Origin of the sequence: Enterobacter sp. 237C8 (genome assembly GCF_034106865.1) — a bacterium.
Lineage (GTDB): Bacteria > Pseudomonadota > Gammaproteobacteria > Enterobacterales > Enterobacteriaceae > Enterobacter > Enterobacter asburiae_B.
Genome location: NZ_JAWNDF010000001.1, coordinates 1,368,609 through 1,482,676, shown reverse-complemented (window position 1 = coordinate 1,482,676; position 114,068 = coordinate 1,368,609). Strand labels below are relative to the sequence as shown.

Annotated in this window: 108 protein-coding genes and 3 pseudogenes (1 of these 111 only partly in view); 52 read left to right on the top strand and 59 right to left on the bottom strand. The window is 56.9% G+C overall.

The window, feature by feature from the left end:
- The 5 genes in view from ddpC to USF70_RS07215 are tightly spaced (at most 23 nt apart) and all read right to left on the bottom strand, a layout consistent with a single transcriptional unit that may run on beyond the window.
- Positions 1-482, bottom strand: partial view of a D,D-dipeptide ABC transporter permease gene (gene ddpC / locus USF70_RS07235; protein ID WP_320735479.1) — the 5' portion only. The gene continues 412 nt to the left of window position 1, outside the view; only the first 482 of its 894 coding nucleotides appear in the window; the start codon lies at positions 480-482; its stop codon lies beyond the left edge, outside the window.
- A complete protein-coding gene (locus USF70_RS07230; RefSeq protein ID WP_069302864.1) occupies positions 479-1,501 on the bottom strand; it encodes an ABC transporter permease in 1,023 nt (340 codons plus the stop codon). The genes ddpC and USF70_RS07230 overlap by 4 nt, the downstream gene beginning before the upstream one ends.
- Before the next feature lie 23 nt (positions 1,502-1,524).
- Positions 1,525-3,057, bottom strand: a complete 1,533-nt coding sequence (locus USF70_RS07225; protein ID WP_320735478.1) for an ABC transporter substrate-binding protein — start codon at positions 3,055-3,057, stop codon at positions 1,525-1,527.
- A 15-nt stretch (positions 3,058-3,072) separates the two neighbouring features.
- Positions 3,073-3,648 carry a D-alanyl-D-alanine dipeptidase gene (ddpX, locus tag USF70_RS07220; protein ID WP_023311885.1) on the bottom strand — a complete coding sequence of 192 codons (576 nt, stop codon included), beginning with the start codon at positions 3,646-3,648 and terminating at the stop codon, positions 3,073-3,075.
- 12 nt (positions 3,649-3,660) lie between these two features.
- Positions 3,661-4,515: a MurR/RpiR family transcriptional regulator gene (locus tag USF70_RS07215; RefSeq protein ID WP_033145617.1), complete on the bottom strand. Its 855-nt coding sequence runs from the start codon at positions 4,513-4,515 to the stop codon at positions 3,661-3,663.
- 266 nt (positions 4,516-4,781) lie between these two features.
- On the opposite strand from USF70_RS07215, the gene USF70_RS07210 reads away from it, so the two are divergent.
- The 15 genes from USF70_RS07210 (at position 4,782) to dsbG (ending at position 21,488) form a co-directional block, all read left to right on the top strand.
- Positions 4,782-6,263 (top strand): alpha/beta hydrolase, encoded by a 1,482-nt coding sequence (locus USF70_RS07210; protein ID WP_320735477.1) that lies wholly within the window; start codon positions 4,782-4,784, stop codon positions 6,261-6,263.
- Positions 6,264-6,358: 95 nt separating this feature from the next.
- Positions 6,359-7,570, top strand: coding sequence for a diguanylate phosphodiesterase (locus USF70_RS07205; protein WP_320735476.1), 1,212 nt, complete (start codon positions 6,359-6,361; stop codon positions 7,568-7,570).
- Between the two features lie 88 nt (positions 7,571-7,658).
- Positions 7,659-8,549 (top strand): aminoimidazole riboside kinase, encoded by an 891-nt coding sequence (locus USF70_RS07200; RefSeq protein WP_213729691.1) that lies wholly within the window; start codon positions 7,659-7,661, stop codon positions 8,547-8,549.
- 173 nt (positions 8,550-8,722) lie between these two features.
- Positions 8,723-10,240 (top strand): carbohydrate porin, encoded by a 1,518-nt coding sequence (locus USF70_RS07195; RefSeq protein WP_087822624.1) that lies wholly within the window; start codon positions 8,723-8,725, stop codon positions 10,238-10,240.
- A gap of 66 nt (positions 10,241-10,306) precedes the next feature.
- Complete coding sequence (locus USF70_RS07190; protein WP_320735475.1) at positions 10,307-11,677, top strand: sucrose-specific PTS transporter subunit IIBC; 1,371 nt, start codon at positions 10,307-10,309, stop codon at positions 11,675-11,677.
- Complete coding sequence (locus tag USF70_RS07185; RefSeq protein WP_033145612.1) at positions 11,677-13,083, top strand: sucrose-6-phosphate hydrolase; 1,407 nt, start codon at positions 11,677-11,679, stop codon at positions 13,081-13,083. The genes USF70_RS07190 and USF70_RS07185 overlap by 1 nt, the downstream gene beginning before the upstream one ends.
- A 28-nt stretch (positions 13,084-13,111) precedes the next feature.
- Positions 13,112-14,128 (top strand): LacI family DNA-binding transcriptional regulator, encoded by a 1,017-nt coding sequence (locus USF70_RS07180; protein ID WP_029741322.1) that lies wholly within the window; start codon positions 13,112-13,114, stop codon positions 14,126-14,128.
- 89 nt (positions 14,129-14,217) lie between these two features.
- Positions 14,218-15,768, top strand: coding sequence for a methyl-accepting chemotaxis protein (locus USF70_RS07175; RefSeq protein ID WP_064672574.1), 1,551 nt, complete (start codon positions 14,218-14,220; stop codon positions 15,766-15,768).
- Positions 15,769-15,884: 116 nt separating this feature from the next.
- Entirely contained in the window at positions 15,885-16,403 is a 519-nt protein-coding gene (locus USF70_RS07170) for an AAA family ATPase (protein WP_069302856.1), read from the top strand.
- A gap of 149 nt (positions 16,404-16,552) precedes the next feature.
- The gene (locus USF70_RS07165; protein WP_126795444.1) at positions 16,553-16,972 is read left to right on the top strand and encodes a hypothetical protein; all 420 of its coding nucleotides are present in this window, start codon (positions 16,553-16,555) and stop codon (positions 16,970-16,972) included.
- Between the two features lie 5 nt (positions 16,973-16,977).
- Entirely contained in the window at positions 16,978-17,538 is a 561-nt protein-coding gene (locus USF70_RS07160) for an RNA polymerase sigma factor (protein ID WP_029741319.1), read from the top strand.
- An 87-nt stretch (positions 17,539-17,625) separates the two neighbouring features.
- Positions 17,626-17,997, top strand: a complete 372-nt coding sequence (locus USF70_RS07155) for a hypothetical protein (RefSeq protein WP_320735474.1) — start codon at positions 17,626-17,628, stop codon at positions 17,995-17,997.
- Between the two features lie 47 nt (positions 17,998-18,044).
- Entirely contained in the window at positions 18,045-20,069 is a 2,025-nt protein-coding gene (locus tag USF70_RS07150; RefSeq protein WP_320735473.1) for a protein-disulfide reductase DsbD family protein, read from the top strand.
- A gap of 7 nt (positions 20,070-20,076) precedes the next feature.
- Positions 20,077-20,688 carry a DsbA family protein gene (locus tag USF70_RS07145; RefSeq protein ID WP_182383588.1) on the top strand — a complete coding sequence of 204 codons (612 nt, stop codon included), beginning with the start codon at positions 20,077-20,079 and terminating at the stop codon, positions 20,686-20,688.
- 41 nt (positions 20,689-20,729) lie between these two features.
- A complete protein-coding gene (gene dsbG, locus USF70_RS07140; protein WP_047060912.1) occupies positions 20,730-21,488 on the top strand; it encodes a thiol:disulfide interchange protein DsbG in 759 nt (252 codons plus the stop codon).
- A 39-nt stretch (positions 21,489-21,527) separates the two neighbouring features.
- Here the strand turns inward: dsbG and USF70_RS07135 are convergent, their stop codons facing one another.
- From USF70_RS07135 to USF70_RS07095, 9 genes are all read right to left on the bottom strand, one after another.
- Entirely contained in the window at positions 21,528-22,820 is a 1,293-nt protein-coding gene (locus tag USF70_RS07135) for a glycoside hydrolase family 10 protein (RefSeq protein WP_320735472.1), read from the bottom strand.
- Positions 22,821-22,827: 7 nt separating this feature from the next.
- Entirely contained in the window at positions 22,828-23,115 is a 288-nt protein-coding gene (locus tag USF70_RS07130) for a VF530 family DNA-binding protein (protein ID WP_033145603.1), read from the bottom strand.
- A gap of 93 nt (positions 23,116-23,208) precedes the next feature.
- Positions 23,209-25,380 (bottom strand): glycosyl hydrolase 2 galactose-binding domain-containing protein, encoded by a 2,172-nt coding sequence (locus tag USF70_RS07125; protein ID WP_414464598.1) that lies wholly within the window; start codon positions 25,378-25,380, stop codon positions 23,209-23,211.
- Positions 25,377-28,046: a response regulator gene (locus USF70_RS07120; protein ID WP_320735471.1), complete on the bottom strand. Its 2,670-nt coding sequence runs from the start codon at positions 28,044-28,046 to the stop codon at positions 25,377-25,379. Before USF70_RS07120 ends, USF70_RS07125 begins: the two co-directional genes overlap by 4 nt.
- 11 nt (positions 28,047-28,057) lie before the next feature.
- Complete coding sequence (locus tag USF70_RS07115) at positions 28,058-28,483, bottom strand: globin (protein WP_320735470.1); 426 nt, start codon at positions 28,481-28,483, stop codon at positions 28,058-28,060.
- Positions 28,480-29,874 carry a DUF3131 domain-containing protein gene (locus USF70_RS07110; protein ID WP_320735469.1) on the bottom strand — a complete coding sequence of 465 codons (1,395 nt, stop codon included), beginning with the start codon at positions 29,872-29,874 and terminating at the stop codon, positions 28,480-28,482. Before USF70_RS07110 ends, USF70_RS07115 begins: the two co-directional genes overlap by 4 nt.
- Positions 29,859-31,406, bottom strand: a complete 1,548-nt coding sequence (locus USF70_RS07105) for a DUF3131 domain-containing protein (protein ID WP_087822611.1) — start codon at positions 31,404-31,406, stop codon at positions 29,859-29,861. Before USF70_RS07105 ends, USF70_RS07110 begins: the two co-directional genes overlap by 16 nt.
- Complete coding sequence (locus tag USF70_RS07100) at positions 31,403-32,734, bottom strand: DUF3131 domain-containing protein (protein WP_320735468.1); 1,332 nt, start codon at positions 32,732-32,734, stop codon at positions 31,403-31,405. The genes USF70_RS07105 and USF70_RS07100 overlap by 4 nt, the downstream gene beginning before the upstream one ends.
- Positions 32,731-34,548: a glycosyltransferase gene (locus tag USF70_RS07095; RefSeq protein WP_320735467.1), complete on the bottom strand. Its 1,818-nt coding sequence runs from the start codon at positions 34,546-34,548 to the stop codon at positions 32,731-32,733. The genes USF70_RS07100 and USF70_RS07095 overlap by 4 nt, the downstream gene beginning before the upstream one ends.
- Positions 34,549-34,829: 281 nt before the next feature.
- On the opposite strand from USF70_RS07095, the gene opgC reads away from it, so the two are divergent.
- The 5 genes from opgC to USF70_RS07070 are packed head-to-tail and all read left to right on the top strand — an operon-like array spanning position 34,830 to position 38,936.
- Positions 34,830-36,047 (top strand): OpgC domain-containing protein, encoded by a 1,218-nt coding sequence (opgC, locus tag USF70_RS07090; protein ID WP_320735466.1) that lies wholly within the window; start codon positions 34,830-34,832, stop codon positions 36,045-36,047.
- Between the two features lie 11 nt (positions 36,048-36,058).
- Entirely contained in the window at positions 36,059-36,958 is a 900-nt protein-coding gene (locus USF70_RS07085) for a hypothetical protein (protein WP_080277787.1), read from the top strand.
- A gap of 9 nt (positions 36,959-36,967) precedes the next feature.
- Positions 36,968-38,182 (top strand): PP2C family protein-serine/threonine phosphatase, encoded by a 1,215-nt coding sequence (locus USF70_RS07080; protein WP_033145593.1) that lies wholly within the window; start codon positions 36,968-36,970, stop codon positions 38,180-38,182.
- Positions 38,172-38,510 (top strand): STAS domain-containing protein, encoded by a 339-nt coding sequence (locus USF70_RS07075; RefSeq protein WP_069302849.1) that lies wholly within the window; start codon positions 38,172-38,174, stop codon positions 38,508-38,510. The genes USF70_RS07080 and USF70_RS07075 overlap by 11 nt, the downstream gene beginning before the upstream one ends.
- Positions 38,511-38,936, top strand: a complete 426-nt coding sequence (locus tag USF70_RS07070; protein WP_320735465.1) for an ATP-binding protein — start codon at positions 38,511-38,513, stop codon at positions 38,934-38,936.
- A 28-nt stretch (positions 38,937-38,964) separates the two neighbouring features.
- Here the strand turns inward: USF70_RS07070 and USF70_RS07065 are convergent, their stop codons facing one another.
- The gene (locus tag USF70_RS07065) at positions 38,965-40,452 is read right to left on the bottom strand and encodes a UbiD family decarboxylase (protein WP_320735464.1); all 1,488 of its coding nucleotides are present in this window, start codon (positions 40,450-40,452) and stop codon (positions 38,965-38,967) included.
- A 110-nt stretch (positions 40,453-40,562) separates the two neighbouring features.
- Here USF70_RS07065 and USF70_RS07060 point away from each other — a divergent pair, with 110 nt between their 5' ends.
- Complete coding sequence (locus USF70_RS07060) at positions 40,563-41,447, top strand: LysR substrate-binding domain-containing protein (protein ID WP_033145589.1); 885 nt, start codon at positions 40,563-40,565, stop codon at positions 41,445-41,447.
- Here USF70_RS07060 and USF70_RS07055 read toward each other — a convergent pair.
- The 4 genes from USF70_RS07055 to USF70_RS07040 form a co-directional block, all read right to left on the bottom strand.
- A complete protein-coding gene (locus tag USF70_RS07055; protein ID WP_320735463.1) occupies positions 41,438-42,349 on the bottom strand; it encodes a LysR family transcriptional regulator in 912 nt (303 codons plus the stop codon). The genes USF70_RS07060 and USF70_RS07055 overlap by 10 nt on opposite strands.
- 1 nt (position 42,350) lies before the next feature.
- Positions 42,351-43,337: an MBL fold metallo-hydrolase gene (locus USF70_RS07050; protein WP_058840932.1), complete on the bottom strand. Its 987-nt coding sequence runs from the start codon at positions 43,335-43,337 to the stop codon at positions 42,351-42,353.
- Positions 43,338-43,478: 141 nt separating this feature from the next.
- Complete coding sequence (locus USF70_RS07045; protein ID WP_414464676.1) at positions 43,479-44,228, bottom strand: 5'-nucleotidase, lipoprotein e(P4) family; 750 nt, start codon at positions 44,226-44,228, stop codon at positions 43,479-43,481.
- Positions 44,229-44,314: 86 nt separating this feature from the next.
- Positions 44,315-44,842: a GNAT family N-acetyltransferase gene (locus tag USF70_RS07040; protein ID WP_320735461.1), complete on the bottom strand. Its 528-nt coding sequence runs from the start codon at positions 44,840-44,842 to the stop codon at positions 44,315-44,317.
- A 131-nt stretch (positions 44,843-44,973) separates the two neighbouring features.
- Between USF70_RS07040 and treZ the strand changes: the two genes are divergently transcribed.
- The 3 genes from treZ to glgX are packed head-to-tail and all read left to right on the top strand — an operon-like array spanning position 44,974 to position 51,317.
- Positions 44,974-46,761 (top strand): malto-oligosyltrehalose trehalohydrolase, encoded by a 1,788-nt coding sequence (treZ, locus tag USF70_RS07035; protein WP_320735460.1) that lies wholly within the window; start codon positions 44,974-44,976, stop codon positions 46,759-46,761.
- Positions 46,758-49,226 (top strand): malto-oligosyltrehalose synthase, encoded by a 2,469-nt coding sequence (gene treY / locus USF70_RS07030; protein ID WP_320735459.1) that lies wholly within the window; start codon positions 46,758-46,760, stop codon positions 49,224-49,226. Before treZ ends, treY begins: the two co-directional genes overlap by 4 nt.
- A 15-nt stretch (positions 49,227-49,241) precedes the next feature.
- On the top strand, positions 49,242-51,317 hold the full coding sequence (gene glgX, locus USF70_RS07025) for a glycogen debranching protein GlgX (protein ID WP_087822603.1): 2,076 nt from the start codon (positions 49,242-49,244) through the stop codon (positions 51,315-51,317).
- A 2-nt stretch (positions 51,318-51,319) separates the two neighbouring features.
- On the opposite strand, the gene USF70_RS07020 is transcribed toward glgX, so the two are convergent.
- A complete protein-coding gene (locus tag USF70_RS07020) occupies positions 51,320-51,865 on the bottom strand; it encodes a winged helix DNA-binding protein (RefSeq protein WP_039262429.1) in 546 nt (181 codons plus the stop codon).
- A 199-nt stretch (positions 51,866-52,064) separates the two neighbouring features.
- Here USF70_RS07020 and USF70_RS07015 point away from each other — a divergent pair.
- The 6 genes and pseudogenes from USF70_RS07015 (at position 52,065) to USF70_RS06990 (ending at position 56,316) form a co-directional block, all read left to right on the top strand.
- Positions 52,065-52,744: pseudogene (locus USF70_RS07015) on the top strand (DUF969 domain-containing protein).
- Entirely contained in the window at positions 52,741-53,727 is a 987-nt protein-coding gene (locus tag USF70_RS07010; protein WP_047741882.1) for a DUF979 domain-containing protein, read from the top strand. Before USF70_RS07015 ends, USF70_RS07010 begins: the two are co-directional and overlap by 4 nt.
- Positions 53,728-53,736: 9 nt before the next feature.
- Complete coding sequence (locus tag USF70_RS07005; protein ID WP_320735458.1) at positions 53,737-54,732, top strand: DUF2891 domain-containing protein; 996 nt, start codon at positions 53,737-53,739, stop codon at positions 54,730-54,732.
- Between the two features lie 272 nt (positions 54,733-55,004).
- On the top strand, positions 55,005-55,397 hold the full coding sequence (locus USF70_RS07000) for a polymorphic toxin type 44 domain-containing protein (protein WP_032668456.1): 393 nt from the start codon (positions 55,005-55,007) through the stop codon (positions 55,395-55,397).
- Entirely contained in the window at positions 55,375-55,809 is a 435-nt protein-coding gene (locus USF70_RS06995) for a hypothetical protein (protein ID WP_047060899.1), read from the top strand. The genes USF70_RS07000 and USF70_RS06995 overlap by 23 nt, the downstream gene beginning before the upstream one ends.
- Positions 55,810-55,830: 21 nt before the next feature.
- On the top strand, positions 55,831-56,316 hold the full coding sequence (locus tag USF70_RS06990; protein ID WP_023311839.1) for an Hcp family type VI secretion system effector: 486 nt from the start codon (positions 55,831-55,833) through the stop codon (positions 56,314-56,316).
- A 39-nt stretch (positions 56,317-56,355) separates the two neighbouring features.
- Here USF70_RS06990 and USF70_RS06985 read toward each other — a convergent pair whose 3' ends face one another.
- A complete protein-coding gene (locus tag USF70_RS06985; RefSeq protein WP_320735457.1) occupies positions 56,356-57,756 on the bottom strand; it encodes an MFS transporter in 1,401 nt (466 codons plus the stop codon).
- 117 nt (positions 57,757-57,873) lie between these two features.
- On the opposite strand from USF70_RS06985, the gene USF70_RS06980 reads away from it, so the two are divergent.
- A complete protein-coding gene (locus USF70_RS06980; protein WP_320735456.1) occupies positions 57,874-58,779 on the top strand; it encodes a LysR family transcriptional regulator in 906 nt (301 codons plus the stop codon).
- Between the two features lie 3 nt (positions 58,780-58,782).
- Here USF70_RS06980 and USF70_RS06975 read toward each other — a convergent pair whose 3' ends face one another.
- Together USF70_RS06975 and USF70_RS06970 are read right to left on the bottom strand one after the other, a co-directional pair.
- Positions 58,783-60,237: a Cu(+)/Ag(+) sensor histidine kinase gene (locus USF70_RS06975; RefSeq protein WP_318592217.1), complete on the bottom strand. Its 1,455-nt coding sequence runs from the start codon at positions 60,235-60,237 to the stop codon at positions 58,783-58,785.
- On the bottom strand, positions 60,227-60,910 hold the full coding sequence (locus tag USF70_RS06970) for a copper/silver response regulator transcription factor (RefSeq protein ID WP_167819183.1): 684 nt from the start codon (positions 60,908-60,910) through the stop codon (positions 60,227-60,229). The genes USF70_RS06975 and USF70_RS06970 overlap by 11 nt, the downstream gene beginning before the upstream one ends.
- A 162-nt stretch (positions 60,911-61,072) precedes the next feature.
- Here USF70_RS06970 and USF70_RS06965 point away from each other — a divergent pair, with 162 nt between their 5' ends.
- Genes USF70_RS06965 through silA form a run of 4 tightly spaced genes read left to right on the top strand, consistent with a single transcriptional unit; the run spans position 61,073 to position 67,241 of the window.
- Positions 61,073-62,458 carry an efflux transporter outer membrane subunit gene (locus tag USF70_RS06965; protein WP_214538408.1) on the top strand — a complete coding sequence of 462 codons (1,386 nt, stop codon included), beginning with the start codon at positions 61,073-61,075 and terminating at the stop codon, positions 62,456-62,458.
- A gap of 28 nt (positions 62,459-62,486) precedes the next feature.
- Positions 62,487-62,828, top strand: coding sequence for a cation efflux system protein CusF (cusF, locus tag USF70_RS06960; RefSeq protein ID WP_320735455.1), 342 nt, complete (start codon positions 62,487-62,489; stop codon positions 62,826-62,828).
- An 11-nt stretch (positions 62,829-62,839) separates the two neighbouring features.
- Complete coding sequence (locus USF70_RS06955) at positions 62,840-64,090, top strand: efflux RND transporter periplasmic adaptor subunit (protein ID WP_320735454.1); 1,251 nt, start codon at positions 62,840-62,842, stop codon at positions 64,088-64,090.
- A 10-nt stretch (positions 64,091-64,100) separates the two neighbouring features.
- A complete protein-coding gene (gene silA / locus USF70_RS06950; protein WP_320735601.1) occupies positions 64,101-67,241 on the top strand; it encodes a Cu(+)/Ag(+) efflux RND transporter permease subunit SilA in 3,141 nt (1,046 codons plus the stop codon).
- Between the two features lie 42 nt (positions 67,242-67,283).
- Here silA and USF70_RS06945 read toward each other — a convergent pair whose 3' ends face one another.
- Entirely contained in the window at positions 67,284-67,868 is a 585-nt protein-coding gene (locus tag USF70_RS06945; protein WP_414464589.1) for a hypothetical protein, read from the bottom strand.
- 15 nt (positions 67,869-67,883) lie between these two features.
- Positions 67,884-68,123, bottom strand: a pseudogene (locus USF70_RS06940) (hypothetical protein); the annotation flags it as partial.
- Positions 68,124-68,311: 188 nt separating this feature from the next.
- Here USF70_RS06940 and USF70_RS06935 point away from each other — a divergent pair.
- Positions 68,312-68,395 (top strand): annotated as a pseudogene (locus tag USF70_RS06935) (alpha/beta hydrolase); the annotation flags it as partial.
- Between the two features lie 263 nt (positions 68,396-68,658).
- Here the strand turns inward: USF70_RS06935 and USF70_RS06930 are convergent.
- On the bottom strand, positions 68,659-69,567 hold the full coding sequence (locus USF70_RS06930) for a LysR family transcriptional regulator (RefSeq protein ID WP_320735452.1): 909 nt from the start codon (positions 69,565-69,567) through the stop codon (positions 68,659-68,661).
- A 94-nt stretch (positions 69,568-69,661) separates the two neighbouring features.
- Between USF70_RS06930 and USF70_RS06925 the strand changes: the two genes are divergently transcribed.
- From USF70_RS06925 to USF70_RS06910, 4 genes are all read left to right on the top strand, one after another.
- Positions 69,662-70,624 carry an NAD-dependent epimerase/dehydratase family protein gene (locus USF70_RS06925; RefSeq protein ID WP_320735451.1) on the top strand — a complete coding sequence of 321 codons (963 nt, stop codon included), beginning with the start codon at positions 69,662-69,664 and terminating at the stop codon, positions 70,622-70,624.
- Between the two features lie 74 nt (positions 70,625-70,698).
- Entirely contained in the window at positions 70,699-71,142 is a 444-nt protein-coding gene (locus USF70_RS06920) for a PACE efflux transporter (protein ID WP_033145563.1), read from the top strand.
- Positions 71,143-71,179: 37 nt separating this feature from the next.
- Complete coding sequence (locus tag USF70_RS06915; protein ID WP_320735450.1) at positions 71,180-71,608, top strand: DUF4354 family protein; 429 nt, start codon at positions 71,180-71,182, stop codon at positions 71,606-71,608.
- Positions 71,609-71,695: 87 nt separating this feature from the next.
- Complete coding sequence (locus USF70_RS06910) at positions 71,696-72,067, top strand: VOC family protein (protein WP_094935501.1); 372 nt, start codon at positions 71,696-71,698, stop codon at positions 72,065-72,067.
- Between the two features lie 12 nt (positions 72,068-72,079).
- On the opposite strand, the gene USF70_RS06905 is transcribed toward USF70_RS06910, so the two are convergent.
- Positions 72,080-72,847: a DeoR/GlpR family DNA-binding transcription regulator gene (locus USF70_RS06905; protein WP_094935500.1), complete on the bottom strand. Its 768-nt coding sequence runs from the start codon at positions 72,845-72,847 to the stop codon at positions 72,080-72,082.
- Positions 72,848-72,933: 86 nt separating this feature from the next.
- Between USF70_RS06905 and USF70_RS06900 the strand changes: the two genes are divergently transcribed.
- Both USF70_RS06900 and USF70_RS06895 read left to right on the top strand, forming a co-directional pair.
- The gene (locus tag USF70_RS06900) at positions 72,934-73,518 is read left to right on the top strand and encodes an NUDIX domain-containing protein (protein ID WP_094935499.1); all 585 of its coding nucleotides are present in this window, start codon (positions 72,934-72,936) and stop codon (positions 73,516-73,518) included.
- Between the two features lie 302 nt (positions 73,519-73,820).
- Entirely contained in the window at positions 73,821-74,513 is a 693-nt protein-coding gene (locus USF70_RS06895) for a helix-turn-helix transcriptional regulator (RefSeq protein ID WP_023311808.1), read from the top strand.
- Between the two features lie 14 nt (positions 74,514-74,527).
- Here the strand turns inward: USF70_RS06895 and USF70_RS06890 are convergent, their stop codons facing one another.
- The gene (locus USF70_RS06890) at positions 74,528-75,166 is read right to left on the bottom strand and encodes an acyl-homoserine-lactone synthase (RefSeq protein WP_320735449.1); all 639 of its coding nucleotides are present in this window, start codon (positions 75,164-75,166) and stop codon (positions 74,528-74,530) included.
- 383 nt (positions 75,167-75,549) lie between these two features.
- Here USF70_RS06890 and tam point away from each other — a divergent pair, with 383 nt between their 5' ends.
- Positions 75,550-76,308 carry a trans-aconitate 2-methyltransferase gene (tam, locus tag USF70_RS06885; RefSeq protein WP_048981351.1) on the top strand — a complete coding sequence of 253 codons (759 nt, stop codon included), beginning with the start codon at positions 75,550-75,552 and terminating at the stop codon, positions 76,306-76,308.
- A gap of 4 nt (positions 76,309-76,312) precedes the next feature.
- Here the strand turns inward: tam and USF70_RS06880 are convergent, their stop codons facing one another.
- The 8 genes from USF70_RS06880 to USF70_RS06845 form a co-directional block, all read right to left on the bottom strand.
- Complete coding sequence (locus USF70_RS06880; RefSeq protein ID WP_320735448.1) at positions 76,313-77,503, bottom strand: cytochrome c biogenesis protein/redoxin; 1,191 nt, start codon at positions 77,501-77,503, stop codon at positions 76,313-76,315.
- Between the two features lie 135 nt (positions 77,504-77,638).
- A complete protein-coding gene (locus USF70_RS06875) occupies positions 77,639-78,937 on the bottom strand; it encodes an ATP-binding protein (protein WP_320735447.1) in 1,299 nt (432 codons plus the stop codon).
- Entirely contained in the window at positions 78,934-79,674 is a 741-nt protein-coding gene (locus tag USF70_RS06870; RefSeq protein ID WP_033145553.1) for a response regulator, read from the bottom strand. Before USF70_RS06870 ends, USF70_RS06875 begins: the two co-directional genes overlap by 4 nt.
- A 44-nt stretch (positions 79,675-79,718) precedes the next feature.
- A complete protein-coding gene (locus tag USF70_RS06865) occupies positions 79,719-80,714 on the bottom strand; it encodes an alpha/beta hydrolase (RefSeq protein ID WP_320735446.1) in 996 nt (331 codons plus the stop codon).
- A gap of 145 nt (positions 80,715-80,859) precedes the next feature.
- The gene (locus USF70_RS06860) at positions 80,860-81,300 is read right to left on the bottom strand and encodes a GNAT family N-acetyltransferase (RefSeq protein ID WP_320735445.1); all 441 of its coding nucleotides are present in this window, start codon (positions 81,298-81,300) and stop codon (positions 80,860-80,862) included.
- A gap of 12 nt (positions 81,301-81,312) precedes the next feature.
- On the bottom strand, positions 81,313-81,783 hold the full coding sequence (locus tag USF70_RS06855) for a GNAT family N-acetyltransferase (RefSeq protein ID WP_320735444.1): 471 nt from the start codon (positions 81,781-81,783) through the stop codon (positions 81,313-81,315).
- Positions 81,784-81,792: 9 nt separating this feature from the next.
- Entirely contained in the window at positions 81,793-82,380 is a 588-nt protein-coding gene (locus USF70_RS06850) for a hypothetical protein (protein ID WP_320735443.1), read from the bottom strand.
- Positions 82,380-83,342, bottom strand: a complete 963-nt coding sequence (locus tag USF70_RS06845; protein ID WP_182072308.1) for a hypothetical protein — start codon at positions 83,340-83,342, stop codon at positions 82,380-82,382. Before USF70_RS06845 ends, USF70_RS06850 begins: the two co-directional genes overlap by 1 nt.
- A gap of 176 nt (positions 83,343-83,518) precedes the next feature.
- On the opposite strand from USF70_RS06845, the gene USF70_RS06840 reads away from it, so the two are divergent.
- Entirely contained in the window at positions 83,519-84,067 is a 549-nt protein-coding gene (locus USF70_RS06840; protein WP_033145547.1) for a GNAT family N-acetyltransferase, read from the top strand.
- Here USF70_RS06840 and USF70_RS06835 read toward each other — a convergent pair.
- From USF70_RS06835 to sad, 9 genes are all read right to left on the bottom strand, one after another.
- Entirely contained in the window at positions 84,055-84,969 is a 915-nt protein-coding gene (locus USF70_RS06835) for a bestrophin family protein (RefSeq protein ID WP_033145546.1), read from the bottom strand. The two genes, USF70_RS06840 and USF70_RS06835, sit on opposite strands and share 13 nt — an antisense overlap.
- A gap of 200 nt (positions 84,970-85,169) precedes the next feature.
- A complete protein-coding gene (locus USF70_RS06830) occupies positions 85,170-86,621 on the bottom strand; it encodes a tagaturonate reductase (RefSeq protein WP_232937950.1) in 1,452 nt (483 codons plus the stop codon).
- A gap of 118 nt (positions 86,622-86,739) precedes the next feature.
- The gene (locus USF70_RS06825; protein ID WP_214538405.1) at positions 86,740-87,267 is read right to left on the bottom strand and encodes a GNAT family N-acetyltransferase; all 528 of its coding nucleotides are present in this window, start codon (positions 87,265-87,267) and stop codon (positions 86,740-86,742) included.
- Between the two features lie 82 nt (positions 87,268-87,349).
- Positions 87,350-88,315 carry a sensor domain-containing diguanylate cyclase gene (locus tag USF70_RS06820; RefSeq protein WP_039262472.1) on the bottom strand — a complete coding sequence of 322 codons (966 nt, stop codon included), beginning with the start codon at positions 88,313-88,315 and terminating at the stop codon, positions 87,350-87,352.
- A 119-nt stretch (positions 88,316-88,434) separates the two neighbouring features.
- Entirely contained in the window at positions 88,435-89,874 is a 1,440-nt protein-coding gene (locus USF70_RS06815) for a GGDEF domain-containing protein (protein ID WP_214538404.1), read from the bottom strand.
- A 113-nt stretch (positions 89,875-89,987) separates the two neighbouring features.
- Entirely contained in the window at positions 89,988-90,344 is a 357-nt protein-coding gene (locus tag USF70_RS06810; RefSeq protein ID WP_320735442.1) for a DUF4186 domain-containing protein, read from the bottom strand.
- Positions 90,344-91,270 carry a glutaminase B gene (glsB, locus tag USF70_RS06805; RefSeq protein ID WP_023311792.1) on the bottom strand — a complete coding sequence of 309 codons (927 nt, stop codon included), beginning with the start codon at positions 91,268-91,270 and terminating at the stop codon, positions 90,344-90,346. Before glsB ends, USF70_RS06810 begins: the two co-directional genes overlap by 1 nt.
- Positions 91,271-91,332: 62 nt before the next feature.
- Positions 91,333-92,922: a methyl-accepting chemotaxis protein gene (locus tag USF70_RS06800; RefSeq protein ID WP_320735441.1), complete on the bottom strand. Its 1,590-nt coding sequence runs from the start codon at positions 92,920-92,922 to the stop codon at positions 91,333-91,335.
- Between the two features lie 122 nt (positions 92,923-93,044).
- Positions 93,045-94,433, bottom strand: coding sequence for a succinate-semialdehyde dehydrogenase (gene sad / locus USF70_RS06795; protein WP_320735440.1), 1,389 nt, complete (start codon positions 94,431-94,433; stop codon positions 93,045-93,047).
- 98 nt (positions 94,434-94,531) lie between these two features.
- Between sad and ptrR the strand changes: the two genes are divergently transcribed.
- Positions 94,532-95,410, top strand: a complete 879-nt coding sequence (gene ptrR / locus USF70_RS06790) for a putrescine utilization regulator PtrR (protein WP_033145537.1) — start codon at positions 94,532-94,534, stop codon at positions 95,408-95,410.
- Here the strand turns inward: ptrR and USF70_RS06785 are convergent.
- The 3 genes from USF70_RS06785 to USF70_RS06775 all read right to left on the bottom strand — a co-directional run bounded on the left by USF70_RS06785 (position 95,364) and on the right by USF70_RS06775 (position 97,538).
- Positions 95,364-95,846 carry a GNAT family N-acetyltransferase gene (locus tag USF70_RS06785; protein WP_047653295.1) on the bottom strand — a complete coding sequence of 161 codons (483 nt, stop codon included), beginning with the start codon at positions 95,844-95,846 and terminating at the stop codon, positions 95,364-95,366. The two genes, ptrR and USF70_RS06785, sit on opposite strands and share 47 nt — an antisense overlap.
- 84 nt (positions 95,847-95,930) lie before the next feature.
- A complete protein-coding gene (locus tag USF70_RS06780; protein ID WP_320735439.1) occupies positions 95,931-96,722 on the bottom strand; it encodes a PhzF family phenazine biosynthesis protein in 792 nt (263 codons plus the stop codon).
- A gap of 27 nt (positions 96,723-96,749) precedes the next feature.
- The gene (locus tag USF70_RS06775; protein ID WP_320735438.1) at positions 96,750-97,538 is read right to left on the bottom strand and encodes a PhzF family phenazine biosynthesis protein; all 789 of its coding nucleotides are present in this window, start codon (positions 97,536-97,538) and stop codon (positions 96,750-96,752) included.
- Between the two features lie 177 nt (positions 97,539-97,715).
- Here USF70_RS06775 and USF70_RS06770 point away from each other — a divergent pair, with 177 nt between their 5' ends.
- A complete protein-coding gene (locus USF70_RS06770) occupies positions 97,716-98,912 on the top strand; it encodes a sugar transporter (protein ID WP_032657078.1) in 1,197 nt (398 codons plus the stop codon).
- Positions 98,913-98,997: 85 nt separating this feature from the next.
- On the opposite strand, the gene USF70_RS06765 is transcribed toward USF70_RS06770, so the two are convergent.
- The gene (locus tag USF70_RS06765) at positions 98,998-99,663 is read right to left on the bottom strand and encodes a MarC family NAAT transporter (RefSeq protein ID WP_023311775.1); all 666 of its coding nucleotides are present in this window, start codon (positions 99,661-99,663) and stop codon (positions 98,998-99,000) included.
- Between the two features lie 255 nt (positions 99,664-99,918).
- Here USF70_RS06765 and marR point away from each other — a divergent pair, with 255 nt between their 5' ends.
- Genes marR through marB form a run of 3 tightly spaced genes read left to right on the top strand, consistent with a single transcriptional unit; the run spans position 99,919 to position 101,006 of the window.
- The gene (marR, locus tag USF70_RS06760; RefSeq protein WP_008502236.1) at positions 99,919-100,353 is read left to right on the top strand and encodes a multiple antibiotic resistance transcriptional regulator MarR; all 435 of its coding nucleotides are present in this window, start codon (positions 99,919-99,921) and stop codon (positions 100,351-100,353) included.
- 20 nt (positions 100,354-100,373) lie between these two features.
- A complete protein-coding gene (gene marA, locus USF70_RS06755; RefSeq protein WP_008502237.1) occupies positions 100,374-100,754 on the top strand; it encodes an MDR efflux pump AcrAB transcriptional activator MarA in 381 nt (126 codons plus the stop codon).
- A 33-nt stretch (positions 100,755-100,787) separates the two neighbouring features.
- Positions 100,788-101,006, top strand: coding sequence for a multiple antibiotic resistance protein MarB (gene marB / locus USF70_RS06750; RefSeq protein WP_029741246.1), 219 nt, complete (start codon positions 100,788-100,790; stop codon positions 101,004-101,006).
- A 33-nt stretch (positions 101,007-101,039) separates the two neighbouring features.
- On the opposite strand, the gene eamA is transcribed toward marB, so the two are convergent.
- Positions 101,040-101,945 (bottom strand): O-acetylserine/cysteine exporter, encoded by a 906-nt coding sequence (gene eamA / locus USF70_RS06745; RefSeq protein WP_320735437.1) that lies wholly within the window; start codon positions 101,943-101,945, stop codon positions 101,040-101,042.
- A 193-nt stretch (positions 101,946-102,138) separates the two neighbouring features.
- Here eamA and ydeE point away from each other — a divergent pair, with 193 nt between their 5' ends.
- Positions 102,139-103,332 carry an efflux MFS transporter YdeE gene (gene ydeE, locus USF70_RS06740; protein ID WP_047060864.1) on the top strand — a complete coding sequence of 398 codons (1,194 nt, stop codon included), beginning with the start codon at positions 102,139-102,141 and terminating at the stop codon, positions 103,330-103,332.
- 46 nt (positions 103,333-103,378) lie between these two features.
- Here the strand turns inward: ydeE and zinT are convergent, their stop codons facing one another.
- The 8 genes from zinT to USF70_RS06700 all read right to left on the bottom strand — a co-directional run bounded on the left by zinT (position 103,379) and on the right by USF70_RS06700 (position 111,392).
- A complete protein-coding gene (gene zinT, locus USF70_RS06735) occupies positions 103,379-104,020 on the bottom strand; it encodes a metal-binding protein ZinT (RefSeq protein WP_087822860.1) in 642 nt (213 codons plus the stop codon).
- Positions 104,021-104,072: 52 nt separating this feature from the next.
- On the bottom strand, positions 104,073-104,771 hold the full coding sequence (gene urtE, locus USF70_RS06730) for an urea ABC transporter ATP-binding subunit UrtE (protein WP_087822571.1): 699 nt from the start codon (positions 104,769-104,771) through the stop codon (positions 104,073-104,075).
- 9 nt (positions 104,772-104,780) lie between these two features.
- Positions 104,781-105,575: an urea ABC transporter ATP-binding protein UrtD gene (urtD, locus tag USF70_RS06725; RefSeq protein WP_320735436.1), complete on the bottom strand. Its 795-nt coding sequence runs from the start codon at positions 105,573-105,575 to the stop codon at positions 104,781-104,783.
- Positions 105,575-106,648, bottom strand: a complete 1,074-nt coding sequence (urtC, locus tag USF70_RS06720) for an urea ABC transporter permease subunit UrtC (RefSeq protein ID WP_045888382.1) — start codon at positions 106,646-106,648, stop codon at positions 105,575-105,577. Before urtC ends, urtD begins: the two co-directional genes overlap by 1 nt.
- The gene (urtB, locus tag USF70_RS06715; RefSeq protein ID WP_320735435.1) at positions 106,648-108,222 is read right to left on the bottom strand and encodes an urea ABC transporter permease subunit UrtB; all 1,575 of its coding nucleotides are present in this window, start codon (positions 108,220-108,222) and stop codon (positions 106,648-106,650) included. Before urtB ends, urtC begins: the two co-directional genes overlap by 1 nt.
- 22 nt (positions 108,223-108,244) lie before the next feature.
- A complete protein-coding gene (urtA, locus tag USF70_RS06710; RefSeq protein ID WP_014883816.1) occupies positions 108,245-109,516 on the bottom strand; it encodes an urea ABC transporter substrate-binding protein in 1,272 nt (423 codons plus the stop codon).
- A 202-nt stretch (positions 109,517-109,718) separates the two neighbouring features.
- The gene (locus tag USF70_RS06705; protein ID WP_033145525.1) at positions 109,719-110,822 is read right to left on the bottom strand and encodes a cobalamin-independent methionine synthase II family protein; all 1,104 of its coding nucleotides are present in this window, start codon (positions 110,820-110,822) and stop codon (positions 109,719-109,721) included.
- A gap of 156 nt (positions 110,823-110,978) precedes the next feature.
- Positions 110,979-111,392, bottom strand: a complete 414-nt coding sequence (locus USF70_RS06700) for a rhodanese-like domain-containing protein (RefSeq protein ID WP_210867197.1) — start codon at positions 111,390-111,392, stop codon at positions 110,979-110,981.
- Positions 111,393-111,465: 73 nt separating this feature from the next.
- Between USF70_RS06700 and ftrA the strand changes: the two genes are divergently transcribed.
- Together ftrA and USF70_RS06690 are read left to right on the top strand one after the other, a co-directional pair.
- Positions 111,466-112,473 (top strand): transcriptional regulator FtrA, encoded by a 1,008-nt coding sequence (gene ftrA / locus USF70_RS06695; RefSeq protein ID WP_210867198.1) that lies wholly within the window; start codon positions 111,466-111,468, stop codon positions 112,471-112,473.
- A gap of 478 nt (positions 112,474-112,951) precedes the next feature.
- A complete protein-coding gene (locus USF70_RS06690) occupies positions 112,952-113,488 on the top strand; it encodes a dihydrofolate reductase family protein (protein WP_167819208.1) in 537 nt (178 codons plus the stop codon).
- 164 nt (positions 113,489-113,652) lie between these two features.
- Here the strand turns inward: USF70_RS06690 and USF70_RS06685 are convergent, their stop codons facing one another.
- Positions 113,653-114,015: a hypothetical protein gene (locus USF70_RS06685; RefSeq protein ID WP_320735434.1), complete on the bottom strand. Its 363-nt coding sequence runs from the start codon at positions 114,013-114,015 to the stop codon at positions 113,653-113,655.
- Positions 114,016-114,068 lie beyond the last annotated feature (53 nt).

Genomic DNA, 114,068 nt, shown 5'->3' with positions numbered 1-114,068 from the left:
AGCATGGCGTTAAACAGGCTCGGACCGAGCGCGGCGGCCAGCGCCATAGTCAGCACCAGGGAGGGAATGGAGAGCATAATGTCCATCACCCGCATGATGATGGCGTCGCCGCGCCCGCCCAGTACGCCGGAAAAACAGCCCAGCAGCGAGCCAATACCGCCCGCAATCACCACGACCGCCAGCCCGGCGGTAATCGACTGCTGGCTGCCCGTCAGCACGCGGCTAAACAGGTCGCGTCCCACCTCATCGGTACCAAACCAGTGTTGCGCAGACGGCGCCTGCAGGCGGGCGGTCAAATCCAGCGCGTTCGGGTCATGCGGAACGATCCACGGCGAAGCCACCATCAGGAAGAGCATCGCAATCATAATGACGCCGCCAACGATCGTGAGCGGGCTTTGACGCAGCATCCAGAACAGCTTTGCCCAGTTGATGCGTTGTCCGGCGGTTTTAGCCGGGACGGGCGTTTCCTGCGTTAACATCATTCGGCACCTCCGCGCCCGATTCGCGGGTCAATCCACAGGTAAAGCAGATCGACCACCAGATTAACCAGCACGTAGGCCAGCGAAACGACGACGGCAAAGCCCATCACGGCAGGGAAATCGAGCGCCTGAATGGACGTCACCACCCAGGCGCCCATGCCCGGCCAGGCAAAGACGGTTTCGGTCAGCACGGCGCCGTAAAGCAGATCGCCCAGCGCCAGCCCGAGGACGGTGATGGACGGGATCATCGCATTGGGCAGGGCGTAGCGCAGGACGATGTACCAGCCGGGCAGGCCGCTGGCGCGCGCGGTGCGGATGTAATCCTCGCTAAGCTGCTCCAGCATCGCCGAGCGAACCTGGCGCGCCACGATCCCCAGGTGAACAAACGCCAGCGTCAGCGAGGGTAAAATCAGGTGCTGAAGCGCGTTGAAGAACACCTCACCGTTGCCCTCCAGCAGCGCGTCCAGCAGATAAAATCCGGTGACGTGCGTCGGGGGATCGAGCCAGTCGTCCAGCCTGCCGCCGCCCGGCAGGATCTGCAGGTTCCCGTAGAACAGCACAATGACGCCCAGCCCAAGCCAGAAGGCCGGCGTGGAGATCCCGGTCATCGCCATTAAACGCACCAGGTGATCCAGCCAGCGGTTGCGGTACACCGCCGATAAAATCCCCAGCGGCACGCCGATGACCAGCGCCAGCAGCAGAGAACAAAAGGCCAGCTCCAGCGTGGCGGGGAAAAAGGCCTTCAGGTCTTCCGCGACCGGGCGTCCGGTGCGGATGGACGTGCCTAAATCACCGTGCGCCAGAGCGTCCACGTAGCGGCCAAACTGAACATACAGGGGCTGGTCCAGCCCTAACTGCTGGCGGATGTTCTGCACGATTTCGTCGCTGGCGCGGTCGCCGGCCAGCAGACGGGCCGGATCGCCGGGGATCAGGTGTGAAATAATAAAGGTGATAATACAGACACCGGCCACCACCAGGATTAACCCCCAGCAGCGCTGGCGCACTATGCTCCAGAACGTCATACGCTTTCCCCCGGCGAGAACCGTTATTTGCTCATGGTGGCGATGTTGAACACCTGCTCGAGCATCGGATTAAAGGTGAAGCCTTTGACCTCTTTGTTCATCGCCAGCTGGTAGTTTTTCTGGAACAGATAAACGTAGGCCGCCTCGTCGATAACCACCTTTTGCGCCTGCTGGTAATCTTTGGTGCGTTCCGCCTGGTCGGTGGTTTTCAGCGCGGCCTGCAGCAGCGAATCAACCTCTTTGTTCTCATAGAACGAGCGGTTGCCCGGCAGCCCTTTTTTGTCCGATTCGAACCAGTAGTTCATGAACATGTACGGGTCGGCAAAATCCGGGCTCCAGTTGCCGATGGCAATGTCGTAATCGCCTTTTCCGACGCGGTCGCGCATGGTGGCGTTGGCCAGTTTTTCCAGCTTGACGCTAATGCCGATCTTGCCGAGGCTGGCCTGAGTGGAGAGGGCGATAGGCTCCCAGTTCGGATCGTTGTCCGAGTAGAGGAAGGTCAGGCTGGCGGGTTTGTCTTTGACCTTCTCCAGCGCCGCTTTAGCTTTGGCCTCGTCAAAGCTGTACTGCATTGCCGTGGCGTCAAAGCCCCACATACCTTCCGGGATCGGGCCGCGCATCTGCTTGCCGTTGCCGCTCAGAATACCTTTCACCATCCCCTGGTAATCCGTAGCCCAGGAGATGGCCCGGCGTAAATCCACCTGATTGAGCGGCGCTTTGCTGTTGTTGAGATAGAGGTAAGTCACGCGCAGGGACGGGTATTCCGCGACGGCGACTTTACCTTCCTGCTTCAGGGCCGCAAGCTGATCGACCGGCAGGGAGTCGGCAATGTCCAGATCGCCGCGGGAAAGCTGCAGTCGGCGCGAGGCGCTCTCACCGATAATTTTCACCGATACGCGCTTAAAGTGCGGCTTTTCACCCTGCCAGTGGGGGTTAGGCACCAGGATCAGCTGCTGGCCTTTCTGCCAGCTTTTCAGCATAAACGGCCCGGAACCGGCGGTGTTTTGCGCCAGAAAACCGCGAGCATCGTCTGCCGCGTTGGCCTTCAGCACCGCCGGGTTAATGATGGACGCCCCGTCGTTTGCCAGCGTGTAGAGGAACGGCGCGAAAGGCTGGCTGAGGGTGAACTTCACCGTATGGTCATCGACGGCATCAATTTTCAGGTCTTTCGGGAAGGCTTCAGACGGCCCCTGGCCGAGCTTCAGCAGGCGCTCAAAGGAGAGTTTTACCGCCTCGGCGGTGACCGGCGTGCCGTCGGAGAATTTCGCGTTATCCGCCAGGGTAAAGGTCCACTCTTTCTGGTCGTCAGACGCCTTCCAGCCCGTCGCCAGATCGCCTTCCACCTCGGTAGAGCCTGGCTTGTACTTGACCAGACGCTGGTAGGACGGATAGGTGACGGTCCAGTCGTTGTTATCAATGGTGATGGCAGGATCGAGCGTTTGCGGGTCGGCGGCTTTACCGATCGCCAGCATATCTTTCGGGACGGCAGCCAGCGCCAGCGGTGCGCTCAGGGCCAGCGTGGCGGCGATCAGGGTCGAGAGAAGCGATGTTTTCATGGCAGTGCTCCAGGTTTAGAGAGAAGTGTGCGTCAGGGGAAAACAGGCAAAACGGTCGTCAAGCAGCGGGTAGCTGGCGGCGTTCGGCAGTTCGAAGTGCCACCATTCGCTGCTGATACCCACAAAACCACCGCCGAACATGATGGCGTTCAACAGCAGACGGTTGCGCTGGGCGTGCGGCGGCACGGAGGGGTGATACGGATGCGAGCGGTCGTGCATTTCGTCAAAACCGGCCCCCATATCCAGCACGGCGTTATGTTCATCCATCAGGGTGACGTCGATGGCCGTACCGCGGCTGTGATTGGAGCCAATCGCCACGTCGACCACGTATTCCGGATTCGGGCAGGCATCCCACAGCTGGGCCTGCGCCTGCTGCGGCCGATAGGCGTCGTACACCACCAGCTTCAGCCCGGCCAGCGAGGCAATGCTGATGGCTTTTGCCAGCGCGGTGGCGGCATCGGTATGCAGCAGGCACAGCGCCTCCTGATAGATCGGACGGCCGGTGATATTGTCGGCGGTGGCGTACTTCAGATCGATATGCAGCGTGGGAAACGTCTTCGCCACATCAATCAGTTCACTCTCTTCGGGCATAGCTCCGCTCCTTTAGCGTTCGAATTGACCAAACTCTTGTTGTAATTGCCGGTTTACCGCCAGACGCGCCGGGAGCGCCTCACCCAGCGCTTCCACCACGCCCGACAGCAGCAGGTTGAACAGACAGCTCACGGGGGCAAGCGAATCCCAGAAGTGACCGGTATCGGTTTTCACCTGCAGTAAATCCATCGGGTAATCCCGCGCCCACGGGCACCAGATGTCGGTGATTAAGGCCAGCGGAATGCCTTTCTCGCTGGCGACGCGGCAGTACTGGCGGGCCATCGCGGAGTAGGTGCGCGTATCGGTCAGCACGACGTACGGATGCGAAAAGCCCGAGTTAAGAGATTCCACCCAGCTGCCGGAAGCGCCTTCCGAATAGCTCACGCGCGGGCGGAGGTACTCGAGGTGGCTGAAGAAGGCGTTGGCAATCCCGCGCGTGGACTGGATCCCCAGCACGAACACCGCGTCGGCGTGGGCGAGGTTGTGCACCACCTGACGAAAGGCGTCCGTTTGCGCCAGCTGGTACACCTGCGTGATGGCATCCACTTCCAGCGACAGGGCGTGCTGAAGGCGGCTGGAAAGGGGGCGCTGCTGCTGCCAGGAGTCCAGCCTCTCGTTCATGCCCCAGGGCTGATACGGATCGCGCAGGCTCTTTTTGGCATCTTCCAGGTTGCGATACCCCAGCTTGCGCAGGAAGCGTCCGACGGTAATTCCGCTGGTCCCGCTGGCCTGACCGATGCTCTCCGCCGTTTCAAACGGGATTTGCGCGGCGTGCGCCAGCAGCCAGCTTCCGACCCGCTTTTCGCTGGGCGTGAGCTGGCTGAACGTCGCTTCGATACGGCTCAACATCTCAGGTTTCGTCGTCATACCGCCTCGCTGTTAACAGGCTGTCAAAGGCCGAATTTTTGTTACCTGGTTAACAATGCATGACGCGTGCCATGTTCACGGGGTGGGTGAAACCCGCTGTGCAGTAAACTTCATGCAATATTTAGTTAACCAATGATCAACATTTGTGCAGCGTAGTTCACTTTTGGTGCACTGTCTGACGCGGCAGGTATGAATTTGGTGAATACGTCATTCCGTTCACATTTTTGATAAGATAGATGTACTGTGAATATAAAAGGGATCCCGGCATGGTAAATCTGCCCTGGCGAGTCAGCGTGCGCCTGATGGCGCTTGCAAAGAAAATAGGGATGGTCGTCGGGATCGTACTGATCGTCCTGCTGGCGGTGCGGGTGTATCTCTCGCAGCAGGGACCGGAACTGCACCTGTGGCATACCTGGCGGGCCGATGAGATGTCCGTACGCGAGATGGATAACGCCGATTTTGCCCGGTATATCGCCCGGGAAAACGCCATTTTCGCCGATCTTGATAATGCGGTGACGGCGAAAACAGAGGGCGAGGAACGCACGCCGTTAAACCGCTATTATCGCCAGAGCCTGGTATGGCCGGGACAGTTTACGCCCGATGCCAACCGCTCCTTTGTGCTGATGCCTGCCGGAAAGCCGCGCGGCGCGGTAGTGCTGCTGCACGGTCTGACGGACTCGCCTTACAGCGTCCGGCGGCTTGCCGTGAACTATCAACAGCACGGCTTTGTGGCCGTGGTCCCGCGTCTGCCCGGGCACGGTACCGCGCCCGGCGCGCTGACGGACGTCGACTGGGAGATGTGGCTCGCGGCGACGCGTCTTGCGGTGCGGGAAGCCACGCGTCTGGCGGGCGAGGCTGCGCCTCTGCATCTGGTGGGCTACTCCAACGGCGGGGCGCTGGCGATGAAATACGCCCTCGATGCGCTGGACGCGCCTGCGCTGCGTAAACCGCAGCAGGTGATACTGCTCTCACCGATGATCGGCGTGACGGCCTTTGCGCGCTTTGCCGGTTTCGCCGGGTTACCGGCGCTGCTGCCGGCGTTTGCCAAAGCGGCGTGGCTGAATATCTCTCCGGAATATAACCCGTACAAATATAACTCGTTTCCGGTGAACGCCGCCCGCCAGTCATGGCTTTTGACGAAGGCCCTGCAGGAGCAAATCGGCCGCGAGGCGCGGGAGAACAGGCTGGCGAATTTGCCGCCGATCCTGGCGTTCCAGTCGGTCATGGATTCCACGGTCAGCACCCGCGCGGTGGTGACCGGCCTGTTTGACCAGCTTCCGGCAAACGGCAGCGAGCTGGTGGTGTTTGACATCAATCAGGCAGCCAGCTTCCGTCCGCTGTTCAAACCGTCGTCGTGGACGGCAACCTCGGCGCTGCTGCCGGTTGCGCAGAGGCGTTACGGTGTCACAATTATTACCAATGCCAGCGAGCACAGCTTCTCGACGGTGGCGAAAATCACTCCGGCAGGCAGCACCCGGGAGACGGTCGTGCCGCTTGCGCAGTCCTGGCCGCAGGATGTCTATTCCCTGTCGCACGTAGCGGTGCCGTTCCCGCCGGATGACGATCTCTATGGTCGTGAGCCTCGGGTGAAAAACCGCTACGGCATCAGCCTGGGGACGATTGCGCTCTGGGGCGAAACGTCCGTGTTGAGTGTCGGAAAAGAGGCGCTGATGCGGGTCACCTCGAACCCGTTTTACGACTATATGCAGGGGCGGATAGACAGCCGAATTGGCAGCGGGGAAAAGTAACGTTCCCCTGCGGTGTGAATATGTTAGGTCGCATTGATTAAGTATGTTAAATAGTAGCTTCAAGGCACCTCTCTTTCTCATCGGAACCCATTTTTGTGCTGACGACTCTGATCTACCGAAGCCAGTTGAATTTATCCTGTCAGTCCTCCGCGCTGAGGGAGCTGGTGGAGCGCGCCCGGTTCCGCAATGCCAGTCTGAATATCACCGGGGTTCTGCTTGCAAAAGGCAGTGACGTGCTGCAAATACTCGAAGGGTCGGAAGAGAGCGTGCTTAAGCTGTTCCATAAAATCCGTGACGACAAGCGGCACAGTGGAGTGGTAGAGCTGATGCGGGACTATGGCCCGCGCAGGCGCTTTGAAAACGTCGGTATGCTGCTGTTCGATCTGCAGACGCAGTCACCGAAAGAGGTGCTGCAGTCGGTTCTGAATTACAGCAAGCTGGACAGCTATCTCACATCCGATGACCGGGTGTTCAAATTTATCCAGACGTTTATCACGGGTAAACGTCCGGCCCTGTCGGGTGCACGCTACGTACCTGAAAAATGGACGCTTTCACCCGAGGTGTTGCCCTTTGGCGAACATCTGGGGCTGATGGCCAACCAAACCTGTCAGTTTGCGCTCCAGCCCATTGTTGAGCCCTCGGAAGGGAAGATCAGTTCGCTTGAAGCCCTTATTCGCGGCAACGAAGGCGGCAGCCCGGAGCATTTCTTCAGCGCCCTCGACCCGGACAAAATCTACGAAGTCGATCTCCAGACGAAAGCGTATGCCTTTGCTCTCGCGGAAAAGCTGGGCATTGGCAGCCATAAGATTGCGGTAAACCTGCTGCCGATGTCGCTGGTGAATGTCCCCAACGCCGTGGAATTTCTGGTCAGCGAGATAAAAAAACATGGGCTGCAGCCGGAGCAGGTAGTCATTGAAGTGACGGAAAACGAGATGATCTCCGGCTTCAACCAGTTCAATAGCGCCATCAAGCAACTTCGCGGTGAGGGGATTGGCCTGGCGATCGATGATTTCGGTTCCGGCTATGCTGGTCTTTCGCTGCTGACCCGCTTCCAGCCGGACAAAATTAAGATCGACCGGGAGATAGTTAGCGATATCCACCTCAGCGGCCCGAAGCAGGCGATTGTGCGCTCCATCGTCAGCTGTTGCTCCGATCTCGAAATTACCCTGGTGGCCGAAGGGATCGAGAAGATAGAGGAGTGGTGCTGGCTCGAGTCTGCCGGGATCCGGCGTTTCCAGGGCTTTCTGTTTGCCCGCCCGCAGCTTAATGGCGTCGGTGATATTCACTGGCCGCATCTGGTGCGTTAGCCAATTTTCCTCCCGCGTTATTTCCCCTTCGTCCTGCCTGTGCTTAAATAGCTAAAACGGTTTAACATAGTTTAGCTACGAGGATCACATGAAAAAAATCTGGGTACTTGGCGATGCGGTGGTGGATTTGCTGCCCGATGGAGAAGGCAGATTGCTGCAGTGTCCCGGCGGCGCACCGGCAAACGTTGCGGTCGGTATTGCCCGGCTGGGCGGCCAGAGCGCCTTTATCGGCAGGGTTGGCGACGATCCCTTCGGGCGCTTTATGGCGAAAACTCTCGCTGACGAAAAGGTCGACGTGAAGTCTATGCGCCTTGACCCGGCGCACCGCACCTCAACGGTGGTGGTCGATCTGGATGACCAGGGCGAACGCTCGTTTACCTTTATGGTGCGCCCGAGCGCCGATCTGTTTCTCGAATCCGCCGATCTGCCGACGTTCAGCGCGGGGGAATGGCTACACGTCTGTTCCATCGCATTAAGCGCAGAGCCGAGCCGTTCTGCGACGTTTGAGGCGATGGCCGCCATTCGCGAGGCGGGCGGTTACGTCAGCTTCGACCCCAATATTCGCCCGGATCTCTGGCCGGATGAGAACGCGCTGCGCCGCTGCCTGGAACAGGCCCTGCAGAGCGCCGACGTGGTGAAACTCTCCGTCGAAGAGCTGGCGTTTTTAACCGGAAATGTCGAGGTAAACGTCGGCCTGGACGCGCTGATGGCGCGCTGTCCGGCGCGTCTGGTGCTGGTTACCCAGGGAAAAGAGGGGGTGATTGCCTGGCATGACGGCGCCGTGAAGCACTATCCGGCAACGCCCGTCGAGTGTGTCGATACCACCGGCGCGGGCGATGCCTTTGTGGCGGGGCTGCTCTACGGGCTGGCCGCCGGGCAGGATCTGACGCCGGTCATCGCCTTAGCCCAGCGCTGCGGCGCATTAGCCACCACGGCCAAAGGGGCAATGACCGCCTTGCCGTGGCAGCACGATCTGTAATTCCTTCCTTCACTGGCCGCCATCCGGCGGCCTGAATTGTCGCCTCGATCACACTTACTAGAACGGTTTAGCAAAAAAGATTGCCGATCCAAAATTCAGAGGTTTAGTATCAGCAACCTAAACCGGTTTAGCAATTTAGCACGTTTAATGACTTCTTTTAGGGATGCGACAAAATGTATAAAAAACGCAGACTTGCCGTGATGATAGGCATGCTGGCCGGAAGTACCTCTGTTTTTGCCCAGACGGATATGACAAGTATCGAAGCGCGTCTTTCCGCGATGGAGCAGCGCCTCCAGGCTGCGGAAACGCGTGCGCAGGTGGCTGAGAAACGCGCCACGGATGCGGAACAAAAAACGCAGCAGCTGGTGGCCGCCCAGCAGCAGACGCAAACGACAGCCCAGGCGGTGGCGCAGCGCACCACCGCGCTGGAGAAGAAGGCGGATCAAAGCAGCGGATTTGAGTTCCACGGCTACGCCCGTTCGGGCCTTCTGATGAACGATGCGGCCTCCAGCAGCAAAAGCGGTCCTTATCTGACCCCGGCCGGAGAAACCGGCGGCGCGGTAGGGCGTCTGGGTAACGAAGCCGACACCTACGTCGAGCTGAACCTGGAGCACAAGCAAACTCTGGATAACGGGGCGACTACGCGCTTTAAAGCGATGCTGGCCGACGGTCAGCGAACCTATAACGACTGGTCAGCCGATACCAGCGATCTTAATATTCGCCAGGCCTTCGCGGAGCTGGGCAACCTGCCTGATTTTACCGGCGCGCTGAAGGGCAGCACCTTCTGGGCGGGTAAACGCTTCGACCGCGACAACTTTGATATTCACTGGCTGGACTCCGACGTGGTGTTCCTGGCCGGTACCGGCGGCGGCGTCTACGACGTGAAATGGAACGAGTCGCTGCGCAGCAACTTCTCCATCTACGGCCGCAACTTCGGCAGCGTGGAGCAGACCGACAATAACGTTCAGAACTATATTCTCAGCATGAACCACTTCGCCGGACCGTTCCAGCTGATGGTGAGCGGCCTGCGGGCGAAGGATAACGACGACCGTAAAGACACCAACGGCGATCTCATCAAAACCGACGCCGCCAATACAGGCGTTCATGCGCTGGTCGGGTTGCACAACGAGAGCTTCTACGGCCTGCGGGAAGGGACAGCCAAAACGGCGCTGCTGTACGGTCACGGGCTGGGTGCGGAAGTAAAAAGCATCGGTTCCGACGGCGCGCTGCTGTCTGAGGCGGATACCTGGCGCTTCGCAAGTTACGGTGTCACGCCAGTCGGCGGCGGCTGGAGCGTTGCGCCCGCCGTACTGGCGCAGAGCAGTAAAGATCGCTACGTCAAGGGCGATAGCTATGAGTGGGTGACGCTTAACACCCGCCTGATTAAAGAAGTGACGCAGAACTTCGCCCTGGCGTTTGAGGGAAGCTATCAGTACATGGATTTAAATCCGGAAGGCTATAAGGACCGCAACGCCGTCAACGGCAGTTTCTACAAGCTGACCTTTGCGCCGACGTTAAAAGCGAGCAAAATCGGCGATTTCTTCAGCCGTCCGGAGCTGCGCCTGTTTGCCACCTGGATGGACTGGAGCAGCAAACTGGATCATTACGCCAGCGATGATGCCTTTGGCAGCAGCGGCTTCAACGCCGGCGGGGAATGGAACTTTGGGGTCCAGATGGAAACCTGGTTTTAACCCATCACGCTCCCGCCCGGCGGGAGCGTTTCGCACATCATAAAAAGAAGTCAGGCAGAGGTATCTATGGATTTTAATCAAATCGCCCGCGAGCTTATTCCGCTGCTCGGTGGCAAGGAAAATATCGCCAGCGCGGCGCACTGCGCAACGCGTCTTCGTCTGGTGCTGGTTGATGACGCGCTTGCCGATCAGCAGGCGATCGGCAAGGTCGACGGCGTAAAAGGCTGTTTTCGTAACGCCGGACAGATGCAGGTGATTTTTGGCACGGGCGTGGTCAACAAGGTTTACGCCGCGTTTATTCAGGGCGCGGGGATTAGCGAATCCAGTAAATCTGAGGCCGCGGATCTGGCGGCGCGCAAGCTGAACCCGTTCCAGCGCATTGCCCGTCTGCTCTCCAACATCTTTGTGCCGATCATTCCCGCGATTGTGGCATCCGGCCTGCTGATGGGCCTGCTCGGTATGGTGAAAACCTACGGCTGGGTCAATGCGGATAACGCCATCTACATCATGCTGGACATGTGCAGCTCCGCGGCGTTTATCATTCTGCCTATTCTGATCGGCTTTACCGCCGCGCGGGAATTTGGCGGTAACCCGTATCTCGGCGCGACGCTGGGCGGCATTCTGACGCACCCGGCGCTGACCAACGCCTGGGGCGTGGCCTCCGGCTTCCATACCATGAACTTCTTCGGCCTTGAGATTGCGATGATTGGCTATCAGGGCACGGTGTTCCCGGTGCTGCTGGCGGTCTGGTTTATGAGCATCGTGGAGAAAAACCTGCGCCGCGCGATCCCGCACGCGTTAGACCTGATCCTGACGCCGTTCCTCACCGTCGTTATCTCCGGCTTTATCGCCTTGCTGATTATCGGCCCGGCGGGGCGCGCGCTGGGCGACGGCATCTCCTTTATCCTGAGCACGCTAATTGAACACGCGGGCTGGCTGGCCGGGCTGCTGTTCGGCGGGCTTTACTCGGTGATTGTGATCACCGGTATTCACCACAGCTTCCACGCGATCGAAGCCGGGCTGCTGGGCAACCCGTCGATTGGCGTGAACTTCCTGCTGCCGATCTGGGCCATGGCGAACGTGGCGCAGGGCGGCGCCTGTCTGGCGGTGTGGTTCAAAACCAAAGATGCCAAAATCAAAGCCATTACCTTGCCGTCGGCGTTCTCTGCGATGCTGGGCATCACCGAAGCGGCCATTTTTGGTATCAACCTGCGCTTTGTTAAGCCGTTTATCGCCGCGCTGATTGGCGGCGCTGTGGGCGGGGCCTGGGTGGTCTCAGTCCATGTGTACATGACCGCCGTTGGTTTGACCGCTATTCCGGGCATGGCCATCGTGCAGGCCAGCTCGCTGCTCAACTATATTATCGGTATGGTGATTGCCTTCGGCGTGGCGTTTACCGTCTCACTGCTGCTGAAATATAAAACGGACTCTGAATAATGACGTTACCTTCCCGCTGGCCTGCGATCCTGCAGGCCGTTATGAAAGGTCAGCCGCGGGCGCTGGCGGATAGCCACTATCCGCAGTGGCACCCCGCGCCGGTGACGGGGCTGATGAACGATCCCAACGGGTTTATCTGGTTTGCCGGCCGCTACCACCTGTTCTATCAGTGGAACCCGCTGGACTGCGAGCATCGGTTTAAATGCTGGGGGCACTGGAGCTCTGCGGACCTGGTGCACTGGCAGCATGAGCCGCTGGCGCTGATGCCGGATGAAGAGTATGACCGCAACGGCTGCTACTCCGGTAGCGCCGTGGATAACGATGGCGTTTTAACCCTGTGCTATACCGGCAACGTCAAGTTCGATGACGGCAGCCGCACCGCCTGGCAGTGCCTCGCAGTGGAACAGCCGGACGGGACCTTTACGAAGCTGGGGCCGGTGCTGGCGCTGCCGGAAGGCTATACCGGCCACGTGCGCGACCCGAAGGTGTGGCAGCACGACGGGATGTGGTACATGGTGCTCGGCGCGCAGGATCTGCAAAAGCGCGGCAAGGTGCTGCTGTTTAAGTCAGCCGATTTGCACGCCTGGGCGTCCTGCGGGGAAATCGCCGGTCACGGGGTTAACGGCCTGACGGATGCGGGGTATATGTGGGAGTGTCCGGACCTGTTTGCCCTCGACGGAACGCACATCTTAATCAGCTGTCCGCAGGGGCTGGCGCGCGAGCCGCATCGCTATCTCAACACCTATCCGGCGACCTGGATGAGCGGGGCGTTTGACTATGCAAACGCCGCGTTCGATCACGGCGACCTGCGCGAGCTGGACGCGGGCTTTGAGTTTTACGCTCCGCAAACGACGCTGGCGGAAGACGGCCGACGCATTCTGATCGGCTGGATGGGCGTACCGGACGGGGAAGAGATGCTTCAGCCAACCCGGGCGCACGGCTGGATGCATCAGATGACCTGCCCGCGCGAATTACGCTATCGCGACGGCAGGCTCTGGCAGACCCCGGCGCGCGAGCTGGCGGCGCTGCGTGAAGATGAGCAGCGCTGGCAGGGGCGCGCCAGCGAGGCGCCGGACCTGGACGCGACGCGCCTGGACTTTGAGCTGGGCGCATCGCAGGTGAATGTCGATTTTGGCGGCGCGCTGCGTCTTACGGTCGATGAGCAGGGCATACGTCTTGAACGCGCGAGCCTGAAAACCGGTGAAACGCTGACCCGCTACTGGCAGGGCGACGTCACTCATTTACGCGTTCTCTGCGACCGCTCCAGCGTTGAAATCTTCATCAATCACGGTGAAGGGGTGATGAGCAGCCGCTATTTTCCTGACCATCCGGCCCGGGTGCGATTCGAAGGTGCGTCCGATATCACATTACGCTACTGGTCGCTGCGCGCCTGCATGATAGAATGAGGGTTTTGGCAGCCGGATCTAAGTCGTTGTGAGAAAAACAAAACGCGTCACCATTAAAGACATCGCGGAGCTGGCGGGCGTGTCAAAAGCCACCGCCAGCCTGGTCCTCAACGGGCGCAGCAAAGAGCTTCGCGTGGCGGAAGAGACGCGCGAGCGCGTGCTGGCGATTGCAAAAGAGCACCACTATCAGCCCAGCATTCACGCCCGGTCGCTGCGCGATAACCGCAGCCACACCGTTGGTCTGGTGGTCCCGGAGATCACCAACTACGGTTTTGCCGTGTTTTCTCACGAGCTGGAGACGCTGTGCCGCGAGGCGGGCGTTCAGCTGCTGATCTCCTGCAGCGATGAAAACCCGGGGCAGGAGACGGTGGTGGTGAACAACATGGTGGCGCGTCAGGTTGACGGGCTGATTGTGGCCTCCAGCATGCTTAACGATGCGGACTACCACAAGCTGAGCGAACAGCTGCCCGTTGTCCTGTTTGACCGCCACATCAACGACAGCGCGCTGCCGCTGGTGATCACCGACTCCATTACCCCGACGGCGGAACTGGTGGCCGACATTGCGCGCCAGCATCCTGATGAATTCTACTTCCTCGGCGGCCAGCCGCGCCTTTCTCCGACGCGCGACCGCCTGGAAGGGTTTAAGCAAGGTCTGCGAGAGGCGGGCGTGGAGCTGCGCCCCGAGTGGATCATTCACGGCAACTATCACCCGAGCTCCGGTTACGAGATGTTTGCTGAACTCTGCGCCCGTCTGGGGCGTCCGCCGAAAGCGCTGTTCGCCGCCGCCTGCGGGCTGCTGGAAGGGGTGCTGCGCTATATGGGCCAGCACAACCTGTTGCAAAGTGATATCAGGTTAGCCAGTTTTGACGATCATTATCTCTACGATTCGCTGACGATCCCGGTGGATACCATTCGTCAGGATAACCGCCAGCTGGCGTGGCATTGCTTTGATTTGATTAGCAAATTGATCGAAGGGGAGACGCCGCAGCCGTTGCAGCGCAAGCTCAATGCCACCCTGCAGCGACGCTATAAGCCAGCGAAATAGCCCGGTTCGATACTTCAATAACTTTAATTAATTTAAGTTTTGGAATGGCCGATAACCATAAGGAATAATTCTCCTTGAGGTATTGGTTTATGTCGTTGAAAAAGTCGTCCCTGATCGTCCTGTTCTCGCTGCTTTTCTTCTTTGTTGTCAGCACTGTGACCAGCGTTGGCCTCATCATTAAAAGTAATAATTCCCTGGATAACGTCAACAAAGAGATCCAGGTTGTGCTGTCCATTATTGACCCCATCAACCATAGCCGTACGCTGCGCGTGCGGGTGATGGAGTATGTGAAGATGGTGGAAGCGGGCAACTCGGCAGACGGGGCTGCAAAGTTAACCGCCGTGAAGGAGGCGCTGACCAAAGCGGACCACGCCTTTGCGGCCTTTATGGCTTCGCCGCGTCTGACGGATGAAGCGCCGCTGGTGACTGCCTATCAGGACGCCTGGCAAAACTACCGCAACCAGGGGCTGGCGCCGCTGATCGATGCCGCCGAGGCGCACGATGTCGCCAAATTTAACGCGCTGATCCCGGAAGTATCCCGCCTCGACCGCCAGTACGAGATCGTTCTCGACCAGGTCCTTTCCGTCCACCAGAAATATGCCAAAAGCCTGAACGAGAATGCGAGCAGTAACTTCGTCTCTGGCCTTGCGATCATTGCCGCTATTGCCAGCCTGTTTGTGGTGGTGATTGTCGCCGTCAGCCTGCTGATGAAGCGCTTTGTCTTTGCGCCGGTCAACCTGGCGCGCGAGCACTGCAGCCAGATTGCGGCAGGCAAGCTGGACGTTCCGGTACCGGTCAAGGGGAGCGCACATAACGAAATCGATCATCTTATGAGCTCAATGGAGCAGATGCGTCAGGCGCTGCTGGCGACCATCGCCCAGGTGCGCGACGCGAGCCATACCGTAACGCACGCGGCGCAGGAGATTGCCTCCGGAAATATCGACCTGGCGTCACGTACCGAGCAGCAGGCTTCCGCGTTGACCCAGACGGCAGCGAGCATGGAAGAGCTGAGCGCGACGGTGGCGAACAATACCGACAACGTTTATCAGGCCGGGAAACTGGTGCAGGACGCGGTGAAAAATGCCCACACAGGTGAAGCGGTAACCCGCGAAGTGATCGACACGATGAACACCATCGCGGCGAACTCGAAGCGCATCGAAGACATTACCAGCGTGATTAACAGCATCGCCTTCCAGACCAATATTCTGGCGCTGAACGCGGCGGTTGAAGCGGCGCGCGCCGGAACGCAGGGCCGTGGCTTTGCGGTCGTGGCCAGCGAAGTGCGCACCCTGGCGCAGAAAAGCGCGGTGGCGGCTAAGGACATCGAGAGCCTGATTGCGCAGTCGGTCTCGAGCGTGAAAAACGGCGCGGAGCTGGTCAGCCGCTCGGGTGAGGTGATTGACTCGATTATTTCATCGGTGAATAAAGTGAATACGCTGATGGAGCAGATCTCCGTCGCTTCCGAAGAGCAGAGCCGCGGGATCAGCCAGGTCGGCCAGGCGGTGACCGAGATGGATGGCGTGACCCAGCAGAACGCCGCGCTGGTGCAGCAGTCCGCTGCGGCAGCGGCATCCCTGGAAGAGCAGGCGCAGCAGCTTTCGCGGAGTATTTCGAGTTTTAGTTTGCCGGTGCAGGCTTGATTGTATGAGGGGGGCTCCTACGGGAGCCTTTTTGTATCTGGTGTAACCGTTTCTGTATAATTCAGGACGTCTCTATAGGCAGCACAAATCTAATATTAATTATCACAGGGAAAATTATGTTAATTATTTTTAGTGGGCTCCCCGGCAGTGGTAAAAGCACCGTTGCAAAAATAGTTACTCAAAGGCTGGGGGCGGTCTATCTGCGGGTTGATACTGTTGAGCAGGCCATTCGTTCAGTCTATGAACCGGGTCAGGAAACGGGGCCGGAGGGCTATTTTGCCATCTATGGTTTAGCAAGTGAGAATCTTAAGCTCGGCTCCACCGTTGTGACCGATTCCGTTAATGATATTAACCTTGTGAGAGATACTTTTCGCAATATTGCTCTTTCGTTGAATGTCCCTTTCCTGGAAGTTGAAATTGTCTGCTCAGACGAAAAAGAACATCGTTATCGCGTGGAGCACAGAGTCTCTGATATCCCAGGGCTCACACCTCCTGACTGGAAACAGGTAAAAAACCGTGAGTATGCCCCCTGGGAGAGAGAACATCTCATATTGGACACCGCCCTGTTATCAGCGGCAGAGTGTGCAGATAAAATCCTGGAAATAAGGAATAAGATCGCTCTAAACCGGCCTTAAACGGTGAACAAGCGCCAGCAATTGCTTTCACGGGGCGTGTGAAAATACGCTCTCCGCAAAATTATTCATTCACCCCAGCAATATTTCCCTCCTTCATCCGTCTACCTCATCACAAGCCATAATCAGTTACTGTAAACGAGGTAAACACCATGAGAGATTTTGATATGCACGGCAGAGGTCACGGGCGCGGATTCGGTCGCCACCGTATGGGCAAGGGCTTAGTCATCGGCGCGGTGATTTTTATCGTGCTCGGCCTGGTGGTGATGACCCTGTGGAACGCCTTGCTCCCGGCCATTCTCGGCGTGAAGGCCATTGGCTTCTGGCAGGCGCTGGGCATTCTGGTGCTGAGCCGCATTCTGTTTGGCGGGCTGGGTTTCCGCCCGGGGATGTTTGGCGCGCACCGCCGCATGCACGAGCGCTGGATGAATATGACGCCCGAACAGCGCGAGGCGTTTATTCAGCAGCGCCGCGAAGGGTTTGGTCGCCACGGACGCGGCCACTGCGGCTGGCACGGTCATCGTGACGATAAGCGTGACGACGCCACGCCAAAAGCGCCGGAAGCAGAGTGAGCGAAATGAAAGCCGGGGAGGCGGGCGGATCCATGCTGATGTCGGCGCTCAATGCCTGCCGCGCCCGGCTGAAAGCCTTCATTCGCGGACGGACCTCCGTTCGCGATGATGCCGACGACATTTTGCAGGAAGTCACCTATCAGCTGATGAAAGTGGAGCAGCCGGTCGAAAACGTCGCCGCCTGGCTGTTCCGCGCGGCGCGTAACGAGATGACCGACCGGGCGCGTAAAAAGCGCGAGGTGTCGCTCTCTGGCTATTTTACGGGAGAAGACGAAGAGGGGTTCCCGGAGGACGAGCTGGCCGAAACCCTGTTCGGCGTACCGCACACGCCGGAAGAGGAGTATCTCAAAACGCTGCTGTGGGAAGAACTGGGGCAGGCGCTGTCTGAACTGCCGCCGCCGCAGCGCGAGGTGTTTGAAAAGACCGAACTCCACGGCTACAGCATTAAAATGCTGGCAGAGGAGACGGGCGCCAGCGAGCAGGCGCTGTTATCCCGCAAGCACAAGGCGGTGCTGTTTCTGCGCACGCGGCTGCGGGACGTCTATGACGCGCTGACGGGCGAATAGCGGCGACAGACAAAACCTTACACTTCCGGCACTTGTAGATTCATCACTATCGTTTATGATCGGGGCGTCTCGTCACTCTGGAACGTTATGCGCAACCGTCAGCTCCTCGGAAAATGGCTTTTGATCGTCACCTGTCTCGCGATGGCGCTTTGCCTCGTGCAGCGTGCGGTGATGCTTAACCATTTTTTACAGGGACTGGATCCGCAGATTTCACTGAGTGCAGATGCCCCGGCTCAAAGCGGCAATACTGAACAGCCCGGCCCGTCGCCCTGTCAGCTGGGCGCACACTCGCTGCTTTGCGCCCAGCCGCTGTTCTTCGACGGCGCGCTGCCGGCCATTATTATCTTCTTCGCGCTGCTGCAGCTGTTTATGCAAGGGCGGGCATTGGCTCCCGCAGAACAGCCCGTTCAGGCACCGCCTCCCCGAATACACCTTAAAAACTGCGTTTTCCGTGAATGAAAATCATCGTCCTCTCACGATAATTTTCACTGTTCACGGAGTAAAACATGGTTAACCTCTTCAGGGGATTCGTCTTCCTGTGGCTGTCCTGCATCGGCATTGTCCATGCGGCAGACACCGGCTGGCAGGTTTCCCAACAAAACGATCACGCCCGCATCCGCTTTCAGGCGGAAAGGGAACAAACGCACGTTAAAGGCCTGCTCACCGTTGAGCTAAAGCACGGCTGGAAAACCTACTGGCGATCGCCGGGCGAGGGCGGCGTCGCGCCAAAAATCGGCTGGCCGGAAGGCGTAACGGATAGCTGGTCCTGGCCGGTCCCGTCGCGCTTCGATATCTCCGGCATGACGACGCAGGGCTATCACGATAAGGTCACGATCCCGATTACGCTCAACGGAGTGAAGGGCGACACGCTCGACGGGACGCTCACGCTTTCCACGTGCAGTAACGTCTGCCTGCTGACGGACTACCCGCTGCATCTCGATTTTACCCAGCCGGTAGATGAGGGCTTCCGTAGCGAGTTCGAGCAGGCGATGCGTGCCGTGCCCGGTACGTCAGGCGTATCCAGGGATCTCTCCGCGTGGCTCTCTGGCGACAAGCTGGTGATTACCGGCACGACGGACGGGAAATGGGATAATCCGGGGATCTACTTTGACCCGCTGGAGGGTGACATTCTTCCCGGCGAGCCGGTCATCAAACACGACGGCAATACCCTTCGGGTGACGGTACCCGTGACCGACGAATGGGGAGACAAGCCCGCCTCGCTGGAAGGCAAGAGGCTGTCGTTTGTGCTGACCAGTGGCGGTCACGCGCAGCAAACCACCATGACCGTTGGCGCGACGCCCGCAGCGTCCTCCGCGCCTGAAGGGACGGGAAAAATGGTGCTCTTTGCGCTGCTGGGCGGGCTTATCCTCAACCTGATGCCCTGCGTGCTGCCGGTCATGGGCATGAAGCTTAACAGCATCCTGCAGGCGGGATCGGACAGGCGCGCTATCAGGCTGCGCTTCCTCGCTACCAGCGCCGGGATCCTCACCTCCTTTATGCTGCTGGCGGGGATGGTGACGGCGCTGAAGCTGGCCGGGGCGTCGCTGGGGTGGGGCATTCAGTTCCAGAACCCGTGGTTTATTGGCCTGATGGTCACCGTCACCTTCCTGTTTGCGCTGAACCTGTTTGGCGCGTTTGAGATGCTGCTGCCTTCCGCCGCCACGGGACGGCTGGCGACGGCAGGGGGAACGGGGATTGGCGGCAGCTTTTGCGAAGGAATGTTCGCCACGCTGCTTGCCACGCCGTGCTCCGCGCCGTTCCTCGGTACCGCGGTCGCCTTTGCCCTTGGCGCACCGCTGCACTCCCTGTGGCTGATCTTCCTGATGCTCGGCGTGGGCATGAGCCTGCCGTGGCTGTTTGTCGCCCTGGTGCCGAAAACGGCCATGCTGCTGCCGAAACCCGGCCGCTGGATGAACACGCTAAAAGTCGTTCTGGGCCTGATGATGCTCGCCTCCAGCCTCTGGCTGGCAACATTGTTGAGCGTGCATCTGGGCGAGGCGGTCAGCCAGATTGTGATGCTGGTGCTTATCGCCGTCGCGCTGGCGCTGTTCGCGCTGAAGGGGCAAAAATCCTCACCGCTGTTCTGGCTCGTGGTGATCGCGCTGTCGGCGTTTGGTGGGTATCAGGCGCGCGGGCTGCTTAACGCGCCGCCTGCCGCTCCGGCACAAAATGCTGCTCAGACCATCCCGTGGCAACCGCTCAGCGAGGAGGCCATCCAGCAGGCGCTGGCGCAGGGAAAACGCGTGTTCGTGGATATCTCGGCGGACTGGTGCGTGACCTGCAAAGTTAACGAGCATCGGGTGCTGAATCAGCCGGACGTTATTGCCGCGCTGCGCCAGCCGGACGTGGTGGCCCTGCGCGGAGACTGGAGCCAGCCGTCCGCGTTTATCGCCGATTTTCTGGCGAAGCGAAACCGTTACGCCATTCCGTTTAACGCAGTGTATGGCCCCGGTCTGCCTGAGGGCGAAATCCTCTCGCCGCTGCTGGACAAGCGCACTCTGATCGCCACCCTGAATAACGCAAAAGGCTAAACGCATTATGAAAAAACTCCTTATTACGCTTCTGCTCCTGCTGGCGCCGGTTCAGGTGTTCGCTGCCCAGCCGCTGACGCCGGACCAGGAGCAGCGTGCGCAGAAGATGGTGTATGATTTTCTGTTTAACGATCCAAACTCCCCGCGCATCGGTGCGAAAAACCCAAAGCTCACCCTGGTGGTGTTTACCGACTACAACTGTCCGTACTGTAAAAAATTCGATCCGTACCTGGAGAAGATCGTCGAAAAACACCCGGACGTGGCGGTAGTCTTTAAGTTTTTACCTTTCCGCTCGGAAAGTTCGCTGACCGCCGCGCGCGATGCGTTAACGCTCTGGCGTCAGGAGCCCGGGCAGTTTATGAAGCTTAACCACACTCTGATGGCGAAGAAGGGCTACCACGATGACGCCAGCATTCAGGAGGCGCAGAAGCGGGCGGGCGTGAGCGTCACGACGCCGGATGAGGAGAGCCTGATGACGATCAAGCGCAGCCTGATCGTCGCGGAAAAAATGGGGATCCAGGGCACGCCCGCCACGCTCATCGGCGAGGGACTGCTGCCCGGCTGGGTGCCGTTTGAACAGTTCGACGAAATGGTCAGTGACGCACTGAAAAACCGCTAACCTGAAGGGGGCGGAATGCCCCCGACAAACCGGAGAGGGAAATGAAAAAATTACTGTTACTTTCAGCGCTGACGGCGTCAGGGCTGGCGCAGGCGGCTGAAGCCATACCGGACGTGGTGAAGCACTTCAGCGAGCAGCAGAACATTAAAATTATCAAGAAGCTGGATGCGCCCGGCGGCGCACCGGCCTGGCTGGGGCAGTATCAGGACATGGGCGTGACGCTGTTTTTAACGCCGGACGGCAAGCACGTCATCTCAGGCTATCTGTACGATGACAAAGGAAAAAACCTCAGCGAGGGCTATTTCCAGAAAGAGATCTACGCCCCGATGGGACGCGAGATGTGGAAGAACCTCAACGCGGCGCATCCTCTGAAGGAAGGGGCGGATAACGCCCCGCGTAAGGTCTTTGTCTTCGCCGATCCGTTCTGTCCGTACTGCAAGCAGTTCTGGGCCGAAGCGCAGCCGTGGGTGAAGGCGGGCAAGGTGCAGCTCAACACGCTGCTGGTGGCGTTTCTCAACCCCAACAGCGGACGTAACGCCTCGGCGATTCTGAATGCGAAAGATCCGGTTTCGGCCTGGCGCGAATACGAGCTTTCAGGTGGCAAAAAATTACCGAAGCCAGAGGGCGAGGCTTCCCGCGAAACGGTAGCGATCCTGCAGAAGCACCAGACGCTGATGGACAGCCTGGGCGCTAACGCCACGCCGGCCATTTACTATCTGAATGCGGAAAATGAGCTGCAGCAGGTGGTCGGTATGCCGGATGCGCAGCAGCTTGAGGCGATGTTCGGGCCGAAGCCGTAAAAAAACAGGCAGAAACGGGGCGTTTCTGCCTGATGGCATTTAGCTTCCCCAGCGTCCTTTCAGGTAGTTCACCGCCTGCTGGGTCTGCGGCTGGTTCAGGTAATCTTCCCGGAACAGGATGGTGCCGTTGACGTTGGGCAGCGAATCGTTGAGATCGAGCTGCTTTTTCAGCTCCGGCACGCCGCCCTGAACCGTCCAGTCCGGCTCGTTTCTCGACGGCTCGCCCACCTTGTAGAACGCAATGCCGATATACAGGCGAGTGTGGGTCGGCTTCACGACGTCGGCCCACCATTTGGTCAGCACGTCGTAGCGCGCGGCGTCCCGGGAGAAGGGCCAGTAAATCTGCGGAGCGATGTAGTCCAGCAGGCCCTGCTGAACCCACTGCCGCGTATCGGCGTAGGACTCATCGTAGGCCGCAGCGCCACGGGTGTCCGAGCCTGCCGGGTCAAAGGAGCGGTTACGCCACACGCCCGCCGGGCTGACGCCAAACTCAACGTCGGGCCTGGTCTGTTTAATCGCGCGGGAAACCTGGACGATCAGCTGCTGCGTATTGTGTCTACGCCAGTCTGCCTTTGAGGCAAATCCCTGACCGTACTGCCGCCAGGTCTGCGAATCATTGAGCGCGGACCCCGGCGATTCGGCGTAAAAATAATCATCGAACTGCACGCCGTCTACCGCGTAGTTCGCCACCACTTCGGTCACCACTTTGGTTATCCAGTCGCGCACTTCCGGAATGCCGGGGTCGAGCACAAAACGGTCGCCCGAGATGCGCACCCACTCAGGGTGCTGGACATAGACGCTGGACGGGGTCTGATAGGCGGTCCGGTTCAGGGCGGCGATGGTGGACGGTTTGGTGTTGGTCGACACGCGGTACGGGTTGAACCAGGCATGCACTTTCATGCAGCGCTTGTGCGCTTCATCCAGCATAAACTGCAGCGGATCGTATCCCGGATACTCGCCGATGTTGCCCGTCAGCATATCCGACCACGGCAAAATTTTTGATGACCAGAGGGCCGTGCTGTCCGGCTTCACCTGGAAAAACACCGTGTTAATGCCGAGGCGCTTAAGGTTGTCGAGCTTGCTTGTCAGCGCCTGCTTCTGCATCGCGATGCGCTGGTCCGCGCTGCGGCCGTTCACCGAGGCTACCGGCGGCCAGTCGAGACGCGAGACGGTCGCCAGCCAGATCCCGCGCATCGGCTCGTTTGCCTGCTGCGTCGGTTTGCTCGCGGTGGGAAGAGGGGTAACCAGTGATTTTGGCGGTTTGGAGGAGCAGCTCACAAGTAAAAGCGCGCAGGCAGCCAGCGCACCAATCCGTTTTACGTGTCGCGTCATTTGCGTATTAGCTCTTGATAATCCGACTGTTGGCCCAGGGATTAAACGCGGGCGCCGCCTGTTCTGTGCTTACCTCATCGTTGAGGGAGTCCAGATACAGGGCTTCCACTTCCGCGCGCGCCCACGGGGTGCGGCGCAGAAATTTCAGGCTCGATTTAACGCTGGGATCTTTTCTGAAACAGTTAATTTTGATTCGGTCGCCCAGTTCGCTCCAGCCGTATTTTGCCACCAGGGCATTGACCATCATCTCCAGCGTTACGCCATGCAAAGGATCTTTGGAAATATGTGCAGTCATAGGTGTCCGGATGTCTCAATGTTTGTGGGGGCAGGGTTTCCGGTGAAAGGGTACAAGAAAGCAGGGGAAGCGGCAATTTTCCTTTTCCCTCGCTCATTTTATGACGGACTCCGTGCGCTGATTTTCACCAACCCTTTTTCCCGCCTTGTTTTCAATCGTAAACCCGATCGACACCTCATCCTGACCCACGGGCGTGACCGTCAGCGTTTTGACCATCGTTCCCGAATCAGCGGGGATCGTCATCGTCATCGTCCCCTTTGCCAGCACCTTAGCGCGCTGGGAGATGCGCCACGAAAGATGACACTCGCTGCACGGTTTCCAGGTGTCGTTGATGGCCCAGAGACGCACGGTCGCCGCCGTGCCGGATTTCCACTGCGGGGTGACCGGTTCAATTGAAGGCAGAACAGGCTGGTAGGCGCGTTTTAACGCGTAAAAACCGGCTTTAGGCTGACGCAGGTAGTCCACCACGCCCCAGTTGATGGAGGGCCAGGTCTCGACAAACATAAAATGAAACAGGGCCGTCACCGGCTGGTAGCGCTGTCGGCGATAGCTCTCGGCCGCCGTGGCGACGAGCCGGGACTGATACGCCTGGGTATTGCGGATCATTTCCTGAATGTTGTTTCCGCGCGGTATACCGGCAAATTTAAACGTCTGAAAGGGCTGGAAGTTATGGTATTTCCAGACGCTCCAGCCGGGATCGTCGGCGGCGGTCGTTTTGGGCCAGAGATACGCAGCCGGGATGATGGTTTTTAGCGTGGACAAGCGGGGCAGCGCCTGCGCGCCAAACTCGGTAATGATCCCCGTTTTGGCTGGCGCCAGCAGGTCGCGCACGGCACCGAAGTACCAGCCCGCCCAGTAGTGCTCCTCAACGGCGGAGAAGCGGTGCACGATGCGGGAGCTATCTTCGGCAAGCGTGTCCGCCACCCGCTGAGTGAGCTCGCGGTTGAGGTTTTTGTTCCAGTCCGGGAAGCGTTTTTCCATCCACGGCGAATTCCAGGGCGGTTCGTTATGGCCGCCCCAGACGATGATGGCGGGTGAGTTCCCAAACTGTTCGATCATCTCCCGCGTCTGTCGAACCGCATTTTTGGTAAAGGCGTCGCTGCTGTCGTAGCCCCACTGCAGTGGAACATCCTGCCAGATCATCATGCCCATCTCATCGGCAACGTCATACAGCGCGCGTCCGGCAACGTGTCCGTGCACGCGAATGGCGTTGGCGTTCATGGCTTCTGCCAGACGAAGATCGCGACGATATTTTTCTCGCGTCATGGTTCCGAGCCAGGGAGAGCCAATGTAATTGCTGCCCTTAACAAAAAGGCGCCTGTCGTTAATGAGCCAGCCTTTGTTGTCTGGCTGCTCTACGATCTTGCGCAGCCCGGTGCGGGTGACCGCCGTATCCATTAACCCTTTTTCATCCCGTAATGAGACGCGAACCCTGTACAGATGGGGTTTCCCGGTGCCGACCGGCCACCACAGTTTTGCCGCAGGCATGGGCAGCGTAACATGGGCGGAATGGGCGCCGTTTTCCAGGGTAACCGGAAAGTCTGCCTGGAAGCGCTTGCCGCTGAAATTGGCGGGTGTGGCGGTGAGCCGCGCGGTTGCCGGGCCCTGACCGAGCGCGCGATAGCGAATCTCAGCCTTCAGTGCAGGGCTTTTCAGCCCCTGCGACCAGTCAGGCCGAAGGATGATTTCATCCAGGGTGGCGCCCCGGCTCAGATGCAGCCTGACCGGTGCCCAGATGCCGCCAGAGTTGGCGTCCTGTCCTTCCGGCGACCAGGCGCCGCCGGGGCGCGTGTCATGCTGATTAAGAATCCCCTTCATGACCGTTTTATGCAGAGGCCATACCTTGTGCGGATCTTCGTAGGGGCTATCCACCCGAACCACTAACTGGTTGTGACGTTGTAACGCGGCGCTGGCGTCCAGCGAAAAGCGCTGAAAATAGCCCTCGTGCTTGCCCAGCGGCTGGCCGTTTAGCGTCACATCGGCAAGATAATCGACGCCGTCAAACACCAGGGTGCTCATCACGTCGGGCGGTTGAAGGGGTAGCGTAAAGGCGTGCTTATACCACAGCGCGCCCTGACGATCGTACCCCGCGCTGTACCAGTTGGCAGGGACTTTCAGCCCGCGCCAGCCTGACGCGGGAGGAAGCGTGCCGTCGTTGGCATCCTGAACCCGCCAAGTGCCAGCAAGTGACCAGCTGACCGGCATCGGGTTCGCCGCCAGCGGTGGAATAAACAGCGCAAAGAGCAGCGCGCAGCTACGGGTCATGGTTCGTTTACCCCTCGCGCGGTGAGCCACGCCATCAGGCGCTGCGATTCCATTTGAAGACGCCGGTTTAGCGTCGCGAGCTGTTGCCTGTCCTGCGCGTGCGCCTCGTTCTCCAGCGCCTGCAGCTGACGGGCGAGCAGCCCGAAATCCAGCGTGACGGCTTCTCCGCGCAGCTTGTGGGCCGCGCGGCGCAGCGCTTCGCGGTCATCGTTGTCGATAGACCGGGCGATCGCTCTTATGGCCTCCTCCAGCCCTTCGCCAAACAGGGCCAGCAGCTCCTGTACCAGGGCTGGGTCGTCAGCGCACTGTTTCAGCAGGCGCGCTTCGTCAGGAAAAACGGGGGAATCATCATGACGCTCGAGCACGCGAGCTATCTCCTCAGCGAGACGCTCCTGGCTGATGGGCTTGGCAATGTAGCCGTCGAAGCCCATGTTAAGACAGCGCTCCTTATCCCCCTGCATGGCGTGTGCGGTCATGGCGACGGCGGGCTGAGCCGGTCCAGGCCGGGAGCGTTCCTCCTCGCGAAGCAGGCGAATGGCGGTCTCGCCGTCCATCTCGGGCATCTGAAGATCGATCAGCAAAACGTCCCACACGCCCGTGCGCCAGCGTTCAAGCAGCGCGACGCCGTTGTCGACGATCTGACAGGTATGACCGAGGCGTTCCAGCAGGCGCGCGGCAACTTTCTGATTAACCAGATTATCTTCAGCCAGCAGGATCCGCAGCCCCGTAGCGTCCGGGGCGGCGACGGGGGCGGGCGCGGTTTCCCCCACGGTCTTCGGCGCACGTTCAAACGCAGAGGCAATCGCCTGATGCAGCTCGTCCTGAGCGATAGGCTTATGCAGATAGTTTTTGATGCCGATCCGCTTCAGCATATTGATATCAAAATGTCGGCTCATGGAGCTAAGCATGATGATATGGCTTTCAGAAATCTGCGGCAGCACCGAAAGCTCAAGGGCCAGCGACACGCCGTCCATATCCGGCATCTGCGCGTCCAGCAGGATCAGCGGCCATGCCGTTTCGGTTTTAACCCGGTTGATGGCCTCACTGGCGTTGTTAACGCAGGTGGGTTTCAGCCCCATCTGGCTCAGCATGGCGGCCAGCAGCCGGAGGTTAGTTTCGTTATCATCCACCACCAGCACGGGTTCACCGCTAAAGCGCTGGCTACGCGGGCGTTCCTCCGGGGCAAGAAACTGCGTTGCAAGCGGCAGGACGAAAGAAAATTCGCTGCCTTTCCCCGGCTCGCTGGTGACCGTTAACTCGCCGCCCATGGCCGCAACCAGCCGCGCCGAGATGGTTAGTCCTAGCCCCGTGCCGCCGTAGCGGCGGGTGGTTGAGTTATCCGCCTGGCTGAAGGCTTCAAAAATGGCCTTCTGCTTTTCAGCCGGGATGCCAATACCGCTGTCGCGCACCCGAAAACGCCAGTAGTCCTCGCTATCGCCGGGCTCAACAACCAGGATGACTTCCCCCTGGTGCGTAAATTTCAGCGCGTTGCCCAGCAGATTGGTCAGGATCTGGCGCAGCCGCGCGCCGTCGACCATCAGCACGTCGGGGACGTCTGGGGCAATATCAACCAGAAGCTCAATGCCTTTTTCGCTCGCGCCCGGCATATGCGGGCGAATAAGCGACTGGATAAAGGGGCGGACAGGGACAGGTTCCGCCTCCAGCTCCACTTTGCCAGCTTCAATACGGGAAAAGTCGAGAATATCGTTGATGATATGCAGCAAAGACTGGGCCGAACTCATCACCAGCGTCAGGTAATCGCGCTGATCGGCGTTGAGAGTTGTGTCAAGGCACAGCTGGGTCATGCCAATAATGCCGTTCATCGGGGTGCGGATTTCATGACTCATGTTTGCCAGAAATGCACTTTTAGCCTCATTGGCTTTTTGTGCCTCAATGGCCGAGGTGAACGCCTGTATTTCAGCCTCCTTGCGCCGCGTAATATCCTGCAGCGTGCCAATCACGCGCTCGGCGTTTCCCTCAATAGAGAGCGTGACCACCTGGCCGGAGAGCAGCATCCAGCGCAGTCCTTCGGTAGGGTGATGCACGCGAATTTCACATTCAAAGACCGGACGATGATCCTGCTTCGAAGCGTGCAGCGCCTTGCGCAGCGCAGCGCGATCGTTCTCGTGGACCTGATTGAGCAGAAAACGCACCGGATATCGCCACTGGGTGCGCGACTGGCCCAGCATGGCAAGCAGGGTGTCGTTAACCTGTAACGCGTCGCCAGAAACCTGCCAGTCCCAGATCCCAATATGAATGGATTCCGCCGTCAGCAGAAAATCGTCGTGCAGCTGGTGACGCGCGCGCTGCGCTTCATCCAGCTCTGTAATATCGCTGTGCAGGCTGACAATACCGCCGTCCGCCAGGCGCTGATGCTGGACGAAGATCCGCCGCTGGCCCGCCTGCCGAACCTCACAGTGTTTATCCTGCCGACAGTTGCGAATAACCGACTCGCGCAGCGTCTGGCGCAGGCCGGGGTCGACGTTATAAACGGCGTCGATAAAGCGTTCCGCCAGCGCTTCAAGCGTTGTGCCCGCCTTCAGCCACGGGGTGATGACCGGATAAAAAAGGGCCACGTTGTGATTCCAGGCCTGCAGGCGTTCATCGCGGTCATAAATCATGACGGCAGCTGGCAGCGCGTTAAGATCGTATGTAAATGCGCTCATCGTGATCCTCCCTACGCGCGGTAGTGCAGTTCGGCCTGTCGGCGCAGGTATTCCAGCCCGGGCGCTATCGCCATCGCCCAGGCCGTCAGGATCTCATCGTCGCACTGCGGGTCGCGCTGGCTCACCGCGTTCAACATCGCTTCGCGCCAGAGCGCGAAAAATCGTGGGGGGAGGTGCAGGCCGTCGTCGCTTTGCTCCCGCGCCAGACGCTCGAGAAAATCAGGGACGATCAGGGCGCCGTCCACCGCAAGCATGGCGAAGAAACTTTTAAACAGGGTTTGCTGACCCTCTCGATCCGGCAGGCGAGAAAAATGCTGCTGCGTCTCGGGTGACATATGGATGAAGGCGTCATAGAACGTCTGAAAAAACGCTGTTTTGTCATTATTCGGAAAAACGCGGTTCAGACTGGATTCAAACAGATCGCGGTAAAACTTCACGGCGTCCTCCTTGCGGCGTTTTCGCCCGGCAGACAGTGCCCGACTGGCGTATATTCCTCTGCCACACGGCGCGTAAAGTAGCTCTCTTTCTTAGACCGGCGGGCGTCAAACAGCGGCCCGGCGTTGTGCTTAAAGAAAAGGGCTTCCAGAACCGTGGCATTGGTAGAAAGGGTCAGGGAGGCGTTGGTATCGCCCGTGGCTTCAAGGCGGCCTTCGTACCAGCCTTTCTGCGGATCGTTAAGGTGCTCGGTGACCGACATCAGCACGTCGGTATAAGGGGAGTCCCACAAGGCCCACAGCGCAAAGACCGCTTTTGTCGACACCTGTGCGAAGCGGGTGTAATCCCGGCCATCGTCGCCAACAGAGTTCCAGGCATAGCCATTTCCCCAGACGGTATCCTGTATATGCCAGGGCGCCTGAGGGAGCGCAAAATCTGCCCTTGCCGTCAGGATCTTATCGGTCTCCCAGCGCGTTTTCTGGCTGAGCCAGACGTTTTCGGCCTGCTTGCGCAGGCGCTTTTGCCGATCGGCCGCAACGCCCTCTGGCTCCCAGCCAAACTCCAGGCCAGGCAGCATATAGGGAAGGGTAGTTATCAGGGAGGGCTGCCACGTGGTACGCGGATCGCGGGCATCCACAGCAAGGCGCCGCTGGGCGATGATGACGTGGTGGGCCGGGGGCGTAAACGCTTTATCCGGGGAAAATCCCCACAGATGAAACGCCGTCGCGGCATATTCGCTTTCGCCCAGGCGCAGCTCCTCACGGACCACCGGCTGGCCGTTTTGCAGGGAAGAGGACCACAGTTCGCCTTCAGCATCGATGACCGGGCAGAAGTTCCAGCGCAGAATGATTTTATCCAGATACTCGCTGTACTGCGGCTCCCGCTCAGCGGTGAGGCGCAAGGCGAGCATCAGACGAGCCATGTCGCGCGCGGACCAGCCATTTTTAGCGGGCTTGCTGCTAAAGTCGATCGTCGCTGCCGTCTGGCTGGAATAGAGCCGTCCTGGCGTCCGGGTCTCGGTCAGCATCAGGCGGTTGAGAGTGCCCATCAGCCGCGTCAGGCGGGCGTCATACTCGGCCTCATCAATCAGCCCCAGCTCTTTTGCCGCCAGCAGGGCGATAAGCGTATCGCCCATTTGCCAGAGCGTGACGCGGGGCTGTTTGTCGCTCCCGTTGACCAGTCCGGTTTGCGGCTGGGTATTGTTGACGAAATAGCGCCAGGCGATCGCCGCCCATTTCTGTTCTTCCGGCGTCAGGGCAGCGATACGCGCGCTGGAGTGCCAGCCGCCATTGATTAGCCAGCGCCAGCCAGCCCCCTGATGGCCAAACAGAGCAAAGATGACCACACCTGCGAGGAGTAATCCCGCGAGCCCTCTGGCTAAGGTTTTAAGCATTGCGCAGTCACCGGAGGCAGTTTAACCGGCTCGTCCGCGCTGCATGACGCGCACTGACAGGCCTGGCAGGCGGGTTTGGTGCGCTGCGTGACGCCGGCCCGGTCGCACCAGCTTTTTACGGCCGGCGTGCTGGCAAGGAACGGACGGCTGCGCAGGGCGTTGTTCTCTTCAAACTGATCGAGCAGCTTTTGATCCCACAGCGACGGCGCAAAATCCTTGCTCTTCGGGTTGTCGGTGTTGAAGGCCAGCAGTTTCCCCTCTTTTTTGAACAACAGGGCCTCCAGCATGATGCCGTTATTGTTCGCGGTGAACTCCTTGATCGGCCCGTCGCCGTTTTCATACAGCCCTTCGTAGTAGCCTTTTCCCTCTTCGTTGGCATTCTCAATGGTGTTCAGCAGGCGATCGGTATAAGGCGAGTTCCACAGGACCCACATTCCCAGCGCCGCCTTCAGTGAAATTGCGGCAGCGTTAGGGACGAACTGGCCTTTGTCGGTAATGGTGTTCCAGTTGTACCCGTCGCTGAAGACGGTGTCATAGACGAAGTATGGCGCTTTATCGAGCTGGTGCTCAGAGCGCGCGGTGAGGACGCCGGTGATGGTGTAGCGGTTCTCCTGAGCCTGATAAACGCGATCGGCAAAGTTTTTCATCCACGTCAGGGAGTAGTCGCGCGGAGCGTTATCCCGATCGGTCGGTTTATCAAAGCCGAACTCCAGACCGTAGAGCAGGTAGGATTCCGTCACGACATAGTTATGCTGAGACGTGTTGCGCGGGTCGCGTGAATCATACGGAACCAGCACGCAGTAGATTTCGGCCAGCTCGTACGGCTGCGGACGGCTGGCTTTACAGGTATTGAACCCCCACAGCTGATAGCCCGCCGCGCCGTACTCTTCATAGCCCAGCCGGCCTTCCTGAACATACTTCGGCTGGCCGTTCTCCAGATAGGCTCCGTACAGCGTGCCGCAGGGGTCGATCGCATGGCTGAAATCCCAGCCGAGCACCACGTTATCAACGCTGTTGCCGTATTCCGGGTAACGTTCTTTGATGATTTTCAGCCAGACCAGCATTCGCCCGATATCCAGAGCCGAGAAGCCAATTTCGCCGGGCTTGTTGGTGTAGTCCACCTTCTGGCCGCTGATGGTGTTATAGGCTTTGTTGGGCAGCTCGTTGCGGAACAGCACCAGGGTGTTTAGCGTGGCGAGAAATTTCAGCATCCGGCGATCGAATTCTGCTTTATCAATGATCCCCAGCTCGCGCGCCGCCGTCAGTGCGGCCAGATAGGAGGCGCTGTCCCACATGGTGGTGGAAGGATATTTGTTGACCGCATTCACCAGCCCCGTCGTGGGCTGATAGTTTGAAACGAAATACTGCCAGGCGTTTTTCGCAATGGTCATCTCTCGGGCCGTCAGCTCGCCGCTGCGAGGGGAGTAACCAGATGCAGGCAGCCCGGTTTCCGCGCGCGCGGTCGAGAGCGCCAGCCAGCAGATCGTTATTCCCGTGAGCAGGTAGAAAAGGATCGGGGATCGTGGCTTCATGGCGTTGCTCCTGCGGGAGTGGATGAATGGGGGGCCGTGTGAAGGCAGGCCAGACAGAGCATCTGGCCGTGCGCGATATACGACAGACTTTCCAGTACGATGGCGTTGGTGTCGGCGTCCACGACGCTATTAACGCTGTTATTAAGATTGAAACCGCGCTGCCAGCCTTTACCCGGCACCAGAAGCGGCAGAACCTGCTGGCGCAGCGCCTCGCTCCAGCTGTTGCGGAACAGGGCATACCAGGCAAACGCGGTGCGGGTGGAGGCGATCGCGACTTTCTCCGGCACTTCGTCACGCAGGGCGCGCGCCTGTACCGGCTGCCTGTTTGGCAGATCGGTAACGTAATCCGGTGCCGGTTCGGCATAATCCGTGCTGATAGGAGGTTTTGGTGAGCGCAGGCCGTGGCGCCGCTGCTGGATCTGCATAATCCGCCACGCAATTTCAGCGCTCTGCGCGTCAAAACCCAGTTCGAGTCCGGTTAGCAGATAGGGCAGACTGATCAGGGAGGTCTGCTTGCCCCAGGGCGTGCGCAGCCCTTCATCAGGAACCATGATCCCATCCAGGTCGATCATTTTTTGCCCCTCAGGCGGATTGGTGACCGCGAGGCCCGCCGCACTGTCAATTAAGCGCAGCGTATGGCTGGCATAGAGCCGATAGCCAAAGCTGTCCCGCTGTTCGTCATTGGTCAGAGTCCAGTGATGGAGCGGCACGGCCGCCTGGCTTTGAGTGCTGCTTTCAATCAGCTTGCCGGTGCTCCAGACGCTAAACAGATCGCGGATGGCCGCCGCGTGCTGAGGATAGCGCCAAAGGAGAGTCTGAAGCGCCGTCAGCAGGCGGCTCAGGCCTATTGCGGATGCGTCAGCTTTTCCCAGAATTTTGAGGGTGTCCGCATGGTAATACGCGGCAGGGAGGCCTTTCTCATTAAGCGGCAACTGCCCCAGCGTAAACAGGGCCGCGCTGACCCTCTCGTCAAACTCATCGGTGGAAATGATATTGAGCTGCTCTGCGGCAGCGGCCGCAAACAGGTAGCTTCCCACGCTCCAGAGGCTCAGCCAGGGCTCACCGTCGCTGGCGTTCGCCAGGCCGTTTGGCTGGGTATTATTCACGTAGTATTGCCAGGCTACCCGCGCCCAGATGGCCTCGTCATAGGTCAGCTCGCGTTTTTCGGGCAGCGGAGGGAAATCTTTACTGAGCGCGATGCCGCCGCTGCTCTCCACGCGCGAAGGCATTTGTTTCTCAACCCATACCACAATGGCAAAGCCGAGCAGGAACCCCAGCAGAATAGTGAGATAACTGCGCGCGGAAAGCAGGGCATCACGTATTCTCATTGGGTGACCTCATCCTCTTCGGCGGGGGTCCACATGGCTGCGAATATCAGCGGCAGCATGGCGGCGATGTTCACCCCTCCCCAGAAAATATTGATGACGTAGCCGGAAGGGTCGTCGACCTGGCCGCGTGCAACCTGAATCCCTCCCCAGATAAGCCCTGCGAGGGTCAGCACTACGATGGCAATCTGCGGCTTCACCAGATAGAGAAAACGGCCCGTCTGCCGCTCTTTTGGCGTGACGTGAAATTTGATCTGCTCGCCCCGCAGCACCGTATTGAGCGCGCGCAGGTTCATGGAAAAGAAGGAGAGGTAGGAGGCCCTGCCGTCCCAGGCCGAAATCCCCCAGGTGCCGAACATAAAGGCCAGCTCGGAGAAAATAAAAAAAGGGAGAAAATGGAGATAGAACGGCGTCGACCAGGCCGATACCGGCGGAATGCCGGTGAACAGATAAATAATGGGTGAAATCAAAAATACCGTGTTCCACACGCAGGCCATATAGGACCAGAAGGTCGTGGCATACATCAGCGTCTGGGGGAGTGAAAGCCTGAAGCGACGACGGCTGAAGATATTGTCATGGAACAAAATATCCAGCGAACCTGCGGCATATTTAAAGCGCTGGATCATCCAGGTCAGCATATCCTGCGGAGAGAGCATCTTCGACTCAACGCGCGGGTGCATGACCGAACGCCAGCGTCGTGCGGCGTCACCGTGCAGCAGCACCGAGGTGTAAATATCTTCGGAGACGTGAAATTTGTAGGGCGTTAACTCAGTGTCAAATGCCACGTGGGGGCGCATCGCCTCCTGTAGCGCGCTCCGCGTTTCGTCATCGCGTATGTCGCGGGTATGGCGATGGATCTCCTCTTCGACGGACCAGACGTAGCTTCTCAGCGCGGCCTGCATAACCGCCTCGCGACGGTGGATGGACGCCGCGCCGCAGCAGAATGCGGCGTTGGCCCAGTTGCGCCGCCGCAGGATGACGTCATAGAACATGCGCGGATCGTTAAAAAACGGGTCGCGGCCAACCGTGACCGGGCCGACACACTTTTGGATCAGCCAGCCCAGGCCATAGCCCATTTTTCCGGCTTTCCGCTGGCCCCAGCGCGACAAACTTTCTCCTTCCGGGAGATCGAAGAACCACTGCGGCGTCTGCACCCAGGCCACGTCAGGGTTGCGGAAATAGCCCAGCGTATGGCTGAGAAGGGTGGGAAATACACGGGTATCGGCGTCGCAGATAACAAGAAAATCGCCGTCGGTTTGCTCAAGACCATTGCGCAGGTTACCGGCCTTAAATCCGATGTTGGTCTGGCGACTGATGTAATTGACGCCTTCCTCATCGCAAACGGCTTTCATCTCCGGGCGACGGCCGTCATCGAGGACGTGGATGCGGTAGTGAATAGGGTACGGGTAATCCATCTTCAGGGCGTCGCGAATGGACAGCCTCACCAGCTCGGTGTCTTCGGAATAGGTGGCAATGAACAGATCCACCTTAACGGGACGGGGCTCTACGGCCTCCTCCGGTGACAGGCAGTCGTTAATCTCGCTCGGGGGCGGACTCTGGGGAGGATCCTGTTCTTTCCATAAGTTGATGGTAAACAGCACGGTACCGATCCAGGCCAGGGTTTCGGCGAGGACCAGCGGTATGGCGTACCATAACGCGTCCGTGTTCAGGGAGGCAGTCCAGCGCCAGTAAATATAATTTGCGCCCAGAATAAGCGCCGCGACCGCTAACACCTGCCAGGTCATCATTACCCAGCGCGGCGTTTTCAACGGTTCCGGAGGTCGACGATGTTCAAAACGGGAAAAATAAAAATCCATAGTTCCGGCGTTCCTGATTCCGTGAATATGCAGACCCATTCTGCTGCAAAGGCAGTTGCCAGAAGGTCAAAGAAAATAGCGAATAAACAAGATTTAAGGTAAGTGTAGAACGCCGAATAAAAGTGTCCAGCCACGTTCATTACTATTATTTAGTGGTGGTTAATTAAGGTTAAATTCTGCTTAATTCGCCTCATCTGTTCACGATAAATTGCGGTTGCCATTCCTTTAGGCTATCTACTTTATTTAGACGTTAATTTTCGTTTCCAGGTAAAGGATACCCTATGAGCCATATTGCGCCGCCGATCGCGCAAGCGGATATAGTAAAATCAAGATCATGGCGGTATGCCATTGCAGGTGCCCGGGACCTGAGAATTGACTTTATGCGCGGGATTGCCCTCGTCATGATGGTCGTGGCGCATACGGAAGTGATGTCGGTATTTAATATATTCTCCTGGGAGCGTTTTGGGTTAACAACCGGCGCAGAAGGCTTTGTCATTCTTTCGGGATTTATGTTGGGGATGTTGAATCGCGCTCGTTTGCAAAAAGTCGTATTACTCACGGTTTCGTGGGGGCTTTATCTCAGGGCGTGGAAAATATATCGTGTAAATATCATTATCATAGTGTCGTTTATTCTCCTGGCCTATATCCCGCATATTAATCTTTTCGAGGTCACTCATTTTACCGACCGATTTTCGGGTGAAAGCTGGTCGCTTTATCCGGTCACGCCACAAATAAAAGAGACCTGGTTCAACATTATCCTCTATTTACAGATTGGCCCCCATCAGACGCAAATTCTGGGGCTGTATATCTTTTTGCTGCTACTCAGCCCGCTATTTTTAGGGATGCTACAGAAGGGTAAAGTCTGGTGGCTGCTGGGGGCGTCTCTGCTAGTGTACGGCCTTTGGCAGCGGTGGCCGCTCCGGCTGACGCCGTCGGAATTCGAATTTGCCTTTCCGCTGCTGGCCTGGCAGTTCATCTTTGTGCTGGGCATGGCCAGCGGGTGGTATAAAGCCGAACTGATCTCTTTCGCACGCACGCCTGCAGGTAAAGTGGTGGTGGTTGCGCTGGTGATAGTGGCGCTCATTCTGGGGTTCATAGCACAGAACCATACCAACCCGTTTATGCCCCCCGCGCTGCTGATGCATGTGATTCCGCCTGACGGCTTCAACACCTTTTATCACACCTGCGCGGCGAAAAATGGGCTGGGCCCGGTGCGGGTATTAAACGATATCGCCCTGATGGTTACCGTCTATCTGGTGCTGACATACTGCTGGACGCCGCTCAACCGCCTGCTGGGATGGTTTCTTATTCCGTTAGGCCAGCACTCGCTTTATACCTTCATTTTGCATGTGTACGTGGTGGTGCTGGTGAGTCAGTTCATCACCTTCGATTTGTGGCGTCATGCCTGGATAGAAAATACGTTAGTGCATGCTGCGGCACTGGGCATTTTGTGGCTCATGGCAAAATACAACGTCGCTGCACGCTGGATACCTAACTAAGGATGGCGGTTATGCGCGAAAAATGGCTCCTGGCGGGCATCTTACTCGCCGCAATACCCGCGGCGGATGCGGCGCAAAGCAATGAGAAAGAGACGTTGCGCGATAAAAACGGCGAGCCCGTTCAGGCAGGCGTTTTTACCAGCCGGTGGGGGCGCCTGTTCTCAGGCAATGACAAGAAATTTTCAGGCGCTCTGAGCTTTAGTTCTGGGCTGAAAGAGCAGATGGTGAGCGTGCCCAACAGCTCGGACAGCGCCGCGCAGGCGAAAAAAATTAACCAGACGCTGAATCTTAGTCTGCAGTATTCCCCCTACAGCTTCTGGTTTGCCAACATTACCTCCCGGCTGCCGGTCAGGGATACCAACCGCTACACCGCGGATTTTCGCTACAGCTTTGGCTATGACGACTGGCATGCCAACACGTTCAGCCTGGTTTACGGCAACTACGGCGATAACCACTTCTGGACGTCGGGTAGCCGGAGACACACCTATTTCGAACAGGGCGCCTTTACGCTGGCCTATAAGTTTTCGCTACCGAAACCGGTTGAAAACGCGCTCCTGATTAATAAAGGGGACTCTATCATTTGCCAGGTCGGGTACAGCTGGGTTCCGCGCTACTACGACCTCAGCAGCGATGACATCCGCAAAAATAAAAACGTCATGCTCGGCGGCTGCGGCTATACCTTCAAACAACATTTCTTCGTTCGCGCAACGGCGTTCTGGTTCCCGGACAGCAGCCAGCAGCAGCCCTGGAACGGCGATTACAGCTACAGCTTTGGCTATGCGGGCTATACGCCAGGTTCGTTCTCCATCCAGTACGCGAACTATGCGGGGACGCGCTATCCGGGGCACGGCAACGGTAACGCAAAATTCAGGGAAGGGACCGTGAGCCTCATCTGGTTCTTACCGCTATAGGAGGGATACATGTCAGCGCTGCACGTGTTAATCGTTGAAGATTCGCTGATTTATCGTCGGTTACTCTCCCGAATGCTCACCCAGTGGGGGTATATCGTGAGCGAGGCGGAAAATGGCGTCGCCGCGCTGGAAATATTGTCCAGCCAGCCGATCAGCATGGTTATAAGCGACTGGGAGATGCCGGAAATGGACGGGCTTACGCTCTGTCAGACGATCCGCAGCCGTCAGTTTGGCCACTATGTGTATATCATTCTGCTCACGGCCCGCGAGAATGCAGGAGATTTAACGCAGGGTTTTGATGCCGGGGCGGATGATTTTTTAAGCAAGCCCGTCGAACAGGCTGAGTTACGGGCGCGGCTCCATGCCGGGGTACGTATTTTGACGCTGGAAGCGACCCTCGCGGCGCATAATAAGCGCCTGAGTGAAGCGTTACGCCAGATTGAACAGGATCTTGAGCTGGCGGCGCGCGTTCAGCACTCGGTTCTGCCTTCACACCGCCTGCGCTTCGGGAACTACTTTTCCGACTGGCTTTTCTTACCGTCTGCCTGGGTATCGGGTGATGTCTTCAATATTTTTCCTCTGGACTCTCATCTGGGGTTCTACTGCGTTGATGTCTCCGGTCACGGCGTGGGGGCAGCAATGATGTCCCTCGCCGTGGCGCGTCAGTTCTTGCATGGCCGGGTGGTGGATCGTTTTTTGTTTACCGCAGAGGGCGGAATTCAGTCGCCTGCCGAGGTCGTCAGAATACTGAACAGCCGCTTTTGCAGTGAAGAAAACGACATCACCAGCTATTTCACCATCATCTACGGCGTGATCGACCCCGTCAGTGGTCAGGGGTCGTTGTGTCAGGCGGGGCATCCTACTCCCGTGATTGTGAACGCAGAGAGTGCCGTCACTTCCGTTGGCGAGGGTGGACCGCCGGTCGGGCTGATCCCCGACCTCAGCTGGGAGGACGTCGCTTTTACCCTCAATTCAGGGGATCGCTTATGCTTATTCAGTGACGGCATCACGGAGTGTGAGAATAGCGAGAGCGAGCAGTTTGGCCCGCAACGTCTGGAACGCTGGCTTCATGAACATGCCCATCTGCCGGTAGACGAGCTCCTGCTGCGTTTCGGACAACACCTGACCGGCTGGCGCAATGCAAATCGTGATGAACCGACCGCCTTAACCGATGACGTTTCACTGTTAGTGATTGAGCGTCAGGGAGAACAGAATGATTATTAACACTGAACGATTACCGCATGCCAACATTCTTACGCCAGCGGTCCGGCGGCTGGATGCGTCCATTGCCGCGACGTTTAAGGCCACCGTCACGGAAGAAATTGGCAGCGATCGTAAAGCCTTAATTGTCGACTTCAGCAAAGTGGACTTTATCGACAGCAGCGGGCTGGGGATGCTGGTGTCGTTGTTTAAGCTGATGAACGGGAAAGGCGACATGGCGCTGTGCTCCCTGAACCCCGGGATCATGAATATGTTCACCCTGACCCGAATGGATCGCATATTCCGCATTTATCCGGATAAAAACAGCGCGCTTGCGCAGCTGGGGCAGTAGATGCCGACGCCGGAGCATGCGGAATTTCCGGCGGAGCTCGGCTCCCTGATGCCGCTGGCCGGCTGGCTGGGAGACCGTCTGAGCGCGCTTGCCGTTGACGATGAGTGGCGTTTCGCGCTCGACCTTGCCGTCTGTGAAGTGGCGACGAATATCATCCGGCACGCGCTGCATGAGGATGCTTCACGTACATTTAGCGTAGAGTTCGACATCCGGGACCATAATGTCCGCGTTGTCTTTACCGACGCAGGTGATGCGTTCCCGCTGGAGCGGCTCGAGGCCGCCAGACGAGACCGTTTCTGTGAAATATCGCCGTTACTGGAGAGCGGCAGGGGGCTGATGCTCATTTTGCTGAGCGTCGATCGTTTCTCTGTGGAGCGAAAGGCAGATAAAAATATTGCCGCGCTTGAAAAGAAAATAAGAGTATGACCTGCGGGCCATACGCCCGAAACTTTCCCTATTTCTTATCAGCGAACAGCTCCGGCGCCCACGGACGCGGATCCACCTCCATAAACGGCGCGCGCTCGAAGCGGTCCTTCAGCGCCCACGGCACCGTGCAGTCGAAGATGGTCTTGCAGGAGATGCCGTTTGCGCGAATTGAGGTGCTGTAATCCGGCGACTGGGACGGATCCAGCTGGTGGCCGCGGATCCCCGGAATATTGGTGATGCTGACATCGCCCTGCATGCGGGTGGTCATCGCCCACAGGATGTCGTCGCTGTCGAAAATATCCACGTCTTCGTCGACCAGAATGATGTTCTTCAGCTCCGAATAGGTCGCCAGGGCAATGAGCGCCGCCTGTCCCTGACGGCCTTCGTCTGACGGCTGGCGTTTTTTCACCTGCAGGATCCCGAGGAATTTACCGCCGCCCGCGGTATGCGCATAGACGTTTTGTAGGAAGCCCGGAATCGCCTCTTCAACGGCATTGCGGATGCTGGCTTCCGTCGGTAAACCGGCCAGGGTGGTATGCTCTTCCCCCGGTCCCACCAGCGTTTGCAGGATCGCGTGGTTTCGCATGGTCACGGCTTTCACTTTGATCACGGGCAGGGACGGGTTCGCCTCGCCGCAGTAGCCCGGGAACTCCGGCATCGCGTGGCCGGTATTGGTGTGCTGATCTTCTCTTACGCGCACGCCCGGCAGCAGTTCGCCCTCGATGATGATTTCCGCCCGCGCGATTGCTTTCTCTTTTACCGCCACGCCCTGCACCAGTTCGACCGGCTGCTGGCGCAGCGCCCCGGCGACGCCCAGCTCGTTGTAGCCAAACGGCGTGGTGGGCGCCTCAAAGCACGCGCCGATATAGATGGCAGGATCGAGCCCCATATTGATCGTCACCGGCAGCGGTTTTCCGGCCTCTTCCGCCTTTTTGCGGAAGACTTCGATATGCCGACCGGCGGCAAGGAACATGGAAAGCTCGTCGCGCTCCTGAACGCAGAGGCGGTGGATGGTGACATCCGTCAGCGAGCTGTCTTCCGGATCGCTTGCCAGCACCAGCCCCAGACAGAAGAACGGGCCCGCATCAATCGGCGTGTTTGTTGGTGCCGGAAGCAGCTTGCGCAGGTCGAAGTCAGGATCGTCTGCGTAGAAAACCTGTTCCTGGCAGGGCGCCTGCGAGGCCGGAACGACAACCGGCGCAACCGGCTTTTTCACCGCCTGGCCGACGTGTTTTGCCAGCTCAGAGGGCTCGCAGCCCAGAAGCAGCGCCGCGCGCTCGCGGCTGGCGTGCATGCCCACCAGGATGCGGGAGCCCGGATAGCCCTTCACGCTGTTGAACGTCATGGCCGGGCCCGTACGGGTTGGACGTTTTACCGTGCCGCCCGCGCCGATATGGCGGTAGACTCCCGCCAGCTCCGCGTTGGGATCGACCGGATGATCGGTTTCAAGATACTGCCCTTCGTGGCGCTGAAGCAGGGCGATGGCGCTGCGGAGATCGTTGATCGGGTTTTCCATATTTTCCTCCCTCGTTTGAATACCTCCATTTTTATGGCAATGACCAATAGCATCAATTGCATCATTACTGCTAAATTGATAAGTAAATTCATATCAAAAGGAGGCGTTCCGTGCAGTTTCGTCAGATGCGCCATTTCATCGTGGTGGCTGAAGAGCTCCATATGCACCGGGCCGCTGAGCGTCTGAACATGGCGCAACCGGCCCTGAGCCAGCAGATAAAGGCGCTGGAAGAACGTTTAGGCGTCACGCTCTTTAGCCGGGCGAACCGCCGCTTAACCCTGACGCCCGCGGGTGAAGCGTTTCTGGTGAAAGCCAGGCTCGCCATCTCCCTGACCGAGCAGGCTGTTCTCGACGCCAGGCAAACGGCGAGGGGCGAGCAGGGGGTATTAAACCTGGGGTGCGTGTCGAGCGCGATGTTCGACGGCAGGCTGCCCGCCGCGCTGCGCCAGATGCATACGCGCTGGCCGGCCATTACCATGTCGCTGGTGACGGGAAACGTGCAGACGCTCTACGCGGCCGTGCAGAGCAACCAGCTCGATGTGGCCATTATCCGGGCGCCGCTGCCGTCGCTGCCTGACGATCTGCAAAGCCGCCCGTTCACGTCAGAGAAAACGGTACTTGCGCTGTATCGTCAGCATCCGCTGGCGGGTTCTTCCGCGCTGACGCTTTCGTCGGTGAAGGACGAAAAATGGATCTCCCTGCGCGACCCGGAGGGAATGGGGCTGGAACAGTACTTTTATGACGCCTGCAGCGGGGCGGGCTTTCAGCCGGACGTGGTGCAAAACGCGACCGACGTACCCACGGTGATAAGCCTGGTCTCGGCGGGGTTTGGGCTGGCGCTGCTGCCCGCGTCGGCAAAGGCGGTGAGCGTTGAGAACGTGGTGTACGTGGACATCCTCGACCGGCTCCGTGAAAGCGAGCTGACGCTGGTTTGCCACCGGATTATTCGCTCAGAAGTGCTTAAAAAATTCCTGATTACCCTCGATCATACCTGACGCCCGGCGGCCTGCAGCAGCTGCTCGCGCAGCCAGGCATTCGCCGGATCCTGGCTGTTTTTCGGGTGCCAGTACATGTAGATGGTAATCGGCTGGAGCGGCAGCGGCGGCGCAAAGAGATCCAGCGTGCTGGCAAACTGTTTGAGCATCCGTTCCGGCAGGGTGCACACCAGGTCGGTACCGGCAACAAGCGCAGGCGCCATGGCGTAGCTCTGCGTGGACATCGCGACGTGCCGCTGGTAGCCCAGCCCGGCCAGGGTTTGATCGACAAAGCCGGTAAACGGATCTCCCGCCGATGACACCACCAGATGAGAAAGCGCGCAATAGCTTTCCAGGTCTAACGCTCCGGTACCGCGCGGATGGCCTTTACGCTGGGCGGTGGCAAACGCATCGTAGAGCAGTTTGCGCCTCACCCAGCCGTCATGGGCGCCCGCGCTCACGCCGATGTAGATATCCACATCACCGTTTTCCAGCTGCTGCGGCAGTTCGGACATCTGTGGCAGGGCGAAGCGCAGGCGAATACCTGGAGCTTCGGTACCCACCTGGTTAAGCAGCCCTGTGCCCAGCATCAGCGCCGGGTTTTCGTGCAGCGCGATAACAAAGGTCCGGGTGCTGGTCTGGGCATCAAACGTGGAAGGAGAAAACATCGCGCTGATGCCGCGCAGCACGCTCTCTACCTGCGGCTTAAGCGCTTCCGCTCGCGGCGTGGGTAGCACCCCACGTCCATGTGGGGAGGGAATAAACAGCGGTTCGCCAAACAGCGTTCGCAGACGCGCGAGACGGGCGGACAGCGCGGGCTGGCTGATGCCCAGCCGCGCGGCCGCATGGGTGATATTCCTGTCCTGAAGCAGGGCGTCCAGGGTCAGGAGCAGGTCGATGTCCATGTCAGAGACGGGCGTCATTTTATTTCGCGCTGCCGGCGTCCCGGTTGGTATAGGTCACAGGGACCCAGGCATAGCCGCCGTTTTCGCCTTTGGTGACGTACCCGATACCCGGGAACGGCAGATGTGGCGCGGCAACCAGGTCTTTATTTTTCACAAAGTCCGCAAACGCGTGTTCGCGCACGCCTGCCGCTTTGTTCTGATCTTCATCGTAGGTAATGGTCACGTCAGGCTGCGGGAACTGTACCGCCGCGGCATGAATGATGTCGCCGACAAAGGTGATCTTCTCGCCGTTGCTCGTCAGCGTGTAGAAGGCTGAACCCGGCGTATGGCCGGGATGAACCGTGCCGGTCAGCCCCGGGAGAATCTCAGATGTGCCGCTAAACGGCACCACTTTACCGGCGTCAAGATAGGGTTTTAAGGTCTTCTGCGCGACGTCAAAGTAGTTCTTGCCGTAGCCGGTTTTTTTCTGATTCTCGTCGTTAAAGAAAAAGTCGACGTCCGGTTTGCCAACGAAAACGCGCGCGTTGCTGAACACCACCTTGCCGTCTTTCACCAGGCCGCCCGCGTGATCGGAGTGGGCGTGGGTCAGCAGGACTTCAGTAATGTCCTCGGGTTTAATCCCCTGGGTGGCGAGGCTCTCAATCAGACGTCCGCCGTTGCCGGGGCCAAAGAGCTGGCCTGAGCCCGTATCCACCAGAATTTTATGTCCGGGCATCGCAATCAGGAACGCGTTAATGGATACCTCAGGCGGGTTGGTCTGGAAATTTTTCGCGAGCAGCGCATCGATTTTTTGCGGCGTTGTCCGGCGCAGCAGCTTGTGCAGATCCTGCGCGACGGTCCCGTCGGTAAACGAGGTGACCAGAACGTCGCCGACCTGAACGCTGTATCCGCCCGCCGGTTGTTTAACGACGTGCTGGGGCGTCTCTGCCGACGCCTGCAGCGCAGGGTAGAAAAGCAATGAACTGGAAATCAACGTAGAAAGAGCAAGTTTTTTCACGGTAAGCATACGAGTCTCCTTTGAAAGCGCTCATCTTACTTCTTCGTAAAATTATAAGAACCTGCCCAGAAATGATAGGACCTATAAACGCAGTGGATAGCACAGCGCAGAAGCCGGGTGGCGATGCTGCCTTTCCCGGCCCGTAAAACCTTATTTTTTCAGCGGTGCGTTCCAGCTGTCCGGCGTGGCTTTGGACCAGGAGCCATAAGCGGCATTTGGCAGCACAATCCAGTCGTTTCCGAAGTGTTCCGCGCTGGCCTCAACCAGCTCACGCTGCTGTTCGCTAGGTTTTTTGTTTTTAAACTGCACGGCGAAATCCGGCAGGCTGTCGCCAAACAGCATCACGATCTGCTGCTTTTTGAGGATGCTCTGGCGACGCTCTTCCTTGCTGACCGTGTCCAGAAGCACGCTTTCATCGGACACCTGCGGAAGTCCCAGGGCTGTTAACGTCCTGAGCGTATCGGCTTTATTTTCCTGCATACGGTCCGAAACATAATAGATACGGACCTTGCTTTGATTCACATGGTCAAGAAACGCCTTCGCGCCCGGAATTAAGCCGGGTTTACCCTGTTTTTCCCAGTCGCTCCAGGTGTCCCATTTTGTATAGTCGTGACACTGCTCGGTGTCGCGCACCAGCAGAGGGGTGTTATCCAGCACCGTTTCATCCAGGTCCATTACCACGGCGTAATTTTCAGGCGTTTTCAGCTCTTTTAACTTCTCGTTGAAACGCTCGGTGGCAAACCGATACGTCTGCAGCTGAAGAGCCACGATCTCTGCCGATTTCTGCTGATAGCGCAGCGCCATTTCGTACGCTTTGGGTTCACACAGCTCGCCCCCGGCGGCCGTCGCCGCTGCCGTTGCACTCAAAACAGGTAATGCCAGCAGTAATGCCTTAGCCATTGAATTCACACTTTTTTCCTCAAGACCCTGGTTAAAATCCTGAAAGCGTAATGAAATTCAATGACAGAAATATGAAGGCCGCGCCGTTAGACCAGCATGTAATACCAGAACAGGGCGACTTCGTCTTTTTCCGGTAAGGCGTTGTAGAGATAACGATCGTATCCGCCCAGGGTAAACCCGTAGTTGCGGTAAAACAGACAGGCAGAAACGTTCACATTTTGTGTTTCAAGCCGTAATCCCGGCGCGTTTACGCTGCGGGCCCACACGTGCGCGGCGGTCATTAATTTTTGCGCGGCGCCGGTTCTGCGTTTCGTGCGCTCCACGGCAATGTAATCCACCGAGATAAACTTATTCCAGCCGATTGACGCGGTAATAAATCCCGCAATTTCCCCGTCATCCGTTTCGGCAATAAGAAATATGGCGTCCGGATTAACGCAATGGTTTTCAAGGGTTTGGATATCGAGCTCGTAGGTTTTAATCCAGGGCTCGGCGACGGCTTCGATATGCAAATCGCAGTGGATAAAGGGCTCTCGCGCAATGTGGCTAATGGTGAAAGAAAAGTCACAGCATTCAAGGCGAGCGAGGTCGGTATTGAGTCCTTTTCGAATCTGCATAGTCTTCCCGGTAGTGAGTTATTTCATAAAGAATAGACGAAGCGGTTAAATCCGCTGGCCTAACACACTTTTAATCCTGAACTAAGCTTGTACTTCGTTCCGCGTAAATGTGGGTCATTCGAGGACAATGAATGGAATTCAGGACATTTCAAAAGCAGTGGGGTGCTGAGTTTATTTCCGATGACGTTGTACGTTTTCGCGTCTGGGCAGAAGGACAGAAAGAACTTACGCTACGTCTGGCCGCCGCCGACGTGCCGATGACGGCAGCTGGCGACGGCTGGTTTCAGGCAGACGTATCCGGCGTCACGCACGGTGCAGAATATCAATTTGTTCTGCAGGACGGCATGACGGTGCCCGATCCCGCCTCGCGCGCGCAAAAAGGCGACGTTAACGGCCCCTCCATCGTTATCGATCCCCAACGCTATCAGCCGGTCAACCGGGACTGGGCAGGGCGGCCGTGGGAAGACACGGTTATCTACGAGCTGCACATCGGCACGTTTACCCCGGAGGGCACCTTCCGGGCCGCCATCGACAAGCTGCCGTATCTGGCAGAGCTCGGTATTACCCAGCTTGAAGTGATGCCCGTCTCTCAGTTTGGCGGAACACGCGGCTGGGGGTATGACGGCGTGCTGCTGTACGCCCCGCACTCTGCCTACGGTACGCCGGAGGATTTCCACGCGTTTATCGACGCCGCGCACGGGCTGGGACTCTCCGTGGTGCTGGATATCGTGCTCAACCACTTCGGCCCGGAGGGGAACTATCTGCCGCTGCTGTCGCCCGCATTTTTTGATGCACAGCGGATGACGCCGTGGGGCAACGGCATCGCTTACGAACGCGAGCCGGTAAGGCAGTACATTATCGATGCGCCGCTCTACTGGCTGACGGAGTACCGTCTGGACGGCCTGCGCTTTGATGCCATCGACCAGATTAAAGACACCTCGGAGACGCACATTCTGGAGGAGATTGCCGCAAAAATCCGCGAGGCGATCCCGCACCGTCACGTTCACCTGACCACGGAAGACAGCCGCAACGTGATTTTCCTGCACCCGCGCGATGAACAGGGCAACACGCCGCTGTTCACCGCCGAGTGGAATGATGATTTCCACAACGCTGCCCACGTGTTTGCCACCGGCGAGACCCACGCGTATTACCAGGATTTTGGCTTTGAGCCGGAGAAAAAGTTCGCCCGGGCGCTGGCGGAAGGCTTTGTCTACCAGGGCGAGATTTCGCTGCAAACCGGCGAATCCCGCGGAGTGGAGTGCCAGACGCAGCCGCCGCAGTTCTTCGTCGATTTTATTCAGAACCACGATCAGACCGGGAATCGCGCCCAGGGCGAACGGCTTATAATCCTGGCCGGAGCCGACAAGACGCGGGTGCTGCTTGCCGCGCTGCTGCTTTCCCCCCATATCCCGCTGCTGTTTATGGGCGAGGAGTTTGGGGAAACGCACCCGTTCCTGTTCTTCACCGATTTTCACGGCGATCTGGCAAAGGCGGTGCGGGAAGGGCGCGCAAAAGAGTTTACCGGCCATGCCGGGCACGATGAAACCGTCCCGGATCCGAACGACCTGAACACGTTTATCCGTTCAAAACTCGACTGGAATAAGATTGCCTCCGACGAAGGCAAAACGTGGCTGCGCTTCACGCGCCACCTGCTGACGCTGCGTCATCGCCATATCGTTCCGCTTCTGCGTCATGGCGGCGCCGTTGAGAGCAAGGTAATCAAGACCGCGCCCGGCATGGTGGCGGTGAGCTGGCATTTCCCGTCGGGGACGCTCTCTCTGGCGCTGAATATCGGTAATAAGCCCGTCGCGCTGCCCGATCTCGCGGGTGAGACGCGCTTTGCCTGGCCGGAAGTCACTGACGTTTTACCGCCGAACGGTATTGTCGTTCGCTTTGCTGATGGAGAAGCATCGTTATGATCCCTTCCGCCACGTACCGTATTCAGTTCCGTAATGGCATGACCTTCGACCGCGTTGCGGCGCTGGTGCCTTATCTGAAAGATCTCGGCATCAGCCATCTCTACGCATCGCCCGTATTTACCGCCACAGCGGGTTCCACTCACGGCTATGACGTGACCAACCCGAATGAAATTGACCCCGCGATCGGCGGACGAGACGGTTTCGACCGCATGGCGGCGGCGCTTAAGCAGGCCGGCATGGGGCTGATTCTGGATATTGTCCCGAACCATATGTCCACCTCGCTGGAAAATGCCTGGTGGCGGGACGTGATTGAATACGGCCAGCAGAGCCGCTATTTCCGCTATTTCGATATCGACGGGTCGCGCCCGCTAACGCTGCCGTTCCTCGGCGACACCTTTGAGGCGGAGCTGGAGAAGGGGGCCATCACCCTGAAGCGTGACACTGTCACGGGAAAGGCCTCTCTGGTCTATTACGATACGGCGTATCCGCTCTACCCCGGTACGTACAGCGAGGATAAGAGCATCGCTGAGCTGCATGAAGCGCAAAGCTGGCGGCTGATGTCCTGGCGGGAAGCGCCGAAGCAGCTCTCGTGGCGGCGCTTCTTCGAGATCACCGGGCTGGTCGGCGTTCGGGTTGAAGACGACGCGGTTTTCGACGATTCGCACCGGCTGATCCTGGAGCTGGTTCACGCGGGCGTGGTGGACGGCCTGCGCATCGACCACGTCGACGGCCTGGCCGATCCGCTGGGGTATCTGCAGCGCCTGCGGGAGAAAACCGGGCCCGACTGCTACATCACGGTTGAAAAAATCCTCGCGAAGGGAGAACAGCTCCCCGCCGACTGGCCGGTATCCGGCACCACCGGCTACGAGTTTATCGCCTCGCTGGCGGAAGTGCTGGTCGACGACGATAACCTGTCGCGCCTGGAGACCATCCACGACGAAACGCTGGGGTTAACGGTCGATCGCCACGCGGAACTGCGCGATGCCAAGGGCCTGATGACCGATCGCAATTTTGAGGGTGAATTCACCACGCTGCTTAACCTTGCTGACGATCTGGCCCGCCGCAATGAGGTTGCGCTACCGCGCGAGGATATCCGCCACGCGCTGCGCGAGCTGCTTATCGCCTTTCCGGTCTACCGCACCTACGGCACCCGGGAAGGATTAACCCCGCCGGACGTGGCGCTGCTTAACCGCGTGATCGCCAGCGTGGAGACGTCTGAAGCGGCGCTGAGCCTGCTTGTGCGCATTCTTACAGGCGACCTGCCGGAAGATTGCCGCGAGTCCGCCGCGCTGTTCAGAACCCGCTTCCAGCAGCTTACCGGGCCGCTGATGGCGAAGTCCGTTGAAGACACGCTGTTCTTTCGCCACAACCTCGAGCTGGCGCTCAATGAAGTGGGCGCCGACCCGACGCCGCGCGCGTTTTCATTATCCCGCTTCCACCAGGAGATGCGCATTCGTCTGGCCCGTCAGCCCGACGCGCTGCTGGGCACCTCCACGCACGATACCAAGCGCGGGGAAGACGCCCGGGCGCGTCTCTACACCCTGACGGAAGCGCCGGAACGCTGGGGGGAAAATCTGGCCCGCTGGCGACAGATGAACCAGACTCAGGTGCGTTTTCTCAATGACGGTACCGCGCCGAACGCTGCCGATACCTGGATGATCTATCAGGCGCTGGCGGGCGTCTGGCCCGCCACGCTGTCTCCGGACGACGCTGAAGGGCTTGCATCACTGGAAGCGCGTTTTATCGGCTTCCTCGAGAAAGCGCTGCGCGAGGCAAAACAGCGCACCGACTGGATAGACAGCAACGAGAGCTATGAGAGCGTGGTGCTGAGCTACGCGCGGCACCTGCTTTCGCCGGACAACGTGCTGTTCCTGCAGGATTTTAGCGAGGCGATGCAGCCCTTTATCCGCGCCGGGCTGATGAACAGCCTCAGCCAGACGGTAATCAAGCTGACGGCTCCCGGCGTGCCGGATATCTATCAGGGCAGCGAGGCGCTCAACTTTAGCCTCGTTGACCCGGATAACCGACGGGAGCCGGACTTCAACGCGCTGGTGCACAACCTCAGCGCGGCGGATGCCGCGGTGTTTGATAACCCGGCCTGCTGGCGAGACGGGCGCGTTAAGCAGTTCGTCACCGCCACGCTGCTGCGGCTGCGTCCGCATTACGACGCGCTTTTCCGCTACGGCGACTGGCTGCCGCTTAAGGTCTCCGGCGAGCGCGAGGAGAACCTGATTGTCTATGCCCGCGTTAAGGACGAGGAGGCGCTGATTGTCGCCGTTCCGCGTCTGGTTTTTGATGTCACCGATAATCATCAGCTGTGGGTCAATACCACGGTGGCGATACCCGAGGAGCTGACGGGGAAACGCTATCGGGATCTGTTCAGCGGTGAGAGCCGCATTCTGCAAGAGACGTTGGATTTAACGTCAGAAAAGGGATGTGTACTGGTTCTGCTTACCTGCGAATAATCGTGGAGAACGAAAATGGCAAAGGATACTACGTTTGAAATTCGGGCCGGTCATGGCCAGCAGTTGGGGGCGAATTATGACGGGAAGGGCGTCAACTTCGCGCTGTTCTCCGCTCACGCCGAGCGGGTGGAACTCTGTCTGTTTGACCCGTCCGGGAAAAACGAAATCGCCCGGCTGGAGCTGCCGGAATATACCCATGAGGTCTGGCACGGCTATGTGCCGGACCTGAAGCCCGGCGCGCTGTACGGCTATCGCGTCTACGGCCCTTACGATCCGGAAAACGGCCACCGCTTTAACCCGCACAAGCTGCTTATCGACCCTTACGCCCGAGAACTTGTGGGCGATATCGACTGGAACGATGCCCATTTCGGCTATGAGCTGGGGCATGACGAGTTAGATTTAAGCTTTGACACGCGCGACAGCGCGCCGTTCACGCCGAAATGCAAGGTCATCGACCCGAACGCCTTTGACTGGCAGGACAACAGCCGGCCAAACGTGCCCTGGCCGCATACCGTCGTCTATGAGAGCCACGTGAAGGGCTTTACCCAGATGAACCCGGCCATCCCGCAGGAGCTGCGCGGCACGTTTGAGGGGATGGGACACAAAGCCTCGGTCGACTACATCAAGAGTCTTGGCATCACCTCGGTGGAGCTGCTACCGGTGCACTGGTTCCCCGACGACCAGCACCTGCTCGACCGCGGCCTGAAGAACTTCTGGGGCTATAACACCCTCGGCTTTTTTGCTCCGGCGTCGCGCTACTACGGCCCGGCGGGGATCCAGGGCTTTCGCGACATGGTGCGCGCGTATCACGATGCGGGCATCGAGGTGATTCTGGACGTGGTATACAACCATACGGCGGAAGGAAATGAGCTTGGCCCGACGCTTTCGTTTAAGGGGATTGATAACTACAGCTATTACCGCACCCTGCCGGACCAGCACCGGTACTACATCAACGACACCGGGACGGGAAACACGGTCAACACCTCGCACCCACGCGTGCTGCAGATGGTGATGGATTCGCTGCGCTACTGGGCGGAATCGATGCATATTGACGGTTTTCGTTTCGACCTGGGGACGATACTGGGCCGCGAGCCGGAAGGATTTGACCCGCGCGGCGGTTTCTTCGACGCCATGACTCAGGATCCGGTGTTATCAAGACTTAAGCTGATAGGTGAACCCTGGGACATCGGTCCCGGCGGGTATCAGGTCGGCGGTTTCCCGCCGGGCTGGGGTGAGTGGAACGACAAATACCGCGATACCGTACGCGAGTACTGGAAGGGCGATAACGTCTCCAACGACTTTGCCGCACGGCTGCTGGGATCCGGGGATCTGTATGACCTGCGCGGGCGTCGCCCGTGGGCCAGCGTCAACTTCATCACCGCTCACGACGGCTTTACGCTGAATGACCTGGTGTCGTACAACGAGAAGCACAACGCCGACAACGGCGAGGACAATAACGACGGGCATAACGATAATCGCTCGTACAACTATGGCGAAGAAGGGCCGACGGAGAACCCGGATATTATTGCCACCCGCGAACGGCAGAAGCGGAATTTCCTGACCACGCTGCTGTTTTCCCACGGCACGCCGATGCTGCTGGCGGGGGACGAGTTTGGCCGCACGCAGAAGGGCAACAACAACGGCTACTGTCAGGACAGCGAAATCTCGTGGATCGACTGGAATGGGATAACCGAAAACGACGCTGCGCTGCGCGAGTTTACCCGACGGCTCATTGACCTTCGCGCGCAACAGCCGCTGCTGCGCCGTGAAAGCTGGCGCGACGGGCTGGAGATCCGCTGGTTCAATGCCGGCGGCGGCCCGCAGCAGGCCGAGCAGTGGGATGAAGGCTCGACGCTCGGCGTCTCCATCAGCAGGCCGGATCTCAGGCAGGAGGACGGCATCTGGCACGACGTGCTGATGCTGTTCAACCCGTTTGAAGGGACCGTGCCGTTCCAGATCCCGCAGTTTGGCGAAGGGGGATGGGTGCTGGAGCTGTCTACGGCAGAGGACGCTGCCACCGGGACAGCGTTCACCGAAACCGTAGAGTACGAACTGGCCGGACGCAGTATTACTCTCTTCAGACGTCCTTAGCTCTAGAGTGATGCCGCCGCGCGGGCGGCGGTGTCATACAGGGAGGAGATCGTGCGTAACAGCTGCGCGGTTTCGCCAATCGACTTCCCGGCAATGCCGCTCTCCGCGTGGATTGCGATCAGACACGCCTCCCGCACGTCCCGGTACTTCATACACAACGCTTTCCCTTCCTCGGTAGTCGAGAAAAAGAGCTCTTTGCCCGCTTTCTCGCTCGTCACGTAGCCCGCTTTGACCAGCTTTTTCAGGGCGTAGGTCACCACGTGGGTATCTTCCACGTTAAGAACGAAACAGATATCGGCCAGCTTTTTCTTGCGGTCGCGGTGGTTTACGTGATGCAGCAGCGAGACGTCAAATGCGCCCATATCGGGCTCGCCGGCTGCGGTCATGCAGCGCACCATCCATTTATTGAACGCGTTGCTGGTCATGATCAGCGCGTACTCCAGCTCTGACAGTTCCGCGCAGCGCTCGGACACCAGGTGGCGGGACGAGACGATTCGGCCGTCGTTGATATCGTCGTGAGGGGGGGTAGCACTCTTTTCCGAGGTCATAACGTTCCTTAGCCAGAAATGTAAACTCATCGATAAAATAAGAACATTTTATTGATAATTTGTTTACATGTTTTTGAGGTTCAGATATAGCTTTTTAGCGCAGGTTTTCCGAAACCTGTCGAAAAACACAACATCGCTCGCCGCAAAATAAAAAAATAGCCGTCGGCGCGCAACGCTCACTTTGGATAGGGTAAACGTTATGGACGGTACTACGCTGTTGCCGCTGATCGGGATACCGATCGTGGTTATTGGTTTTGCACTGCGCTTCAACCCGCTGCTGGTGGTCGTAGTGGCGGGGCTGGCGACGGGTCTGCTGGTTGGTATGGATTTCGGGATGCTGCTGGAGACCTTTGGCGAAAAGTTCGTGAATAGCCGATCGCTGGCGACCTTCATTCTGATTCTGCCGGTGATTGGTCTGCTGGAATACTACGGGCTCAAGGAGCGCGCCCAGGCCTGGGTGGCGAAGATCGCCAGCGCGACCTCGGCGCGCTGGGGCTGATGTCGCTGGGCGGTCATGCCCAGACGGTGCGTCCGCTGCTGGCGCCGATGGCCGAAGGGGCGGCGCTGAACGAATACGGCGAGCTGCCGCAGCACATCCGCGACAAAATCAAAGCCCATGCCGCCGCGTGCGACAACATTGCGGTCTTCTTTGGGGAAGATATCTTCATTGCCTTTGGCGCGGTGCTGCTGATCGACGCGTTCCTGAAAGAGAACGGTATTGCGGGCATCGAACCGCTGCATATTGGCCTTTGGGCCATCCCAACCGCCATTGCGGCATTAGTTATTCATATGACGCGCCTGCTGCGCCTGGATGCCAGCATCCGTCGCGACGTCATGGCCTGGCGCGCGGAGCAGGGCATGCAGGGGGCCGCGCAATGATGACGCTTATCACCATTAACCGCGTGTACTATCTGATCGGCTTCGTCGTGATGCTGCTGGTTGTGATGACCCTGCGCGATCGCGCCAATCCGAAGCGTTTTACCACGGCGCTGTTCTGGTTCTTATTCGGCGGGATCTTCCTGTTCGGCGACCTGATGGTGCAGGAGCTGGGGAAATCGCTGGCGTACCGGATCATTGGCGGCGGCGTCATCGCTATCGCGCTGCTGGCGGGTTTTGGTCTGGTCGGAAAAGGCCACTATAAAATGTCCACCGAAGACGAACGTCTCGCGTCGTCAAACCGCCTCAAAAACTGGTTGTTCCTGCCCGCGCTGATGATCCCGGTGGTGACGGTTATCGGGACACTGTTCCTGAAGGGCGTGTCGATTGGCGGCGTTTATCTTCTCGACCAGAAGCAGCTCACCCTGGCGGCGCTGTGCGTGGCCTGCGTCGCGGCGATCCTCACCGGATGGTGGCTGACCAAAGGCACGCCGCTGCACGCCATTCGTCAGTCTCGTCGTCTTGTCGATACCATCGGCTGGGCGGTGATTCTGCCGCAGATGCTGGCCATGCTCGGCGGCGTGTTCGTGGCGGCCAATACCGGTGATTCGGTGCAGAAGGTGGTGAGCCTGTTCGTTAACCCGGATAACCGCTTCATGCTGGTGGTGATTTACTGCGTGGGGATGGCGCTGTTTACCATGATCATGGGGAATGCGTTTGCGGCCTTCCCGGTGCTGAGCGCGGGGATCGCCTTGCCGTTTCTGATCAACGTGCATCACGGCAACCCGGCGCCGCTGCTGGCGATTGGCATGTACGCGGGCTACTGCGGCACGCTGATGACGCCGATGGCCGCGAACTTCAATATCGTTCCCGCCGCGCTGCTGGAGCTGAAAGATAAGTATCAGGTGATCAAGATCCAGATCCCGACCGCGTTAACCCTGCTGGTGGTGAACGTGTTCCTCATGTATTTCCTCGTGTTTCGCTAAGGAGCTGTTATGGAATTAACGCAACATCAGGCTGACGCGTTTGCCCGCATGCCTTTGACCTATTTGCGCCAGGAATACCCGAACCACATCATGCACCTGCTGAATGATGATGGCGACGTTCTGCCGCCTCGCGAACTGCACCCGATTTTCTACGGCTGTTTCGACTGGCATTCGGCGGTGCACGGCTACTGGCTGCTGCTGCGCTGCGTGCGTCTCTACCCGGAGCTGCCGAGCCGTGACGCGATCGTCGCGCTTGTCGACGAGCACCTGACGGAAGAGAACGTGGCGAAGGAGCTGGCCTATTTCACCGCGCCGTTCCGCGCCTCGTTTGAGCGCCCGTATGGCTACGGCTGGCTGCTGGCGCTGGCCCAGGAGCTAAAGCAGTCGTCGCTGCCGCAGGCCGCAGGCTGGTATCAAACGCTGGAGCCGTTAACCCAGGATATTCGCGACAGGCTGGTGGATTATCTCAGCAAGCTCACTTATCCGATCCGCGTCGGGACGCACTACAACACGGCGTTTGCCCTCGCGCTGGCGCTCGATTACGCGCGAGCCGTGGAGGATAGCGCGCTTGAGCAGGCGATTGTGACGGCGGCGGAGCGGTTTTACCTCGCCGACACGCGCTATCCTGCGCACTACGAACCGGGCGGCGATGAGTATATTTCCGGGGCGCTGACCGAGGCGCTGCTGATGAGCAAGGTGTTAAAAGACTTCCCGGCCTGGTTTGACGCGTTTCTGCCGGATGTTGGCTCCGTTGCAGCACTGATGAACCCGGCGGAAGTGAGCGATCGTACCGACCCGAAAATTGCCCATCTCGACGGGTTAAACCTCAGCCGCGCCTGGTGCATGAAGCACATTGCCAGAGCGCTTCCCGCAAACCATCCGGCGCAGCAGGCGCTGCGCGAGGCGGTGACGAAACACCTGACGGCAAGCGTTGAGCATGTTGTCGGCAGCCACTACAGCGGCGGGCACTGGCTGGCGAGCTTTGCGCTGCTGGCGCTGGAGTAAAAGAACGCGCCTTCTTTCTTGCCGGGTGGCGCTGCGCTTACCCGGCCTACATTGTGCAAAGCTTCCTTGTAGGCCCCTGCAAGCGTAGCTCCGCCGGGCGAATCAGGCTGACGCCCGAACCGCAGGGCTCAGCCTAAATTTCTTTGATTTTTAATGCGATTAATATCTTAATCGGTTATTTTTCCGTCATTTGTCTCGAAACAGATATCTTTTTTACTATCGCAAAAGTGTACGATACGCGGTCATATATCCATGTGAAAAGAGTGGTTAATATGGCTGTTATACCTTTGTTACCAAAAGAAGGAATCGCGCTTGCATTGGCAAACATGAGGATTGCAAGAGCGCATGGTATGAGTAGAAATATGGCTATCCCTACAACCTATCTTTGGTTTTATCAAAAAGTAAGAAATAAGGGGCCATGGGATTACAAGCAGGGACACCCTGAGTTAGCGAACTTTGGTAACTTCAATTATGGTTCGGCTGGCTATGCTGCCGGGATACCATCAGAAACGTTATTGATGGGGGCAGGATGGGCGCAGGAAAGAGCTAAAACCTCCAAAAAGAAATGGGGGCACTGGTATCAAAAACCGCCATATGGGGATGATCCTCACGATCAGTTTTGGATAAGTCAAGGGATTGAATATGCAAAGAAACACGGTTATTAAACGGCTTCATTATTTACTCACAACGATTTTATTGATCATTGTTTGCGGGTTTCTGACATATCAATATTATTTTAATGCACCTCCTCACGATAGCTTTGTCAGCAAACAGAAACTATCTGATACCGTCACACTGTACATAACAAAGTATGATGACGGAGGAGCTACGGTGTCGGATGTTTACCGCTTCTATTTAGATAAAGACAGCAGCGGGAACATTATGAAGGCCCTTAAAGAACGCTCGCCGTTCCTTGAAGCCAATACAAGCAATGTTACAGCTTCTGCTTATGGGAACACGGTAAATATAAAAATCACAGGTAAGGTTTATTCATTCACTAATTCGGATCTGTTCTATGCAGATGGTGTAGCGATCATGCCTGTAATTAACCTCATAGCAAATGGAATAAGAGATTAATTAGCATAAGGAGTTTTAGAAATGGCTGTACCAGTACACCTCTTTTTGAAAGACGATGGTGGAGCAATGATCCGTGGCGGTTCTGATGTTGCAGACCGTGAAGGAAGCATAGAGCTTAGAGATCTGATCCATAACCTGAGCATTCCAACAGATGAGGCAACAGGTAAACTTACAGGTACAAGGCAACACTCAGCTTTCAGTTTAACAAAAGCAATTGATTCATCTTCACCCTATCTATACAAAGCAGTGGCTACAGGTCAGACTCTTCAAAGTGCTGAATTAAAGTTCTATCACATCAATGATGCTGGCCAGGAAGTGGAATACTTCAATATTCTTATGGAAGGTGTGAAAGTCATTTCAATAACTCCAGTTATGCATGATACAAGAGATTGTCCCGGTACTGGTCACCTGGAAAATGTATCTTTGCGATACGCAAAAATCACATGGAAAATCCTGGACGGAAATATTCAATACACTGATGCGTGGAATGAACGCCTTACAGCGTAGGCGTTATAAACGAGCAGCGCCGAAAGGCGCTGCAACAGTTTACGCTGATGCCCGAACTGCAGGGCGCAGCCGACTCACGCTAAACAACACCGACCCCGTCGAGGCGATGACGGCTATCCACAGCGCAAAATGCACGGCCCGGTCATGGTCTGATTCGGTCGTTGCAAGCAGTACGCCCACCGCGGCGGCGCCGAGACACTGGCCGAATGTCCTCACAATCGACAACACGCCGGAGGCGTAGCTGGCATATTCCCGCGCCACGTTAGAGAGCATCTCCCGGTTATTGGGGCTCTGGAAGCAGCCAAACCCAATCCCGCAAACCAGACTGCGCAGGCTGATATTCCATGCGGAAGGATTTTCCGGCAACGTCGCTAGCAGGACCAGCCCACAGACAAAAATCATCAGCCCGATTGTCGAGATCAGCGGCGCGGAAATCGTATCTGCCCATCGTCCCGCGTGCGGCGCGATCAGCACGATGCCAATCGGCCACGGGGTGAACAGCAGCGCGGAGACCACCGGGCTGTAGCCATACACGCTCTGAAACAGAAACGGCAGCGCGACAAAGGTGATGCCCTGACTGACAAACGAGGCCAGCGAGGTCAGGGCTGCGAGGGCAAAGCGTCCGTTTTTAAACATGACGGGCGGCAGTATGGGACTTCGCGCGCGCCGAATCCGCCAGATAAAGGCGAGGGCGCTGACCAGCGCGAGCAGCTCCCAGCCCGTGGCCGCCTGGTTGATGTTTTGCGTCACGTGCTGAAGGCTGTCGGCCAGCATGATCGCTGAACCTAACAGCGCGGCGGAGAGCACGGCGCCCGGCGCGTCAAAGGGCGAGCGGTCAACGGCCGTTTCCCGCGGCAAGGCCCGCCACGCCAGCAGCAGGGCGACGCTGCCCGGAACAATGTTAATGGCGAACAGCCACTGCCAGCTCAGCGCGTCCAGTATGGTTCCGCCAAGCACGGGGGCAATCGCCGTGCTGGAGGCGATAAGCAGGGCGTGCAGCCCCAGAATACGGCCAAGCAGTCGACCCGGAAAAACGGATCGCAGGATCGCCGGGGCGATACTCAGGGTGGCCGCGCCGCCGATGCCCTGCAGAATACGCATGCCGGTTAACATTTCCGGCGTCGCTGCCAGCGCGCAGCCGAGCGAGGTGAGCGTAAAGGTGGCAAGCCCGGCAAGAAACACCGGGCGATAGCCCACGCGCGCCGCCAGCGCCGCGAAGATGGCTAACGTCATTGCCGCTGAAAGCAGGTAACCGTTGGAGAACCAGACCGCAACGTTTGCGGGTACCTGCATCGCCCTTGCCATGGAGGGCAGCGCGATGTTGATCATGGTGCCGTCAAAGACGCCCATCAGCGTGGTGGTCATGACGGCGGCCATAACCCGGGCGCGTTCATGACCGGGTAAGCATTCATCGCCGGGCAGGTTTGAAAAAAGCGTCATCGTCGTTACTCCGCATAAGAATAGTGATGACGAAACTATAAGCATGCGGTATACAGGGCGGAAGACGCATCAGCTGCACTTAACCGTTGCATATAACGCCTTATCTTAGGAGTCACCGTGTCCGATCCTGACTTTAACCTTCTGGTTGCGCTCGACGTTCTGCTGGCCGAAGCCAGCGTGGCGGGCGCGGCGCGACGTTTGAACCTCAGCACTTCCGCCATGAGCCGCACCCTGAGCAGGCTGCGGGAGGTGACCGGCGACCCTATTCTGGTGCGGGCCGGTCGTCATATGGTGCTGACGCCCTGGGCCGAAGCCACGCGGGACCGCGCCAGAACTGCCGTGCATGAGGCGAGGGCGGTGCTGCAGCCCTCCACCGACTCGCTGAAGGTGGAAAATCTCGAGCGGCTGTTCACCATCAGAGCCAACGACGGTTTTGTGGTGGCGTTTGGGCCACTGCTGATTGCGGCGGTGGCGAGCGTTGCGCCCGAGGTGTGCATCCGCTTCTCGCCAAAACCTGAAAAAACGTCGCGCTATTTGCGCGAAGGGCTGGTCGACCTGGAGATCGGCGTGCAGAGCAATATGGGGCCGGAAATACGGCTGCAACGGCTCTTTCAGGATAGGTTTGTTGGCGCGGTGCGTAAGGGACATCCGCTGTCATTACGGCCTGACGTCAGCCTTGACGATTATGTCGCGTGGGGCCACGTGGTGGCCTCGCCGGACGGATCGCTACACGGGTTTGTCGATGACGCGCTGGCGGAACGGGGGATGAAGCGCAAGGTCGCCAGCGTGGTGCCTGGATTTCCAACGGCGCTATCCGTGGCGCTGGCGTCCGATCTGATTGCCATGGTGCCGGCGCTGTACCTGCTCAATCAGCCGATGAACGAGCGCGTACACGTCTTTGAACTGCCGTTTAAAACCCGGACCATTACGGTGTCACAGATGTGGCATCCGCGCATGGAAAGGGAACCGGGGCATCGATGGCTCAGGGAAAAAGTACTGGAAGTGTGTCGGGCCGTGCGCTGACGCTCAGGCCACTTTTCCCGGCACGATGAGGATGAAGCGCGTCGATACCGCATCCGATTCCACGCGGACTTTTCCGTGATGCGCGGAGACGATGGACTTCACGATGGCAAGCCCGATCCCGCTGCCTTCGCCTTTGCGCTGCCTTGACGGATCGACGCGATAGAAACGGTCAAACAGCTTTGGCAGATGCTCTTGCGGGATCGGCGTACCGGGATTTTCTATCATCAGTTCAACGTCGTTATCCTGTTCTCTGATGGAGACCGTCACCGCTTTCCCGGCTGGCGTATAGCGCAGGGCATTGGAGAGCAGATTATTTACTGCTCTTCTGAACATCTGCGGATCGCCTTCTATCAGGCAGGGCATCCCGTTAAATTTCAGCGTAACGTTGCGTTCTTCCGCCCAGGCTTCGAAGAAATCGAAGACTTTCATGACCTCCGCACTTAAATCAAACACCACCCGGTCAGGGACGAGCTGGTTATTATCCGCCTGCGCCAGGAAAAGCATGTCGCTGACCATGCGGGTCATCCGGTTGTACTCTTCAAGGCTGGAGTACAGAACGTCTTCCAGCTCTTTCTGCGAGCGGTCCTGGCTCAGCGCGATTTCCGTTTGCGTCACCAGGTTGGTGATGGGGGTTCTGATTTCATGCGCGATATCGGCGGAAAAATTCGCCTGGCGGGTAAAGACATCTTCAATCTTTTCGATCATATGGTTGAAGGAGATGACCAGCTGTTCCAGCTCAACGGGCACGCGGGACGGCTCCAGCCGCGCGTCGAGGTTTTCTGAAGTGATATTTTTAATGGCGTTGCTGACGTTACGCAGGGGCAAATGTCCCTGACGAACCGCGATGCGAATGACAAGAATAATCAGCAGGCTGATCGCCGCGGCAATCGCCAGGAGATTCTTTTTCAGCGCCTCAAGGTAGTGCAGATGAAAATTGATGGAGAGCCCGATCAGCATCACGTAGCCCTGCGTTTTGCCCTGCAGCGTCGCCGTGCCTGAAGAGGCGATAATCCGGTACGTTTCCATTTTCATGTCGGACCCGGCGTGCATGTTTGCGGCAGAGTCTTCAACCGTCCAGAGAAACACATCCTGCGCGCGGCGGTGTTCGCTGAAGTCCGCCGCGTTCATCGCAGGGCGCAGTGCTGCCCCCTGCGCCGAGCTGAACAGGATATTGCCCTGCGGATCCAGGAGCAGGACGGCCACATTGCGGTAGCTGGCGATAGACTCTTTGATTTTACTGATTTTCTTTTGGTCAGGATCGACCGGAGACTGCAGGATGCGGTGCATCGCGGTGCTGATTTGCTGTAGGTCGCTGACATCCTGCTCGGCGAAGTGCTTTTCAACGGAATGCAGCATAAACCAGGTAAAGGCGAAAAAGGCCAGTATCGTGGAGAGACTGATAAAAAAGGTCAGCCGCAGGGCAAGCGAAAAAGGGCGCCCGGGAAGCTTAACGCGCATCCGGCACCTCCAGCATATAGCCCACGCCGCGCACCGTCTGGATCAGCTTCGGTTCAAAATCGTTATCGATTTTCGCGCGAAGCCGCTTTACCGCCACGTCAATTGCGTTTGTGTCGCTGTCAAAATTCATGTCCCATACCTGGGAGGCAATCAGGGAGCGGGGAAGCACCTCTCCCTGATGACGCAGGAAAAACTCCAGCAGGCTGAACTCTTTGCTGGTTAACGAGATGCGGCTTCCGGCCCGGCTTATCTTTCTCGACACGAGGTCAACCGTCAGGTCCGCCACCTGAAGCTGGCTTTCCGCGATCACCGTATTTCCGCGTCTCAACAGCGTCCTCACCCGGGCGAGTAGCTCGGCAAAAGCGAATGGCTTAATCAGATAGTCATCCGCGCCCAGCTCAAGCCCTTTAACCCGGTGTTCAATCGTGCCGAGAGCCGTGAGTAACAGGATGGGCATCCCTTTTCCCGCAGAGCGGAGCATGCGGACAATGTCCCAGCCGTTCACATCGGGCAGCATGATATCCAGAATCAGCAGATCGTATTCAGCGGTCATGGCGAGATGGTAGCCGTTCAGGCCATTATCCGCGTGGTCCACCACAAATCCTGCTTCAGTCAGCCCCTTACTCAGGTACTCACCGGTTTTCATTTCGTCTTCGACGATCAGTATTTTCATCGTGCTCCCCTGACTGGCTGCTGATGACATTCTAGTGAGCGTACCGCCGTTAACAATGACTTACGCTAAAAATGACAACATTGTCATTATCCTGTCACCCGTCAAACAGGATGCGTTGCGTAGAGTAGCCCTAAAACTACTCTGGACTTTATTTGAACCGTTATGTTCCTGTTAAAACGACTAAGCATCAGTACGGTATTTATTCTGGCAGGCTGCGTCTCGCTGGCCCCGGAGTACCAGCGGCCGGAAGCACCTGTCCCCCGGCAGTTTTCTCTCTCCCGTAACGGCCTGACGCCCGCGGCGGCGGGGTATCAGGACACCGGCTGGCGCAACTTTTTCGTCGATCCTCATGTTGCCGGGCTGATTACGGAAGCCCTGAAGAACAATCGCGATCTGAAAATGGCCGCCCTGAAGGTCGAAGAGGCACGGGCGCAGTTCAACGTGACGGATGCGGATCGTTATCCTCAGCTGAATGCCTCTTCGGGCATCACGTACAACGGTGGGCTGAAAAATGACAAACCCACCGCACAGCAGTACGACGCGGGCCTTGCGCTTAGCTATGAACTCGATTTCTTCGGCAAGCTGAAGAACATGAGCGAGGCCGACCGACAAAACTTTTTCGCCAGCGAAGAGGCCCGTCGCGCGGTGCATATCCTGCTCGTCTCTAACGTATCCCAGAGCTATTTCAACCAGCAGCTGGCGTATAAACAGCTGCGTATCGCGCAGGATACGCTGAACAATTACCGGCAGTCTTATGCGTTCGTTGAGCAGCAGCTGGTGACGGGCAGTACGAACGTCCTGGCGCTGGAACAGGCCCGGGGACAGATCGAAAACACGCAGGCAGAGATTGCCAAAAGAGAGGGGGAGCTGGCGCAGGCCAATAACGCCCTGCAGCTGGTCCTCGGCACGTATCGCGCGCTGCCGGGTGACGGCGGCATGAACGCCAGCGACGTTGTGCCGGTAAAACTGCCTCCTCATCTTTCCTCCGAGATACTGCTGCAGCGCCCGGATATTATGGAGGCGGAGTATCAGCTTAAAGCGGCCGATGCGAATATCGGTGCGGCGCGCGCCGCCTTTTTCCCGTCTATTTCCCTGACCAGCGGGCTTTCAACGGGCAGCACGGAGTTGTCCAGCCTCTTTACGTCCGGGAGCGGGATGTGGAATTTTATTCCTAAAATAGAAATTCCCATTTTTAATGCGGGCAGGAATAAGGCCAACCTTAAGCTGGCCGAAATTCGCCAGCAGCAGTCGGTGGTTAATTACGAACAAAAAATTCAGTCCGCCTTTAAACAGGTTGCCGACGCGCTCGCGCTGCGGGACAGCATTAACCAGCAGCTTGCTGCACAACAGCGGTATCTGGATTCGCTCCGCATCACGCTTCAACGTGCCAGAGGGTTATATTCCAGCGGCGCGGTCAGCTATATCGAAGTGCTTGACGCGGAGCGTTCTCTTTTCTCTACCCAGCAAAATATTCTCGACCTTATTTATGCCCGGCAGGTTAATGAAATTAATCTCTTCACCGCGCTCGGCGGCGGTTGGGTCGAATAATCTTATTTAATTAAACAGGAAAATAACCATGCGCAATTCACTTAAGGCCGTTGTATTTGGTGCAATCTCCATTGTGTTTTCTGCCGGCCTCCAGGCTGAGGTTCATCAGCACGAGATGATGAGTGCTGACAGCGAAGGGACATCAGAGCAGGTCATCACGGGAACCGGCATCGTGAAGGACATTGATCTCACGAATAAAAAAGTCACGATTTCTCATGAAGCGATCCCGGAAATTGGCTGGCCCGCGATGACCATGCGTTTTACCTTTATTCAGGCTGACGAGAGTATTAATGCCTTAACAGTCGGCAGCCACGTGAATTTCTCGTTTGTTCAGCAGGGCAATCTCTCTTTACTCAAGAGCATTAAATAGCGAGACGCGGCATGGCCTCAGTAAAAATAAAATATGCTGCCGTGATAGCCAGCAGCCTTATTGCGGGAGGGCTGATATCGGTGACGGCATGGCAGGCGCTTCATTCATTTGAAAAAACAGAAAATAGCGCACCAGAAAGAAAGGTGCTTTTCTGGTATGACCCGATGAAGCCCGACGTTAAATTCGATAAGCCCGGCAAATCGCCGTTTATGGATATGGATCTGGTACCGAAATATGCGGATGAAAACGCCAATAAAAGCAGTGCCGGTATCCGTATTGATCCGACGCAGGTTCAGAACCTGGGATTAAAAACGCAAAAGGTGACGCGCGGAACGCTGAATTATGCCCAGACGATCCCGGCCAACGTCAGCTATAACGACTATCAGTTTGTCATTGTGCAGGCGCGCGCGGAGGGCTTTGTGGAAAAAGTGTACCCGCTGACGACGGGCGATAAGGTGAAGAAAGGCACGCCGCTCGTTGATATAACCATTCCTGACTGGGTAGAGGCGCAGAGCGAGTTTCTGCTGTTATCCGGCACCGGCGGAACGCCGACGCAAATCAAAGGGGTTCTGGAACGGCTTCGGCTGGCGGGTATGCCGGATGAGGATATTCAGAGGCTGCGTGCGACCCGTACTATTCAGACCCGGTTTACCATCAGGGCGCCGATCGACGGAGCGATCACGGCCTTTGATCTGCGTACCGGCATGAATATTTCCAAAGATAAGGTGGTGGCGCAAATTCAGGGGATGGATCCGGTCTGGATCGGCGCGGCAGTGCCTGAATCCATTGCTTATCTGCTGAAAGAGACCTCGCAGTTTGCGGTTTCGATACCGGCTTATCCGGATAAATCCTTCCCGGTTGATAAATGGAGTCTTCTGCCGAGCGTGGATCCAACCACCCGTACGCTGCAGGTGCGCCTGCAGGTCTCTAACAGGGATGAGCTGCTGAAACCGGGCATGAACGCGTACCTGAAGCTGAATACTCAAAGCCAGGAAATGCTGCTGATCCCTTCCCAGGCCGTTATCGATACCGGTAAAGAACAGCGCGTGATTACCGTCGATGCGGATGGGAATTTTGTACCGAAAAGGATCCACGTACTGCACGAATCTCAGCAGCAGTCCGGCATTGGTAGCGGACTGGAAGAGGGGGAGTCGGTAGTGGTCAGCGGTCTGTTCCTGATTGATTCGGAGGCCAATATTACCGGCGCGCTGGAGCGCATGCGTCACGCTGAAGCCGCTGACGACGCGCACTCTGGTCATTAAGGAGACGATGATGATTGAATGGATTATCCGGCGGTCGGTCGCCAACCGTTTCCTGGTCATGATGGGGGCGCTGTTCCTCAGCGTCTGGGGGACGTGGACTATCATCAACACCCCGGTTGATGCTTTGCCCGACCTCTCTGACGTGCAGGTGATTATCAAAACCAGCTACCCCGGCCAGGCCCCGCAGATTGTTGAAAATCAGGTCACCTATCCACTGACTACCACCATGCTGTCGGTTCCCGGCGCAAAGACCGTGCGCGGTTTTTCGCAGTTTGGCGATTCGTACGTGTACGTCATTTTTGAAGACGGCACCGATTTGTACTGGGCCCGTTCGCGCGTGCTGGAGTATCTGAACCAGGTTCAGGGCAAGCTGCCTGCCGGCGTGAGCTCTGAAATCGGTCCTGATGCCACCGGCGTGGGCTGGATATTTGAGTATGCGCTGGTGGATCGCAGCGGAAAACACGATCTCGCAGAGTTGCGCTCGCTGCAGGACTGGTTCCTGAAATTTGAATTGAAAACCATCCCGAACGTGGCTGAAGTGGCCTCCGTCGGCGGCGTGGTAAAGCAGTATCAGATCCAGGTCAATCCATTAAAACTGGCTCAGTACGGCATTAGCCTGCCGGAGGTTAAGCAGGCACTTGAGTCGTCTAACCAGGAGGCGGGGGGATCGTCAGTTGAAATGGCGGAAGCGGAGTATATGGTCCGGGCCAGCGGCTATCTGCAGACGATGGATGATTTCAATAACATTGTCCTGAAAGCCGGAGAGAACGGGGTACCGATTTATCTTCGCGATGTCGCCCGCGTACAAACGGGGCCGGAAATGCGCCGCGGCATTGCCGAATTAAACGGGCAGGGGGCAGTTGCGGGTGGCGTGGTGATCCTGCGTTCAGGTAAAAATGCGCGTGAAGTCATCACGGCGGTGAAAGATAAGCTGGAGACGCTGAAGGCCAGCCTGCCGGAAGGCGTTGAGATTGTGACCACCTACGATCGCAGCCAGCTCATCGATCGGGCAATCGACAACCTGAGTTCCAAACTGCTCGAAGAGTTTATCGTGGTGGCCATCGTCTGCGCACTGTTCCTGTGGCACGTGCGCTCTGCGCTGGTCGCGATTATCTCTCTGCCGCTTGGCCTATGTATTGCCTTTATCGTCATGCATTTCCAGGGGCTGAACGCCAACATTATGTCGCTGGGAGGCATTGCCATTGCCGTCGGGGCGATGGCGGATGCCGCCATCGTCATGATTGAAAACGCGCACAAACGGCTCGAAGAGTGGGATCACCAGCATCCGGGAGAGCAGATTGATAACGCCACGCGCTGGAAGGTGATCACCAACGCCTCTGTCGAGGTTGGCCCCGCGCTGTTTATTAGCCTGCTGATTATCACCCTGTCCTTCATTCCCATCTTTACTCTTGAGGGGCAGGAAGGGCGGCTGTTTGGTCCGCTGGCCTTCACCAAAACGTACTCCATGGCGGGTGCGGCCGCGCTGGCCATCGTCGTTATCCCCATCCTGATGGGATTCTGGATCCGGGGTAAAATTCCCGCTGAGACCAGTAACCCACTGAACAGGCTGCTGATTAAAGCCTACCATCCGCTACTGATTAGAGTGCTCCACAGGCCAAAAACAACCCTGCTGGTTGCGGCCTTGTCCATATTCACGGTGATCTGGCCTCTCAGCCAGGTGGGCGGCGAGTTTTTACCGAAGATCAACGAAGGCGATCTGCTGTATATGCCGTCAACATTGCCGGGTGTTTCTCCGGCAGAAGCAGCGGCGCTGTTACAGACCACGGACAAGTTAATCAAAACCGTGCCAGAAGTGGCCTCCGTTTTTGGTAAAACGGGTAAGGCTGAGACCGCAACGGATTCCGCGCCGCTCGAGATGGTGGAAACCACGATTCAGCTCAAGCCTGAGAATGAGTGGCGGCCCGGCATGACGATTGACAAGATTATTGACGAACTCGACAAGACCGTTCGATTGCCCGGCCTGGCGAACCTCTGGGTTCCGCCCATTCGTAACCGCATCGATATGCTTTCCACCGGGATCAAAAGCCCGATTGGTATCAAGGTGTCGGGTACCGTTCTGTCGGATATCGACGCCACGGCGCAGAGCATCGAGGCGGTAGCCAAAACGGTGCCGGGCGTGGTGTCTGCCCTGGCTGAACGTCTGGAGGGCGGGCGCTACATTGACGTTGATATCAAGCGGGAAAAAGCCTCGCGCTACGGGATGACGGTGGGCGATGTGCAGCTGTTCGTCTCCTCGGCCATCGGCGGGGCGACGGTGGGGGAAACGGTGGAAGGCGTCGCCCGGTACCCGATTAATATCCGCTATCCCCAGGACTACCGGAACAGCCCGAACGCGTTAAAGCAAATGCCGATCCTGACGCCGATGAAACAGCAGATCACGCTGGGCGATGTGGCGGATATCAACGTGGTTTCCGGCCCCACGATGCTGAAAACGGAGAATGCCCGCCCTGCGAGCTGGATTTATATTGATGCCCGCGGCAGGGATATGGTGTCGGTGGTGAACGACATTAAGACGGCCATCAGTCAGAACGTAAAGCTGAGGCCGGGTACCAGCGTGTCATTCTCCGGGCAGTTTGAGCTGCTCGAACACGCCAACAAGAAACTGAAGCTGATGGTGCCGATGACGGTGATGATCATCTTCATTCTGCTGTATCTGGCGTTCCGCCGCGTGGATGAAGCGCTGCTGATCCTGATGAGTCTGCCGTTCGCCCTGGTCGGTGGGATATGGTTCCTCTACTGGCAGGGCTTCCATATGTCTGTGGCAACCGGCACCGGCTTTATCGCCCTGGCCGGGGTGGCGGCAGAATTTGGCGTAGTCATGCTGATGTATTTGCGTCATGCCGTTGAGGCTCAGCCGGCGTTGTCCCATCGGGACACGTTCACTGAACAGGGGCTTGATGACGCCCTTTACCATGGCGCCGTGCTGCGCGTGCGGCCAAAGGCCATGACCGTCGCGGTGATTATTGCCGGCCTGCTGCCCATTCTTTGGGGAACGGGGGCAGGGTCAGAGGTCATGAGCCGGATAGCGGCGCCGATGATTGGCGGGATGATCACGGCGCCGCTGTTATCGCTGTTTATTATTCCTGCGGCGTACAAGTTAATCTGGCTGCGCAGGTATAAAAAATCCTAAAAAAACCCGCCAGCGATGGCGGGTTTTGTACGGGATGAACGCTTAGCGCGCTGTTTTAGCACGCGTCTGGCTGAGAAGCTTGCGCCAGGCACGATTATGCAGAGTAAACAGCAGCATCTTATAGAAGGCGGTGGAAAGGATACAGCTGCCGCTAAGCAGTAGCATGCCGATACTCACTAGCGCCGCGGTCAGACTGACGCCCGGAGCTGCGCTACCGCTCAGCGCGACCAGCAGATAGGCTGCTGTTAATACCAGGCTTATCACCGCCAGCGTAAGGTGTAACCGCACGGCGCGCATGCTGCCTTTGCCAATCATAAACATCGTCACGCCGTTAAGGCCAGCGAACAGAAGGGCGATCAGGACAACCCATACGAATACGTGTTCCGCTGGCTGGTCGAGTCCGGCGAGTACGCCATACCCCAGCCACAGCTGAGGAATAGCGAAACTGACAATCACCCCGAGGGTACTGATCGCCGCTGGAATACCCATGGTGTGTAGACCTACAGGTTTGCCCATTTCGTCAGCCAACTCAGTTTTTAGCTGTTGCAGCTGTGTCGGGGAGGCATTGCTTATGCTGGTAGCCACCTCGTTACAGTGTTGCAGGCGGCGGGGAAAAACTTTAACCATTTGAATACTCAGTGTTTAGTTAGGCGAAAATGACTGCAACAGACCGACTACATAGCGCCCGTACTGGACGGTGTTTTGAGGATTGCGGATCGTCCCCGTGAGTGAACTGCCCACAAAGGCCGATGCGTTGTTCACGGCACTCATCAGCTCACGTTGCAGTGATTTTTGTAATGATTCGCTGGGGAAACGTTTCGAGTAGACGCCTGCGCGGATCGCTGCCTTCACGCCGGCACTGGAGATACCTGGATTCTGCGCTTATTAAGACTTAGATAATAGCAGCGTTAACTCAGCGATCAAATCATAAAGATGTTCCTTAAAGGTCCAAGTCAGAGAGGGGTATCGACCCGTTACTAGTATTGTTAACGGAGCATGGTGCCAGACATCTCATCAACGAAATTGGTCATTTGATGGAGCATGTTGATGACGGGATGGTAGTCTGTATACACCTTCATTTATATGATCGTATGGATAAGATCCCGTTCGATAACATCACGGCATTCTTCAATAACTATCTGAATAAAAGATAACTTCCTCAGTAACCGATGCAGTGATCCAAAGGTTACTGCATTGATGTGAGAGGGAAGGCAGCTATGAGGGTTTTGACTGAACGGTTTATGGCTTATTCTCTGATGCCCATATCTAATTTAACATAATATACATTATGCGTACCAATGTGGAATCAGAAGAAATCTGGCATCTTATGGACACGTTGGGCCTGGATGCTGATGTCCTCTGATAGTGTCTTCTCACGTGCTGCTATCGTCACGCTGATCATCTCACAGTGCATGGCTTACCGTTTTGCCCTGTTGATATAAGCCTGTAAACCCTCTGCAAGAAAATCAAACACCGTTTTGCACGCCTGACTGTGGCGTAAATCCTCATGCATCACCAGCCAGGTGTCCAGATGAAACGCAAAGTAATCAGGCATTATCCTCTGCAACGGCGGAGAAAAATCTGCCAGTTGTACCTGACACATTCCGATACCCGCTCCTGCGCGAATAAGGTTTAATTGAGCAATATCACTGTCGGTCCGCACGCTAAACAGATCGCGGTTTAGCTGTGGGTATTGTTTAAGTGCCTGTAAAATAAAGGGCGTTAAATTATCGAAACCGACAAGCGTATGGGTTAATAACTCATCAATATTTTCCGGAGCACCACGTCGTGACAGATAGGCTGGCGCGGCATGCAGGCCTATTTCTATCCTGCCCATCCGACGTGAAATCAGTTGCTCATGCACCGGTGTGGTCATGCGTACCGCAATGTCCGCTTCCCGGTTCAGTAAATCCTGAACGCGATTAGACAGAACCAGTTCAACGGTTATTTGCGGATATTCTTCTTTTATCTGTGCAATCACGGGAGACAGAACCTCCGTTCCGATGATTTCGCTGGCGGCGACGCGCACCACGCCCCGCAATCCGGTTGCGCCGGAGCTGAAACTGGCCGCCGACCGCTCAATCATCATGGCCGTATTTTCCATTGCCTGCGCATGGCCCTTCAGCTCGACGGCGGCGTCCGTAGCCTGCAATCCAGTCTGCGAACGGGTAAATAAAACAAGGCCGAGGGCTGATTCCAGTGCCGCAATATGACGTCCGGCGGTTGGCTGGGTGATGGCAAGCCTGCGTGCGGCTCCTGACAGCGACCCTTCCTTCATCACGGCCAAAAAAGTGCGATACCATTCCCACGGGATATTTAGCTTCATACAAAAATGCATACCTGCTGGCTTATATTATGCAATTACATTTAGCCCGTGTGGCCCTTAAGATGTCAAGCAGATATCCAATAAGGGCCAGACGATGAAAAGCACAAATAAGGTACTGATACTGGGCGCAACGGGTGGGATCGGTGGCGAAATTGCCCGTAAATTGATCCGTGACGAATGGGATGTACGTGCATTGCGCCGCAGCGTTCCGGGAAATGACTCCCACAACAAAAGCATGACGTGGATAAGCGGCGATGCGCAGAATGCTGAACAGGTTCATGCCGCGGCGTCAGAATGCAGCGTGATTGTTCATGCCGTTAACCCGCCAGGTTACCGAAACTGGGAACAGCTGGTTTTGCCCATGCTGCATAACACCATCAGCGCAGCGGAGCGAAACGGTGCATTAATCGTTCTGCCGGGCACGATTTATAACTACGGTCCGGATGCTTTTCCCCTCTTACGCGAGGATTCCCCTCAGGATCCGGTTACCCGAAAAGGAGCCATACGCGTGCAAATGGAGAAGGCGCTCTCAGCCTATGCTCAGCGTGGCGGAAAGGTGCTCATTTTGCGGGCGGGTGACTTTTTTGGTCCCCTCGCAGGCAACAACTGGTTTTCACAGGGACTGGTAAAACCGGGACATCCACCGAAGGTCGTTAAAAATCCCGGGCAAACCGGCGCAGGACATCAGTGGGCTTATCTGCCGGATGTCGCCGATACCGTTGCGGCTCTGCTGGCGCGGCGGGATGAACTCGAACCGTTTTCCTGTTTCCATATGCGTGGACACTGGGATCCTGATGGGACAACGATGACCGCAGCCGTTAAGCACGTCGCGGAGCATGCCGGTATTAAGGCGAAGGTGAAGTCATTTCCATGGTGGCTGGTCTCTGCAATGAGTCCGTTTAACACCACGCTGCGTGAAATGCGGGAGATGCGCTATCTCTGGGAGCAGACAATAGAGATAGATAATTCAAAACTGATCGCCTTTTTAGGCCATGAACCGCAGACCCCTCTTACCGAGGCCGTGCGTTCTACACTAGCGGGCCTGGGCTGTATTTAACATAACCTGCACGTTTAGAAAGGGTTGAAAAATGTCTGATATACTTCAGCTTTTGAAAACGCTGTCGTAAGCAAATGGAAATTGAATTAAATAAAAGTTTTAAAGAGAGAGTTTTCCATGCTGTCATTTTTGAAGTGACGGCCAACGTTATCATCGCGCTGTCACTCGCCTGGCTGATGAACGTGTCGGTACTTCAGTCAGGCTCGTTGTCCGTGATATCTGCACTTACCGCAACGGTCTGGAATTTTATTTTTAATAAGCTCTTTGATTCCCTGCAGAAAAAACATCAGTTTCAACGCACATTTCTTGTTCGCGCAATCCATGCTGTTGGTTTTGAAACGGGACTTATCATCTCCTTAATCCCTGTGGCAATGGTTATGCTGAACCTAACCGTGACGGAGGCGTTTTTTGTTGAGATTGGCCTGGTGCTGTTTTTCCTGCCCTATACGATGCTGTTTAACTGGCTTTACGACTACCTGCGCTGGACGTTCGTTGGACGAAAGCGTTCGGCGTTATAGCTAAGTGAATCAATGTAAAAAATGAAGAGGAAGAAAAATGCGAAGCCTCCTGAATAAAGGAATTTGTCTTGCGTTAGCGCTGTCCGCCGCCGGGACGGCTCAGGCCGGTAAGAAAGAGAGCCATGACGACAAGCTCACCGGGATAACCATTTTCGCTCAAAAAGAGTCTCAGGGAAGCCAATGGGACAGTACAACGGGCGAAGCAAAATATATGGTTAGCTACAAGGTTACGCTTGATAACGCGTCGGGTAAAAGTATTGAGCCGGGCAAAGAAAATAAGATGTGTTTCTTCCTGTTTGATAAAAACGGAAAAACATTTATGAGCACCGGCATTGAGCTTGAAATGCTGAAAAAATACAACCCAAGGGACAACAGAACCGGACTGGTCTATTTTTCCAGCTCAAATCCTGACGTTTTAAATATGCCATTTGTCCGCTTCGGCATCGGAAAAGACTGCATAAATTGATGACTGTCACATTGACACGTTCTTTCGTATGGTCGCCCCACTCTCCTTCTATACTGGTTATTTCTCCATCTCATAAAGGAAGGAACCATGTTCGATCATGTGAAATTCGGCGTCAGTGATTACGAAAAAAGTAAAACCTTCTTCCTCCATGCGCTTAAGCCGCTTGGTGTAGAACTCATTGATGAAGGCACGCCAGACTACGGTGTCGAAATGAGTTCAGGCGACGTTTCGTTCTGTCTTTTTCAGACAAATGATAAACCTGCTCCTCTGCATCTGGCGTTTGTGGCCAACACGCGCCAGCAGGTCGATGCGTTTTACCATGCCGCCCTGCGCGCCGGTGGACGCGATAACGGCGGGCCGGGGCTGAGGTCATACGGTGAAAATTACTATGCCGCGTTTGTCATCTCGCCCGATGGCCACAATATTGAGGCTGTGTGCCATGCGCCGGAGGGCGTGTAGCACAAGGCTTTTTCAGTCACTCTCCGAGGTCAACACGACGGAGACCCCTTTTTCCAATACCGCGCGGATCCAGTCCCGATCGGTATTGTCTTCAACGACGATGGTGTTCACCGATGACACATCGCCAATCACAAACGAAGACGCTGTGTTGACCTTTTCCGGGGAAGCCAGGACGACCGTCTCCGCGGCTCTGCCGGAAAATGCACGTTTGATGCACGCTTCTTCGAAATCGCCGGTTGTCAGCCCCGCCTCAGGATGGATCCCGGTCACGCCCATAAAAAACAGATCTGCATGAATATTTTCGATGCCTTCGATCGCTGCAGCGCCGACCGCAACAATGGAGTGCTTATACAAGCGACCGCCGATCAGAATCACCTCGATGGACGGATGATCCACAAGCCCCAGGGCGATGCTCGGGCTGTGCGTAACCACCGTGATGCGCAGGTCTGGAGGGAAAAACGTAATCAGCTCTGAAGTTGTCGTGCCACCGTCAACGATCACCACCTGCCCTGATGAAATCAGCTGAGCCCCTTTCCGGGCTACCCTCTTTTTTGCATCCATCTTCACGGATTGCCGTTCGGCATAGGGAGCAATAGCAGAAGATGACGGCAGCGCGCCGCCGTGAACCCGCTGTAAACGCCCTTCCGCCGCCAGCTCGCGTAAATCACGCCGAATGGTGTCTTCAGAAACGTCAAAGAGCATGCTGAGTGCTTTTGACTGGACCTGACCTTCTGCGCCGAGCTTTTCGAGGATCAATTGTTTTCGCTGACTGGTGAGCATCATGAATTCCTGATGTTGCATGTTTTATCTTGAAAGTGCACGATAATGCTGTTTATGATAATTACTCTACGTAAGGAGGAACAAACGTGCAATCAAAACGTGCAGATGTGCGCATCATTGACAGTGAAACCCTGTCAGATAACTGGTACAACCTTAAAAAATACACCTTCGACCTGCAGCGCCGTGACGGCGAATGGCAAAGACAGCAACGGGAGGTCTACGACCGTGGCAACGGCGCAACTATTCTTCTCTACAACCGTGAGGAAAAAACGGTGATCCTGACGCGCCAGTTCCGCTTTCCCGTCTTTATCAACGGCCATGAGGACGATTTAATCGAAGCCGCGGCGGGACTGCTGGACAACATGGATCCCGAAAGCCGCATAAAAGCAGAAGCGGAAGAAGAGACAGGGTTTCAGGTTTCGAGCTTGCAGAAAATCTTTGAAGCCTATATGAGCCCGGGCTCCGTCACGGAAAAACTCTATTTTTATCTTGCCGAGTATCAGCCGAAAGACAGAACCGGCGCAGGCGGCGGGATCAAGGCTGAGGGAGAAGATATCGACGTGCTGGAAATGACGCTTGAAGAGGCATTACGCGGCATAGAAACAGGCAAGATTGTCGACGGTAAAACCATCATGCTGCTTTATCATATTGCTCTTAAAGGCATTATGTAGACTGCTGGTTAAAATCCTGATTTTGAATCTGGGTCGTTACGCTTATCCATTACTCAAATGTAAAGCGGAAAACCTCCTAAATTTTGCAGCCTACTATATTTAGTGAACTATTTCGGGATTTGACAAAATCTTCAAAAATTCGCCGAGTCATCTGCATTTACCATTAGAAATGCCACACGTTGACCAGGCTACCAGTTGAGGTAGCCTGTCTTATCTGTTGGCTGGATTAAAATGCGACTCGCTACAGATAACGAAGCATATTATACTTGCTCCTCCACTCGAACAGGAGGCAAGCAACTCACGTGAAGGATACATATTACAACGACATAGCGATCAATACGCTAATTCAGAGTGAGCTGGACGCGTTTTTTGAGGATTTCAAAGGGATCGTCTTCGCCTACGCCATTATGAACAAGAAAGATCCTTCCCAGATGCGGATAATCAATAACAGCCCCGAGTGGTTTGATATCTACCTCGACAGGAAATATCAGTTCATTGACCCTGTTATCATTCGGGCTTTGCGCTGTGTTGAAGATTTTTTCTGGGAAAGTGATGTCATTCTGTCGGATGGTTATAACCTGACGCGCATTTTCAACGAAAGCGTCCAGTATGATATCTACCAGGGACAGACTTTTCCTCTGCATGACTATCTGAATAATCTTGTCGTCTTATCCGTCATCAGTCCTAAGCACTCTGGTATTGATATAGAAAAATATCGGCCACAATTTCTAAGCTTCCTTGTTCAACTGCATCAGAAGACACTCAACCTGTATAGCCAGCATCAACAGAAAAAGAATGTTTTTCTGTCACCACGTGAGCGACAAATCCTTAAATGGGTCAGCGCCGGGAAAACCTACGCAGAAATTTCTGTTATTTTGTCTATTGCTGAACGCACCGTTAAGTTCCATATGGGAAATGTAATGAAAAAGCTCGGTGTGAATAATGCCAGACACGCAATAAAGCTTGGAACAGAACTACGCTTACTGGACGACTGAGCCTCAGCCACTGGTTATAAGTGGCGTAAATGCTCCAGCATTTCGCGAAGCCAGTGACTGGATTTGTCTTTGCTAATAATGTCTTCAATAATGCTGGTGCTGGCAGGAATATAAATATAGTAAATAACCTCCCCTTTTTCAGAAACACCGCGTTGAATAACTTCAACTTTCCAGTTCGCATGGCGAAATATGGCATACATACCGCGACTGGCTACAGCGTACATTCCATGGTATTTTTGCTTTATGCAATACATATTCATTGCAAGAAACAATGCCTTACTGGCGGGCACGCCCTGCAGACTTGCGGAGTCTCGCGTTTCTTTATCTAAAAATAAACGGCTAATTTCACAGCAGGGAATATCTGCCGGGAAAATAATGGCTTCGTCAAAATAATTGTGAAAGATTTCGCTTATCATCGTCGGATGCGTCGAGTTAATGAATCGTGCGCCGCATAACAACTGTCCCTCATACATACCCAGCAAGTATGTCGTGTTTGGGTTGTCAAACTGATCCTTTTCCATATCTTCAACGCATTCAACTTTCCAGTCGAGTCGGTCCCGAAAGGTTTTTCTCCGGAGTCGGAAAAGTTCGCGGGCTAATGCTGACGGTAAATCATCGTAATCATGCAAAAAAAACTCAATAACAGAATTCATTGCTCTTATTCCTGATAATAACACCTGAAACTATTATCCCCTGTCTTTTAGGACAGCTTTCATTGTGCATGGTATTCCTTATACTTAAAAGGTACCCGGCCACTAAGTCCTCGTGAAACTCAGTGGCCAGGAGGTCAAAGACCTACGAAACACCAGGGATATATCCATTCATGATTATCTAATATTTATAGTTTCGGGTACAGAGCGTAAGAAGCACTTAGCCGATAAAATATTAAAAAACGATAATCATAAAATAATTACAATTAAAGTATTGCCCCTTAAAAATTTAAGGGGTAATATTTCCTTTTTCTATTTTTTCTCCTATTATCTCTGTTCTTAATGCTGTGCTACTCTTGCAGAAGCATGCTAAACGGAGAACCAAAATGGCCGACTGGAATCCCTCTCTTTATCTGCAGTACGGCGCGGAAAGAACGCGTCCTGCCGCTGAACTGCTCGCCAGAATTCCTCTGGATGAGGTCTCCACCATCGCTGATTTAGGCTGCGGGCCGGGAAACAGCACCGCGCTGTTGAAGCATCGCTGGCCTTCGGCGCACATTACCGGGGTCGACAACTCCCCTGCAATGCTTGAGGAAGCAAGAGCCGCATTGCCTGACTGCCATTTTGTTGAGGCCGATATCCGCCAGTACAAGCCTGGCCAGCCGCTGAACCTGATTTATGCCAACGCTTCGCTGCAATGGGTTCCTGACCATTACGATCTCCTGCCTCATCTCGTTTCTTTACTCACGCTTAATGGCGTATTAGCAATCCAGATGCCTGACAACTGGCTTGAACCTACTCATGTGGCGATGCGTGAAGTGGCGCTGGAACAAGACTACCCTGACCGCGGCCGCGAACCTCTCCCTGGTGTGCATGCCTACTACGATATCTTGTCCGAGGCGGGCTGTGACGTGGATATCTGGCGGACAACCTATTTCCATAAAATGAGCTCGCACCAGGCCATAATTGACTGGGTAAGCGCCACCGGCTTGCGCCCGTGGCTCCAGGAACTTAACGAGAGCGAGCAGAAACGTTTCCTGAAACGCTACCATGAACTGCTGGAAGAGCAGTATCCGCTCCAGGAAAATGGGCAGATACTGCTCGCTTTTCCGCGGCTGTTTATCGTGGCGCAACGCCAGCCCTGACGGGTTATGACCGGGCTTCTTTCAGCAGCTGCTGAATGACCTTTTCCTGTTGCGCATAATCTCCTTCGCCAAAGGCGGTATAGCGTAGCTGGCCTTTGGCATCGAAATAGTAATGCGCTGGCCAGTACTGGTTCCCGAAATCGTTCCAGATTTGATAGTTATTATCAGTCACCACCCGGTACGGCAACTGCCATTTATTTACCGCGTTTTTCACCGAGGCGAGCGGTTTTTCCCAGGGATATTCCGGCGTGTGAACCCCAATCACGACCAGCCCCTGCGACTGATACTTCGTGGCCCAGTCCCGCACGTGCGGGAGCGTATGCTGACAGTTAATGCAATCCCAGGTCCAGAAATCAATCAACACCACCTTCCCTCGCAAGGATTCAGACGTGACAGGGTCACCGTTAATCCACCCTGTCCCCCCGCTTAATGAAGGCAGCTGGCTGCTGGGCTCTGTCATCACGACCGGCTGGAGCTTCACCGGCGCGGCTGTGGGTTTCGCCAGCGTCAGGAGTGTTGTCTCCAGACGGTCCGCAACGCCGTTTGCTCCTTTCAGAAGTGAAGTCATTCCCGTCGCGTTAAATACGACAGCCGCCAGCATCGCCACGCCCGCCCCCTGCCGCAGCTTTTCCATCAGCGCCGATTTTGCTCTTAGCGGCGCCATCAGCGTGCGTCCGCCGAAAACGAGCAGGCTTAACATCAGCGCGCATCCGCTGCCGTAGGCCGCCAGCAGCGCGCCCGTCGCTATGGCCGAGTGGCCCGCGATATTAATGCTAAAAATGGCGCCCAGTATGGGACCGGCGCAGGGAGACCAGAGCAGCCCCACCGCGAGCCCGGCCAGAAAAGCCGATGCCAGACCGCGCGTTTGCCCGCTTCGGGTGTTCAGGACATTTCCCGCGCTGACGGCCGGGCCCGCAATACGCTGGGCGAATGACGGAAAAATTAAGGCCAGCGCGGCCGTGGCCAGAATAACGAGAGCGATCCAGCGCCCGACGATGGTTGCCTCTGCGATCCACTCGCTGGCGACGGTGACGGCCATCGCCACCAGGGTTAACATCACGATCATCCCCGCCAGCAGGGCCAGAATATGTCGTCGCTGTCCCTGAAAACCGGCGAAAAGGAGTGGAATAACCGGGAGCGTACATGGACTGAGCAGGCTTATCATCCCGCCCAGAAAAGCGATTACCAGAAACATAGACACCTCACAATACAAGTCCTGCGACGCTGCAGTGAGGCTATTTCATCGTGCGGATGTGTTCAGGATATGTGTAAAAACGCAGATTTTGTCTGGCTCTGTATCACCCGGGCCGGGAGATACAAAGCCGTACAATTAACGGCGCGGTAGCGTAATGGAGACATCCAGTCCGCCTCCGGCCCGGTTCGTCAGGTTGAGCTTTCCTTCCAGCTGAGCGGTGAGCTGCGCGGCAATCGCCAGTCCGAGTCCTGTTCCGCCGGTATCGCGGTTGCGCGATGTTTCCACCCGGTAAAACGGCTGTAATACTGCCTCAATCTCGTCATCGGGTATTCCCGGTCCGCCGTCAGTGATGTGAATCACCACCTCTGTGGAAGACGAATTATCAATGGTAATAACGGCATCCCCACCGAACTTAAGGGCATTATCCAGCAGGTTGGTCATCACCCGACGAAGCGCCTGCGGACGCGTAACGATCGGTAAACGGGTATCGTTTGACTGAAGCTGCACGTTTTTACCGATGTCCTGATAATCGCAGGCGATGCTGTTGACCCAGGCATTCAGCTCCAGCTTCAGCGGGGTCTCTTCCAGGGATTCTGATGACCGGGCATACGCAATACCCTCGCGAACAAGACGCGTCATGCTATCGAGATCGTTCAGGAGCTTGTCGCGAAGTTCAGGTTCCCCTGCCATCTCGACGCGCAGCTTCATGCGGGTAATCGGCGTCTGGAGATCGTGAGAAATGGACGCCAGGATCTGCGCGCGCTCCCGGAGATAAGACTGAATGCGCGCCTGCATCGCGTTGAAGGCATGCGCTGCACGCTGCACCTCAAGCGGCCCTTTCTCCGTCATTGGCGTGCTGGCCGCCGGATCCAGCGAATCCACCGCGCGGGTAAATTGTGAAAAAGGCCGCACCACCTGCCGCACGGCAATCCAGGCACACGCAGCCAGCAACAGCAGCTGCAGGATCAGCACTACGGGCAGCCAGCTGGCGACCGGCGGCATGCGTGGGATCAGGTCAATGGTCAGCGGCGCGCCGTCGCGTAACGTCAGATGCGCCTGGATGTGTGAAACGGCACCGGGAACGGCGGTGAAGCTGAGCGGGTACTGTGACGCAAGCGTCGCTTTTAAGGTTCGGATGGCGTCCTGCGAACGCTTATCCGTCGGCGCGTTGCCGGGCTCTCCCGGTCCCAGAATATAACGGTAATTGCCCCGTTCGAGGCGCGAAAGCCAGGCCGCGCGCTCGCTGGCCGGTAAGCGGTCTAAAATGGCGACGCTGGTTGCGACGTCGTTTTCCAGATTACCGAGCATCACCGTTCTGGCGCTGTGCATTCGTTCAATCATCACCAGCGTCAGGCTCAGGGCGTTGGCCAGCAGCAGGCCGGACAGCACGACGAGCAGCAAGCGGGCCAGCAGCGAGCGTGGCCAGAGCGTCATTCGTTAGCCTCTTTGATGGTGACCGGCATGGTAAAAACGTAGCCCTCGCTGCGCACGGTCTTGATATAGGCGGGCGTGCGGGCATCTTCGTTCAGGCGCTGACGGACCCGGCTAACCAGCAGATCGATAGAACGTTCAAACAGCTCGGCGTCTCGCCCCTGCGTCAGGTTGAGCAGCTGATCGCGGGTCAGCACCCGTTGAGGATGGTCAAGGAACACGCGCAGCAGGCGATACTCCGCCCCGCTGAGCGCGACGATCACCCCTTCCGGATCGATTAAGTGACGGGCAACGGTATCGAGCTGCCATTCACCGAACATCACCAGCCGCCCGGCTTCTGTCACCTGCAAATTGGGCGGCATCGTGCGAAAACGCCGTAAAATCGCTTTGATACGCGCCAGCAGTTCCCGGGCGACAAACGGCTTCACCACGTAGTCATCCGCGCCCATCTCCAGACCCAGGATCCTGTCCGTCTCCTCGTTGCGGGCCGTCAGCATCAGGATGGGCAGATCTTTATATTTCCCGACGCGTAGCTCTCGACATAACGTAAGCCCGTCGTCGCCGGGCATCATGACATCCAGCACAACCAGGTCGATATGCTGTTTATCCAGCACGACGCGCATCTCTTTGCCGTTGGCCGCGCCCGTCGCGCGATAGCCAGACTTAACGAGATAATCGACAATCAGTTCACGAATATCCCTGTCGTCATCGACGACAAGGATATGATCAATATGCTCCACCGAAATCTCCAGACCGAAGGGTAACGTACTGAAAATAGCACATTTCAGAGCTTGTCCGCGTCAACGACGGCCTTGACGAAATCCTGCGGATCTTCCTGAGGCGGATTGTGCCCCACGGTTGCCCCGAAGGTGCGGTGCTCATATTTACCGGTAAATTTACCCGCGTAGGCCTGCGGTGCTGGATGCGGCGCACCGTTGTTCCCACCTTCGATGGTGATCGTTGGAACGGTGATATTCGGCAGCGTAGCGAGTTTTTGCTCGTAGCTATCGTATTTGCGCTCGCCTTTTTCCAGCCCTAAACGCCAGCGATAGTTGCTGAGCGTCACCGCGACGTGGTCGGGGTTATCGAGGGATTTGGCGCTGGCGTTGAAGACAGCATCGCTAAATTTCCAGTCAGGCGAGGCCTGAGACCAGATCAAACGGGCGAAGTCATGCGTGTTTTTGGCATAGCCTTCAGCACCGCGCACGGTGGCGAAATAGAACTGATACCACCACTGCTGCTCCGCTTTTGGCGGCAGCGGCTGTTTGCCAATCTGCTGGCTGCTGATGAGATACCCGCTCACCGACACCAGTGACTTAACGCGCTCTGGCCACAGCGCCGCAACGATATCCGCCGTACGAGCGCCCCAGTCATATCCTGCAAATACCGCCTGCTTAATATTCAGGGCATCCATCAGGTTCACAATATCCTTCGCCATGGCTGAAGGCTGGCCGTTGCGCGGCGTTTTGGCAGACAGGAAGCGCGTGGTGCCGTAGCCGCGCAGAGAAGGCACAATCACCCGATAGCCTTTTGCCGCCAGCGCGGGGGCGACGTCGGCATAGCTGTGAATATCGTAAGGCCAGCCGTGCAGTAAAATAACCGGCTGGCCGTTTTTCGGGCCGATGTCGACATAACCGACATTCAGATCGCCGGCGTTAATTTGCTGCGGATGATCAAAGGCTGCCGCGAAATTTGTGCCGGTGACTTCAGCCTGACAGGACATCACGGTGCCAAGTGAAACGGTCAGTGCGAGGGTTGAGTACGCGAGTTTGCTAAACATGTTGGTATCTCCGGTTGAGTACAGTTCACGGGGATATAACAACACGGCAATGTATAGCGGATATGTGCGAAAGCGGGTTTATTGCAAGCCTGTGTATGTACCAGCGACGCAGATACAGTGTGATACAAACCCAGGCCTTGTCGCCTTAAAGCGAGAGCCGATAGCGGACGTAATCGTCAGCTTGACCGTATTTGTCATAAAGTTTGCGCGCCGGGTTGTTCTCCCGGGTGACCCAGTACAGTTTTGACCACCCTTCGCGTTTGCCTTCCTCAATCAGAGCATCAATGAGCGCCTTACCGGCTCCCGCCCCGCGTTCGTCGGCATCAACAAACAGATCTTCCAGGTAGCAAACGGGGGCCGTTGACCAGGTTCCTTCGTGCAGAATGCACATCGCGAAACCGATGACCTTTTCATCCGTTTCTACCACGCGGCAAAACATCGAGGAATGCGCTGAGAGCGCCCTTTCCCATGTCGATGCGGTGACGGATTCCTCGAGGTAACAATCATAAAAATGGGTATAGCCATCCCACAGCGGTCGCCATTGGGAATAATCGTCTTCACGTAGAGGTCTTACCGTGACAGCCATGTGTTCCTCACATTACAAGTCGATCGCCATTTCAAAACAGCGTAAATCAGCCCCTGCCATACGCGAGTGATGATAGTTTTCGCGCAGCGTGACAAACCCCAGCTTCTGATAAAACGACTGGGCGTTAGGGGTTGCATCCAGCCTCAGGCGGGTTATCCCCCGGCTACGGGCTTCATTTTTGAGCGCCTCGATAATCCGGGTCGCCATGCCTTTACCGAAGGCCGCGGGCAAGGTGAATATCGCCTCCAGACCGTGGGTATCCAGATCCAGATAGCCGGTCGCCGCAACGCCGCCCGTTTCATCTTCCACCACGTAAAAAGGGTATTCAATGACCATCTGCCGATAGCGTTCGGGCATGAGATCCGGCGTCCAGCGCGCAATGACGTCGGCGTCGTAACTGGTTTTACAGCCGTGACGAATCGCCTGATTGCGAATATTCCAGAGTATTTCGGCTTCCTGTGGCTTAGCTTTTCGTAAAGTCATAACCCCTCTTTAACGGCTTTTTAGTCGCATTTCCCGTGCCAGTCTGGCAAGACGCTGAGTACGACAATAGAGCGTAAACAGCACAAAGCCGCTGCTGTTCATCACCACCCGACAAAATAACAGTGCGAAGGATGCGATGACCAGCGGCCAAAGGCCTCCGTCATGCGAAAGCAGGATATGTAAAACCTGAACGAGGGTCGTTATCAGCAGAATGATGAACAACGCCCTAAACCCCAACAATCCCGACGTCTTCCCACGAGCCAGGAGTACGCTTATCACAATGAGCGCGCCTGTCATCGTCAATGATGGTACGAAAAAGCTCAATGCATGATGTAAAGGTGACAACCCCTGCAACGCGCTGAGAAAAGGCAGAAGGTTTAACGCAAACGCCACTAAAAACAGAGGTAACAGCACCGCTACCGGATAAGGATTTTGACGCGGAAGCTCGCTGAGAGGACGCGAAAAATACCGTTCCAGCTCTGGCGTGGAATAATTCAAGAGACGGGTATCACGCTGACCAATAGCCTCCTCTATCTCTTTGCCATCCTGCAGGAGATCCTGGAAAACCCGTCCGGTTAAAAAACTCAAAAACTTCATCAGAATACCGCCAGTGACTGAATGGTACCGATAATGTATTTACCGGTCCGTGGTAAATTACTGGGCGCTGCAATAACGCCACTCACAGCACTCCCGGCCAATGCTGCGGCACTTGTAACCACTTGCCCAAGTTGTCGAGTGAGCTCTACCTGAACAGGCCCGGTTGGAAATCGTTTCGGATAAAGACCAGCGCGTATAAGTGCCTTAATTTCCTTGTTGCTTATACCGGGGTTTTGCGCGCGAATTATCAATTCGGTCAAACGAGCGCGATCCTGACGAGGATAACTTTTTAACCACTCAGTGGCTTTCAAGGAAGATATAGATTTCATTGCACGCCAGGTGGTAACTGCTTCTTTTAGCGCCCCTCCTGCACTTGCTAACGAAATTACATCCAGTGAAGTTGAGGTGGCGACGTACCATTCTTGCGTATCGAGCCAGGCAACATTACCGCCACCGTTTTCAACCAAATCATAGATACGATAAAGGCCGTTAACGCATTGCAACCCGGTCGCAAGGGTTCCTGCGTAGCCAATCGCTACCAAAACACCACTTCCTCCTGCAGTAAGGGGGGTTGCCGCCGTGCCGGCAAGCATCACACCTCCAGTGATGATCATCGCCCCACATGATAGTACCGTCGATGCAAGTTCAGTTCCCATAGATGTAGATGCCACAGCATCAGTCAAGGATTTACCTACGCTAGAGGCGGATGGTTGTGAGTTCGCTTTAGTTACAATTACGTGAGTTACGATACCACTTTGACCATTGGGATGACGCTGACCAGAGCGAACCAGATAGCGTTGAGCACCATCAGAATAAATGATCCCGGCCTGAGCGAATTCGCGATTACAGTCCATTGCGGAACCCAGTGCTTTGAAATCGAAATCTGCAGCTCCAAAGCCTGCTATGCGCGCATAATCATATCCCGGTAGATTTTTCTCAGGATTCATTCCAGGCAAAACCATACATTACTCCTTATGTGGATGGGTAAGTTAACCCAACTAATCTGACGGTAATCGAGCGCTATGCAGAGCAAAATTTTGGTAGTAAATAAGTTTCAACGCAACTAAATAGAATGTGGTAGAAGTGAAAATACCAGAACACAAACAAAAGAATAACGCTTAAATATGGAGATCCGCGGATGACGATACCGACGCTCACGACAGAACGCTTATTGCTAAAACCGCTGGTTGCCGAAGATGCGGCCCAGATACAAAAGCGTTATCCGCGCTGGGAGATCGTCCGCTATATGGTCTCTTCCGTGCCCTGGCCCTACCCGGATAACGGCGCGGAAAACTATGTCAACAACGTGGCGCTGCCGGATATGGCAAAAGGGATCGCCTGGTTCTGGAGCATCCGTCGTCGCGAGGTGCCGGATGAGTTGATGGGTATTATCTGTTTGTATGACGTCGAAGATAACAACCGTGGATTCTGGTTGGCCCCGGAGTTTCAGGGCCAGGGATACATGCGCGAGGCCAGCATTGCCGCGACGGATTACTGGTTCAATACGCTAAACAAACCCGTATTACGCGCCCCGAAAGCCACCGCCAACAGCCGCTCCCGGCGTATTTCAGACAGTAGCGGCATGCGGCTTATCAGGACGGAAAAGAAAGCCTACGTCAGCGGCATGCTGGATTCCGAACTGTGGGAGATCACCCGCGACGAGTGGAACGCCCGTCAGGTCAGCTGATAATACTTATCCGGCATCAGCCTTTCAGGAATGTTCTCTTCATCGTTCATCTGCAGCAGATCGCGTTCCATCATGTTGCAGATGGCGTCCAGCGGCAGATCGTTATCTTCTGTGCCGAACGGGTCTTCCAGCTCTTCCGCCAGGGTGTCCAGCGAGATAAAGGTGTAGGAGATCAGCGCCGAGACAAACGGCGTCATGTAGTGCAGATCTACAACCAGCGCGAACGGCAGCATGATGCAGAACAGATAGACCGTGCGGTGCAAAATCAGCGTATAGGCAAACGGCACCGGCGTAGTCGCAATGCGCTCGCAGCCGGAGAGGACGATGGACATATCGTTCAGACGGTTGTTCAGGCTGTGGAACAGGATGTCTGAAAGCTGCCCGTTACGCCGCCGCACGGCCAGCCACTCCCCCATAATCAGTAAAATGCGGTTCGCCGGCGAGTTGGCGCTCATCACGTGACGTAAATCGTCCGGAGCAAGATAGCGAGAGAGCTGTTCGGCGTTCAGGTCCCGGCGGAGGGTCATGCGCAGGCAGTTGGCAAAAGCTATCTGCAGGCGGACAAATTCCCCCAGGTGCTTATCGTCAGGCAAGGTGTTTTTCACCTCGCGAAACAGCGAGCGTGCCGCTATCATCAACTGCCCCCAAAGCAGGCGAGCCTCAACGTAGCGCGAATAACAGGCGTTGTTTCTGAAACCGAGAAAGATAGCGATCGCCACGCCGAGAATGCTAAATGGCGCCACGGTAAATTTGATACCCAGCGAGGTATACCACGGCAGCATCAGGATAACGGCAATAGAAAGCAGGAAGTTGAGCAGCAGTCGGGTGTAAATTTTGGGAAGTACCGAGCCGTGCCAGACAAAAATCAGTTGTAGCCAGTGCTGTTTAGGACGAACAATCATAGTGAGTTTCAGGAAGGAAAAGAGCGTGGCTATTAAACGTGATCTCCCTCACGGTTGCAAGCATGTTAACGGGACATTGAATTTTATGACCTGCTTAGCGATAACCGCACGGTGCTGCATGCGGTTTTAAAAAAAGAGTAAATAGTATGTTGTAACTAAATTAAGATGTAATTAAACCCGGCCGAAGCCGGGTAACGTCATTAGCAAAGGGGTTTCACCGCTGCGCGCATTCCCTTCAGGAGAATGGCGTCAAGATCCAGGGTGACCTGGTCGACGAGCCCGGTGACCTGCGTGAGATCCAGTTCCCAGTGCTCGCTCACGCTCAGCACGGACTGCACCAGCTCACGGGTGCTCAACTGCTGGTCGCGGTGCTGTGCCCACAGCTGCTGATAACGTTCCAGCCAGAATGCATCATCCTGCACCGGATAGTTCTCCCCGTTACGTTCCCCGCGATAAAACGCTATCAGTGCAGCCAGCGCGAACGTCAGACGTGCAGGCAATTGTCCGCTTGCGTTCTGCCCTGCCAGCAGCTGCGGCAGAATGCGGGTGCGGTATTTGGTCATACCGTTAAGCGCGATGGAAAGCAGCTGGTGTCTGATGTAAGGGTTGCGAAAACGCCCTGTTACCGCGCTGGCAAAAGATTCCAGCTCGTCACGCGGCAGATCGAGAACCGGAATGATCTCCTGATAAATCGCTTTTTCGACAAACGCGCAGATCTCTGCATCATTCATCGCCTCGCCTACCGTCTCTAACCCAGCCTGGAATGCCACCGGCACCAGCGCCGTATGCGCGCCGTTCAGGATAGCGACTTTGCGCTCTTTGTAGGGCCTGATGTCGTCGACAATCAGCACATTCAACGGGTATTTATCCAGACGAAGTTCCTGCGCAAGAGATGCCGGCCCCTGGATAACAAACAGATAGAATTGTTCAGCCGTATCCAGGAAACCATCGTGATAACCCAGCTCAGCCTCCAGCGTGGCCGCTTCGTCGCGCGGGTAACCGGTCACGATACGGTCAACCAGCGTCGAGCAGAAGCTGTTTGCCTCGTTAAGCCACTGGATAAAGGCGGCAGGCAGCGCCCACTCCCGGGCATAGCGCAGGACGAGTTCATGCAGCGCGTCACCGTTGTAGTCAATCAGCTCGCACGGAATGATGATCCAGCCTTTATCCGCTGCACCGTTGAAGTGGCTATAACGCTCAAACAGCAGTCGCGTCAGCTTCGCCGGGTAGCTCACCGCAGGGGCATCGGCGAATCGGTCACCAGCGTTGTAGCTGATACCCGCTTCGGTGGTGTTCGAGAAAACAAAGCGCATGTCCGGATTGTGCGCCAGTTTCAGGAACGCATCATACTGGCCGTAGACGTCGATCTCCCGGTTAACCGAGCGGATAAGACGGCTCTCACTCACCGCTTTACCCTGCCCGTTCAGGCCGCGAATGATCGTGGTATAGAGACCATCCTGAGTGTTCAGCGACGGCGGGAAGTCGCTCTGAATAGGACGGACGATAACCACACCGGCGTTAAGATCGGTATGTTCATTTAGCAGGTCAATTTGCCAGTCGACAAACGCACGCAGGAAGTTGCCTTCGCCAAACTGAATAATGCGTTCCGGGTATTGAGCACCGGGAAAATCACGACGGTTGAGCGTGTTCACAAGAGGGTTCCTTTTATGATTAGTCATACAACCTGATAAGATTGGTACGATAACTTATCAAAACTTAACGACCAGAAACCCTGTTTTGATCAATCCACGGCGTAGTTGTACAAAATAATCATAAGAACTTATAGAACACGGACGTGGCCGTCATGGCGCCGTCCGGCATCAGGGCATAGCGCGGGATCTCCCCCACCTTTTGCCAGCCGGCACGCTGGTAGAACGTCTCGGCGCCGCTGCCGGTGGAGGTATCGAGCACCAGAACCGAAATATCTCTGGCCCGGGCCTCCGCTTCAAGCGCTTCCATCAAGGCCATCGCGGCACCTTTGCGGCGGGCTTTCTCGTGAACCAGCAGCTTCGCCACATCGGCGCGATGCGGCTGGTTTTCCGGCTGGTCGACGATCAGCTGCACCGTACCGATGACGCCGTCCTGCGGGTCGACACAGGCCAGCACCAGACGCTCGTTGCGCCCTACGCTTTCAGCGATGCCGCGCCAGAACGAACGAGCCTTATCCCGACTAAAGGGAAGCATAAAGCTGACGGATGCCCCGCCGTTCACACAGTTTTCGAGGATCCCGGCCAGCGCATCAAGATGGGTGAGAATGTCGTCTCGGGTGAGGTTTTTGATTTGCAGTGAGGTATTCATTGTTTTTCCTTACGTTGAATACCGTCACTGTGCATTTAACATCTTCTTAACGCAAACGGATCGGACATACGCTTTTGTTATGTTACCGGGAGCGCTGTCGCTGCTGTTTCATGGCATACATCTTTTCATCGGCCTCTTTTAACCACTGCTGCAGGTCGTTGCCGTTATGATCGAATTCACTGAGCCCCCACGAGAAATGGAGCGACCAGGGATGTAGCTTGCGGGCGTTATAGTTTTCTACCTGCTCGGCAAGATACTGCATGGCAATCCAGGCGCCCTGCTCATCCGTATCCGCGAACAGCACGGCGAACTCGTCCCCGCCAAAACGCACCAGCAGATCCGCTTCGCGGAAAGAGGCGCGCATTAGCTGCGCCATCGCTTTCAGCGCCTTATCCCCCTCTTCATGCCCGAAGCGATCGTTAATTTCCTTAAAGCGATCCAAATCCAGCCAGCCGAGCGTGAGCGGCTCAGCGCGACGCCGGGCAACGGAAAGCGTGAACCGCACGAGCTGATTAAAGCCCCGACGGTTGAATAACCCGGTTAATTCATCCGTGGTCGCCGCGCTGATGGCAGCAAATTCATCTTCCGCCAGCGCGCCAAGGTCACCCAGCACGGCGAGGTCGGCGGCAGAAAACTCGCGGGGGGCGTAATCAATCAGGCACAGCGAGCCAACGCTTGCGCCGTCGCGCAGGCGCAGCGGGAAGCCCGCGTAAAAACGCACGCGAGGCTCACCGGCCACCAGCGGGTTATCCGCAAAGCGATCGTCCTGAAGCATATCCCCCACTACCAGCGGCGCTTCGGTGAGGATCGTATGCCCGCAAAATGAGATATTGCGCGGAACGCTGCCGGGCGCCTGACCGTCGGCCGACTTCACGATCAGCGAATGCTCATCAATGAGATTGACCATCGCCAGCGGCACCTGGAAGAAGCGTTTTGCCAGACGCGTTAAGCGGTCAAACGCCGGGGAACTGTCGATCTCAAGCAGACCTGATTCTCGTAGCGAGTTGAGTCTGTCTGTTTCATTTTCAGGGGTTGCAGGTGCTTTCATAATGTCTCCTGACGTAAAGCGTTACTAAAAGCGTAGCTTAAACAGAGACATTGTCAGTGTTCTGACATCCTGTTAAGCCGCTTACTATTCACGTCAATGCCTTATGACGATTAACGCAGCTATGTTTCACTCCCGGAGGGCGCGGCAATCTGCTCGTCCGCCACCCGGGCGCTGGTACGGTTTCGACCCGCTTTTTTTGAACGATAGAGATGATCGTCCGCTTCGGCCATAAGCTTGTTGAAGACCTCGGTCAGCTGCCAGGACTCAGCCTTTCCGCTGCCGAGGCCAATGCTGACCGTCAGATAGAGCGTCTGGTGACGCCATGTAAAAGGATGACCGGCAACGGTGGATCGGATACGTTCAGCCAGTTCAAAACCGTGCTGCGCGTCGCCTGAATTGACCACCACGGCGAACTCCTCTCCGCCCATGCGCGCCACCATGCCGTCTTCGCCGACGACCTGCTGAACCTGTCGGGCAAACGACGCCAGCACGCGGTCTCCGCACTCGTGGCCGTAGTTATCATTAATGCTTTTGAAATAATCAATATCCAGCAGCATGACGGTCAGAAAACGCGTGTGCCGGTACGTCTCTTCATGCTTTAACGCCTCATAAAGCCCGGAACGCGAGTAGACGTGCGTTAAAAAGTCATAATCCGCCCTCAGTGAAACCTGGCGGATCAGGGAATTAATCGCCGCCATGCTGACGGATACCATCACCGGGCAGATCGCCATCGTGGCGATCCCCAGCCGGGCTGAAAACATCATTGGCGTCGTAAACGGCGTCGCCACGGCGATATTAATAATCGAGTTGGCGACCAGAATGATTTCAGTGGCCCCCGTGATAAACGTCAGCAGACAGGTGGCGGGCAGCGAGTAGCGAACCGCACACCAGATAAGCGCGGGCAGAGGAAACGAGAGGCTCCCCGCTCCGCCAATCACCACCGACGCGATCACCGAGACGATCAGCGCAATTACCGGCAGCAGCTGCTCAAGACGTAGCCTGAGCTCACGCCCGGGCATGCGTAACGTGAGCATACAGGGCACAACAAGCACGCCGGTTGAGAACTGCTCGCTAAACCAGTCGGCAAATAGCGGCCAGAAGGTATGACTGTCAATCCCGACCGACCCTACCGCGCCGAGCAAGGCGCAAAGCAGCGCGGCAATCAGACAGTAGTTAAACAGGCGTAGCGCGTTAAGCGGATCGGGGGTTTTCTTCATCAGCCGCTTGTCGCGCTGAACCAGCACGGCGACGACGACGATAAAGATCATGTTTGACAGGTTGATCAACACGGAGGCCATCCCCCAGTTGGTCGTTACCGCGTCGTACAACAGCATCGCGACATAACATACCGCGTAGTAATGCAGGCGATTCAGGTAAACATAGCGGGCGAAGATCCCTGCCATGACGCCATTTAGCGGCCAGAACAGCGACAGGGCCTCAACGAGCCGTAATTCCGCGCCCACAAAATAGAATAAAGTGGTGAGGATGAAGATCGTCGCTGCATTTCGCAGCGGCGTATCAATCTGGAACGGCCTGAAAGCGGTAAGAGCAGAACGCATTAAATATCATTCCATATGAAAGCTTATGGCAATTATTGCGGTCGTCAGCATGATCGGGACTAACTTGGGATGCATCTATAACACAAATACCACGGGAGCATAACTCGTCAAATTTAGGCGTTCATCTGCAGCACCAGCCAGTGGTGGATGACGCTGACGATATAATTTTGTTGCTGCGCCGTGAGCGTTACGCCCTGTGGAATGTTATGCCATTTTGCCAGACAGCCCCGGCAACAGGTGGCGGTGGCATGCTGGGCGATAAACACCGGATGACCGCGCATGGGCGTCTGCTTACCGTCGTTTGCGGGGTACGCGGGCGCAAGGCGCTTTTCGACAAAATCCGCGGCGTGCCGATCAATGGTTTCGGGGCCTTTGTCCCAGCAGTACTGTCGTTCCTTATCGCCTAAGCGAAAGCGCGAACGAAATGTCGATCGCGCCAGGCGGGAAAAGAGAGGATCCAGATCGGACATCAGTATACGGAACGTCCCAGGCGCTGGGTAAGTTTCTCCAGAACCGCCACGCCGGCAAGGGAATTTCCCGTTTCATCCAGTTCCGGGCTCCAGACGGCTATCGCCATTTCATGCGGCACAATCGCCACGACCCCGCCGCCAACGCCCGATTTAGCCGGAAGGCCAACGCGCCAGGCGAACTCGCCGGCGTTTTGATACATCCCGCTGGTGGCCATCAGCGCGTTAACCTGCCGGGCCTGAAGCGGAGAAACCACCTCCTGATCGAGATGCGGCGCGTGCCCCTGGTGCGCAAGGAACAGGAACGTCTGGGCCAGCTCAACGCAGCTCATTTTCAGGGCGCAGTAATGGAAGTAGTTTTGCAGCACGGTCGCCACGTCGTTGTGGAAATTACCGAAGGATTTCATCAGCCATGCGATAGCCGCGTTACGGGCAGAGTGTTCAAACTCCGAGCGTGCCACCACCGCATCATAGGCAATATCATCAACGCCCGAGAGCTGGCGAACAATCTCCAGCATTCGCTGGCGCGGTGCGCTGAGGCGACTTTGCAGCATATCGCAGACCACCAGCGCCCCGGCATTGATAAAGGGATTTCGCGGTTTACCCTGCTCAATCTCGAGCTGAAGCAGCGAGTTAAAAGGCTGGCCGGAAGGATCTTTACCGACACGCTGCCAGATCTCTTCTTCTTCATACTGGCGCATCGCCGCAACCAGACTCAGCACTTTCGAAATGGACTGAATGGAAAAACGCTCAGTCGCATCGCCTGCCTGGTATCGCTGTCCGTCGATGGTACAGATAGCAATCCCCAGCTTATTCCCGCTCACCGAGGCAAGGGCCGGAATATAGTCGGCAACCTTCCCCTTTCCAATTAACGGACGAACCTGCGCCAGAATCTCGTCCAACATCTCATTATGGATGACCGCAGCCACACTTTGCTCCTTGCCCTCAGGCTAAAACGGGCTGCGAGTATAACAGAGGCTTATGTATTGCGTCAGGCGCTAAGACGAAAACGCGAAACGGCCTGCAATAAAAGATCGGATTGCTTTTGCAGCCGCTCAGAGGCATCCGAGGCGTCTGAGACCAGCAGGTCCGTCTGACGTGAGACCTGATTCAGCGCCTGAAGCTGGCGCGTCATCTGGTGAATACTGTCTCCCTGGCTGAGCGTGGCGGTTGAGATCTCATTAAGCAAACTGCTTAAATTGCCCACCAGGCCAGTGACCTGCTGCAGATTTTCTTCCATCAGGTTAACGGCGCGGGAACCGTCTTCAATCCCCTGCAGCGAGCGGTTGATAAGCTCCTGAATGGTCTGCGTCGAGTGGCTGCTTTTTCTGGCCAAAAGCCCGACCTCCCGCGCGACGACGGCAAAGCCGCGCCCCTGGTTTCCGGCATGGGCCGCCTCGATGGCGGCATTCAGCGCCAGGATGTTGGTCTGAAACGCCACGCTGTCGATCATCGCCACGATCCCGCGCATCTCAGAAGATCGGTCGACGATCGCCTGCATAGACGCATTCACGGTAGACATCATCCGGTCGCCGCCCGCGGCCGCCTGACGCGCTTCATCGGCCCGCGAGCTGGCGAGCCTGGCATAGCCGGTATTCCCTTCCACATGGCTTTCCAGCGCCGCGATATGCGCCGTTACATCCTCAAGCTCTTTCGCCTGGCGCGCTGACTGCTGATACAGCTTCTGGTTACCCTGCGCAAGGGAGTCAATGTTCTCCACCATCGTTGCGGTGGCATGGCTGACCTGCGTCACCAGCTGCTGCAGACCGTGCTGCATCGTCGCAATACTGTCGCTAAGCTGACCTATCTCCCGGTTGAAGCGCATGACGTTCGGCGGCGTGCCGGAGAGATCCCCTGCCGCCAGCCGGTTAATATGCGCAATCAACCGACGCAGCGGCGTAATCACCCATCTGGACATGCCGAACCAGACGACAACCGCGATGGCGAGCAGCAGCACCGGCGCAAACAGGAACAACGTTTGCAGGCCGGAGAGCTGCGCCATTAAGCTCTGACGCCCCTGCATGGCCTGCTTCTCGCTTGCCTGCTGATAGCGCGCATAGTTGTCGTTAAAATCAGACTGAAACGCCTGAGCCGGTACGGCAAAAAACGCGTCGATGGTGTTGGTCTTAATCAGACCTTCAGCCTGCTCGTTGATCGCCCCGTAGAAAAGCTGATAGCTGTTCACCAGGGCGTCGTCTTTCGGCGGATTCAGCGCCAGCCAGGCCTTCCACGCCTGCTGAGAAACCGCCAGCGCCTTTTGCGCATCGTCCATCAGGCTATGCCAGCTCCCGTCGGAGCCGGTCTCTTTATCCTGCATAAACCAGACGCCGGAGCGGTTAAGCAGGTCGCTTGCCGCCAGCAGGGAAACGCGGGCCAGATCCAGCTTGCTCTGCTGCTGCCAGGCCAGCAGGTTTTGCTGCTCGTTGCGCTGGGCGTCGTTCAGGGAGGCGTTAAGCAGAAATGAGGAGGAGAGCTGCAGCGCGGAGAAAAGGCCAATAATGCAAAAGATACCCGTCAGCAGGCCAAAGTGACGAGGGGTGAGACGCTGCGCAATACGGCGAAAAATTTGCGTTAGGTTCATAATTATCTTCATTAACAATGCGTTAGACGCGAGCGAGTCTACGAAATGAAAATGACAGAACCATTGCAGATAAATGACAACGGCCCTCGTGATGAGGGCCGTAATCACAGGCGGGCAATAAATTACACGCGATCCTTCCACACCGTCTGCACGTTGCAGAACTCGTGCAAACCAAAGTGGGAAAGCTCCCGGCCAAAGCCGCTTTTCTTCACGCCGCCGAAGGCCACGCGCGCGTCGCTGGCGCTAAAGCCGTTGATAAACACGCCGCCGCACTCCAGTTCGCGGGAGAATTTATCCGCAAGCGCCGCGTCAGCGGTAAAGACGGTGGCGGACAGGCCAAAGTCGCTGTCGTTGGCAAGCGCCAGGGCGTGCTCCGCGTCTTTTGCGACAGTCACGGCCGCGACCGGACCAAACAGTTCCTGGCGAAACGCCGTCATCGACGGGGTGACGTTGGCCAGCACGGTTGGCGCGTAGTAATTGCCCTCTCCGCTGATTTTCTCTCCGCCCAGCAGCAGCGTTGCCCCTTCGGCCAGGGTGGCCTGCACCTGCTGATGCAGCTCATCGCGCAGGTCATAACGCGCCATCGGGCCCAGGTAGTTCTCTTCTGCTTCCGGCGCGCCCATCTTTAACGCGGCGACGGCGTCGACGAAGCGGCGGGTAAAGGTATCTGCAATCCCCTCTTCCACAATGAAGCGTTTGGCCGCCGCGCACACCTGCCCGGTATTCTGGTAGCGACCCGCCACCGCCGCCTTCACGGCGAGATCCAGGTCGGCATCGTTAAGGACGATAAACGGGTCGGAGCCGCCCAGCTCAAGAACGCATTTTTTCAGCGCGGCTCCTGCCTGCGCGCCAATGGCCGCACCGGCACGCACGCTGCCGGTGACGGTCACCGCCGCAATACGGCGATCGTTAATCGCCTGGCTTACGCCGTCATTGGTGGCGTTCACCCAGCCGAATACGCCTTCAGGGAAACCGGCATCCGCAAAGATCTGAGCAATAAGTTCCGCAGAGCCGGGCACGTTTGGCGCATGCTTAAGCAGATAGCTGTTACCTGCCAGCAGGATCGGCACCGCGCCGCGCAGCACCTGCCAGAGCGGGAAGTTCCAGGGCATTACCGCGAGAATCGGCCCCAGAGGACGGTATTCAATGACCGCGTTGTGGTTTTCCACCAGCGTAGGCTCCGCACGCAGCATCGCCGGGCCGTGCCCGGCATACCAGTCGCACAGAGCTGCGGATTTTGCCACTTCCGCCCGCGCCTGCAGGATGGGTTTCCCCATTTCACGGGAGATCGTCTGCGCCATCTCTTCCGCGCGGTTTCGCAGCGCGGCGCCGAGATCCCGGAGCTTCTGTGCCCGTTGGGACACGCTTTCGCGTCGCCACTGGCGATACCCCGCGTCAGACTGAGCAATCGCGCGGTCAACCTCTTCCGCCGTCGCCCAGGGATAAGCAGCGAGAGTTTCCCCCGTTGCCGGGTTAACGGACAGGGCATGTGTAGCAGATGAATATTTCATGATGTTCTCCACGCATTTCGGTTGATTCATTGTGGCTCACTCTGCTATTTCTTAAAAATGAATAATACTAACCACCTTATTCACGAAACGAGAATGCCATGGACTTAACCCAGCTTGAAATGTTTAACGCCGTCGCGCTGACGGGCAGCATCACCCAGGCGGCGCAGAAGGTGCATCGCGTGCCGTCTAACCTGACGACCCGCATCCGCCAGCTGGAAGCCGATCTTGGCGTTGAGCTGTTTATTCGTGAGAACCAGCGTTTGCGCCTATCTCCCGCCGGACATAACTTTCTGCGCTACAGCAGGCAGATCCTCGCCCTGGTGGATGAAGCGCGCATGGTCGTCGCGGGTGATGAGCCGCAGGGGCTATTTGCCCTCGGCGCGCTGGAAAGCACCGCCGCGGTGCGCATTCCCGAAACGCTGGCTCAGTTTAACCAGCGCTATCCGCGCATCCAGTTTGCCCTTTCTACCGGGCCATCCGGGACGATGATTGATGGCGTACTGGAGGGAACCCTCAGCGCCGCCTTTGTCGACGGGCCGCTGTCGCACCCGGAGCTGGAGGGCATGCCGGTCTACCGGGAAGAGATGATGCTGGTCACGCCTGCCGGGCACGCGGAGGTCGCCCGCGCCACGCAGGTCAGCGGCAGCGACGTTTATGCCTTTCGCGCGAACTGCTCGTACCGTCGACATCTGGAAAGCTGGTTTCATGCGGACAGAGCCACGCCCGGCCGCATTCATGAGATGGAGTCCTATCACGGCATGCTCGCCTGCGTCATTGCGGGCGCGGGCATCGCGCTGATGCCGCGCTCGATGCTGGAGAGTATGCCGGGACATCATCAGGTTGAAGCCTGGCCGCTGGCGGAAAACTGGCGCTGGCTTACAACCTGGCTGGTGTGGCGGCGCGGAGCGATGACCCGCCAGCTGGAAGCTTTTATAGCGCTGCTAAACGAACGTCTTCAACCAGCGCCTTCTCCATAAACAGGCTGAGCGGATCGTCAGCGTACGGGGCAAACGCCGGACGCAAATCGTACCCGCACTGCTCGTACAGGCGAACCGCAGCGCGCTGTTTGATGCCCGTCTCCAGCCTTACCGTGTGGCAATGGCGGCTCAGGGCCTCATCTTCCAGGGCGGCCAGCAGCGTCTCGCCGAGATGCTGCCCGCGATGGGCCGGATCGATATAGACCCGCTTCATCTCCCCCGTTCCGTCGCCGTTGAGCACGATGGCTCCGCAGCCTACGGCGTGCAGCTGCTGGTCACGAATGACCATCAGGATCAGCGAGGCTTCCGGCAGCGCGGACAGGTCGAGAAGATGATTGCTTTCGGCGGGATAGAGTTCGCTCTGGTAGCGGTCAAGCGCCGCGATCAGCGTGAGAATGTCCGGATGACGTGCAGATTCAGAGGTAATGGAATACATGGCAGGCTCCTTGCTGTTTTTATATCAACATAGCTCAGGCCTGCCGGGGTGGTTCATAGTATTAACTTATAGCGCGTCACTCAGCTAGCGCAGGAAGATTCGCCCTTTCAGGTACAGCGTAGCCTGGCCGCCAATCAGCACGCGGTCGCCCTTCAGCTCGCAGCGCAGATCCCCGCCACGGTATGACACCTGGCGGGCATTGAGTGACATTTTGCCCAGCTTTTCGCTCCAGTAAGGGATCAGCATGCTGTGGGCGGATCCGGTGACGGGATCTTCCGGCACCCCTTCGCCAGGGCAGAAGAAGCGGCTGACGAAGTCATATTCTTCTCCCGGCGCCGTCACGCAGACCATTTTATCCAGCGGAAGCATGGCCCCAATATCCGGCGTTAACGCTTCCACCTGCTGCTGGCTCTCCAGCACCACCATGTAATCGCGTCCGACGCGCACCTCTTTCGCCTCCGTGATGCCCAGCGCGCTAAACAGCACCACAGGTGGGTTTTCGACGACTTCCGTCGTCCACGCGGGGAAGTTCAGCGTCAGCCAGTCGCCGCTGCGCTTGACGGTCAGCTCGCCCACGAAGCGCGTGGTGAAGGTGATTTCGGTATGCGGATAATCAAGGTATTCGAAAATGACGTGCGATGCGGCAAGCGTAGCGTGACCGCACAGGTTAATTTCATCCAGCGTGGTGAACCAGCGCAGCTCAAACCCGCCGTCGGTGCGCACGAAAAAGGCGGTCTCAGACTGGTTATGCTGTTGCGCCATTTTGAGCAGCGTTTCGTCCGGCAGCCATTCTTCCAGAGGACATACCGCTGCGGCGTTGCCGCCAAAGGTTTTATCGCTGAAGGCATCCACCAGATAAAAATCAATTTCCTGCATTGTCTCTTCCTCTCTTGTTATGGGTTTTTAGCGCAGAAAAACTGTGCCTTTCAGATAAAGCGTGGCCTGCCCGCTCATCAGCACGCGCGAACCTTTCAGCTCACAGCGCACATCGCCGCCGCGCGCTGAAACCTGACGGGCAAACATCGTGGTTTTGCCCAGCTTTTCGCTCCAGTATGGGATCAGCATGGTGTGCGCGGAGCCGGTGACCTGGTCTTCCGGGACGGAAACGCCCGGTGAGAAAAAGCGGCTGACAAAATCATATTCCCCCTCACCGCGCGCCGTAACGCTCACCTTATGCTCGCCCGGCGTCATCACCGAGAAGCGCGGCGCAAGCGCTTCAACCTGCTGGCGATTTTCCAGAACGATCAGCCATGCGCGCCCTTTACGGGCTTCAACGTAGCGGCTGATACCCAGCGCCGAGAGCATCTCCGGCGGGGGTGTCTCTTCATGGGTTTGACATGCCGGGAAGTCCAGCGTCATCCACTCCCCCTCCCGGCTGACGGTGAGGCGGCCAGAGGCGGTTTCAAAGTGGATCCGCGAATCCGGGTAATCCAGCTCGGTAAACAGCACGTGCGCGGCCGCCAGCGTAGCGTGGCCGCAGAGATTGACTTCGGTAAGCGTGGTAAACCAGCGTAGCTCAATGCCCCCTTTACTGCAGACGAAAAAAGCCGTTTCCGACTGATTATGCTGCTGCGCCATTTTCAGCAAGGTCTCATCGGGTAACCATTCCTTGAGCGGGCAAACGGCGGCCGGATTGCCGCCAAACAAGGTGTCGCTGAACGCATCTACCAGATAAAAATCAATCTCCTGCATTGTCTTACCGCCTGTTTTTATTGTGTTGTTCTTTTATATTCAATGAAAACGGCGTTCCCGGCTACCGCTTTCATAAGGTAAATATTGAGATCTGCGTCACATAATGGTTGAGTTTTCGCCGTTCGACGTTTTAAGATCGTCTCCTCTTCTTTTCAGCAACGAATCTCCGACATCCCTATGACAACGAACACAGTTTCCCGCAGGGTTGCGTGGCTACGCGTGGTCACGCTGGCCATCGCCGCGTTTATTTTTAACACCACAGAATTTGTTCCGGTTGGGCTGTTGTCTGACATCGCTGAAAGTTTCCAGATGGAAACGGCGCAGGTGGGCATTATGTTGACCATCTACGCCTGGGTTGTGGCGCTGATGTCCTTGCCGTTTATGCTGCTGACCAGCCAGATGGAGCGGCGCAGGCTGCTGATCGGCCTGTTTGTGCTGTTCATCGCCAGCCATGTCCTGTCGTTTATGGCGTGGAATTTTACGGTGCTGGTCATTAGCCGCATCGGCATTGCCTTTGCCCATGCGGTGTTCTGGTCGATCACCGCGTCGCTGGCTATTCGACTCGCGCCAGCGGGTAAACGCGCCCAGGCGCTGAGCCTGATTGCCACCGGTACCGCACTGGCGATGGTGCTGGGTCTGCCGATTGGCCGCATCGTAGGGCAATACTTCGGCTGGCGTACGACATTCTTCGCCATTGGTATGGGCGCGCTGGTTACGCTGGTATGCCTGATTAAGCTGCTGCCCGCGCTGCCGAGCGAGCATTCCGGCTCGCTGAAAAGCCTGCCGCTGCTGATGCGTCGCCCGGCGCTGCTGGGTATCTACCTGCTTACCGTCATTGTGGTGACGGCCCATTACACGGCGTACAGCTACATTGAACCCTTTGTGCAGGTGGTGGCGGGCTTTAGCGCCAACTTTGCCACCATCCTGCTGTTGATCCTCGGCGGAGCGGGCATTATTGGCAGCGTGCTGTTCGGTAAGCTGGGTAACCGGCATGCGTCAACGCTGGTGAGCTGCGCTATCGGTCTGCTGCTGGCCTGCCTGCTGCTGCTGATGCCTGCCGCAGGCAGTGAAAGCCATCTGGCGATCCTCAGCCTGTTCTGGGGCGTGGCGATCATGATTATTGGTCTGGGCATGCAGGTGAAGGTCCTGGCCCTGGCGCCGGATGCAACGGACGTCGCCATGTCGCTGTTCTCAGGGATTTTCAATCTGGGGATTGGCGCGGGCGCGCTGGTGGGAAATCAGGTAATACTGCACGTATCAATGTCGGCGATTGGCTATCTGGGCGCCATTCCGGCCCTGGTGGCGCTGGTCTGGTCAGTGCTCATCTTCCGTAAATGGCCGGTGGCGCTGGAGGAACAGGGTCAGCACGGGTGAGCCTTCTTGCCGGGTGGCGGCTTCGCCTTACCCGGCCTACAAAACCCGCAGGCCCGTGCAAGCGAAGCGCCACCCGGCAATTGCATCAGTGATAGGTCTTAATAATTTCCAGCACGCCGTTAATAATAAACTGCACGCCCATACAGACCAGTAAGAAGCCCATCAGACGGGAAATCGCCTCGATACCGCCCTTGCCTACCCAGCGCATAATGGCCCCAGAACTGCGCAGCGACGCCCACACGATAACCCCGATAATCGCAAAAATCAGCGGTGGCGCAACCGTCAGCACCCAGTCCGGGAAGGTTGCGCTGTCGCGCACCGTTGATGCGGAGCTGATGATCATCGCGATGGTACCCGGCCCCGCCGTGCTCGGCATGGCAATCGGTACAAAGGCGATATTCGCACTCGGCTCGGTTTCCAGCTCTTCCGATTTACTGGCCGCTTCCGGCGACTCATGCGCTTTTTGCGCCGGGAACAGCATGCGGAAACCGATAAAGGCCACAATCAGCCCCCCGGCGATACGCAGGCCGGGGATGGAAATCCCGAAGGTGTTCATCACCACCTGTCCGGCATAGTAAGCCACCATCATGATGGCAAACACATACACCGAGGCCATCATCGACTGATGGTTGCGCTCGGCGCTGTTCATATTCCCTGCCAGACCGAGGAACAGCGCCACCGTCGTTAACGGGTTAGCCAACGGCAGCAAGACCACCAGCCCAAGGCTGATTGCTTTTATTAAATCCAACATAGTGCGTTGTCGTCCTTATCCATATTTAACACAGCAATTATAGGGTGAAAGTGTGACATTGAGCCATGGGTGCAACGCAACGATTATTTCCGTCCTGGAAAGATAACTGACAGTTATCTATATGATTTGAAAGACCTCAAAAAAAGTTCATGAAACGTTTTAGCAATTCGTGGCATCGGCTGACTCATTCAGTTGACTTATACTTGCCTGAGCAATAATATCTGCCGTGACTAACTACTTGCCAGGGCAACCATTGTGAAAAGCACCAGTGATATCTTTAACGACGTTGTTCCGCTGGGTCGTCTTATTCATATGGTAAATCAGAAAAAAGATCGCCTGCTCAATGACTATCTGTCACCGCTGGATATCACCGCAACACAGTTCAAAGTGCTGTGTTCCATTCGCTGCGAAGTGTGTATCACACCGGTTGAGCTGAAAAAGGTGCTCTCTGTCGATCTGGGCGCGTTAACCCGCATGCTGGATCGTCTCGTCTGCAAAGGATGGATAGAACGAAGCCCTAACCCGAATGACAAACGCGGCGTACTGGTGAAGCTGACCAGCGATGGCGCGGCCATGTGCGAGCAATGTCATCAATTAGTAGGACAAACACTGCATCAGGAACTAACAAAAAACTTAACGGCAGATGAAGTGGCAACCCTTGAGCTTCTGCTCAAAAAAATACTGCCGTAAACAGAAAAAGAGGTATGACGATGTCCAGACGCAATACTGACGCTATCACCATTCATAGCATTTTGGACTGGATCGAAGATAACCTGGAATCGCCGCTCTCCCTTGAAAAAGTGTCAGAGCGTTCAGGTTACTCCAAATGGCACCTGCAACGGATGTTCAAAAAAGAGACCGGTCATTCATTAGGTCAATACATTCGCAGCCGCAAGCTGACGGAAATTGCCCAGAAACTGAAAGAAAGCAATGAGCCGATCCTTTATCTGGCGGAGCGTTACGGATTTGAATCGCAACAGACCCTGACGCGTACGTTCAAGAACTATTTTGACGTGCCGCCTCATAAGTACCGAATCACCAGCGTGCCGGGCGAATCCCGATACCTGTATCCGTTAAAACACTGTAGTTAATCATCGCCTGTAACAGACGTAACCGAGGAAATCATGAAAGTTACCGCCTCCGCCGCCCTCGCCTTGCTGGTGCTGTTCTCCAGTCAGACCTTCGCGGAGCAAACCCCTCGTGCAACGCAGCAAAATAATCCTGATACGATGATTTTGCCGTCAGCACATGACCAGTCGCCTTATGATTTCAACCATATGGGTGCTGGTAGCGACAAATCCGACGAATTAGGCGTGCCTTATTATAATCAGCACGGCCTCTGATTCGTTTTTGCCCCGCAGACGCGGGGCTTTTTTTTATGCCTTTTCGCTTACCCGCGTCGCCCGACAAACCCGCAGACCAAACACGTTAATGTACAGCCCGGCCATGATCAGCACGGCGCCAATCAGTTGCAGCGCGCTCAGCGTTTCATCCAGCAAGAGTGCCGCACTGGCAAGCCCCACCACCGGCACCAGCAGGGATAACGGCGCCACGCGCCAGGTTTCATAACGCCCCAGCAGCGATCCCCAAATCCCGTAGCCCACAATGGTGGCGACAAAGGCCAGATAGACAAGAGAAAGGATTGTGGTCAGATCGATCTCGACCAGGCTGTTGAGCATGACGTCCGGACCATCCAGAATAAACGACGCCGCCAGAAACGGGATTATCGGGATCAGCGCGCTCCAGACCACCAGGGACATCACCGCCGGGCGCGCCTCGTGCTGCATAATCAGCTTGTTGAAGATATTCCCGCAGGCCCAGCTCAGCCCCGCCGCCAGCGTCAGCATAAAGCCGAGCAGCGCCACATCCTGGCCGTTCAGGCTGGCTTCAATAAGCACCAGCACGCCAAACACCGCCAGCGTAATGCCTGCCAGCTGTTTTCCCTGTAAACGTTCGCCAAACACGAAGGCGCCGAGAATGATGGTAAAGAACGCCTGCGCCTGCAGCACCAGCGAGGCCAGACCGGCCGGCATCCCGAATTTGATGGCGCAGAAGAGAAACGCGAACTGGCCAAAGCTGATGGTCAGGCCATAGCCCAGCAGCAGCTTTAACGGGATCTTCGGACGGGCGACGAAAAAGAGCGCCGGGAACGCGACCAGCAAAAAACGTAAACCGGCGAGCATCAGCGGCGGCATGTTGTGCAACCCCAGCTTGATGACCACAAAATTGAGCCCCCATACTACGACCACCAGCAACGCCAGCAGCCCGTCTTTACGCGTCATACCCTGCCCCTGAATTATTAATTATTTGTTAACAGTTCAAGGTAACAGAAAAAAGTGCGCGGCGAGAAGATCATTAATTCTGGCAGTCAGGCTAAGCACTTACGGATAAATTGGGCGCTATACAAGCCCCTTATGTCGTGATACTCCTTTTAGGACACAACATAAAAAGCATAAGCAACTGTCGGGCAGGAATATGAAACCATCTCTCAGGCGCTCAACCGCAGCGCTGCTGGCGTCGTCATTGTTATTAACCATTGGTCGGGGAGCAACGCTGCCGTTCATGACCATTTATCTCACGCGCGTCTACAGCATGAGCGTCGAGAATATTGGTTATGCACTGACGATTGCGCTGACTATCGGCGTGGTGTTCAGCCTGGGATTTGGCATTCTGGCCGATAAGTTTGATAAAAAGCGCTACATGCTGATTGCGATCGTGGCCTTTATCGCGGGGTTTGTCGCGATCCCGCTGGTCGATAACGTCACGCTGGTGGTGCTGTTCTTTGCGCTGATCAACTGCGCCTATTCCGTCTTTTCGACGGTGCTGAAGGCCTGGTTCTCCGACGTGCTCACCGCAAGCCAGAAAGCGCGCGTTTTCTCGCTTAACTACAGCTTTCTGAACATTGGCTGGACGATCGGGCCGCCGATTGGCACCCTGCTGGTGATGTACAGCCTGCAGCTGCCGTTCTGGCTGGCGGCCTTCTGCGCGGCGCTGCCGCTCGGATTCATCCATTTCTTCGTGCAGAAAAGCGTTGCGCTGGATACCGCCGAGGAGAAGATGCCCTGGCAGCCGTCGGTATTGCTGAAAGACCGCGCGCTGTTCTGGTACACGCTCTCTGGCCTGCTGGCGTCATACGTCGGCGGATCGTTCGCGACCTGTATTTCCCAATACGTTCTGGCCGCGCATGCAGACAGTAATTTCGCCGAAAAGGTGGTCGCCGTGGTATTGCCCGTCAACGCCGCCGTGGTGGTGACGCTGCAATATGCGCTGGGCCGCAAGATCTCTGCCAGCAATATTCGCCCGCTGATGACCCTCGCCACCCTGTTTTTTATCGTGGGACTGGGTGGCTTTATGCTCTCCGGGGAAAACCTGGTTTACTGGGGCATCGCTGCCGCCATCTTTACCCTGGGTGAGATTATCTATGCACCGGGCGAATACATGCTGATCGACAACATTGCCCCGCCGGGGATGAAGGCAAGCTATTTCTCTGCGCAGGCGCTGGGCTGGCTCGGCGCGGCGGCAAACCCGATGATCACCGGTATTATCCTGACCAACCTGCCGCACTGGTCGCTATTTGTCATCATGATGGTCGCCATCGTTATTGCGTGGCTGATGATTTTGCGTGGGATGAGCGTGAAGGCGTGGTGTGAAACGCCCAACGTGGCGTAGCGCTTCCAGGCCGGGTGAGGCGTAGCCGCCACCCGGCAATAAAGCATCAGTGGTGCAGCATTTCCTCTACCACCTGCTCTTTGTACATCTCATTCGGATAATAGGTCGGCCAGTTATCCATCTCTTTCAGCAGCGCCTCGTGGGAGGTGTTGCCCATGAAAATATGGAAGTGCGAAGAGGCCTTCGGGGCGATGGTGTGGTCGCTGAACTGAACAAACTTTGGTGCCTTGCTGCCGGCATCCTTACACTCAAACAGGTAGCGAACGCCTTTTTTTCCCGATGCGTAGGTCAGTATTTTGTAGCCGCTGTAATCATACTGACAGCGGCTGACCGCTTTGCCCTTATGAAATTCCATCACGTTGTTTTCGATGCCGATAGCATCCACGTCCGTCGCATAGCCCTTGCGGTAGTACGCTTTCACCTCGTCAAAGGTTTTGCTTTTGTCTTTCTGCGCTTTCTGTTTAAAAACCGGATCCAGCGAGCCGTCCATCAGGAACGGATAGACCGACTGCCAGGTCCCGTCCCAGTCAGACAGCGCTCTGTCCTTCACGTCCTTATCCTCAAACACGCCGTTCGCCGCCCTCTGTTCCGCTTCGGTCATCTGATGGCCGTGCGAGTGAGCAAACAGCTGGCCGCTGACCAGCAGCGCCCCCAGAGTCATGGCAAATTTCCCAAAATGTGCAGCCAACATAACACCCTCATTCCGTTTTATAAGAATTCGAATGTTATATTATAACATTTTAAATCGCAACCAGCCCGCGAACGCCCTCCTGCTCCATGTTTTCACCCCGGCCGCGCTGGATAATCGTGCCGCGTGACATCAGCAGATAGCTGTCGGCCAGCTCGGCGGCAAAGTCGTAAAATTGTTCGACCAGCAGGATCGCCATGTCGCCTCGGTTCGCCAGGGTGCGGATCACCTGTCCAATCTCTTTAATCACCGATGGCTGTATGCCTTCGGTCGGCTCATCCAGAATCAACAGCTGCGGACGGCTCGCCAGCGCGCGACCAATCGCCAGCTGCTGCTGCTGTCCACCGGAGAGATCGCCCCCGCGGCGGTGCTTCATCTCTTTAAGCACCGGAAACAGCTGCCAGATCTCATCCGGAACCTGCTTCGCCTCGCGGGCGGAAAAACGCGACAGCCCGAGCAGAAGATTCTCTTCCACGGTCAGGCGCGGGAAAATCTCGCGGCCCTGCGGGACGTACGCCACGCCAGAGTGCACCCGCTGGTGCGGCTTGCTGTGGGTGATCTTTTTACCCTGCCAGATGACCTCCCCGGTTTTCGCCGGGATCAGCCCCATCAGACACTTCAGCAGCGTGGTTTTCCCGACGCCGTTGCGCCCCAGCAGGCAGGTGACTTCTCCGGTGACGGCCTCAAAACTCACGCCGCGCAGGATATGGCTGCCGCCGTAATACTGATTCAGTTCGTTAACCTGTAACATAATCGCTCCTTAGCGCCCCAGATAGACCTCAATCACCTGCTCGTTAGCCTGCACCTCGCGAAGCGAACCTTCCGCCAGCACGCGTCCCTGATGCAGCACCGTGACGTGGTCGGCGATAGTCTCAACAAAGCCCATATCGTGCTCCACCACCATCAGGGAGTGCTTACCCGCCAGCGTTTTGAACAGCTCGGCGGTGTATTCGGTTTCCGCGTCGGTCATCCCGGCGGCCGGTTCATCCAGCAGCAGGTGCGGGTCCTGAACCAGCAGCATACCGATCTCCAGAAACTGTTTTTGCCCGTGCGAAAGCAGCCCGGCGCGGCGGTCGCGCTCGCTGCTAAGGCGCAGCAAAACCAGCATCTCATCGATGCGGTCGCGCTGTTCACCGTTGAGTTTTGCCCGCAGGCTCGCCCAGACGGATTTATCGGTTTTCATGGCGATCTCCAGGTTTTCCCACACCGTCAGCGCTTCAAAAACCGTGGGTTTCTGGAATTTACGCCCGATCCCCTGGCGGGCAATGGCCGCGGGCTCCAGCGCGGTCAGGTCGATAGACTGATCGTAAATCGCCCTGCCGCTCTTTGGCCGCGTTTTGCCGGTGATGACGTCCATCAGCGTCGTTTTACCGGCGCCGTTGGGGCCAATCACGCAGCGCAGCTCGCCCACGCCAATATTCAGCGACAGATCGGTCAGGGCCTGAAAGCCGTCAAAATTGACGTTAATGGCCTCAAGCTGCAGCACCGGGTCGGTCTGTTCACGGTAACGATCGCCGGGCAACTGGCGGGTGAATAACCCTTCGGCTGGCTGCATTATTTCTCTCCCTTTCGAAACAGACCGTAGACGCCGCGCGGTAAAAACAGCGTGACGGCGATGAAAATCAGCCCCAGGAACAGCTGCCAGTATTCCGGCATCGCGACGGTGAAGAAACTCTTGGCGCCGTTCACCAGCGCCGCGCCAATCACCGGCCCGACCAGCGTGCCGCGCCCGCCCAGCGCCACCCAGATTGCCGCTTCTATTGAGTTCGTCGGCGACATTTCACCGGGGTTGATAATGCCTACCTGCGGGACGTACAGCGCCCCCGCCAGGCCGCACAGCACGGCTGAGAGCGTCCATACCAGCAGCTTGAACCCGCGCGGATCGTAGCCGCAAAACGTCAGGCGGTTTTCGGCGTCGCGAACGGCGGTCAGGATGCGGCCAAACTTGCTCTTCGCCAGCGCAAATCCGGTGCCTAACGCCAGGAGCAGCAACAGCACGGTCGCCAGAAACAGCGCGATACGGGTGGTCGTTTCCGTTACCGAAAACCCGAGCAGCGTGGTGAAGCCGGTAAAGCCGTTATTGCCGCCAAAACCGGTTTCGTTGCGAAAGAACAGCAGCATCCCGGCATAGGTCAACGCCTGGGTCATAATCGAGAAGTAGACCCCTTTGATCTTTGAACGGAAGGCGAACCAGCCGAACACCAGCGCCAGCAGGCCCGGTACCATCACAATCAGCACCAGCGCCCAGGCAAAATGCTGGGTTCCCCACCAGAACCACGGCAGTTCGCTCCAGGAAAGAAACGACATAAACGCAGGAAGACCGTCACCCGCAGCCTGACGCATCAGGTACATGCCCATCGCGTAGCCGCCCAGGGCGAAGAAGATGCCGTGCCCAAGAGAGAGCATCCCGGCGTAGCCCCACACCAGATCCAGCGCCACCGCAACGATGGCATAGCAGAGGATCTTGCCAATCAACGTCAGCATCCAGGTCGACAGCGCCAGCGGATGCGTCGCAGGCAGTAAGGCGAAAAACGGTAATATCAGCAGACACACCACCATCAGGCTACCTGCAAGTTGCGTTGTGCGCGGCGCTTTGCGCGCCAGCGTTAAGGTCAGCGGCTGGCTCATCAGTCAATCACCCTCCCTTTCAGCGCAAACAGCCCCTGAGGGCGTTTTTGAATAAACAGCACGATCGCCACCAGAATCACGATCTTGCCCAGCACCGCCCCCATCTGCGGTTCAAGAATTTTATTGAAAATACCCAGGCCAAACGCCGCGGCCACGCTGCCTGCCAGCTGGCCTACGCCACCGAGCACGACCACGAGGAAAGAGTCGATGATGTAGCCCTGACCCAGCTCCGGCCCGACGTTACCGAGCTGCGATAGCGCCACGCCGCCTAACCCGGCAATTCCTGAGCCAAGCCCAAACGCCAGCATATCGACGCGGCCTGTCGGTACCCCGCAGCAGGCGGCCATGCTGCGGTTCTGCGTCACCGCACGCACGTTGAGCCCCAGACGGGTTTTATTCAGAATGAGCCAGGTAAAGAACAGCACCAGCAGCACGAAGCCCAGCACCACAATGCGGTTCCACGGCAGCGTCAGGTTGGCAAAAACCTGCACCCCGCCGGACAGCCATGCCGGGTTGGCCACCTCCAGGTTCTGGGCGCCAAACGTCATGCGCACCAGCTGGATGAGCATCAGGCTAATCCCCCACGTTGCCAGCAGCGTTTCCAGTGGGCGACCGTACAGATGGCGGATCACGGTGCGCTCCAGAACCATCCCGATGCCCGCCGTCAGGCAGAACGCGACCGGAAGCGCGATAACGGGATAGAGCGCCAGCCACTGGGGCGCAAGCCCGGCCATTGCCTGCTGCACCATCCAGGTGGCATACGCCCCCAGCATCAGCATCTCACCGTGCGCCATATTGATGACGCCCAGCAGGCCGTAGGTGATAGCAAGCCCCAGCGCCGCCAGCAGCAGCACCGGCCCCAGAGAGAGCCCCATAAACGCCTGGCCCAGCAGATCGCCCCACATCAGTCGATGCTGGATCTGGCTCAGACTCTCCTGCGCGGCGGCGCGCACCCCGGCATCCGGCTCTGTCTGTGCCTGGGTAAACGGGGTAAGTCTGGACTCCACGTCCGGATCGTCTGACTGCCCTAATAACTCGACGGCCTTGCGGCGCACCTCTGCCTGCGGGCTGGCTAGCTGGAGGTTCGCCACCGCCAGTAAAAGCGCCTGACGTGCCACCGCGTCCGTTTCATCGTTTACCCGCTTTTCCAGAAAAGCGAGCATTCCGGGCTGTGCATCACGCTGAAGCTGACGGGCTGCGGCCCGCCTTTCTGTGACACTGTCACTCACCAGCTGATGCGTAGCGATAGCCGTGGCGGCCAGCACGCGCAGCCGGTTGGTCAGACGAACGGCTTTGGCTGCCCCTTCGGTCGACTTAGCGTCACCGAGCGAAACCATTTGACCGTTGCGCTGCGCAAAGGCGTGCTTTTGACTGTCGGTATAGAGGTTTTCTTTTTGCAGTGCCTGCAGCAGCGGCAGCCTCGAGGCGTCCGGCGCGGCGGCCCACTGCGTCAGCAACTCTGCCTGCTGGCTGCGGCTGGCGGCAACAAAACGATCGGCATCCGATGCCTGCGCCATCCCTGGCAGCAGTCCGGAAAGCCATACAAGAGCGATGAACATGCGCATGGCGTTCATGACGTTTCTCCCTGGTGATGGCTTAGTTGCTGGCGGTTTTCATCGGCTGGTCGGGCTTTTTGTCATTCCCGGCGATGAACGGGCTCCACGGCTGGGCGCGTACCGGCTGTTCCGTCTGCCACACCACGTTGAACTGACCGTTGCCTTCGATTTCACCGATCATGACCGGCTTATGCAGATGGTGGTTGGTGGCATCCATGGTGAGCGTAAAGCCTGACGGCGCCTTAAAGGACTGGCCGGCCATCGCCGCACGCACTTTATCCACGTCGGTAGTACCCGCTTTTTCCACCGCCTGCGCCCACATATGAATCCCCACGTAAGTCGCTTCCATCGGGTCGTTGGTCACCACGGTATCGGCGTTCGGCAGCTTGTGCGCTTTGGCATAGGCTTTGTAATCCGCCACGAAGGCCTGGTTGGTCGGGTTATCCACGGATTCAAAGTAGTTCCACGCCGCGAGGTTGCCGACCAGCGGTTTGGTGTCGATCCCGCGCAGCTCTTCTTCACCCACGGAGAACGCCACCACCGGCACGTCGGTTGCCTTCAGACCCTGGTTAGCCAGCTCTTTGTAGAACGGTACGTTGGAATCGCCGTTGATGGTCGACACCACGGCGGTTTTGCCGCCCGCGGAGAATTTCTTGATGTTAGCGACAATGGTCTGGTAGTCGCTATGACCGAACGGGGTGTAAACCTCCTCGATGTCCTTATCCTCCACCCCTTTCGAATGCAGGAAAGCGCGCAGGATCTTGTTGGTGGTGCGCGGATAAACATAGTCCGTACCCAGCAGGAAGAAGCGCTTCGCCGCGCCGCCGTCTTCGCTCATCAGGTATTCCACCGCGGGGATGGCCTGCTGGTTCGGCGCGGCGCCGGTATAGAAGACGTTTGGCGACATCTCTTCGCCTTCATACTGCACCGGATAGAACAGCAGACCGTTCAGCTCCTCGAAGACCGGCAGCACGGATTTGCGCGATACCGACGTCCAGCAGCCGAATACCACCGCCACTTTATCCTGACTTAACAGCTGGCGCGCCTTCTCGGCAAACAGCGGCCAGTTTGAGGCGGGATCCACCACCACCGGTTCCAGTTTTTTACCCAGCACGCCGCCTTTGGCGTTGATCTCGTCGATGGTCATCAGCGCGACGTCTTTCAGCGGCGTTTCGGAGATGGCCATGGTGCCGGAAAGAGAATGCATGATCCCCACTTTGATGGTATCGGCCGCCTGCACGCCAAAACTCATTCCCATCGCCACGACGGATGCGGATAACGCAAAGGCTTTTAATAAGGTACGACGCTGCATATTTTCACTCCTGAAAAAGAACGCTGTGCGAAAACGTCCGTTACGGCGTGGACGCGGAAAAAAATGTGTCAGCGAAGCAGGAGCAAAAAGGATGCCAGAATGGAGGAAGCGCTATTTCAGGAAGGGGAACGCAGGATGTAAAGAGAACGTCTCAGAATGGCACAGCGCTGCACTTTTATAATGCAGCGCTGTGGATGAGGCTTTACCAGACTTCGCTGGCGATCTGCGTGACCAGACGGACTTTGTCCCACTGCTGGGATTCGCTCAGGCTGTTGCCCTCTTCGGTAGAGGCAAAGCCGCACTGCGGGCTGAGGCAAATTTGCTCTTTTGCCACGTATTTCGCCGCCTCTTCCAGACGGGCTTTAATCCCCTCCGGGTTCTCCAGCTCGCCGTTTTTCGTGGTGATCAGGCCCAGCACCACCTGCTGCTTGCCCGGGCGAATGAAGCGCAATGGCGCGAAATCCCCGCTGCGGTCGTTGTCGTATTCAAGGAAGAACGCGTCAACGTTGACCGTCCCGAACAGCACTTCCGCCACCGGCTCATAGCCGCCTTCGGAAATCCAGGTTGAACGGAAGTTACCGCGGCAGACGTGCAGGCCGATGGTCAGATCGTCCGGCTTGCCTTCCAGCGCCTTGTTCAGGACGCGGGCATAGATGCGTGCCAGCTCATCGGCATCGTCACCGCGCTCGCGGATCTGACGGCGCTGATCGTCCGAACAGAGATAGGCCCAGACGGTATCGTCCAGCTGCAGGTAACGGCAGCCCGCGTCGTAAAATGCGCGGATGGCGTCGCGCCAGGTGGTCGCCAGATCGTCGAAATAGTCATTCAGATCCGGGTAGACCGTCGCATCGATGTCTTTACGGCCGCCGCGGAAATGGAGCACGCTCGGGCTGGGAATGGTCATCTTCGGCTGAGCATTGCCGCTGATGCTTTTCAGGTAGCGGAAATCTTCGAGCATCGGATGGTCGCCAAAGCCCAGCTTGCCGGTCACGCGCACGCCGTGGGCTTTGGTTTGTACCCCGTTGAACTGAATGCCCTGCTGTGAATCGTAACGCTCAACGCCCTGCAGACCGTCGAAGAAGTCGAAGTGCCACCAGGCACGGCGAAATTCACCGTCGGTGACCACATGCAGGCCGCACGCACACTGCTGCTCAACGACGTGGCGAATGGCATCATCCTCTACCGCGCGAAGCTGTCCGGCGTCAATTTCGCCGCTGGCGAACTTCAGGCGAGCCTCTTTGATGGCATCCGGGCGTAAAAAACTGCCGACTACATCGGCGCGGTACGGGGCGTGCTGTCGTTGCATGGAAATCTCCTCAGTCTGCCGGCGATAATTGCCAGCAGTGATAATTCATCATTTGAAGTTTTAGACTTCTGGATGTCTAAATGTCCAAAAAAGATGTCATACCTGTCCTGCTCCGGCAAACGAGAAAATTTCACGGGTGTTGAAAAAAATTCATCTTCACAGCGCGACGGCGGTTTCGCTGCTGGCAAAGGCGAACTTTTCATCCTCCCAGCCGGTGATCCCCCCGAGCATGATTTTGACCGGCAGCCCGAGGCGCGCCAGCTTCAGCGCGGCTCTGTCCGCGCCGTTACAGTGCGGCCCTGCGCAGTAAACGACGAACAGCGTGCCTTCAGGCCATTGGGCCATGCGCTCGGCGGTCATCTGGTTCCGCGGCAGGTGCAGTGCGCCAGGCACGTGACGGCGGGCAAACTGCTCCGGGCTGCCCACCACGTGCAGCAACACGAAGTCCTGCTCATTATTTGCGATGGCGTGGTGCACATCCGCACAGTCGGTTTCAACGCTCAGGCGGCGCAGAAAATGGGTAACGGATTCCTGCGGCTCGGCAGCCGGAAATTCAGTAACATAGCTCATGATTCTTCCTCATCTTTGGCGTTTGTGTTAACACTACTCTATCCACAAATTCAGCCCATGAATGCGTTCGCTTATGCCAGAAAACAGCAAAAAGATGACAAACTTAAGACAAATTGCCCGCCCGCAGGTGGTCGTGCTGGCGTATGACGGTCTGTGTACCTTTGAGTTTGGCGTAGCGGTGGAGATCTTCGGCCTGCCGCGTCCCGAGCTTGGTGATGAATGGTATCGTTTTGCGGTGGCGAGCGTGGACAGCGGTGAACTTCGGGCAATTGGCGGGATCCGCATCGTTACCGATGGTGATTTAAGCCTGCTTGCGTCTGCGGACCTGATTGTGGTTCCCGGCTGGCGGGGGCTGGATTCACCGGTTCCGGACGCGCTCTGCGAGGCACTACGCCAGGCCAGCGCGCGAGGATGCCGGCTGCTCTCCATCTGTTCGGGGGTATTTGTGCTGGCCGCTACGGGGCTGCTGAACGGCCGCAAAGCCACAACCCACTGGCGCTACATCGACGCGCTTAAAGCCCGTTATCCAGACATCGACGTGGTTGAGGATGTGCTCTACCAGGACGAAGGCGATATTCTGACGTCCGCGGGCAGCGCGGCGGGAATCGATCTCTGTCTGCACGTTGTGCGGCGGGATTATGGCATGGAAACCGCCAACAGCGTGGCGCGTCGGCTGGTCATTCCCCCTCACCGGGATGGTTCACAGCCACAACAGCTGAGCCGCCCGGTAGCCCAGCTGCGGGAAAGCCAGCGTCTCGGCCAGCTGTTTGACTTTCTGCACACGCATCTTATCGAGGCGCACAGCGTCGACTCCCTGGCGCGTCGGGTCGGAATGAGCCAGCGCACCTTCCTTCGTCGCTTCGAGGCGGCAACGGGGACGACGCCCGCACGCTGGTTAATCAATGAACGCCTGCTGAGAGCAAAAGATTATCTGGAAAGCAGCCGGTTGAGCATCGACAGCATCGCTGAACAGACCGGGTTTGGTCAGGCGTCGACACTGCGTCATCATTTTCGCCAGCAGTTCGCGCTTTCCCCGGCTCAGTATCGCAAACAATTTTCACGTCCGGGTACTGCCCGCTAACGGTTGAGGGTTCCCCACAAAATAATGCCTGCACGGACGCCCCCCTCTCCCTTGAGGGAGAGGGCTGGGGTGAGGGGGAACATACGGCTGTGGTGGTCATTCCGTTCACTTTATGTTCCTTGCTATTCTTTAACGACATAACCTGTGAACGTGCCAGGGTGGCTCAATCGCCACCACCCTGGCGACCCGGGCTCCCGGCGGTAAATCGCCGCTTCGCGGTGCCCTCAGCTTATTCCTTCAGGCTATCGGGTCGGGCATGAGCCTGCATCCCTGCAGGCCACGCCCTCTCGGCGCATCCCTGCGCCTCGCCCCGGCCTTATGGAAACGCTTCGGCGATTTACAGCCGGACCAGGGCATCGCTGTAAGTCTGTCATTATTCTGAAGACAGTCTTATTGCTTCAGAATACACGTTTACAAAGGGGCCCCTCTCCGCTAAGAGGAAGATTCATTTTTTAATTTTCGTAATACGGAGCACCTGATGGTCACTACACACGTTTTTATCGCGGTTAGTCTTGATGGCTACATCGCCCGACAGAATGACGATATCGACTGGCTGCTGCAGCGCGACGATCCCACAGAAGATCATGGCTATGAGGCGTTCATCGCGGACAAAGAGTGGATCGTGATGGGCCGGGGTAGCTATGAAAAGGTACTGACCTTTGACGCATGGCCTTACGATCGGCCCGTGCTGGTACTCTCCCGACAGCTGGCCGGTACGACCGTGCCGGAGGCGCTGAAGGGAAAAGTGCAGTTCTCTTGCCGCACGCCAAAGGAGGTGCTGGACGATCTCGCTGCGCAGAACGTTCATCGGGTCTATCTCGATGGCGGACAGGTGATCCAGTCGTTCCTGCGCGAAGGACTGGTGGCCGATATGGTGATCACGACCGTTCCTGTCCTGCTCGGAGCGGGAAAACCGCTGTTCGGAACCCTTCCTCAGGATATTGATTTAACGCTTGTATCAAGCCGCAGTTTCCCTTCGGGTCTGGTGCAGTCACATTATCGGCTGAGGCCATAAAACCATCGCGACGGCCTGCGCAAAAAAAAACCGCCAATAACTGGCGGTAAATGCTTGCATGGATAGATTTGTGTTTTGGTCTCTACGTCCCGACACTCCGTGGCCGGGCTGCGGATCCCTTACAACCTAACACCTGTTGTCTTAACGAACGCTAAACAACCTTATTAACCTGCATGAGTATTGATCTGCAAATAACGCAGAAGCCCCTGCTCAGCGCTCTGTTTTGCGTCGTCATTAAGGGCTTCAAGATAAAAGGAACGGGCGACACCATAAGGTGCTTTTTCAGAGGGATACACCGCAAACTGGAATGTTTTTCCTCTTGCCTGATGAGTACAATCTAATTCCCAGCGCCGATCGTTTATTTTTTTGCTGGAGCAGGCAACGCCACCATAATCGCTGGTTAAATAGGAACCCACGCGAATTTCCGCAGAACGAATATATTCTGGTTCGTCATTACCTGCATAACGAATCCCTGCAGCGGTCACAACAGCAACCGCCAGAAGCGCAAGCGCTATTATTTTTTTCATTTAGAAATGACCTGTTCCTTAGCCAGAGACTTACTATTATATAAGGTTTATCC

Bases quoted from the DNA above. Each gene is read 5' to 3' on its own strand.
- USF70_RS06800 (WP_320735441.1), bottom strand. From the start codon at position 92,922: ATGAACCTAACGCAAATTTTTCGCCGTATTGCGCAGCGTCTCACCCCT.
- treY (WP_320735459.1), top strand. From the start codon at position 46,758: ATGATCCCTTCCGCCACGTACCGTATTCAGTTCCGTAATGGCATGACC.
- USF70_RS06775 (WP_320735438.1), bottom strand. From the start codon at position 97,538: ATGCAGGAGATTGATTTTTATCTGGTAGATGCGTTCAGCGACACCTTG.
- USF70_RS06905 (WP_094935500.1), bottom strand. From the start codon at position 72,847: ATGCTCACCAGTCAGCGAAAACAATTGATCCTCGAAAAGCTCGGCGCA.
- USF70_RS06975 (WP_318592217.1), bottom strand. From the start codon at position 60,237: ATGCGCGTTAAGCTTCCCGGGCGCCCTTTTTCGCTTGCCCTGCGGCTG.
- USF70_RS07135 (WP_320735472.1), bottom strand. From the start codon at position 22,820: ATGACGCGACACGTAAAACGGATTGGTGCGCTGGCTGCCTGCGCGCTT.
- USF70_RS06780 (WP_320735439.1), bottom strand. From the start codon at position 96,722: ATGCAGGAAATTGATTTTTATCTGGTGGATGCCTTCAGCGATAAAACC.
- USF70_RS06825 (WP_214538405.1), bottom strand. From the start codon at position 87,267: ATGAATACCTCACTGCAAATCAAAAACCTCACCCGAGACGACATTCTC.
- USF70_RS07120 (WP_320735471.1), bottom strand. From the start codon at position 28,046: ATGAGCGCATTTACATACGATCTTAACGCGCTGCCAGCTGCCGTCATG.
- USF70_RS06880 (WP_320735448.1), bottom strand. From the start codon at position 77,503: ATGTTTCTGGTAATCGCTTTTCTGGGCGGGATGATAAGCCTGCTCAGT.
- USF70_RS07050 (WP_058840932.1), bottom strand. From the start codon at position 43,337: ATGCTTACCGTGAAAAAACTTGCTCTTTCTACGTTGATTTCCAGTTCA.
- USF70_RS07000 (WP_032668456.1), top strand. From the start codon at position 55,005: ATGGCTGTTATACCTTTGTTACCAAAAGAAGGAATCGCGCTTGCATTG.
- USF70_RS07010 (WP_047741882.1), top strand. From the start codon at position 52,741: ATGATGACGCTTATCACCATTAACCGCGTGTACTATCTGATCGGCTTC.
- ptrR (WP_033145537.1), top strand. From the start codon at position 94,532: ATGGACTTAACCCAGCTTGAAATGTTTAACGCCGTCGCGCTGACGGGC.
- ddpX (WP_023311885.1), bottom strand. From the start codon at position 3,648: ATGCCCGAAGAGAGTGAACTGATTGATGTGGCGAAGACGTTTCCCACG.
- USF70_RS07165 (WP_126795444.1), top strand. From the start codon at position 16,553: ATGAGAGATTTTGATATGCACGGCAGAGGTCACGGGCGCGGATTCGGT.
- USF70_RS06920 (WP_033145563.1), top strand. From the start codon at position 70,699: ATGGAAATTGAATTAAATAAAAGTTTTAAAGAGAGAGTTTTCCATGCT.
- USF70_RS06865 (WP_320735446.1), bottom strand. From the start codon at position 80,714: ATGTTTAGCAAACTCGCGTACTCAACCCTCGCACTGACCGTTTCACTT.
- USF70_RS06915 (WP_320735450.1), top strand. From the start codon at position 71,180: ATGCGAAGCCTCCTGAATAAAGGAATTTGTCTTGCGTTAGCGCTGTCC.
- USF70_RS07070 (WP_320735465.1), top strand. From the start codon at position 38,511: ATGCCGACGCCGGAGCATGCGGAATTTCCGGCGGAGCTCGGCTCCCTG.
- USF70_RS07075 (WP_069302849.1), top strand. From the start codon at position 38,172: ATGATTATTAACACTGAACGATTACCGCATGCCAACATTCTTACGCCA.
- urtC (WP_045888382.1), bottom strand. From the start codon at position 106,648: ATGAGCCAGCCGCTGACCTTAACGCTGGCGCGCAAAGCGCCGCGCACA.
- USF70_RS06855 (WP_320735444.1), bottom strand. From the start codon at position 81,783: ATGACTTTACGAAAAGCTAAGCCACAGGAAGCCGAAATACTCTGGAAT.
- USF70_RS06930 (WP_320735452.1), bottom strand. From the start codon at position 69,567: ATGAAGCTAAATATCCCGTGGGAATGGTATCGCACTTTTTTGGCCGTG.
- USF70_RS06925 (WP_320735451.1), top strand. From the start codon at position 69,662: ATGAAAAGCACAAATAAGGTACTGATACTGGGCGCAACGGGTGGGATC.
- marA (WP_008502237.1), top strand. From the start codon at position 100,374: ATGTCCAGACGCAATACTGACGCTATCACCATTCATAGCATTTTGGAC.
- USF70_RS07100 (WP_320735468.1), bottom strand. From the start codon at position 32,734: ATGAGAATACGTGATGCCCTGCTTTCCGCGCGCAGTTATCTCACTATT.
- USF70_RS06815 (WP_214538404.1), bottom strand. From the start codon at position 89,874: ATGCGTTCTGCTCTTACCGCTTTCAGGCCGTTCCAGATTGATACGCCG.
- urtD (WP_320735436.1), bottom strand. From the start codon at position 105,575: ATGCAGCCAGCCGAAGGGTTATTCACCCGCCAGTTGCCCGGCGATCGT.
- USF70_RS06690 (WP_167819208.1), top strand. From the start codon at position 112,952: ATGGTCACTACACACGTTTTTATCGCGGTTAGTCTTGATGGCTACATC.
- urtB (WP_320735435.1), bottom strand. From the start codon at position 108,222: ATGAACGCCATGCGCATGTTCATCGCTCTTGTATGGCTTTCCGGACTG.
- USF70_RS06995 (WP_047060899.1), top strand. From the start codon at position 55,375: ATGCAAAGAAACACGGTTATTAAACGGCTTCATTATTTACTCACAACG.
- urtA (WP_014883816.1), bottom strand. From the start codon at position 109,516: ATGCAGCGTCGTACCTTATTAAAAGCCTTTGCGTTATCCGCATCCGTC.
- silA (WP_320735601.1), top strand. From the start codon at position 64,101: ATGATTGAATGGATTATCCGGCGGTCGGTCGCCAACCGTTTCCTGGTC.
- ftrA (WP_210867198.1), top strand. From the start codon at position 111,466: ATGCCAGAAAACAGCAAAAAGATGACAAACTTAAGACAAATTGCCCGC.
- USF70_RS07065 (WP_320735464.1), bottom strand. From the start codon at position 40,452: ATGGAAAACCCGATCAACGATCTCCGCAGCGCCATCGCCCTGCTTCAG.
- glgX (WP_087822603.1), top strand. From the start codon at position 49,242: ATGGCAAAGGATACTACGTTTGAAATTCGGGCCGGTCATGGCCAGCAG.
- ydeE (WP_047060864.1), top strand. From the start codon at position 102,139: ATGAAACCATCTCTCAGGCGCTCAACCGCAGCGCTGCTGGCGTCGTCA.
- tam (WP_048981351.1), top strand. From the start codon at position 75,550: ATGGCCGACTGGAATCCCTCTCTTTATCTGCAGTACGGCGCGGAAAGA.
- USF70_RS07145 (WP_182383588.1), top strand. From the start codon at position 20,077: ATGAAAAAACTCCTTATTACGCTTCTGCTCCTGCTGGCGCCGGTTCAG.
- USF70_RS06860 (WP_320735445.1), bottom strand. From the start codon at position 81,300: ATGGCTGTCACGGTAAGACCTCTACGTGAAGACGATTATTCCCAATGG.
- marB (WP_029741246.1), top strand. From the start codon at position 100,788: ATGAAAGTTACCGCCTCCGCCGCCCTCGCCTTGCTGGTGCTGTTCTCC.
- USF70_RS06985 (WP_320735457.1), bottom strand. From the start codon at position 57,756: ATGACGCTTTTTTCAAACCTGCCCGGCGATGAATGCTTACCCGGTCAT.
- USF70_RS06685 (WP_320735434.1), bottom strand. From the start codon at position 114,015: ATGAAAAAAATAATAGCGCTTGCGCTTCTGGCGGTTGCTGTTGTGACC.
- opgC (WP_320735466.1), top strand. From the start codon at position 34,830: ATGAGCCATATTGCGCCGCCGATCGCGCAAGCGGATATAGTAAAATCA.
- treZ (WP_320735460.1), top strand. From the start codon at position 44,974: ATGGAATTCAGGACATTTCAAAAGCAGTGGGGTGCTGAGTTTATTTCC.
- dsbG (WP_047060912.1), top strand. From the start codon at position 20,730: ATGAAAAAATTACTGTTACTTTCAGCGCTGACGGCGTCAGGGCTGGCG.
- eamA (WP_320735437.1), bottom strand. From the start codon at position 101,945: ATGACGCGTAAAGACGGGCTGCTGGCGTTGCTGGTGGTCGTAGTATGG.
- USF70_RS07155 (WP_320735474.1), top strand. From the start codon at position 17,626: ATGCGCAACCGTCAGCTCCTCGGAAAATGGCTTTTGATCGTCACCTGT.
- USF70_RS07105 (WP_087822611.1), bottom strand. From the start codon at position 31,406: ATGAAGCCACGATCCCCGATCCTTTTCTACCTGCTCACGGGAATAACG.
- USF70_RS07150 (WP_320735473.1), top strand. From the start codon at position 18,045: ATGGTTAACCTCTTCAGGGGATTCGTCTTCCTGTGGCTGTCCTGCATC.
- USF70_RS07210 (WP_320735477.1), top strand. From the start codon at position 4,782: ATGGTAAATCTGCCCTGGCGAGTCAGCGTGCGCCTGATGGCGCTTGCA.
- USF70_RS06945 (WP_414464589.1), bottom strand. From the start codon at position 67,868: ATGGTTAAAGTTTTTCCCCGCCGCCTGCAACACTGTAACGAGGTGGCT.
- USF70_RS07125 (WP_414464598.1), bottom strand. From the start codon at position 25,380: ATGACCCGTAGCTGCGCGCTGCTCTTTGCGCTGTTTATTCCACCGCTG.
- USF70_RS06835 (WP_033145546.1), bottom strand. From the start codon at position 84,969: ATGATTGTTCGTCCTAAACAGCACTGGCTACAACTGATTTTTGTCTGG.
- USF70_RS06875 (WP_320735447.1), bottom strand. From the start codon at position 78,937: ATGACGCTCTGGCCACGCTCGCTGCTGGCCCGCTTGCTGCTCGTCGTG.
- USF70_RS07160 (WP_029741319.1), top strand. From the start codon at position 16,978: ATGAAAGCCGGGGAGGCGGGCGGATCCATGCTGATGTCGGCGCTCAAT.
- USF70_RS07185 (WP_033145612.1), top strand. From the start codon at position 11,677: ATGACGTTACCTTCCCGCTGGCCTGCGATCCTGCAGGCCGTTATGAAA.
- USF70_RS06850 (WP_320735443.1), bottom strand. From the start codon at position 82,380: ATGAAGTTTTTGAGTTTTTTAACCGGACGGGTTTTCCAGGATCTCCTG.
- USF70_RS07055 (WP_320735463.1), bottom strand. From the start codon at position 42,349: ATGACGCCCGTCTCTGACATGGACATCGACCTGCTCCTGACCCTGGAC.
- USF70_RS06840 (WP_033145547.1), top strand. From the start codon at position 83,519: ATGACGATACCGACGCTCACGACAGAACGCTTATTGCTAAAACCGCTG.
- USF70_RS07195 (WP_087822624.1), top strand. From the start codon at position 8,723: ATGTATAAAAAACGCAGACTTGCCGTGATGATAGGCATGCTGGCCGGA.
- USF70_RS07215 (WP_033145617.1), bottom strand. From the start codon at position 4,515: ATGACGACGAAACCTGAGATGTTGAGCCGTATCGAAGCGACGTTCAGC.
- USF70_RS06785 (WP_047653295.1), bottom strand. From the start codon at position 95,846: ATGTATTCCATTACCTCTGAATCTGCACGTCATCCGGACATTCTCACG.
- USF70_RS06765 (WP_023311775.1), bottom strand. From the start codon at position 99,663: ATGTTGGATTTAATAAAAGCAATCAGCCTTGGGCTGGTGGTCTTGCTG.
- USF70_RS07130 (WP_033145603.1), bottom strand. From the start codon at position 23,115: ATGACTGCACATATTTCCAAAGATCCTTTGCATGGCGTAACGCTGGAG.
- USF70_RS07225 (WP_320735478.1), bottom strand. From the start codon at position 3,057: ATGAAAACATCGCTTCTCTCGACCCTGATCGCCGCCACGCTGGCCCTG.
- USF70_RS06700 (WP_210867197.1), bottom strand. From the start codon at position 111,392: ATGAGCTATGTTACTGAATTTCCGGCTGCCGAGCCGCAGGAATCCGTT.
- USF70_RS07190 (WP_320735475.1), top strand. From the start codon at position 10,307: ATGGATTTTAATCAAATCGCCCGCGAGCTTATTCCGCTGCTCGGTGGC.
- USF70_RS06845 (WP_182072308.1), bottom strand. From the start codon at position 83,342: ATGGTTTTGCCTGGAATGAATCCTGAGAAAAATCTACCGGGATATGAT.
- USF70_RS06770 (WP_032657078.1), top strand. From the start codon at position 97,716: ATGACAACGAACACAGTTTCCCGCAGGGTTGCGTGGCTACGCGTGGTC.
- USF70_RS07230 (WP_069302864.1), bottom strand. From the start codon at position 1,501: ATGACGTTCTGGAGCATAGTGCGCCAGCGCTGCTGGGGGTTAATCCTG.
- USF70_RS07085 (WP_080277787.1), top strand. From the start codon at position 36,059: ATGCGCGAAAAATGGCTCCTGGCGGGCATCTTACTCGCCGCAATACCC.
- USF70_RS06820 (WP_039262472.1), bottom strand. From the start codon at position 88,315: ATGAAAGCACCTGCAACCCCTGAAAATGAAACAGACAGACTCAACTCG.
- USF70_RS06890 (WP_320735449.1), bottom strand. From the start codon at position 75,166: ATGAATTCTGTTATTGAGTTTTTTTTGCATGATTACGATGATTTACCG.
- USF70_RS06705 (WP_033145525.1), bottom strand. From the start codon at position 110,822: ATGCAACGACAGCACGCCCCGTACCGCGCCGATGTAGTCGGCAGTTTT.
- USF70_RS07175 (WP_064672574.1), top strand. From the start codon at position 14,218: ATGTCGTTGAAAAAGTCGTCCCTGATCGTCCTGTTCTCGCTGCTTTTC.
- urtE (WP_087822571.1), bottom strand. From the start codon at position 104,771: ATGTTACAGGTTAACGAACTGAATCAGTATTACGGCGGCAGCCATATC.
- USF70_RS07170 (WP_069302856.1), top strand. From the start codon at position 15,885: ATGTTAATTATTTTTAGTGGGCTCCCCGGCAGTGGTAAAAGCACCGTT.
- USF70_RS07095 (WP_320735467.1), bottom strand. From the start codon at position 34,548: ATGGATTTTTATTTTTCCCGTTTTGAACATCGTCGACCTCCGGAACCG.
- USF70_RS07200 (WP_213729691.1), top strand. From the start codon at position 7,659: ATGAAAAAAATCTGGGTACTTGGCGATGCGGTGGTGGATTTGCTGCCC.
- USF70_RS07040 (WP_320735461.1), bottom strand. From the start codon at position 44,842: ATGCAGATTCGAAAAGGACTCAATACCGACCTCGCTCGCCTTGAATGC.
- USF70_RS07045 (WP_414464676.1), bottom strand. From the start codon at position 44,228: ATGGCTAAGGCATTACTGCTGGCATTACCTGTTTTGAGTGCAACGGCA.
- USF70_RS06965 (WP_214538408.1), top strand. From the start codon at position 61,073: ATGTTCCTGTTAAAACGACTAAGCATCAGTACGGTATTTATTCTGGCA.
- USF70_RS07020 (WP_039262429.1), bottom strand. From the start codon at position 51,865: ATGACCTCGGAAAAGAGTGCTACCCCCCCTCACGACGATATCAACGAC.
- USF70_RS06955 (WP_320735454.1), top strand. From the start codon at position 62,840: ATGGCCTCAGTAAAAATAAAATATGCTGCCGTGATAGCCAGCAGCCTT.
- cusF (WP_320735455.1), top strand. From the start codon at position 62,487: ATGCGCAATTCACTTAAGGCCGTTGTATTTGGTGCAATCTCCATTGTG.
- USF70_RS06810 (WP_320735442.1), bottom strand. From the start codon at position 90,344: ATGTCCGATCTGGATCCTCTCTTTTCCCGCCTGGCGCGATCGACATTT.
- USF70_RS07080 (WP_033145593.1), top strand. From the start codon at position 36,968: ATGTCAGCGCTGCACGTGTTAATCGTTGAAGATTCGCTGATTTATCGT.
- USF70_RS06910 (WP_094935501.1), top strand. From the start codon at position 71,696: ATGTTCGATCATGTGAAATTCGGCGTCAGTGATTACGAAAAAAGTAAA.
- USF70_RS07005 (WP_320735458.1), top strand. From the start codon at position 53,737: ATGGAATTAACGCAACATCAGGCTGACGCGTTTGCCCGCATGCCTTTG.
- USF70_RS06970 (WP_167819183.1), bottom strand. From the start codon at position 60,910: ATGAAAATACTGATCGTCGAAGACGAAATGAAAACCGGTGAGTACCTG.
- USF70_RS07110 (WP_320735469.1), bottom strand. From the start codon at position 29,874: ATGCTTAAAACCTTAGCCAGAGGGCTCGCGGGATTACTCCTCGCAGGT.
- USF70_RS06990 (WP_023311839.1), top strand. From the start codon at position 55,831: ATGGCTGTACCAGTACACCTCTTTTTGAAAGACGATGGTGGAGCAATG.
- sad (WP_320735440.1), bottom strand. From the start codon at position 94,433: ATGAAATATTCATCTGCTACACATGCCCTGTCCGTTAACCCGGCAACG.